Source organism: Bartonella queenslandensis (assembly GCF_018155095.1).
Taxonomy (GTDB): Bacteria; Pseudomonadota; Alphaproteobacteria; order Rhizobiales; family Rhizobiaceae; genus Bartonella; species Bartonella queenslandensis_B.
The window spans coordinates 57,672-173,014 of the sequence record NZ_NAAI01000002.1 but is presented as its reverse complement, the minus strand read 5'-3'; the positions used below and the strand labels follow the sequence as shown (position 1 = coordinate 173,014).

Sequence of the window (115,343 nt, the reverse complement as noted above, 5' to 3'; positions counted from 1 at the left end):
GAAGCATTTTTCATGCAAATGGTGCATTGTATCAAATAATTTTTAGATAATAACACCATCCATTTATAAATATAATTTATCATCTTCAATTTGAATGAGAATCACCAATATAGAAATTAAATCTTCACTGTCAAAATCAAAACAATCATTTATTTGCACATCATCAATAAAACCAATATGGATATAAAAAACATTTAAGAAAGAAAATGCTTTTGATAAATTTTTCTCAATGCAAGAGCTTTTTTAAAATTGAAGGATGGAAAATGATGATTCCAGCTTGTTTTTTATAGGCTGGAGAGACAGGGTGCAAAATTCTATTCTTTATGAAGGCTAGGGTAAGATGGAATTTTTTTAAAAGAAACATCTCTCAACGCTCGTCACCCCCATGTCGCAACAGCGCCCATGAATTGCGTAAGGATAGGGCTTCCATGAAGACTATAAAATTATGGGGCAACCACTCTCTTTATGCTTAACAAAAGAGTTTATGCTGAACAAAAGAGTACACTGGCACCATCAAACACTTACCCTCAATGTTGCGATAAGCCTTCACCCTTGAAACGGTTCATTATAGGGGGATAGTCCTTTTTTAAACGTTTTATACTCATGCGGTTACCTTTGTTAACGTGCAAGAAAATAATTTTGATTGATTCAATATACATGGATTTTAAATGAGGAAATCTTATGATATTTGAGGTTCTAATTCAAATTGAATAACGCTAGATTATCATTATAAATTAATATGTTATCTAATTATAGTCGAGATTGATAGACATCTTCGTGTATTCAAAAGTTTAGTTCTTATTTTATGAGATGTTTTAATAAGGTGTTTGAAGAGTTATTATTTGAAATGGTGTGTTTTTTCCTTATGAGGAGGAGGTGTTTGGGGGGTAAAGAATGATACGATCATGTTTGCTAATTTTTGCGCTACGTGTTGTTTACTCATAGGGGGCCATGATTCAACTTTTTCTTTATTTACGAGATAAATTTGATTTGTATCAGCACCCATGACGCTTGTGCCATCAGAGTGAAGAGAAACGTCATTAGCAAGAATGAAATCAGCACCTTTTTCGACGCATTTTTTTTGCGCATTGGTAATGATATCACATGTTTCAGCAGCAAAACCAATGACCAATGAGGGGCGGTTTGGAGCGTGTCCAATCGTTGCTAAAATGTCAGGATTTTCGACCATATGCAAGGATGGCGCTGTTTTATGAGCATTCTTTTTAATTTTGTGTAACGATTGCGTTTGACTGCGCCAATCACAAACTGCGGCAACAAAGATGGCACCATCAGCGGGCAATGCTTCTTGAACGGCCTGTAACATCTGTTGTGCTGTTTCAACATGAATGGTTTTTACTTCTTGTGGGTCTGCAAGATTAACAGGTCCACAAATAAGTGTTACTTTTGCTCCCAAATGCGCAAGGGCAGTTGCAATGGCATGACCTTGTTTACCCGAAGATCGATTAGCAAGATAGCGCACGGGATCAATTGGTTCATGGGTAGGGCCAGAGGTCACGATGAAATGGCGACCAGCGAGAGGCTTTTCACACACATTTAAAAGAGTCTCTATGGCAGCAACAATGGTTAAGGGTTCACTCATGCGTCCATAGCCTGTCTCGTCACGTTCAGCCATATTTCCGATTTCTGGTCCGATAATATGAACGCCATCTGCACGCAATTGTGCAACATTGCGAACAGTGGCCGGATGTGCCCACATAGCTGGATTCATGGCGGGGGCAATTAAGAGTGGACAACGTGCTGCTAAAAGAATGCAATCGGCTAGATCATCCCCTATGCCATGGGTTATTTTAGCTATGCGATTGGCTGTAGCAGGGGCTAAAATGATGAGGTCAGCCTCACGTGCTAGTCTGATATGTCCGATATCATGTTCTTCTTCGCGTGAAAATAAATCAGTATATACAGTACGAGCGTTGAGAGCTTCAGCAGCTAAAGGCGTAATAAATTTTTGCGCTGCTTTTGTCATAATAATATTTAAGTGTGCTCCACGTTCTTTTAAACGACGAATGAGATCAAGCGCTTTATAGGCCGCAATACTTCCACCAATAATAAGAAGAAGTGATTTTGATTTCAATGATTGCACTTCAACGGAACTTGCATGAGAGGAATGTGTGGTGAAAGTAGTGAAATTACTTAAAAGACGGCGCGCTTCTTCTTCCATAGAAATGCCATTTTGCGCGGCACGTATGCGCAAAGCTTCCTTAATTTCAGGAGAAAGATTACGAATAGTAATACTGGCCATAGAATACCTACAAGAAACAAAATGATTGCAATGATTTCGTTGTTGATATTTTTAGCATATTAAGGAGATTAGAAAAGATGAAAAAAGTAAAAAGTGAAAAAAACGCAACAAAGTGCAATGATAAGCAGGCTATAACGACCATAACGGTTTCTACGACTTTGTTCAATGGCAAGTTGTTTGAGGGTAGCAGGAGAAAGATTAAAACCAGTTTTTTTCATTTGATTGAAATCTTCTTCTATACGTTGGAAATTTTGTACCAGTTGTGGTGTTTTGCGTGCCAACGAAAGGAGAGCTTGCGCGCCTTCACTAAAGTCTTTTACAATGCCTACGGGTCCTAAATTTTTACTAATCCACTCTTTGACAACAGGTTCAGAAGCTTTCCACATATTAAAACTGGGGTCTAATGTGCGGGCAACACCTTCCACGACAACCATTGTTTTTTGCAATAATAGAAGTTCGGGTCGCGTTTGCATGTCAAACAATTCAGTGACTTCAAACAACAATGTGAGCAACTTAGCCATGGAAATGCTTTGTGCTGATTGTCCGTGAATTGGTTCACCAATTGCGCGATTGGCTTGCGCAAAGCTTTCAATATTATGATGTGAAGGGACATAGCCTGCTTCAAAATGAGCGCGGGCTACCCGATGGTAATCGCGCGTAATAAAGCCATAAAGAATTTCAGCCAAAAAATGCTTTTCTTTTTTTCCAAGTCTTCCTGTAATGCCTAGGTCAACAGCAACAATACATCCATCTGAGTCTACAAATAAATTACCAGGATGCATATCGGCATGAAAAAAACCGTCACGCAATGTATGGCGTAGAAAAGATTGAATAAGCGTAATGGCAAGTGCCTGTAGATCAAAACCCGCTTCTTTAAGTTTGGAAACTTCAGATATTCTTATACCATCAATCCATTCCATGGTGAGAACATTACGCCCTGTCCGTTCCCAATCAATACGAGGAACCCGAAAACCTGTATCCTGTTGAATATTTTCAGTCATTTCAGATATCGCTGCTGCTTCTAAGCGTAAATCCATTTCAAGGCGTGTTGTTTGTGCTAAAGTATCCACCACACGAACAGGACGTAGCCTTCGGGAGGAAGGGATATAACGCTCTTGTAAATGCGCAATGAGATAGAAACCTCTAAGATCTTTAGAAAAACGTGCTCTTATATCAGGGCGAATAACTTTTACGGCACATTTTTTCTTATGACCAGTTTTATCAATATATTCAGCAGGATGAACCTGAGCAATAGAAGCAGCGGCAATGGGGGGATAAAAATTGACGAATAAATCATCAATAGAGCGCCCCAGAGAACTTTCAATTTGAGCAATAGCGGCGGTGCAAGAAAATGTTTGGACACGATCTTGTAGTTGTGACAAATCGTCTGCAACATTCCGTCCAACAATATCAGGTCTTGTGGCAAGAAATTGACCAAGTTTGATGTAAGAGGGGCCAAGCTTATTGATGGCATACGAAATATTTTCAGATCGCTGTTTTTTTTTCGTTTTGCGTCGTGCTAATGCACGCGCTATACGATGACATAACGCTGGAAATCCTTGAAGATCATCATGAGGAAGAGCACTTAAAACACCTTCACGTGTTAAAATCCATCCCGCACGCATCAATTGAAAGTAAGGAGAAATTTGCACCATTTTTAAATTTTCCAACCTGAATGCAGTGCTGCAATCGCACCGGTAAGATTGCGGTACGATACGCGTGAAAATCCTGCTTGCTTGATCATATGGGCAAAATCATCTTGTTGAGGAAATTTACGAATAGATTCAACCAAATAACGATAAGCATCGCCATCATTTGCAATAAACTGACCCAACCTAGGGATAGCATGGAAAGACCAAAGGTCATAAATTTTATCGAGCCAAGGCATTTCGACATTTGAAAATTCTAAACATAAGAAACGTCCACCGGTCTTTAAAACACGAAAAGCTTCTTTAAGGGCTTGATCAATATGAGGAACATTGCGAATTCCAAAAGCAATGGTGTAAGCGTCAAAGCTTTGATCTTCAAAGGGCAGATGTTCTGCATTGGCTTCAACAAAATCAATCAGAGAGGCAAGACCATTTTTTTGTGCGCGTTTTTTGCCAATGCTGAGCATAGATCCATTAATATCAAGCACCGTAGCATGAGCTTTTTGGCGTGAAGCATTAAGGATGCGAAAAGCAATATCACCTGTGCCACCAGCAACATCAAGAACTTTCCAATGAGAAAGCGCTGGTGGAGAAAGCCATGCAACCATAGAATTTTTCCACACACGGTGTAGCCCTAAGGATAAGATATCATTCATCTTGTCATAATTTTCAGCAACAGAATGAAACACACCATCCACCATGGATTGCTTTTGTGTTTCATCAACTCTTGTAAAACCAAAAGAGTGCTCCATCCCCCCTTTGGCTCCTACACGTTCTGTTTCAGTTGCCATATATATGCCCTTCCTTATTTTTCTTTATCGTAAATGAAATAGAAAGGTAATGTTCAAATACGAAAAAATAACGTATAAAACTGCGACGTTTATACAGCTAAAAACAAAAGAATACCTTTAGATATCAAGATTGGCAACGCTTAAAGCATTGTCTTGAATAAAGATACGTCTAGGCTCAACTTCATCACCCATGAGACGAGAAAAGAGTGAATCTGCATCGGTTGCATCATTAATTTTCACTTGTAGAAGAGAACGCGCATTGGGATCAAGGGTTGTTTCCCAAAGCTGTTCAGCATTCATTTCCCCAAGACCTTTATAACGTTGAAGAGTAATACCCTTTTTACCGTTTGTAAAAATGCTTTCTAAGAGGCTCATAGGTCCAAAAATACGCTCTGTTTTATCTTTGCGGCGTAAAAGAAGAGGAGGATGGTATACGTCGCTAAAATTTTGGGAAATTCGATCAATTTGACGTGCATCTGCTGAGTTTATAAGTCCTGCATCAAGCGTGATAACATCTTTAACGCCACGCAAAATACGCTCAAAACACAAACTTCCATCTTCTATATATTGTCCTCTCCAACCCTGTTCCATATCATCAGCAATCAGATTAAGGCGGTGTGCAATAGCTTCTGCTATTTTTTGCGCTTTTTCTTTTATTGCAAAGGCTTCAGGGTTAAAAGCACCAACAATAGCTGCTTGCTCAACAATATTGCGGTCATAACGGGTATGAAGACCATTTAAAAGCTGACGGAATACACGGGCATCTTTAGCGAGTTGATATAAATCAGCTCCTGCACGAACTTCTCCCGTTGAAAGCTCAAGTGTTGTTTCTTCTAGTCCCGTATCCATCAAGAATTCCTCAAAGGCCGCTTCATTTTTAATATATTGAGAAGATTTTCCACGCGATACTTTATAAAGAGGTGGCTGCGCAATATAAAGATGTCCACGTTCAATCAATTCAGGCATTTGCCTAAAAAAGAAAGTGAGCAGCAGAGTGCGTATATGGGCTCCGTCAACGTCCGCATCTGTCATGATAATAATCTTGTGATACCGTAATTTATCGGGTGAAAATTCATCTTTACCAATAGACGTTCCAAGAGCTGTAATCAGTGTTCCGATCATATCAGATGAGAGCATGCGGTCGAAACGTGCTCGTTCAACATTGAGGATTTTACCGCGGAGAGGTAAAATTGCTTGATTTTGACGTGAGCGCCCACTTTTTGCTGAACCACCTGCCGAGTCTCCTTCGACAATAAAGATTTCTGATTTTGTAGGATCACGCTCTTGGCAGTCGGCAAGTTTTCCTGGCAGAGAAGTAATATCAAGCGCTCCTTTTCTCCTTGTGAGTTCACGTGCCTTGCGTGCTGCTTCGCGTGCTGTTGCAGCTTCCACTACTTTACTAATGAGAAGCTTTGCTTCATTAGGGTGTTCTTCCAGCCATATTGAAAGTCCTTCATTGACCAAATTTTCAACAATAGGGCGCACTTCAGAAGAAACCAATTTGTCCTTTGTTTGTGAAGAAAATTTGGGATCAGGAACTTTGACAGAAAGAATAGCTGTTAATCCTTCACGGCAATCATCACCGGTTAAATTCACTTTTTCTTTTTTGGCAATCCCTGAAGATTCAGCATAACCATTAATTTGACGTGTAAGAGCACTTCTAAAACCAATTAAATGCGTTCCACCATCACGCTGAGGAATATTATTGGTAAAACACAAGACTTTTTCATGGTAGGAATCATTCCACCATAGGGCAACATCAACGCTCATACCATCTTTTTCACTTGTAATGTAAATAGGCGTGTCTAGGAGTGCTTTTTTTGATTGATCAATATATTTAACAAACTCTATTAATCCGCCTTCATAATGCAATTCAACGGATTTAATGTCAGCATGACGCTCGTCAACAAGAAGAATATGAACCCCAGAATTTAGAAAGGCCAATTCCCGTAAACGACGCTCTAAAGTTTCAAAATCAAACTCAACCATAGTAAAGGTTTCAGAGCTTGGTAAAAATCTAATTTCTGTTCCACTTTCTTGATCACAATCGCCAACGACTTTTAGTGGCGCATCAGCCACCCCATGGGTAAATGATATTTCATGAATTTTACCACTTCGTCTGATTTGCAATTTAAGCCAAACAGAGAGTGCATTTACAACAGAGACACCAACACCGTGCAATCCACCTGAAACTTTATAAGAGTTTTGATCAAATTTTCCGCCGGCATGAAGCTGTGTCATGATAACTTCAGCGGCAGAAATACCTTCTGTTGGATGGATATCTGTTGGAATTCCACGTCCATTATCACGAACAGAACAAGAACCATCAGCATGGAGTGTGACGTTTACAAGAGTTGCATGACCAGCTAAAGCTTCATCGATAGCATTGTCTACAACTTCATAGACCATATGATGTAACCCTGATCCATCATCAGTATCACCGATATACATACCAGGACGTTTGCGTACAGCATCAAGACCTTTGAGAACTTTAATAGAAGCGGCGCCATAGTCATCGCCTTGTGTCGGTGAGGTTATTTCATCACTCATAAGTTAGTCCATTTCTGTGTTCAATTTACAATACTTTACTTGTTTTTTTAAAGCTCAATGTTCTGATCAGTTATTTATGGAATAACCACATTAAACATTTACCGTATATCAGCTCTAGATTCAATATCTGTCGATATATAATGAAAAGAATGATGAAATGATATGACACCATTATACAGTAAAATACCGTCATTGAGGACAATAATATAAGACAAGTAAGCATTTCTTTTATATATTTAAGTATTTTTATAGTGCGTGGTAAATATTCAGGGTAGGGCTTGAAAGCCTTCAGTTTAAGTGAATCACATGAATGGGAAGACTAAAGAAATTAAAAGCGTAATTTATCGAGAAAAGCCCGACTGTTTACAGAATAACGTTGGTAGGAATCCTTTTCCTTTAAACTTTGGGGACGAAGTTAATTACGTCTTACGTAAATTTTAAAATTATGTGAAGAGCGATATTATTGTTTATTTTTTCATATACGTAATATTTCAAAATGAGTTGTGCATATTTATATTACGCTAACGAAGCTTTTATTTTCTTACCTATAAATTAATATTCAATTCTAATGAAGTTAATATTACACGTTCTCTAAGTTTCTTAACTTTTTGTATGTTAAACTGAGGTGAGAATATTGTGTATATTTGTTTGCATTATTCCTGTCCATGGAAGTCACATCTCTCATTCACAATAAAACACCATTTTGCGTCTTATTCACGCACTTTTTTAAGAGGCATTTTCAATGTATTTTAAAAATATATGAAAATTTTTAACAGTTTTAGAAAAGTACAAGAATTTTATTGATTAAGCGGAAGATATTTTGGTGAAGTGCGTTAGATAATAGCTAAGCAGAGTTTCGTCTTAAGTTTGAAAAATGGGGGAGAAGTTTTGAAAATAAGAAAACCTATACATGTAAAACATCTTCAGTGGTGTTTACGGTATTTTTTACTCAATAATCTATACAATATTTTTATTCGTATTTTATTTATAGCAGGGGGATTTCTATTTTTCTCTTATTACGCAGAAGCTAAAATAGCTGGAAAGCTGCCTTCTTTTTTTAATTCACATGAACATTTGGTACAACCTGATACAAAGGATATCATTCGTTTGCGTTTTGTAACAACTTTTGATTTTCCTCCTTTTAATTTTCTTGATCAAACGGGGCATCTTGCAGGTTATAATATCGATTTATTGCGCGCTATTTGCTCAAAATTAAAATTAGAAAAATTTTGTGAAGTAGAAGTTGTTCCTTGGAATGAGCTTGTGGAACATGTCAAAAATGGTGGTGCAGAAGTCATTATTGCGGGTTTAAAGGAAACAAGTGAAACCCAGCAAGATCTTATCTTTACAAAGTCGTATTTGCGCTTTCCAGCGCGATTTTTTGCTTCTCGAAAGTTAAATCTCGATGAACCAATAAGCAATCAATTAGTCCATTTAACCAGTGGTGTTTTGTCTAAAAGTGTTCACGAAAAGCTCTTTCATTATTATTTTCCTAAAGCCCAATGGCAAGGATTTAAAGAGAGAGAAGAACTCTATAAAGCCTTACAGGAGCATAAAATTGATCTTATTTTTGATGATGGATTTTCTTTATCGTTATGGGTCAAAAATCAAAAATCTGTTGATTGCTGCCATTTTGTTGGAGAAGTATATATGGCACCACAGTTGTTGGGGCAAGGAATGCAGCTTGCTGTTGCAAAAAAGAACGAAAAATTGATTGATATCCTCAATTATGCACTCAAATCACTGGAAGAGGATGGTAAACTTACAGAGCTTTATTTGCGTTATTTTCCAATAAGTTTTTACTGATGAATAGTTTTTTAGTGAAGAGCTGTTAATCTTTCTGTACCGAGTCGATAGGAGATAGCTTCTGCAAGATGATGGCGTGAAAGATTATCGGCTTCATCAAGATCAGCAATCGTGCGCGCAACTTTGAGAATGCGATGATAAGCACGTGCAGAAAGGTGCATTTTTTCACTCACATCTCGTAAGAGTATGGCGGCATTTTTATCCGGAATGGCAATTTGTTCTATAATTTTAGCAGGGCAATCACCATTGGTTCGGATATGATCCAACCCTAGTGTTGCAAAACGTTTGGCTTGAATGGTACGGCATCGTGCGACGCGTTTGGCAACATCACAGCTTTTTTCTGATTGCTCTGGTTGCATAAGGTCCATTGCTGTCAAGGAAGGAACGTCAATCCGTAAGTCAATTCGATCGAGCAGCGGACCAGAAATACGGGATTGATAATCGATTTGGCAGCGTATTCCTTTTGCACAAACATGGCTTTTTTCACCTGCCATACCACATCGGCAAGGATTCATCGCAGCAATGAGTTGGAAGCGAGCAGGATAGCTGATATGGTGATTAGCTCTAGCGATAACCGATTCTCCACTTTCTAAAGGTTGACGAAGAGAATCAAGAACCTGCGGAGAAAATTCAGGCAATTCATCAAGAAATAACACGCCATTATGGGCAAGTGAAACTTCTCCTGGTCGTCCTTTAAGCCCCCCACCAATCATTGCAGCCATAGAAGCAGAATGATGTGGAGCACGAAAGGGGCAATGAAGTGAAATGGTATTATGAACTGTTTCTCCTGTAATAGAAGCAATCAGAGAAACATCTAAAAGTTCACGGCTATCAAGAGGGGGTAAAATAGAAGGTAAGCGTTGCGCTAACATAGATTTTCCAGCCCCAGGAGGACCAACAAACAAAAGGTTATGGCGTCCAGCAGCACAAACTTCTAAGGCACGTTTAGCCGTTTTCTGTCCTTTGATTTCGCAAAGATCTGGAAGTTCAGTTTCGATAGTATATTGGCGCGGTTGTGGACGTTTTTGAATTTGGGTTCCTTTAAAATGATTGACGATAGTGAGAAGAGTCTCTGGGGCAAGAATATTCATTTCTGCATTTGCCCATGCTGCCTCAGATCCACATTGAAAGGGACAAATCAGTCCTTTATCGAGTGACACTGCTGTCATAGCAGCGGGTAAAACGCCATTGACAGCGGTCAGTGAACCATCCAGTGACAATTCACCTAAAATGACATAGTCTTGCGCTACTTCGGGAGGGAGGATTCCCATAGCAAGCATTAAGCCTATGGCAATCGGCAAATCATAATGTGATCCCTCTTTAGGTAAATCAGCTGGTGCAAGATTAATTGTAATTCGTTTGGTTGGCAGAGAAAGCCCACAAGCATGAAGGGCTGCTTTTACACGTTCACGGCTTTCTGCAACTGCCTTATCAGCTAATCCAACGATAGCCATTCCTATTTTACCGGAGGAAATCATAACCTGTACATCGACAGGAACTGCTTCTAGACCCCGAAAAGCAACAGTTGTAATCCGTGCGATCATTTATCTCCCCCCTTTAGACTTTGGAGAGACAATCATATCTACGCATAAAAATCAAGAAGCATCTCTATGGTTTTTTTAATGGATAGATCTATATACGTACGCAGGTTTTTATAGCGTTCTCATGGCAAGTTATTTATACAAATTTAACCATGATAATATGGAACGCAATAAAACATTTATAATAAGCTAAATGAATATGTTAAGAAAAAGGAATGAGGCTGTTTGTGTGATACAACAGGGAAGAATTTTGTGAAGATATGAGGGGAGGATGACGTTATGTATCGCAGAGTATTATTTGATGTGATAAAACGTATAAAGTGTGCAAAGTAGTTATATTTACCTTTTTTATTTTATATTATTTAAAGTGAATGTAGTAGATACAAAGTGTATTAAAGGTATCTGATTTATGGTATGCCAGATAAGAGTTTTGTTAAAATCAGGAACTGTGCGCTGTGTATTTATGGGCTTGTGTTTCGCTTTTTCTTTTCCACAGCCACTTGCTGCATTTGATTTTTTCGGCATCCCTTTTTTTGGTCAAAAGAAAACAAATTCTTCTTCACATTATGTCAAAAGTACAGAGAGATTTTATAAAGTTGATATTGTTACACCACCAGGAGCACCATTAGAAGGTATAAAAATAGTTAAATCTGTCTCTTCTCTTTTTGCTGATAAAGAGAAAGCATCTGCGAGTTCGTCTGGTTTGTTAGCCAAAGCGCGTTCAGATTATCGGGCTATTCTTTCTGCTCTTTATGCTGATGGGCGTTACGGTGGTGTTATTAGTATTAAAATTAATGGCTTAGAAGCTGCTGATTTAAGTCCAGTAACGCAACTTCCAGCACAATCCAGTATCGTTATTACGATTAATGCTGGTCCACAATATCTTTTTAGTCTTGCAAATATTGATAAAATAGCTCCTTATGAAAAACGTAAAGCACATAAAATGCCCACAATTGAAGAATTAGGGTATAAAGTTGGAGCTATTGCTAAATCTGAAACCATTTTGAAAGCAGAAAAATGGGCGGTAGAAGGATGGCGTCAACAAGGTTATGCTAAAGCTAAAATTATAAAAAGTGATATCGTAGCTGACCATGCTGCATTACGCGTTGAAGGACGGATCGTTGTCGATCCTGGACAAAAGGCTTATTATGGTCCTTTAAGTGTACGTAATGTAAGTAAGCCCCCCCGTGTAGATTCAGCTTATATCGCATGGATGACTGGATTGAAGCGAGGTCAGAAATACGATTCCGATGCGTTAGCTAAGGCAAATGAACGTCTTGCGCGCCTTGGCGTTTTTCGTGCTATCAATATACGTGAGGCTGATACCATTAACCCAGATGGCAGTTTACCACTTACGCTTGTTGTACAAGAACGCAAACCGCGTCGTTTCGGTATAGGTGGCAGTTATTCAACATTAGATGGTGCTGGTTTTGAAGCTTATTGGATGCATAACAATCTTTTTGGCCACGCAGAAGTCCTTAAACTTGAAACAAAAGTGAGTGGTGTTGGCAGCAACAAAAAACAATCATATAATTTCAAAAATTTTGATTATCTTTTCGGTGGTACGTTTATAAAACCTGGTGTCCTCACGCCTGATACAGATCTGAGATCAGAATTAAAAATACAGCAAGATGTTTTAGAAAATTATACAACAAAAGCCATAAAAGGGAAATTAGGTATTAGGCATATTTTCAATAGTCATCTATCGGGACAGACTGCTATAGAAATTTCCAATGGTTACTCACGTGATATTTATTTTGGGAATCGTAATTTTACAACAATTGGTTTCCCTACCGGTTTGGTTTACGATAGTCGTAATAATAAGTTCAATGCAACAAAAGGGGTATATGGTGAAGTTCTGATTGAGCCTTTTTATGAAATGCGGTTTAACGATTTTGTGACAAAAATAACGGCAGAAGGTCGTTCTTATTGGGCGCTAGATGAGGGGAATCGTTTTGTTTTTGCGGCACGGGCAAAGATTGGTACGGTTCTTGGGAATGATACAGCACAAATCCCTGCGGATACGCTCTTTTTTGCTGGAGGTGGTGGATCCGTTCGTGGTTATGCTTACCGTAATATTGGTGTCAAAATAGAAAATGAGGCAGTCGTTGGTGGACGAGCGCTTATTGAGGGTGCGGCAGAATTGCGTGTTTCTCTAAATGATAAAATGGGATTTGTTGGTTTTCTTGATGGAGGTCTTGTAGGGGAGAAGGCTAAAGTTGATTTTTCTCAAAAAATTAAATGGGGGGCTGGTATAGGAGGTCGTTATATGACGGGTCTTGGTCCTTTACGCGTTGATTTAGCCTTTCCTTTAAAGAGAGAGCAGGGAGATCCTCGCATTGGTTTTTATGTGGGTATAGGACAAGCATTTTAATGAAAAAAAATCTACGTTTATCAGCTTTCTTCTTTGTGTTTTTGTTTTTTGGGGTAGGTAGTTTTATTTTTGCGCAGAGAGAAGACCGTTTTCCCTCTAACGAGGAGACAGCAGATGATCGTTCATGGTTTGTTTCTTTAATTGAACGCAAGCTTTCATCGCCTAATCGTCAAGTTCGTTTACACAATATACAAGGGGCACTGTCTTCTCAAACATCAATTGATGCTATTACTGTCAGTGATAAAAAGGGGGTCTGGCTTAAGATTACTCATGCTAAAATGGATTGGAATCGTCTAGCGTTGCTAAGAGGGCGGATAGATATTAATCAACTTTCGGCAGAACAGGTTACGTTTTTACGCAAACCGCAAGGCAACTCTTCCCTTGTTTCTTCCCTTGAGATGGGTAAATTTTCTCTCCCAAAATTGCCATTTGCTCTTTCTATCAATATGCTTACAGCGCGACATGTGATGTTTGAACAGAATCTTTTTGGTTTTCCTGCTGATATGTCCTTAGAGGGTAATGTCACTTTGGCGAGTGGTAATTTTGATGTTGATATAGCAGCGCATCGTTTAGATGAACCAGGTTCTTTTTCTGTTCTTACCAAGATATCTGAGAGCGATCGTACAGCTCAAATTGATATCTCTGGTGATGAACCACAAAATGGTATTTTGGCCAATGTTTTTAACATTGAAAAACGCCCAGCATTAAACTTCGTCATTAAAGGTAAAGGGACTTTTGATGATTTGGTTATCAAACTTTCTTTAGAAGCCGATCATCATTCTGTTTTAGATGGTAATATTATTCTTGCAAGTGTTTCAGAAGGATACAATTTTTCTACGAAACTAGAGGGTATACTGAATCCTTTAATGCCTTCTCAATATCATGACATTTTTAAATCTGGTATAACATTAAAAGCAGAGGCAAAGAGGACAAGAGAAGGTGTTACACATCTTGATCAGATGGTTATTCAGAGCAAAGAAATAAATGTTTTAGCCAATGCTGAAATAACAGCCGATGGATTTTTGCGTCGGCTTTTTGTCGATGGCAAAATAGCTTTTGATAATGAAAAGGATTCTGTTCCTGTATCAAAAACGTCAAAACCTGCAAATACTCTTGCTTTAAACATTGATTATGGCCGCGAAGGGCAACAATCTTGGAATGGGCGGTTGGTTGTACATCATTTGAGCAATAAAAATATTTATATTCGTGATGCAGTTTTTGATATGGGAGGAGTAAGCGAAAATCTTGATAATGCAGCTTCTCGTCATGTTGGTGTTCAGGTTAATGGAACGCTTCAAGGGATAAAAAAGATTAAAGGAGCCTTAGTAGAAGATTTAAGCCAAGCGGTTCATGTGCATTTAGATACGGATATTGTTTCGAATAAACCAATTTTGATTCATGATTTTAGTGTGACGGCTCAGGGTTTTTCTTCTTGGTTAAAAGGAACAATGGAGCATTTTGTTGTCAAAGGCGATCTTGGTTTAAAGGCTCAAACATTAACTCCTTTGGAAATATTCAGTAAACAATCGCTCTCTGGTCGTGCAGATATAAAAGCCAAAGGAACGATCAGTTTATTGAGTGGTACTTTTGATCTGAAATTATCAGGAATGGCTGATGATATGAAAATAGGCGTGCAACCATTTGATCGTTTATTCAAAGGAAATATCACTCTTTCAGGTGGTGCTGCTCGAAATACGAATGGCTTCACGTTACGTCATTTGAATTTGAAAAATCAATATGCCAATGTAAAAGCTGATGGTTATTTTTCAAATGAAAGCGCTAAAATGGATTTGTCTGCTCAAATATTTGATTTGACCAAATTAGATCCGAAGATAAGCGGTACACTTACAATTCAAGGGACAGCAAGAGGGCGCAATAGTCATATAAAATTAGATACAAGTGCTCATATTGCTGAGGCGTTAGTCGTTGGGAAGAAACTTCAAAACACAACATTTAACATAAAGGCGCTTATGGATAATACAGCACCGATTACTTCGTTAACGGGGATTGTAAAAGGTGAAGGAATTTTTGCTCATAAACCTCTTCATTTATCTGCTTCTTTTCAAAATTCTCAGAAAATGAGAAAACTTGAAAAGATCGATATTAAAGGGGGAAGTGCAAAAATAACGGGTGATCTTTCTCAACAACTTGGAGGTTTTTTAAAGGGAGCGTTGCATATTGATGCTGATGATATTTCAGTATTTTCAGCATTATTTTTGCAGGATGGGAGTGGAAAAGTAAAAGGAGATTTTATTTTTGATGAACAAAATGGCAAACAGATAGCCAATGTGAAGGCGCGTGTTAACCATTTGAATTTTGCTAAGAATAAAATAGAAAAATTAGCAATAGATGCTGATATATTTGATCCTTTTGGCGTGACTCAGTTTGAAGGCGTTATCAATGCAGAACATGTTCAAACACCTTTGATAATGGTCAATCATTTAAATGCGCACGCCAATAGAGATAATGGACAAACGGTTTTTACTGTTCAAGCGATGTTGCATGATACTCTCAAGGCTCATCTTTCTGGTCGTATGGTGGCTATGGAACTTCCAGAAGGCGCAAAACGAGAAGTGCAAATTGCAACCATGGATTTAAATCAACATAATTTTCATGCAGCATTGTCACAACCATCGATCATTATTTTTGATAAAGATGGAGTGGCAATTAATGAATTAGGGATTGCAATAAATGGCGGTAAAATTACCCTTGCAGGGAATATTCAAGATACTCTAGATTTGCAACTTAACGTAGATGCTCTTCCTGCTACTTTAGCCAATCTGTGGAAATCCGATCTTGGAGCAGCAGGGCGTGTGACAGGACAGGTTATGATTCGTGGGCATTTTAAAAAACCTGATATAACCTACGATATAAAAGGTGAGGGACTGACAACCGTTGCTCTTCAAGATAAAAAAATTATGCCTTTTTCGCTTTCTGCTATGGGGAAAACCTTAGATCAAAATCTTACTTTGAATGCAAGTTTAACAGGAGAAGGAGCACAAGCACAAGCTCAGGGGCTTGTATCTTTAGACAAAGACAAGCTTGATCTCCATATTAATTTACAAAATTTATCTGCACGTTTGGCAAATAGTGTTATTGCAGGACAAGCTTTTGATGGAACCTTGATGGGCAAAGTTGATATTGGTGGGACAATGAAAGATCCATCTGCTCATTTTGAGCTTTCTAGTCAAAGTTTAACCGCTATGACACCTAAAGGACCGATGTCGATCAATATAAATGCTCGTGGTTCTTATAAAAAATCGACATTTTACATTGAAAATATAATAGCAACAGGAGATAAAGGATTAGATCTTTCCATCCATGGACCTGTTTCTCTTAATGGTTCAGAGGCAAAATTAAACGTTAAAGGGATAATGCCTCTTGATTTTGTTAATCTCTTATTAGCTAAGCGTGGTGCAAATATAACAGGTACAGCAAGACTTGATACAGCTTTAAATGGTGCGTTATCAAAGCCACAATTGACAGGGAATATTTCTATAGGCGATGGTAGCTTTTTTGATTCAAAAACCAATGTAGGATTGAATAATATAACGCTTGAAGGCAAATTAAATGGTGATCATCTCCTTATAGAGAAAGCTTCAGCTTCTTCGTTTGAAGGGGGGAGAGTTTCTGCTTCAGGCCGTATTTCTCATGATCTACAGACAGATTTGATCTTTCATCTTGATAATGCCAATTATAATGATGGTTCTATGATTCTTGCAACATTGTCAGGTGATATGACAATGACAGGACATTTTCTAAATGATCTTGTTATTGGTGGTGATATCATCGTTGAAAAAGCTGAAATTCTGGTTCCTGATCATTTTAAAAATGCTAAGTTTCTTGATGTTAGAAATAAGAATTTAACAAAACCAATTCAAACAACACTTGAACGTGCTGATGTTAAGAGCACAAACAAAAGCTCCAATGTCACAGAAGAATCGTCATCTGTTGTGCTATCAAATATGCGTATTACAGCACGTAATCAATTTTTTGTACGCGGAAAAGGGTTAGATGCTGAACTGGGAGGACGCATTAATCTAGCGGGTCCATTAAATGATGTGCATCCAGTTGGTGAATTTAAAATGATTCGTGGACGTTTTGATATTCTTTCACAACGTCTTAATTTTGATCAAGGACAAGCAAGTTTTAGCGGTAATCTTAATCCCACGGTCTATTTTGTCACCAACAATAACAGTGGTGACATTCGCGTCACTGTAACCGTAAGTGGTACGATTGATAATCTTGATATTAATTTTTCTTCACAACCGAATTTGCCTCAGGATGAGATTTTGGCACGTTTGATTTTTAATCGCTCTCTTAATGAACTATCGCCATTTCAGATTGCTCAACTTGCGGCAGCAGCCGCTGATCTTGCGGGCGCTTCTAATACATCTTTGTTGAACACTTTACGAACTAAAATTGGGCTTGATGATCTTGATGTTATCGTTAATGAAAAGGGTAATACAGGCTTACGCATTGGACGCTACATACACAATAACATTTATTTAGGTTTTGAAGCAGGGTCTGATGGAACGACAAAAGGGACAATTAATTTGGATATTTCGCGTCATCTCAAAGCTAAAGGTGCCATAGGAAATGAACAAAATTCTAGTATTGGTCTCTTTTATGAAAGAGATTACTAAAGTTTAAAAAACGATTTCTTTATTTTTTGTCTCTTATTTTTAAGGTTGAGGAAGGAAGCCTAGACTAGGAATAGACTCAAAGGAGAAGTGTTGTATTGCGATGTGAAGAGAGCGGTCTAAAATATTTGATTTTTTGTTTATGACATTCTCTAAAGAGACAAAATTTTGCGAAAGACAGGATGTTATTTTACTGTTGTATACTTATTTTATAAAAATACCTTACCTTAACACTTCCAACCCCCATTTCACGACGGAGTTCGTGAAGAGTATAACGATAAAGCCATTAAGCATCCCTATCTTTAAGCTTAATAAAAGAGCAAGTCGGCACCATCATTCTATTTTCCAGCTTGTAGGTGTTGTGATAGCCTTTGGCACTTAAGATGGTTCATTATAGGCATTTTGACCCTCTCTTATACAATTTTTACTCACACGCCATCTCTGCTTGTGATGTGCAAGCAAATGATTTTGATTGATTCAACATACACAGGTTTGAAACGAGGGAATCTTACGCTATTCGAGTCTCTCATTCAACATACGCAACAGTGAATTATCTTTATAAACAATATGTTGCCATTGTTAAAATTAATTGCATTCAATAAAATATAGCGGATAAAGTTTTTAGTTTTCATCTCAATCCGAGAAATTTTATTCTTAATAAACCGTAAACTCTTTGCTAATCCTTGATTGAAGTAATACTTTTCCTTGGTAACATTTCTGTTCTACAAATAGAATGTTAGATTCCATCCATTTTTTATTTTAAATCTTATGTAAATTCCTAGAAATTAGGGTGTGTGTTTTTTGAACTGGATATTATGAAGTTTTTTATAAAATCCATGTTCTTTTGCGAGCAATTCTTCCTGAGTTCCTTGTTCAATCAGCTGCCCATTTTGTATGACCACAATTTTATGAGCACGAGCAATCGTTGAAAGGCGATGAGCAATAACGATCGTTGTACGCCCTTTGGTAAGGTGATGAAGTGCTTCATTAATTTGTGCTTCGGTGTGTGAATCGAGCGCGCTTGTTGCTTCATCAAGGATCAAAATTTCACTGTCGTGGATCATTGCTCTAGCAATAGCGAGTCGTTGTTTTTGTCCCCCTGAAAGATTACAGCCATTATCCCCTATCTGTGTCTCATAACCATTTGGCAAATTCATAATAAAGTCATGAGCATTTGCTGCTTTTGCTGCTTCGATAATTTCGTCATCACGAGCGCCTTCTTTTCCAAGTCCAATATTATATTTAACAGTTCCTTGAAAGAGAAAAGTATCTTGCCCTACATAGGCCATCAGGTTTCTCAGAGAACGAAAAGTTGTGTAGCGAATGTCTTGATCATTAATCAATATGCGTCCTTTTGTGGGGTCATAGAGGCGCATAATAAGATTGATAAGGGTTGACTTTCCTGAACCAGATGGCCCCACCAGTGCTGTCATTTTTCCGGCTTCTATTTCTAGATTGATGTCTTTCAATACCATTTTGTTATTCGTATATGCAAAGGAAACATGCTCGAAACGAATAGCTCCTTGCGTTTTATTCAGATCTTTAGCTTCTTTATGTTCTACAACTGTAAGAGGACGATCGAGTATTTCAAACATCGTACGGATATTGACCAAGCCAGATTCAATTTTGACACGGACATTTGCTAGTCTTTTTGCGGGCTCATAAGCTAAAAGTAAAGCAACAATAAAGGACATAAATTCACCTTGAACACCTGCGCGTTGGGTTGCAAGGTAACCGGAAAAGCAGATAATACCTGCAATGGCAACACCTGTGAGTGTTTCCATAATCGGATTGGTAATAGCTTCAAGAGTTGCAATATTGTTTGTTTGTTTTTCAACATCACAAATGGCTTTGTCCATCCTTTTTTTCATGACTTCTTCTAGTGAAAAAGCTTTGATGACTCGAATGCCAACAGCCGTTTCCTGTACAATTTTGATAATTTCACCAAGTGAAAGAAGTTCTTTTTCCATAAGGCGGCGAACGCGTTTTAAAGCCATTCGAACACCCAAAAAAGCCAGTGGTCCTACAATTAAAGTAATGGAGATTAACACAAAGTTTTGAATGAACATGACAAGCAATAGACCACTAACGGAAAGCAAATCACGTACAAAAGTTGTAATAATCGTATCAATGATGTTACGTACGGCTGTCGCATTATGGGTTACGCGAACAAGCAGATCAGATGACGTATTATTATGATAAAAAGAGACACCTTGTTCCATAAGGCGCGCATAAATTTTGCGCTGTTGTTCAGCAATGATACTATTACCTGCTTTGCTTAGAAAGTAAGTTTGAGCAAAAGTTGCAATCCCTTTAAGAATAAAGATAAAAGCAATAAAGCTCGAAATAAAAACGATCATAGCAAAATTCTGTGCATCAACGATATAATTAACAACATCACGCATAATCCATGCACTGGTTGCAGTCGTGCAGGAAATAATGATCATTGAGATGATAGCTGCACTGTACCAGCGCGCATGTTTATGGAAATTTTCTCGCAAAAGGCGAATAATAAGATGTTTATCAAAAGAGGAAAGTTGTTTTTTGGCCATGCAGTGCTTCTATATTTTCTTATTGTTTTATGCAAGATTGAAGCGCTCTTAATTAAAAATCCTCTTAATTTTTTTACAAAAAGAGCTTTCTTTTTCAATGCATGTCATATCTCTTCATGCGGTGGGATCTCGTATTAAAGTAAAATCCTCCATAAATGGTCTGTTATATAAGACATGGATACTATCATTCTATTGGCATTCCCATATTGCAACTGTCCCTTAGTTGTTTGTAAAGCTTCATAAGAGGATTATAATTTTTTTCTAAGCATATAATCCCTCTCTCACTTATGACACACAAGCGAAAATTTTTGTTTGATTTCATATTGAGAAGATTTGAAATAAGAGAATCCTACGATATTCGCTCTCTTATTCGAAGAGCAGAAATATAAATTATCCCTATTAATTAATATGTTATTCTCTTCCACTCTATTTAAAATATCGCGCAAGGAATTTTCATGCTTTGAGCATTTAAAAATACATCATTTTCATCCTATAACGTTGCGTATCCACCTTAACTTACTAGATTCAAAAAGTTAGATTCATCCCAATGGAATAAAAAAATTTTTAAAGGATTTGATCGTAAATAAACAAAACGATCCGTCTTTGAAAGAGATAGTGACTAAAGTTTCTGAAAATTCTGATAATAGAGTGGATAATAAGGGAGAATTGGTAATGAGGAGGATGATAGTTTATTTGAAAAATAAGCACTGATTATCTATAGGCTTATTGAATACTGTTTGGTACAGCGTTGTGATTGAGCACCTCCATCTTTAGGCTTATGAAGAAAAAAGCCGGCACCATCACACACATTATCACACACATTTTTCCAGTGCGTAGATGTTGCTCAGCCTTTGGCACTCGAGACTCTTCATAAGAGGCATTTTTATTGTACAGTTTTTATTCACATGGCTCTCTCCGCTTGTAATACGCAAGCAAGTGACTTTAATTGATTAAAAATAAGAGAGGTCTGAAATGAAAGAGCTCTACGATATTGGGAACTCTTGTTCAACATGCAAAACAATGAATATCTTTATAAATCAGTACGCTATCATTGCAAGCAACAGATGAGGACGATAGCGTTAACCGGCATCATTATTTTACGGTTTTAGAAGTTCAAGCCAACACCATCAATTCTTTTACCATTTTTCATATTGTTATAGCTTTTGGCATTTGAAATGGTTTCCAAAAGGCATTTTTACTTCTTTAATATTTTATGCATTATCTCTGTTTGTGATATACAAGCAAATGACTTTTTTCTGGATTCTATAAATAAGAAGCTTGAAATGATAAGACCTTACGATATTTGCATTCTCTCTTTTAATATGCAAAATAACGCTTTTTTCTTACAAATTGAGAAAGCATTATTTAAACTCTTAAAAGGATCATATACAAATATAAAAATCTAAAAGCACCACAAAACTCACTGTGGCGCTTCTAAACGATACCCATCAGCTTATTTTGATGAGTTTCACACAGATATTATTCCAATGAAAAACTATTTAGGCGCTATCACCATCATTATTTGCCGCCCTTCAAGTTTTGGCTCCAATTCAATCTTGGCAATCTCACTTGTATCTTCTTTCACACGCTGAAGAAGCTTTAATCCAAGATCTTGGTGAGCCATCTCACGACCACGAAAACGTAAAGTAATCTTTACTTTATCACCATGATCAATGAAGCGATGAATAGCCCTGAGCTTGACTTCATAATCATGGACATCAACATTTGGGCGCATCTTAATCTCTTTGATTTCGATAACTTTTTGTTTTTTACGTGTTTCAGCAGCTTTTTTTTGAGTTTGATATTTTAATTTGCCCAAATCGATAATTTTACATACAGGTGGCTCTGCATTTGGTACAATTTCAACCAAATCAAGCCCCGCTTCTGCAGCCATAGCAAGAGCTTCTTGTATTGCAACAACTCCCTGATGTTGTCCCTCATCATTAATAAGCTGAACACGAGGCACCCGAATATCCTGATTTGAACGCGGTCCGTCTTTTTGGGTAGGTGTCATTTTAAACGGTTTACGAATGGTTTATGCTCCTTAATTTTGATTCAACTACAGTTAATTTAATATACAATTATGCACATAAAAACAACCATAATTCGTGTCTTTTGCATTATTTGATTTGTTACTTTTTTAAGAGATTTGGATTATAAAAGTTTTTCCCTTAATTTGAAGGAAATTGTTTTACGGAGGAAAGAATCATGAATCAAAATATTCCTTGCCAGTTTTTTTCATTTGAGGACACTGCTCTTGCAGTACGCCATCGCAAAGGGCGCCATTCTCCAGGTTTGGTTTGGCTTCATGGCTATCAATCCGATATGTTGGGAAGTAAGGCGATGTTGGTAGATCAGTTTGCTCAAAAGAATGATTTGTCTTGTTTACGTTTTGATTACTCTGGCCATGGGGAATCGGAAGGAGATTTTTTTCAAGGAACGATTTCACGTTGGGTGAGCGAAAGTTTAGCAACTTTTGAAACCTATTGTGAGGGACCGCAAATTTTAGTTGGCTCCTCTATGGGGGGGTGGATTGCACTCAAGCTTGCTATGATGCTAGCGCAGAGAAATAAGAAGCTTGCTGGTATGATATTAATTGCTCCAGCTCCTGATTTTACACAAACATTGGTGGAACCAGAATTAGGTCCAGAAGAATGGAAAATTTTGGAAGAAAAAGGCTATATTGAACGTCCTGCTGTTGGGGATGAAGAGCCGATGCCCTTTACAAGAAAATTGATTGAAGATGGACGCGAAAATTGTATCATGAAAGGATGCATTGATGTTGGCTGTCCACTTCATATTCTACAAGGGATGGAAGACGATAAGATACCCTATCAACATACATTGACTTTACTTGATCATTTACCTCTTCATGATGTAACATTAACACTCGTTCGTGATGCAGATCACCGTTTTTCTCGTCCACAAGATTTAGATTGTCTGGAAACAGCCTTGAGATCTTTAATTAATCAGATTAATGCAAAATAAGGGGGCCATTTATTGATGATGAAGATAAATATATGAGCATTTCTGAAAAGCATTTTATTTTTTCTGATCGCGCTATTCCTGTACGAATGCGGGAAAATAGGTATGCACGCCGTCTTACCTTACGTATTGATGCCAGGAGTCAGGAGATTTATGTCACAACACCACCAGCGATAAATCTCTATGTGGTTGAAAATTTTATTGAAAAACATCGGTCTTGGCTTGAGGCACGTCTTGCTCGTGTACAAATTTCTCATAAAAATGCTTATCTCAAAGAGGGGGCGACAATTCCCTTATTAGGTGTTTCTCATACCATAAAGCATAGAGAAGGACGTGGGGTAACAGAAATTGTTACAGCAGATGCGGAGCAAGGGCCTGAAATTATTGTTTATGGTCAATTAGAATATCTTCCAAGACGCATTGCTGACGTTTTAAAAAAACAAGCAGCACTTATTATAACGCCTTTAGTGGCACATTATGCTCATCAGGTAGAACGTAAAGTCAAATCCATTTGTTATAAAGATACGAGAAGTCGTTGGGGATCTTGTTCAATCGATAAGCGTCTTTCTTTTTCTTGGCGCCTTATTATGGCACCAAAAGAAGTTGTTGAGTATGTTGTTGCCCATGAAGTTTCTCATCTTGTTGAAATGAATCATGGTCCAAGATTTTGGGCTCTTTGTGAGAAACTTTGCCCTGATAGTAAAACATATCGTGCTTGGTTGAAAGAAAATGCTCAGAGACTGCATGCCATTAATTTTGATTCATATAAATTATAAGTGTAAAAAACTTGTAAATGAAAGCAATATTTAACGGAACTTTTTGTTGAGTATTTCGTTGTGTTTGTGCTTCGTCATGCATGATGAGGAAGCCATTGAAGCTCTCAGCACCATTGTCCTCCCCTGCTTGGTTTGCTGAGTGTCTTCAATGTTTTTGCTTTATTTTTTTTGTCATTCAGCGTAATAACCTTAAGTTCTGCTGATTTATAAAAAATGGGGAGTTTTTTATGCCTGTTCTTACAGATCCACTTCAACTATTGCAGGCACTTATTCGTTGTCCTTCTGTTACACCTCATGAAGCAGGGGCATTATCAACTTTGGAAAAATTTTTGAAAAAAATGGGATTTCACGTCGAGCGCCCTATTTTTACGGATAAAAATACAGATAATGTTGAAAATCTTTATGCAAAAATGGGAAGCGAAGGACCTCATCTTATGTTTGCGGGGCATACGGATGTCGTACCGCCAGGTGCATTGGAAGATTGGACTTATCCACCTTTTGAAGCTGTTATAGATCAAGGAAAATTATATGGGCGGGGTGCTGTTGATATGAAAGGTGGTATCGCTTGTTTTATTGCGGCTCTAGCGCGCGTTCTTGAGAAACGGTCCATTAAAGGAAGGGTAAGCCTTTTAATTACTGGGGATGAAGAGGGGCCTGCTATTAATGGTACGGTAAAACTTCTCAAATGGGCAGAAAAAAAAGGTGAAAAGTGGACTGCGGCTCTTGTGGGAGAACCAACAAGCGTAAAGAGAGTTGGTGATATTATTAAAATTGGACGCCGCGGATCGATTTCTGGTATCATCACCGTGAAAGGTCGTCAAGGTCATGTTGCTTTTCCAGAGCGGGCTGCCAATCCTTTGCCTTTGGCAAGTAAGCTGATTCAAGCATTGACACAAACTGTTTTAGATAAAGGGACAGAGAATTTTCAACCCAGTAATTTAGAGCTAACAACCATTGATACCGGTAATTTGGCGGCCAATGTTATTCCAGCGCAGACAACGGTTCGTTTTAATATACGCTACAATGATCTTTGGACAAAAGAAACATTGATGGGGGAAATTGAAAAGCGTCTTGCTTTGGTGCAAGAAAAAAATAATAGTGGTCAATATCCCTTTTATCAGCTTGAATGGATTCCAAGTTTAGGGGATGTTTTTTTGACCAAAAATGATAAGCTGATTCAAGTTTTATCCAATGCTATTAAAAGTGTAACAGGGAGTTTACCAGAATGTTCCACGTCTGGTGGAACTTCAGATGCGCGATTTATTAAGGATTATTGCCCCGTGGTTGAATTTGGCTTACCAGGGCAAACGATGCATATGGTCGATGAATGTGTCGCCCTTGATGCAGTAGAAACACTCACTGCTATTTACGAGCGTTTTATTGTTGATTTTTTTGTATAAAGAAAGAACTGTTTGGTTTAATAATATCTTTATCTTATTTTGCCACAAAATTCTTTTGTTGTCACAAAACATTGTCCATCTAAGGTGTGGTGATATAAGGCGAGACTTAATTGTATGAGGTGGTTTTAGAGTACGTGGGGAGCATTTTTAAGCTAGAATTTTTGCTTGTAAAGCCTTCAGTTCATTGAATCACATAAGTGGAAAATCCAGTGAAACCTATTTTAAGAAGTAGGATTGTTTACGGGATTGGATTGGGGTAAGGATACTTGTCCTTTAAGGTGTAGGGAAGAAATTAACGTGCAATTCATATATGAAAAATAACAAACATTAATATCACAATTGATGTGATGACAGATTAAAGCCATAGAGATACATAAAAATATACCGATTTTCTAAAAATTTTCTACAACGTAAATATGCTCATTTTCACTATATGTCTTAATATGGTTTCCATGCTCTTATAAAAAACAATAATTATTATATTGCCAGTCCCTAGTGTTGCGACAGCCCTTGGCACTTAAGACGTTTCATAAGAGCCATTTTTACTCCTTTCTTATGCAAATTTAATCCACACACTCATCCCACCTGTTATGTGCAATGAGTGGTTTTGATTGATTCAACATAAACAGATTTGAAATGAGAGAATCTTATGATATTTTGGTCACGTTTTTGCTATAAAAAATTATAATTATCATTAAAATAAATGTGTTATTGTAAAATCTTTAGTTTGCAAGTTGGCTGATAATATGATCCAGAACAATACGTCCTTTGGTTGTCGCTTTTAAGCGTTGGTTATTCACCATTTCTACCAATTCTTGGTGTTGTAAATCGATAAGTTTTTCCATTGGAATGCGTTTGGAGGTTAAGGTTTCGTAGCGTGTAAGCTCCAAACCTTCGCAAAGGCGTAATCCCATAATGAGCATTTCATTTGCCTGTTGCTCAGTGGTTAATCGTTCTGTTTCAATACAGCCATGACCTGTTTTTTCGACCAATTCAAGCCACTGTTCGGGATGCTTTTCATTAATTGTGACATAACGTTCCGAGTTTTCAAGGTGTGATAAAGATGTTTTTGAAAAAGCGGAAGAATAAATCGGTATGTTCTCAATAAAACGTCCGTGTGCTCCTGGACCAAAGCCCGCATATTGGTGATAACGCCAATAAAGGAGGTTGTGTGCTGATTCAGCACCAGGCATGGCATGGTTTGAGATTTCATAAGCAGGAAGTCCATACAAAGCTGTTATTTCTTGGGTAAGGTGATACAGGTCTGCTGCTTGCTCTGATGGGGGGAGGATAAGTCTTCCCGCATCATAAAGCCGTTTAAAGGCGGTTCCTTCTTCGATTGTCAATTGATAAAGAGACAGATGGTCTGCTGCCAAATCAATGGCTTGTATAAGTTCAGATTTCCATTGTTCAAGGGTTTGTTCGGGGCGAGCATAAATGAGATCAAAGGATAAACGTGGAAAAATTTGCCGAGCTAAATCAATGGCGTAAAGAGCTTGTTCCACATTATGGAGTCGGCCAAGTTTGCGCAATGCTTTATCATTGAGCGCTTGTATCCCAAGAGATAAGCGATTAACACCTGCCGCACGGTATCCGCGAAAACGTTCTGCTTCCACACTGGATGGATTCGCTTCCAATGTAATTTCAACTTTATCATCAAGTATCCACTTTCTTGCCAGTGCTTGCAAAAGGGCATCAACAGTTTGCGGTTCCATAAGAGAGGGGGTTCCCCCACCAATAAAAATACTCGTAATATGACGTGGGCCTATTTTATGGTATTGTGTTTCTATTTCGCGCTTAAAGGCGGTGACAAAACGTGGTTGATCAACACCATGGATGCGAACATGTGAATTAAAGTCACAATAGGGACATTTAGCTGCACAAAAGGGCCAATGAATATAAATGCCAAAAGGTTCATTCATGAGAATGCCAAAAGGTTTTCTGCCAAAAGTTTAAAAGCGCGTGCGCGATGTGAAAGAGGGGGAATGTCATTGTGTTTCCAGCTGTGTTTTTGCTCTGTTGACATTTCTCCAAAGGTATTTTCATATCCATCTGGTAAAAAAATAGGATCAAAGCCAAAGCCTTTATCTCCCCGTGGAGGCCAAACGAATGTTCCTTCAACGCATCCACGGAAATAGTCTGCGTGGTTATCAGGCCATGCAATACAAATGACGGATATAAAACGGCATGTTCGTTGGCTTTTTTCTCGTGCTCCGATTTTTTGGAGTTCATCTTCTATTTTTTGCATTGCTTTTGGAAAATTACGTGTACCATCGGCTTGAATTGCCCAATCAGCTGTATAAACGCCCGGCGCACCATTCAATGCATCTACCTCTAATCCTGAATCATCAGAGAGAGCAGGAAGTCCCGTCTTTTTTGCTGCTGCAAAAGCTTTAATATAAGCATTTTCTTCAAACGTTGTTCCTGTTTCTTTTGGTTCTGGCAAGCCAAGCTCTTTTGCTGATTGTATGATTAAATTGAAAGGCGCAACCAAAGTGGTGATTTCATGTAGTTTGCCGGTGTTATGTGTAGCAATAACAAGTTTTTTATCTGCTATGCTTCTCATATAGATTTCTCCAAAAATGAAAGGGGAACTATTTTAGTGCTAAAAGCCAGCTTAAATGCTTAATACACATCGTCTGCTTGATTTCACATGATATAATTATTTTACACGTTTTATGATATTTTATTCAAATAAAAATTTTTATATTTTTTGAAGATAACGATTAAAAAGATATGAGAGACGATTTTTTTATGAAAGCTTTTTTTATGGTAAAAATCCCATTTTCTCTTCACAGTGGTTTGTAAACAATCAAGCTTCTTTTGGGAAGCCTCTAAAGAAGACCAATTTCTGTTTTAAAGATCCAGTCAGCCTTTCTCATAAAAACACTTCATGCATAATTTATATGCCTTATATCATCACTCTAAAAGATGGTTTTTTATGGTTCAATAGTATAATATATTCTTATACTACTTTAGATTATTTGACCAAACCTTAGCAAAACTTATATAAGAGAAGAGTGTTTTTTTAAATAGTGAAACAATTTTTATGAAGCACAAAACGATTGATAATGAACTAAAATATCTTGATGAGCGTTCGCGTGATATTTTTCGCCATATTGTTGAAGCCTATCTTAATGATGGTGAGCCTGTAGGGTCACGCAATCTTTCGCGACTTTTGCAACAGACATTATCACCTGCGACGATTCGCAATGTGATGAGTGATCTTGAACATCTGGGTTTGATTTATGCACCGCATGTTTCAGCAGGGAGAATGCCAACTCAATCGGGTTTACGCTTTTTTGTTGATGCATTTATGGAAGCAGGTGATTTGCCAAACGAGGAGCGAGAAAATATTGAAATGCAAGTCAAAGAGGCAGGTCACGCACAATCGGTTGAACATTTTCTTGTTCAAGCAAGCCGAGTTCTTTCAGATCTCTCCCGTGGGGCAGGGCTTGTTCTGGCAACAAAACAAGAAGGGACATTGAAACATATTGAATTTGTACGCCTTGATAGAGAGCATGCTCTTGCCGTTTTGGTGACTCAACAAGGTGAGGTTGAAAATCGTATTGTTCATTTGCCAGAAGGGGTTACCCATGCGCAATTGACAGAAGCGACGAATTTTCTCAATGCCCATATTCAAGGGCGTACATTGAGTGAAGCTAAAGGAGAAATTGCTTGTTTGTGCGCAGAAACACGGGCTGCACTTGATGATTTATCACATCATCTTGTTGAAACGGGATTAGCTCTTTGGGGAGGAGAAGATGCTGACCATAAAATACATCTTATTGTTCGTGGACGCAGTAATTTGCTTGAAGATGTGAAAGCAGAAGAAGATTTAGAACGTTTACGCCATTTGTTTGACGATCTTGAAACGCGTGAGAGTATGGCACAGCTTCTCGATTTAACGGATGAAGGTTCAGGGGTTCGAATTTTTATTGGTTCAGAAAATAAGTTATTTTCACTTTCTGGTTCTTCTTTAGTCGTCGCACCTTATCGTGATTCACAACAAAGAGTCATTGGTGCTTTAGGTGTTATTGGTCCTACACGGCTTAATTATGCAAGGATTGTGCCTATGGTTGATTATACAGCTCAACTTGTATCACAGTTATTGCGTTAAAACGATGTAGGTAAGTATTTGTACTATAAAAGCTCATTGTATTAATATACATCAGTACCTCTTGATTTTTGTCTGTAAAATTTCGATATCGAGAATAATAAATCTTATGAAGGAATAAAATTTTTATGTCTGATGAAAAAAACAAATTTACTGACGCTTCATTTGAAAATTGCGATTTAAAAAATCCAGCTGATCGTAATACACTTAAACAAGCAGCTGATGAATTTTTAAAAACACATAAAACAGAAGCATACGAAGATGTTGAAGAAGAAAGTAAAGAGGTTGATCCTTTAGCGTCTTTGCAGGATGAAAATAAAGAGCTGAAAGATCAGCTTTTACGTCTTGCTGCAGATATGGAAAATCTTCGACGTCGTACGGCGCGTGATGTAGCGGATGCAAGGACTTATTCGATTGCTAATTTTGCACGGGATATGTTATCTGTCTCTGATAATCTCAATCGTGCTTTGGAAGCGATTCCAGAAGGTGCACGAGAGAGTGATGCTGGTTTGAAATCATTGGCAGAAGGTGTTGAAATGACTGAACGCGCCATGATGGCAGCATTAGAACGTCATGGGGTGCAGAAAATTCATCCAGAGGGGCAAAAATTTGATCCTCATTTTCATCAAGCGATGTTTGAAATTCCTAATACCGATGTTCCCGATAACACTGTTCAACAAGTTGTTCAGGCCGGTTATATTATCGGGGAAAGGGTTCTACGTCCAGCTATAGTGGGTGTGGCTAAAGGAGGAACAAAAGAAGCTTCTGTTGAAACTGATAAGGCTTCACATCAATAACAAACCTCCAACGTAAAATGCAGCATTCCCTGCAATTGCGCATGTATGGGATCTTTCTCAATCAAAGGGCTTTAAAGGGTGTTATAAACACCCTTTTACCTTTGAAGTGGCCAACTTCCTTTTACAATATATGGTGCATCACTTAAGGGAGATGGTGATAAAAATAAAACAAAATGATCAACCTCAAAAGGGGGAAATGAAAAGCTACCCCGAGAAGACAGATAAGGAGGAAGGTCTTCGGGTTTAATATCAAGCAGTCGCGCAACAGTAATATGTGGAATAAATTCTCTTTCATCAGGCGCTAGCCCTAATTTATTTCGGATATATTGCATCTTTTCGTGTAAAAGATTGAGAGTTTCGCAAGGTTTAATGCGAATAACAAGAGAATGTGGAGCGTTTTCTGAACCAAAAATATCAAAACCCTCTATTTGTAACATAAAAGGAGGGAGCTTTATTGTGTCAAAGGCGGATATAAGTGCATCTGCTGTAGCACTTTCAATTTCACCAAAAAAAGACAAAGTGACGTGAAAGTTTTTCGGATTAATCCACTGCGCATTTGGTAAGCCATTTTGCAATGATACAAGTTGTTGTGTTGTTTGTTGAGGAATTTGAAGGGCACTAAATAGACGAGACATGATATTATATCCTTATAATGAAAAGATGTTCTCTCAAGTACAGTGGCCGATAAATTAAAAATGAAAAATGCCACAGAAGATAAGACAATAGTATAGAAAAAGAATGTCTAAAAAATGCTTACCATAATTATGGGTATAAAAAGCTTATTTGTTTTAAGAAAAATGTTATGATATCAGTGAAAATTGCGTTTTCATGATATGCATCAATGATGGACAATTGGAAATTATTTGTGCGTTATGCAAGGATGCGCATTTAGCAGAAAATAAGGAAAGTTGATTGATTTCTGATGTGTGAAATTATCTTGATATTTTTCTTTCGCTTAAAAGCAAATATATTCAATGAAAGTAAGCATTCTCTTTTCTGTAAAGATGTAAATCATATGATTATCGTTGGGTAACAGCCGTAATACGCAACAACGGCTAAAATTGACCACCAATTTATAATAATTACGCCAATCTACAGTGGATATAAGTTTCAGCATAAAAACGGGAAAAGCAATCAAAATTCAAGATCATGATGGACAGTTCTTGTTCTCTAAGGACCATCATCCTTGTTTATGGTGAAAAGGTACTAGCTTTCCTCTCCAAAATTGTTATTGATGAGTTTTTCAAGAGCATTAAGAGCATCTGTTGCTTCTGGTCCTGAAACACGAATGGTGAGGTTGCATCCAGATGAAGCTGCTAGCATCATAAGTCCCATAATTGATGATCCACCAACGATTTTTCCATCTTTTTCAACTTCAACAGTGGCGTTAAAATTGTCAACAGTTTGTACAAATTTTGCAGAAGCCCTTGCATGCAATCCACGTTTATTACAGATATTGAAATGACGGCTTATGCAGGGGAGGGTCTCTTTAGAAAGCATCAATATTTTATCATCCACTATGAAATCATACTTGGTACATTAATATATTTACGCCCTGCTTCTTGTGCTATTCTTAACGCATCTGATAATGAGATATCAGGACATTTGCGAATAGAAATCAGTTTAATAAGCATGGGCAAATTAACCCCCGCAATCATTTCAACGCGTCCTTTTTCAATAGCAGGAATAGCTATATTTGATGGTGTTCCACCGAACACATCTGTTAATATGATGACGCCATTATCTGTATTTGTATCGGTTACTGCGGCTATAATATCACCTCGGCGCTGATCTATATCGTCATCGGGATAAACGCATATTGTTGCAAACTTTTCTTGTGTTCCAACAACATGTTCCACGGCATGTAAAAATTCAACAGCCAGCTCACCGTGCGTTACAAGCACGAGTCCAATCATTTACGCAAACTCCTGTTAACTAATAAGATCCGACCATATTGGTGGGAAGTATATTTTACAAAGCTTTATCTTGCTGCCAAGAAAAATTTGCAAAAAAAAGGCAAAAATTGTGATTTTTTTATCTTTGGAAAAAAATTAGATAGATTTTCGCCATATTTTTCTAAATAAAAATGCTTCAATAGCTTGACAAATGGCGGTACAATCGGCTTCACGAAGAGAGGGAAGTTTTAAAAGGGGAATATGCAAATCTTCAAATTGAAAAGTTTTATTTGTGGAAAAACGTTCATATTGGGGCCCGAGAGAAACAATACAATCGATAATTGTATGATTTTGGAATTCTATCATATAAAGACCAACACCACGAATCTCGATACCGCCCTGTAAGTTATCAGGTGTGTATCCGTGAAGTTTTCCATTTTCCACACGCAGCACTGTATAATCATCACTGATAAGTTTTGCTTCACGTTTTGACCATTCAGCGCGGTCGAGCAAAGAAAGAGTGAGGGTTGATTTCCCTGATCCCGATGGCCCCATAATTAATAGCCCTTTTCCACCCAGTTGAAGGCAATTTGCGTGGAGCAGTTCACATTTTGTTTTCATACCTTTTACTTCGAATAAAAGATTTATTTTACGAGAGGAAGCATAATAATAAAACGCGCACCAGTTTTACATTTTCCAAGTGCTGGATCAATAATATTTTCGGCTGTAATTGTCCCATTATGGGCCTCGATGATTTGCCGACTAATAGACAGACCAAGTCCAGAGTTTTGTCCAAAAGCATCTTCATTTGGTCGATCTGTATAAAAACGTTCAAAAATGCGTTCAATGTTTTCTGAACGAATACCGGGGCCATTGTCTTCAATGGTTAAAATAAGGGTTGAAGAATGACTTTTCATAGTAATGGAAATTTTGCCATGATTACGGGGAATAAAGGAGCGTGCATTTTCAAGAAGATTTGAAATGACTTGCCCTAAACGGAGTTCGTGTCCCAACACAAGATAAGCTTTTCCATGAGGGCGTGGAACAATATTAAGACTTACATCGATGGTTTGCGCATTGCGGTATACTTCCTGAACGGCATGAACAAGACTTTCCAAAAGCGGTTTCATATCAACGATCTCCGCGGTTTCTCGTGCAAGCTCTGCATCGAGTCGCGATGCATCAGAAATATCTGTAATCAATCGATCAAGACGGCGCACATCATGTTGAATAATTTCAAGCAATTTTTCTTGTGCTTCTTCATTTTTAGCTAGGGGGAGGGTTTCAACAGCACTGCGTAGAGACGTGAGGGGATTTTTTAATTCGTGGCTTACATCAGCAGCAAAGCGTTCAATGGCTTCAATACGCATGTAAAGAGCATTGGTCATGTCACGAATAGAAGTTGATAGGTGACCAATTTCATCTTCACGCATTGAAAAATCAGGGATTTCTACACGCTGATTATTGCCATTACGCACTCGGTTAGCAGAGGCAGATAATTTGCTTAAGGGATGGGCAATCGTATGGGCTAAAAAGAGCGAAAGAACCAAAAGGACACTGCCTACAACAGCAAAGACTTTAAATATAACCAGTCTTTCAGCTTTTACAATGTTATCGATATCGGAGCCGGTGGTTGAAAGAAGAAGGGCACCAACCACTGCACGATAGCGTTGAACAGGAACGGCAACAGAAACAATGAGTTGACCTTGTCTGTTGCGTCTTTTGGCTGTAGCAAGAGATCCATTTAATGCTCGGTACACTTCTGGATAAGCAATACCACGGCTTTTCATTTGTTCTCTATCAAGCGCAATACCTTTGCCATAAAATGTGTTTGAATACCATGAAGTCAGACGATCCCATATATTTTGTTCTGTTTTAAGTGGGGGTAAATCATAGCTAAAAACTTCTCCACTAGAATAAAGAACCCGCGAATCAAGAAGTAAAGTAGCATCACGATCATAAATACGTGCTCTTGTCGTTTTAGGTGTGATGAGACGTCGTAAAAGAGGGGCAACTTGTTCAGGGTTAATGGGAAAATCCCAAGAGTCGGTTGATTGGGGGGCAGGTGTAACGCTTTCACCAGTCTGTAACTCTAGGAGTTTTTGGGGGTCAATAAGGATAGAATTTGTATCGACAGTTGCAGAAGCAGCAATAGCCCCAGCAATAATTTTTCCTTGGGTACATAAACTTTTAATTTTTGCTTCAATTAAACCGTCGCGAAATTGGTTAAGGTATAAAATGCCTGTAACGAGAACGGCAAGGGCAGCAATGTTTAATATAACAATGCGGCGTGTGAGACTGGAAAAAAGCAATTGTCTAAAGAGACGTTGTGTTCGAAGATACAAACGAGAAAACATAAGAAATGGCGTTGAGGATATACCGTTAGGAGCTATTTTTTTTAGAGTTTCCAGTTGAGAATTGTCAGTCATCGATTTGATTGCCGTTCAAATTTTTGTGACAAAGCAGTCTTATACCTCGTGAAAACGATACCCTACACCATAAAGTGTTTCGATCATTGCAAAGTCATCATCTACTTGTTTAAATTTTTTACGCAGACGTTTAATGTGACTATCAATGGTACGATCATCCACATAGACCTGATCACTATAGGCCGCATCCATCAAAGCATCACGACTTTTTACAACTCCTGGTCTTTGTGCTAAAGTTTGCAGAATCAAAAACTCCGTAACAGTCAAAATAACAGGTTTATCTTTCCATGTACAGGTGTGACGTTCTTGATCCATCACAAGATCTCCACGTTTGAGAGAAGAAGTGGAAGCAGTTCCTGTAGAAAGCGGTTGGTTACGTGCATTGGAACGGCGCAAAATAGCTTTCACACGCTCAATGAGAAGGCGTTGGGAGAAAGGTTTAGTAATAAAATCATCAGCTCCCATTTTGAGACCGAATAATTCATCAATTTCATCATCTTTAGAGGTGAGAAAAATAACTGGAAGATCAGATTTTTGACGTAAACGACGCAAGAGCTCCATTCCATCCATTCGTGGCATTTTAATATCAAAAATAGCTAAGTGTGGGGGGTGAAGTGTGAGACCTTTGAGTGCAGATGCTCCATCTGTATAGCTTTCAACCCGATATCCTTCTGTCTCAAGCGCAAAAGATAGAGATGTCAAAATATTGCGATCATCATCAACAAGTACAATCGTTTGCGTGATTGTTGGTGTATCTTTCATGGTTTCTTAGACCTTTCTATTGCTGTGGTAGCAAATTACCCACACCTATTTATATGGGAGTTCACATTTTTTTTGCAAAACAAATATGATACAAATTGTAGCAAAGTAAAAACCCTTTTATCATTCCTGTAAAATCTTGTTTTGCTTTCATAATTTATAATGTTTCTACGTCTATTAAGATCCCTTCGTTTGAGAGAAAATTTGCATAAAAGCTTTTTTTATCAAAATTTATTGCATAGTTTATTCTTATCTTTGTCCTAAAATTGAACAGGTTTCGTTTTGATTGTTGAAGTTTAGAAAATCTACCTATGTGTTTTAAGAGCAAAGACGAGAATGTGGCAACATATGCACAAAAATTTGTTTCTGCTATATGATAAGGAGGTCATCGTGGGATTTTTTAATTTTATTAAAACTGTGGGGGAAAAATTAGGTATGGGGGACCATGAACCAAAAGAAAAAGACTTTAAGGCTGCATTTGATCGTTTTCAACTCGGTACAGAAAAAGTCAATATTCAAGTTGAAGACGGTAAAGCGATTTTAAGCGGGGAGGTTCCAGATAGGGAAACACTTGAAAAAGCACTTTTGGTTGTTGGCAATTCACAAGGTATCTCTTCTGTGGATGTTGAGCAATTAAAGGTTATAGATACGGCGCCTAGAAAAAATTCTCGTTTTTATGAGGTTAAATCTGGTGATAATCTTTGGAAAATTGCTGAAGAGGTTTATGGAAAAGGGCAAGGTGATAAAAACACATTTATTTTTGAAGCCAATAAACCCATGCTAAAATCTCCTGATAAAATTTATCCTGGACAAGTTTTGCGTATCCCTGAAATTGACCATATTTAACGCATCAAAGAGGATAATTTTTTGCTTATTTTATGATATTAAACAAAAATAAGAAGCGTAAAAAATTTCACGCTTCTTCATTTTATAAAATGTGTGTTTATAATAAAAAAAGGCTTAGTGGGCAGGAGTGGAATTAGGGGGTAAGGCTGTTTTCGTAGCGTTTACAGAGAAATCAACATCAATGGTTCCTGCGTTTTCAAATGTCAATTTTGCGCTAATTTTATCACCTAGCTTGAATGGTTGTGAAAGCCCCATAAACATAATATGATTACCACCTGGTTTAAGTGTGATTTCGCCATTTCCCGGAATTTCAATGCCATTATGCATTTTTTCCATTTTCATAATATCATTGACAACAGCCATAGTGTGCATTTCTGTTGTTTTTACACCGTTTGTGGAAATAAAAACTAAACGGTCTGGGGTATTACTGTGATTAATAATATAGAAATAACCGCTACTAACTTTTGCACCTTTAGGTGTCTCGCGTGCCCAAGGATTGAGAATTTCTATGTCACCAAGTTTATATTGCTGGGCACTTGCTGGTAGTGTTATGCCAGCAAAGAGAAGAGTACATACGATACCTGCGATAACCTTTTTGTATGAATATTGTGCATGTATTGTATTTTTAAAAATGAGATTTGTTATTTTCTTGATAATAGATATCATCATTGATTCACCCTCCTTCATAAGATTCACACTTTGAATATTTTTTCATTTTAGCAGATTTTTTATTTAAAATAAAAGCAAAGAATTGCTAAAATAAAATCAATTTAAATATGAAAATAAAAATTATAGAGTTCTTAGACCTTAAAGGAAAAAATAAGTTTTACAAAAGCAAAGCGTCTCACAACGTTATTTGTAAATGGTAAAAATTTTATGGTGCATCACTATTTTACTGAATAAAGATAAAATACATAAAGCTCATACACTTGACCAACTCTTAGTATTACGACAATTATTGATGCTTTAAAATGTTTATACAAAGGCATTTTATATATTTTCAAATTTCAGAAGAATACAGTTAAGAAAAAGCTTTTTCGGTGAATTTAAAGCACAACTTTTAAATAGCAATGAATCATGAGGATACTAGAAGAAGCACTTTTGAGAGGAGATTGATAGGTGATATAATTATCAATATGAGCATATGGAAAGGCCCTCTTTAATACTATAAAGAAAGCTCATAAAAATAGTTTTATAAGATGCGGATATTTTAGTCTGAGGAAGTTTTGTAATATTTTATAATATTTGTGATATAAGTTATTCGCCTTTAAGAGATATTTAAAAAAGCTTTTATGTCAGTATTTCTTAATAAGTGATAAGAGATCAAGAACGCGTGTACAATTGCTTTTTTCATTTTTATAGACAGATATGGTTGTTGAGAATTGCGAGAAAAATAGAGTATGATCTCAAGTCTTTCATAAATATGGTATTTATGGGTTATTAGAGTGCCTCTTTTAAAAGAAATTTTTTATTTTGGAGATGTTTCTCTCATTATTCTCTTGTAGCAATAAAATCCTGTTCTTATATACGAGACAGCGAGGCTTGTTGCGACTTGCGGTTTATGATTATTTTTATGTTGCTTGAAGCAATATACGGGCTTTGAGTGTTATGAGGAGCTATCTTAAAAAGATGCTTTATGAAGGTTGAGGTAGCTTGCTGAATGGAGATTATAATATGGCAAAAGTAATTGGTATTGATTTGGGGACGACGAACTCTTGTGTGGCTGTTATGGATGGCAAAAACGCAAAGGTTATCGAAAACTCAGAAGGAGCGCGAACAACACCTTCTGTTGTTGCCTTTACTGATGGAGGAGAGCGGCTTGTTGGACAGCCTGCTAAACGTCAGGCAGTAACAAATCCTGAAGGGACAGTTTTTGCAGTAAAACGTTTGATAGGGCGCCGTTTTGATGACCCTATGGTTGAAAAAGATAAAGCACTTGTACCTTATAAAATCGTTAAAGGTGACAATGGCGATGCATGGGTTGAAGAAGCAGGTAAGAAATATTCTCCATCGCAAATTTCAGCGATGATTTTGCAAAAGATGAAGGAAACAGCTGAGTCCTATCTTGGTGAAAAAGTTGAGCAAGCAGTTATTACTGTTCCTGCTTATTTCAATGATGCACAACGCCAAGCGACTAAAGATGCGGGTAAAATTGCTGGACTTGAAGTTTTACGGATTATTAATGAGCCGACTGCTGCTGCCTTAGCGTATGGTTTGGACAAAAAGGACGGAAAAACAATAGCTGTTTACGACCTTGGTGGTGGTACATTTGATATTTCAGTCCTTGAAATTGGAGATGGCGTTTTTGAGGTTAAGTCAACCAATGGGGATACATTTTTAGGGGGTGAAGACTTTGATATGCGCTTAGTCGGTTATTTTGCCGATGAATTCAAAAAAGAGCAAGGAATTGATCTGAAAAATGATAAACTCGCTTTACAGCGCTTAAAAGAAGCGGCAGAAAAAGCAAAGATTGAGCTTTCATCATCACAGCAAACAGAAATCAACTTACCATTTATCACGGCAGATCAATCAGGTCCCAAGCACTTAACAATGAAGTTGACGCGGGCAAAATTTGAATCTCTGGTTGATGATTTAGTGCAGCGTACCATCGAGCCTTGTAAAGCTGCGTTGAAAGATGCTGGATTAAAGGCTGGTGAGATTGACGAAGTTGTTTTAGTGGGTGGTATGACACGTATGCCCAAGATTCAGCAAGTTGTGCAGAGCTTTTTTGGCAAGGATCCCCACAAAGGTGTTAACCCTGATGAAGTGGTTGCAATGGGTGCCGCCATCCAAGGAGGTGTATTGCAAGGCGATGTTAAAGATGTTTTGTTGCTAGATGTAACACCTTTATCTTTGGGGATTGAAACCTTGGGTGGGGTCTTCACACGCCTTATTGAGCGCAATACCACGATCCCGACGAAAAAATCACAAGTTTTTTCGACAGCTGATGATAACCAGAGTGCTGTGACAATTCGCGTTTTCCAAGGTGAACGGGAAATGGCAAGTGATAATAAATTATTGGCTCAATTTGATCTTGTTGGTATTCCCCCAGCACCACGTGGTATACCTCAAATTGAAGTTACTTTTGATATCGATGCGAATGGTATTGTTAATGTTTCAGCCAAAGATAAGGGAACGGGTAAAGAGCATCAGATTCGTATTCAGGCATCAGGTGGTTTAAGTGATGCTGATATTGAAAAAATGGTAAAGGATGCAGAAGAGCACGCTGCTGAGGATAAAAAACGCCGTGAAGGTGTTGAAGCCAAAAATCAAGCGGAGGCTCTTATTCATTCAACTGAAAAATCGCTCAATGAATATGGCGATAAAGTATCAGCTGAAGAAAAGGGACAGATTGAAACAGCAATATCTGATTTGAAATCTGCGCTTGAAGGCAGTGATACGGAAGAAATAACAACAAAGATGCAAAAACTAGCAGAAGTCAGTATGAAGCTTGGACAGGCTATGTATGAAGCTTCACAAGCAGCGAGCGCTGACACTGAAACAGAAACAAAGAATGATGATGTTGTCGATGCTGATTTTGAAGAAGTTAATGATAAGAAGAAATAGTGTCAGCCTATGTGTTGATTAATTGATAAACCCGGCCTTTGAAATATAAGGCTGGGCTTTATTATTTGAGATAAGTTGCAACTTTGTTGCTAAAAATATACATTAAAAGCGATATTATCCATAAAGATGGATGACAGAAAAACTATCAGGAATACATGATGAAGGTTGATTATTATGAAATTCTTGGCGTGACTCGTGAATGTGATGATAAAAAATTGAAATCTGCTTTTCGTAAGTTAGCAATGCAATATCATCCTGATCGCAACGCCGGGGATAAAGAGGCAGAGCGAAGATTCAAAGAAATTGGCGAAGCCTATGAAGTTTTGAAAGATCCTCAAAAGCGTGCTGCTTATGACCGATTTGGTCACGCGGCCTTTGAAAATAGCGGTGGCCAAGGGGGAGGAAATCCCTTTAGCGGTTTTGCTTCTGGTGGTGGATTTGCTGATATTTTTGAAGACTTTTTTGGTGAGATTATGGGAGGTGCACACCGTAAGCGTGGTGATGGTCGCGAACGTGGTGCAGATCTAAGTTATAATATGGAAGTGACCTTAGAAGAGGCATTTTCAGGAAAAACTGCCGAAATTAATATTCCTAGTTCGCTCACGTGTGATGTTTGTGAAGGTTCAGGAGCGAGAAAGGGCTCTAGGCCACAAGTTTGTGGAACATGTCATGGCTCTGGTCGTGTGCGTGCTGCACAAGGTTTCTTTTCTATTGAGCGAACATGTCCTACATGTCATGGACGTGGTGAAACGATTACAGATCCATGCCCAAAATGTCAGGGAACACGGCGCGTAGAAAAAAAACGTTCATTGAGCGTGAATATTCCAGCTGGTATTGAAGATGGGACGCGTATTCGTCTTTCTGGTGAGGGAGATGCTGGTATTCGTGGTGGTCCCAGTGGTGATCTTTATATTTTCCTTTCCGTTAAACCGCATGAATTTTTTCAGCGAGAAGGAGCAGATCTTCACTGTCGTGTTCCTATTTCAATGGTAACAGCGGCTTTAGGGGGAGAGTTTGAAGTCTCTGACCTTGAGGGGGGTAAAGCACGTGTTAAGATTCCTGAAGGAACACAAAATGGACGTCAATTCCGCCTTAAAGGCAAAGGTATGCCTATGCTGCGCCGTCAGCAAGCAAGAGGTGACCTTTACATCCATATCACGATTGAGACACCACAGAAACTCACGCAAGAGCAACGTGAATTGTTGCAAAAATTTGAAAAGCTTTCAAATCATGAAAATTCACCACAATCGCATGGTTTTTTTTCCCGTATGAAAGAATTTTTTGAAAATATTTCTGGTTAAAATATGTGAATGTTCTCAGAATAAATGAGAAAACACTTTTGAAAGGCTGTTTTCATTAAACTTTCTATTGTCTCACCATCTTTGAAAAGCCTTCTTTGGGCTTGAAAAGAAAAGGGAGAAGCGATTAATTGAGTCTAAGTTCCTGCTGCTGAGAGTTTTTTACATTTCACAAGTTTTATGGATAAGTCTTGTTTTTTGGTGTCTATAACGTTTTAAAAAAGACTTATCCATATAAGGATGCAATTGAATGACTGATAATATTTCAAGTGTTCACTGTATTTATCTTTTTGTACCGTAAAAGGTCGTCATTTAGGGCGGTGATACAAGGTATATAAGTTGGCTTCTACAGATAAAGTATTTTTAGAAGTGTGTGTGGTTATTAGGCTTGTTCGTAGAATTTTATATAAGTAAACCGCATGAGCAGTCATTAGATGGAAGCAGCTCAATAAAAATTCAGATTATTTACAGACGAAATCTCTAAAATATCCTCTCCTTTAAAGGAAAGGAAGAAGCCAAGCATTCAGAATTTTGTGTTTATCTTTCTTTTTATGATTTTTTTACTCAAAAGTCCTTTTAAAGCTCTCATAATAAAACTGTAAAATGGCAAGCTCTTACCAAGTAAGGCTAAAAAAACTGTTGGGCAATCTATTTTTTCCTAATAATATAACCTCTCATTACCAATTGTATAGAGATAGTTTTTCATAATCTTAACCGCTGGCTCCTCTAAAATATGGGCTATTTTTTCAGATAACGCTATATTATGATTATAAATCAATTATTATGCCACTTTCATTTTTAATGTGAAAGCTAATGGTTTTCATTGATTTGGAGTTTTAGAGTTAAAATGACAAACTGTTCTTATGTTCAAATCTCTTATTTACGATACAAAAAGTAAATAACTATCATAAATCAGTTTATTATAATTCTCCATACCATGCATTTTCGTAAATTATTTAATTAATATTTTCGAATATTCAATTGTAGATAAGGTATCAATAAAGCAATTGAGCGATTGCTATGTCGGTGATATATTAATCTGATTAGGATCAGGAAATTTTATTTTTATCTTACAAGGTCAATGGTTTTATATATCCTTATTCATTGTTAAGTATCCACAAAGGTGAACGAATGAGTTGAATGTACAGCAGGGCTTAAAAGTTTTTCTTTTCGATTTTATATATAAAGTCATAAAATACCAACGTTTTTTGCACTTATTTTATTTAACTTTTCGCTGTTAATTTTTTAAGGAAGTTGTTTTCTTGTTTCATCTCATTATGACTTTTTCGTAATTTGAAGGCAGATTGATGATTTTCAGGGGAGTGAATAGAGTAAAGCTTTGTTTTATTGTTTTCACTTTCCCTAAATTTCACTAAGAGATAGTAAAAAGTGATGAGGAGGCTCTATTAATGGATGATGCTAAAAACAGTGCTGTAGATGTTTTGGAAAAACAAGCAGCATTTTTATCGTCTGCTTTACCTTATATGCAAAAATATGAAAATGAAACGGTTGTAGTAAAATATGGCGGTCATGCTATGGGTGATCCTGCTTTGGGGCGAGCATTTGCGCGTGATATTGCTCTTTTAAAGCAATCGGGGATTAATCCTGTTGTTGTTCATGGTGGTGGGCCTCAAATTGCTGAAATTTTAATGAAAATGGGAATTGAATCACGATTTGAAAACGGTTTACGGGTAACTGATGAGCGGATCGTTGAAGTAGTTGAAATGGTTTTAGCGGGTTCCATCAATAAGGAAATAGTTGCTCTCATCAATGCTGAGGGTGAATGGGCAATAGGACTGTGCGGCAAGGATGGCAATATGGTTTTTGCCGAAAAGGCTTATAGAACTGTCATTGATCCTGATTCGCATATTGAACGTGTTTTAGATTTGGGGTTTGTTGGTGAGCCTATTGAAGTTGATCGTACATTACTAGATCTTTTAGCCTGTTCTGAAATGATACCAGTTCTTGCGCCTGTGGCTCCAGGTCGGGATGGAAAAACCTATAATATTAATGCTGATATTTTTGCTGGAGCTATTGCTGGTGCATTAGAGGCAAAACGTCTTTTATTCCTCACTGATGTTCCTGGTGTTTTGGATAAACAGGGTAAACTTTTAAAAGAATTGACAGTTTCTGAAGCTGAGAAACTTATCAAAAATGGAACCATTTCAGGAGGCATGATTCCAAAAGTAGAAACTTGTGTGAAAGCCCTTCAAAATGGTGTGGAAGGTGTTGTCATTTTAAATGGAAAAACCCCTCATTCTGTTTTACTAGAGCTGTTTACCGAACAGGGAGTTGGAACGCTTATTGTTTCGTAAATTGTGCGGAAAATAGGAGGAGATGGTCTTTCATGACGAATATAAAACAGTTTAAATATCCTTTATTAAGTAAACCAGAATTGGCAATATTTGCTGCAACAATATTGTGGGGGATTACATTTTTAGTCATTCACATTGCGGTACGCTATAGCGGTCCTCTATTTTTTGTTGGATTTCGTTTTATTGTTGCCTCCCTTATATGTGGAGCAATTTTTTGGCGCTCTATAAAAGGTATAACTGTTTATGAAGTTTTTGCTGGGATGGCCATTGGTTTATCCATGTTTTTGGGTTATGCTTTTCAAGCAGCTGGACTGCAAACGATCATTAGTAGTCAGTCGGCTTTTATCACAGCACTTTATGTTCCGATGGTTCCAATTTTGCAATGGATTGTTTTTAAAAAACCTCCCCGTTTTGCCTGTTGGATTGGTATTATTTTTGCTTTTATTGGACTTGTCCTTGTTTCAGGACAAAAGCCGGGAAGTTTTGATTTTTCAAAAGGTGAAATTTTGACTTTGTTGGGTGCTTTAGCAATTGCTGGAGAAGTCATACTCATCGGAATTTTTGCCAACAAGGTTGATAGTCGGCGTGTGACTATTATCCAGTTATTCTTTAGTGGTTTCTTTTCATTTGTTTGTATGACTTTGATGGGTGAAAGCATTCCTGAATTTTCGTGGGTATGGTTTAGTATTGGTATGGGATTGGCATTAATGAGTGCTATTATTCAGTTGGCTATGAATTGGGCACAAAAGTCTATTTCTCCTACACGTGCAACACTCATTTATGCAGGTGAGCCAGTATGGGCTGGTATTGTAGGGCGTTTGGCTGGAGAGCATTTATCTCCTTTAGCTTTATTGGGTGGTTTGTTTATTCTGATTGGGATCATTGTTGCTGAACTACAACCTTCACAATGGCGTAAAAAAAATAAAGCAATTCAAAAAATTGATTAGCTATGCATCTTTCTTATAACGATTTTAGTGTATGCGTTTCTTTCTTGCAGAGTTTTCATTTTTGAGGCTTTATAAGCTGTTTCTGCTTTTGTATGCCAAATTGGAGCAAGAGTATTTATTTGTTTGTCTAATCTCTGAAACGGGAAGATAAGTTTCATGGGACTAAGATATGAAGAGGTAAAGATAAAAACCAGCCCTCATTTTTATTGTTATTTTTAAATTTATTTTTACAACTTTCAAAAAACATTCAAGATAATACCTATAATGGGAATTTTATATTGCTGAACGTTGTTTCTTTTTTTTTCAAGGGATTACGCTTTTCATGTAAAATAGAACGCCCAAAGCAGTCTCCTATCATGTTATACATTGCTGCGCTTTTTAAAGAAACTTTTCTCAATATACGTCATATTCATTGGTGGTTCGTGTGAAGTATATAAAAACCACAAAGCAGCACTATTTTACTTAAAATAAAAGGCACTGGCATTTTTTTATCAGTTCCCAATATTACACGATAGCCTCTGGCATTTGAAAGAGGATGAAGAATTTTTATTCGTTTCTTCAATGATTTTTTTATATACTGGCCTTGTTTGTAAAGGGGAAGAGAAAAAATTTAATTGTTTCACTCATGAGAAGGTTTAAAATGAGAAACGACCATTATAAATCAAAGCATTAACCAATAAATTGCAGAGTGTTTATGTTTTTTATCTTTTGTAGAAGAAGAAAGAAGTTGTATAAAAAGTACATAAAAACTCTACTCGATAAAGCCTATTTCTAAAGTTTTAAACGTTATGAAAAAAAATTAACTCTCCTGACATGCATTTATTTTATAGAAGATTGCTAAAAGAGCAGATTATTGCGTGAAAATAAACAAAGCGTTTTTTGCGAATTTTATCAAAAGTTTAAATGATATACGCGTCTACCATATATTCCATACAACACATTGTATTTATAATGGTAATTGTAGTATTATGCGCCTTGGATGAGAACCATAAAAACTGTAAAACTTTCTCATTTCAAATCTTTTTCACGTTAAATCAATTCAGATCACTTGTTTTCACGTCACAAGCGAGCAGTTTATGTCGGTGAAAACTATACAGAAAAGGCGTCTTCTTATAAACTCTTTCAATTGTTAAGATTGTAGCAACATTGAAAGTTGGCAATAATGTGTGATGATGCTGGCTTATCCAGCCTATGCTTCATTAAACAAGATGTAAAAAGATCATTTGAGTTCCTTTGGTATTTGATTGAGTAAACAAAAGCCTTATTTTTTAGGCTATGAGAAGTTGTGTTTTGAGAAGGTCTTTTGGCTAATATTCTTTTGAAAGGTTCTCGACATGACATAATTGGTCTTTGCGTTTTGTATTATTCTTTGCTAAATCGCCTTATATGACAATAGATCGTAATTATATTCGTAATTTTTCCATCGTGGCGCATATTGATCACGGCAAGTCCACTTTAGCTGATCGTTTGATTCAGATGACAGGGGGGCTTGACACGCGTGAGATGAAGGAACAAGTACTCGATTCTATGGATATTGAGCGTGAACGTGGGATTACGATTAAAGCACAAACAGTACGTTTACACTATAAAGCAAAGAATGGTGAGACCTATATTTTAAATCTTATGGATACACCGGGTCATGTGGATTTTGCTTATGAAGTTTCGCGTTCATTGGCAGCTTGTGAAGGCTCACTGTTGGTGGTGGATGCAAGCCAAGGTGTCGAGGCGCAGACATTAGCAAATGTTTATCAAGCCATTGATAATTCTCATGAATTGGTTGTTGTGCTCAATAAAGTTGATCTTCCAGCAGCAGAACCTGAACGTGTTAAAGAACAGATTGAAGATGTAATAGGCATTGATACATCTCAAGCTGTGGAGATATCAGCAAAAACAGGTTTGGGAATTCCTCATGTTTTGGAGGCAATCGTTACACAACTGCCACCTCCACGTACAGGCGATGTTACAAATTCCTTGAAAGCAATGTTGGTTGATAGCTGGTATGATGCATATCTTGGTGTTATTGTTTTGGTACGGGTGATAGATGGTATTTTAAAAAAAGGTCAAACCATTCGTATGATGGGTACAGGGGCAAAATATCCCGTTGAGCGGGTTGGTGTGTTTACACCTAAAATGGTACAGGTTGATGAATTAGGACCAGGCGAGATTGGTTTTATCACTGCTTCTATCAAAGAGGTAGCAGATACACGGGTTGGGGATACGATTACTGAAGAGCGGCGTCCTTGTGAAAATGCTTTGCCTGGCTTTAAGCCTGCGCAGCCGGTTGTCTTTTGTGGACTTTTTCCAATTGATGCTGCCGATTTTGATGATTTGCGTGCAGCCATGGGCAAATTACGCTTAAATGATGCGAGTTTTTCCTTTGAAATGGAAACATCAGCAGCTTTGGGATTTGGTTTTCGCTGTGGTTTTTTAGGGCTTCTTCATCTTGAAATTATTCAAGAGCGGTTAGAACGTGAGTTTAATTTAGATTTAATTGCAACGGCACCTTCGGTTGTTTATCGCATGAATATGAATGATGGTTCTGTTAAAGAATTGCACAATCCGGCAGATATGCCTGACGTGGTTAAAATTTCTTCCATTGAAGAACCATGGATCCGTGCAACAATCATGACTCCTGATAATTATCTTGGATCAATTTTAGAATTATGCCAAGAGCGGCGGGGAGTACAGGTTGGTTTATCCTATGTTGGAACGCGTGCTATGGTAACGTATGATTTACCACTGAATGAAGTCGTTTTTGATTTTTATGATCGCCTCAAATCAATCTCAAAGGGCTATGCTTCTTTTGATTATCAGATGACTGATTATGCAGAGGGTGATTTAGTTAAAATGTCTATTTTGGTGAATGGAGAGCCTATTGATGCATTGTCGATGCTTGTGCACCGTACGATTGCAGAAAAGCGCGGGCGTTCCATGTGCGAAAAACTGAAAGATCTTATTCCTCAGCATATGTTTCAGATTCCGATTCAAGCGGCTATCGGTGGTAAAATTATAGCGCGTGAAACGATTCGTGCTTTGCGTAAAGATGTAACAGCAAAATGTTACGGGGGCGATATAACACGTAAACGCAAACTTTTGGAAAAACAAAAAGAAGGTAAAAAGCGAATGCGTCAATTTGGGAAAGTAGAAATTCCTCAGTCTGCTTTTATTCAAGCGCTCAAAATGAATAAATAATGCAAAGAGATTATTTGCCTTCATTAATTGTGGTTTGCTTTTGTTGATTGGTTTCGGTGTTCAAGAGTGCTTTTGAATGGAAATTGCGCAGTACTCACACTTTTGGGGATAGTGTTTTTCATTGTGTCGTGTTGCTTACGTAAAACAGAATGCTTTAAACAAAATACGTTTGTATTGTATATTGGCGGACTGATTTTACATAAATATCTCTCAATACACTTGATCTCATTTCACAATGGTGTTCGTAAACAGTATAACGATAAAGCCTTCGTAAATGACATAAAATCCATTGCCATATTTATATGTCGTAAAGATGCAGGATGCTATCATCATACTCTTTGTGCGTTTAAAATATTATGATAGCCCTTGGTGCTTGAGAAAATTCATTAAAGACATTTTTATTCTTTTATTAAGGTGTGTCTTACTCGTACACTGACTACGTTTGTGATGTACAAGGAAATGAGAGAAATTGATTCAATATGAAAGAATTTAAAAGAATACAATTTTTGTATTTTAGAATGTTATTCAAGTTGAAAAACAATGAATGACCATTATAAATCAATATTGTGTCTAATCACGTAAAAGATCGTTAATGGATGTTTTCTCTCGTGTTTTTTGATCAACGCGTTTTACGATAACAGCACAATAAAGGTTTGGGCCTGCTTCACCATTTGGGAGTGGTTTTCCGGGGAGAGATCCTGGTACAACAACCGAATAGGCTGGTACTTCACCAATAAAAACTTCTCCTGTTGTACGATCAATAATCTTGGTGGATTTTCCAATAAAAACACCCATACCTAAGACTGCTCCTTCACGAATAATACAGCCTTCAACAACTTCAGAGCGTGCACCAATAAAGCAATGATCTTCAATAATGGTTGGATTTGCTTGCAGTGGTTCTAAAACACCTCCGATTCCAACACCACCGGAAAGATGAACATGTTTGCCAATTTGTGCGCAAGAACCAACGGTTGTCCATGTATCAACCATTGTACCCTCATCGACAAAAGCACCAAGATTGATAAAGGATGGCATGAGTATGACATTTGGTGCAATATAGGCAGAATGGCGTGCAATCGCTCCAGGAACGGAACGGAACCCCGCTTTTTGAAAATCATCTTCTTGCCAACCAGAAAATTTCGAAGGGACTTTATCCCACCAATGTGTTCCATTGACTCCACCAGCAATAATTTGCATTGGGTTTAGTCGAAAAGAGAGTAAAATAGCTTTTTTCAACCATTGATAAACATGCCATTGTCCATTTTTTTGTCGTTCTGCAACACGAATTTCACCTTTATCAAGAAGGTTCAGTGCGTGTTGGACACTCTCACGGATTTCACCTTTTGTGGTAGTATTGATAGAATCGCGATCATCAAATGCTTTTTCGATGATGATTTCAAGTTGCGTGAGATAGGTCATGATGAGAGTTCCGTTAAATAAGTTGAAAGCTTCAAGATTTATTCTCTATGACCTACGCGAAGAAATGTTTTCAGTCAATAAAGCGATAAGAAAGTAGGAGATGTGTATGAAAAAAGGCTGTAAAGAAAAAATAAAAAAAGAACAAGGAAATTGGACACCGCTTCTTCATACGAAGGATGCTCTACAACAGATCCATAAAGTCTCTAATTCAGCACAAATGCGTTCATCTACTTATCGTCTAGCCTATATCGATCAAGATTTTATGATGCGTCCAGAGTTGCGCTCACAACGTATTGGTCTTGAATTTTTAAAGCCAGAAATAACACTTAAAGAATATAATATTCAATCAACAGTTGTTTTGTTTGGTGGTGCACGTATTCCTGAACCAGGGCAAGTAGCGTGGGCTGCAAAAAATGAAACACAAAAGAAAAACTTGCGTGCTATGTCACATTATTACGATGAAGCAAGAGAGTTTGCACGTTTGTGCTCACTCTATTCTGCTACGACAGAATATCGTGAATTTGTGGTTGTTACAGGGGGTGGACCAGGGATCATGGAGGCAGGAAATCGTGGTGCTTGTGATGTTGGCGCCCCAACAGTTGGCTTGAATATTATTTTACCCCATGAGCAAGAGCCTAATCCTTATGTGTCACCGCATCTGTGTTTCAATTTCCACTATTTGGGGATGCGAAAAATGCATTTTTTAGTCCGAGCGAAAGCATTAGCTATTTTTCCTGGAGGATTTGGGACTCTAGATGAACTGTTTGAGACGTTAACTTTAATACAGACGAGGCGTATGAAACAGGTGCCAATTTTATTGTTTGGCAAAGAATTTTGGAGCAATGCTATCAATTTTGAATATTTAGCTTCGCAAGGTACAATCTCTCCTAGTGATGTTAATTTTATGAAATTTGTCAATACAGCAGCAGAAGCTTTTGAAGAGATTCGTTCTTTTTATAAATTGCCTTAATTTCTTTTGAAAAAGTCATTTTTTTGAAACAGTTAATATTCTACCTTAGTCAAATAAAGTCCTGAAGGGGGTGCCACAACGCCACAGCGTTTACGATCTTTAGCATGAAGAGCTGCTTCAAGATCTTGAACTGTCCAACGTCCAATACCCACTTCCATAAGGCTTCCTGCGAATGAACGGATTTGATGATGAAGAAAAGAGCGGGCTTGCGCATAAAGGAGGATTTCCTCTTCTTCTCTTTGAACATCGAGGCGTTCAAGGGTACGAATAGGGCTTTGGGCTTGGCAATGTGCTGAACGGAAAGTTGTAAAATCATGTTGTCCGATAAGCTTTTGCGCAGCTTCATGCATAGCTTGCGCATTAAGAGGCTTTGGTATCCACCATACGCGTTTAGCATTTAAAGCTGGTGGAGCGCGACGATTGAGGATTTTGAAAAGATAATGGCGTTTGATAGCGGAAAATCGTGCATCAAAATCATCAGGGACATTTTCTACATTTAAGACTGAAATTGCCTCTCCCTGTTGACGTAAAAGAGCATTGAGCGCACCACAGACAGTATGGGGGAGCCAGTTTTTTTCAAAGTCAACATGAGCAACTTGTCCTGTAGCATGCACCCCTGCATCTGTTCGTCCTGCTGTTGTTATGGTCAATTGTTGTCCACTGAAGCAAAAAATCGCCTGTTCAAGAGCTCCTTGTATCGTGTGCAGTTCTGCTTGACGTTGCCATCCAGCGTAATTTGATCCATCATATTCAAGAGTGAGTTTAAAACGTGGCATTTTAAAAAACAGCAGAAATGTGAGCGCCTCGCAAAAAGGTTGCGCTATCAAGAATTTTACCACCAGACCTTTGAAGAGAGGTTATTTCTATTCGTCCCTGTCCGCAATGGATAATCAAAGAATTTGGTTCTATACGACCAATTTCAAGAGAAGGACCTGTTATTAAACGACTTCCAAGAATTTTTACGCGTTCTTCTTGCCCAGTGATATTCATGTGGCACCAGCAGCCAGGAAAGGGAGAGAGCGCACAGATATATCGATGAATAAATTCAGCAGGTTTTGTCCAATCAATGCGGGTTTCTTCCTTTTTGATTTTAGCAGCATAGGTGATGCCTTCTTCTGATTGAGGGGTCAGTTTAAGTTGGCCTTTTTCAAGATTTGATAGAGTTTCTATCATAAGCTCTGCGGCTATATTTGAAAGTTTATTTGAAAGCTCAGCACTATTGGTGTTATCAGGAATGGGGATGGAACGGGAAAGAGCGATAGGCCCCGTATCAAGTCCTTTATCCATTTTCATGATCATTATCCCAGTTTCCTTATCACCAGCCATAATTGCACGCTGAATAGGTGCTGCACCACGCCACCGTGGTAAAAGCGAAGCATGGGCATTAAAACAACCAAAACGTGGTGTTTCAAGAATAGCTTTCGGTAAGAGGAGTCCATAGGCAACCACAATAGCCGCATCAACAGAAAGTGCTGCAAATAGGTCTTGCTGTTCGGCTGTTTTGAGTGTTTGGGGTGTGAATACGGGAATAGATTTTTCTTCTGCTGCATTTTGCACGGGTGAGGGAATAAGTTTAAGACCACGGCGTCCAGCTGGACGAGGAGGTTGGCTATAAACGGCAACAATATCATGACCCGCATTCAATAAAGCACGCAAAATAGGAACAGAAAAATCTGGTGTTCCCATAAAACTTAATCGTAATGCCATTACAAAACTGCTTCCTGCATGTTTTTTTCTTTTGCACGTTTTTTAAATTTTCGTATCACCATATCGCGCTTGATCTTTGAAATGTAATCAATAAACAGGCGACCATCTAAATGATCAATTTCATGCTGCAAACAAGTTGCCAACAGATCATCTGCTTCAATTTCTTTTTGTTTTCCTTCACGATCTTGATAGCGCGCGCGCAGACGTTTAGGGCGTTCAACTTCTGCAAAATAGTCCGGGATAGAAAGACAACCTTCTTTGTAAACATTGCGCTCATCTGAAAGCCATAAAATCTCAGGGTTGATGATAACAAGTGGTTTTTTCTGCTCATCTTCAGAATTTCCAGAGACATCTATAACCAACATACGTAGTGGTATACCAATCTGAATAGCAGCAAGACCAATGCCTTTAGCATTATACATGGTTTCCAACATATCATCCGCGAGTTTTTGGAGAGCTGTATCAACCTGCTCAACAGGTTTTGATATTTCCCGTAAAATCGGATCAGGTAAAGTAACTAAAGATCTTATTGGCATAATGAAGAGATTAATCAATGGTTTGTTATTGGTCAATATTGAAAACGGATTCTTGCGCTTTTTTACGATAAGAGCGTTATATTACTGTTTATGTTTGATTCGTTTTTTTCTATACTAGCTAGTGAGCTTTTTTCCAAACTAATGCTTTTGCTTCTGTTTATACTCGTCTGTTTAGCATTTTTTATGCTGATACATTCTCATCGAAAAAAAGCACTTTTGGAAAATGAAATTGCTGAACGCGCGCGTGAAGCACAAATGCAGATGGCTACTTTACTGAAGACACAAGCTGAAATGCAAGGGCGCATGCAAACGATGGCTGAAATCTTTGGTCAAAGACAGGCTGAGTTGAATAAGTCACTCAGTGAGCAACTCAATGGCATGACAGTCAATATAGGTCAAACACTTCAGGTACAGACTAAATCCACTTATGAAAATTTGAATCGCTTGCAAGAGCGTTTAGCCGTCATTGATGCAGCACAGAATAATATTCAATCGCTTACGGGACAAGTTGTGCAACTGCAATCTATTTTAAGCAATAAGCAGACACGTGGTACCTTTGGTCAGGGGCGGATGGAAGCAATTATTGCTGATGCCTTACCAGCAAATGCTTATGCTTTTCAGGCAGTTCTTTCCAATGGAAAGCGCCCAGATTGTCTTATTCATATGCCCAATAAAGCTCCTTCTCTTGTTGTTGATGCTAAATTTCCTCTGGAGGCTTGGAATGCAATGCGTAAAGCGGCAGCAGCGCAAGAGCGTCAAGAGGCAGAACGCCAATTTCGTACCGATATGGACGTCCATATTCGTGATATTGCGCAAAAATATTTGATTCCTGGAGAAACCCATGACACCGCTTTTCTTTTTGTGCCATCGGAATCCATTTTTGCAACAATTTATGAGGATTTTGAGCCATTGGTACAAAAAGCCAATAGAGCCCATGTCATTATTGTTTCACCGTCTTTGTTGATGCTCTCTGTCCAAGTTGTACAAACTATTATGAAAGATGCACGGATGCGCGAACAAGCGCATTTAATTCAATCAGAAGTAGCGAAATTGATGGAAGATTTTGGACGAATGGATGCGCGTGTTCGCGCACTACAGAAGCATTTTCACAAAGCAGGTGAAGATATAGAGGGAATTTTAATATCGTCCTCCAAAATTATGAAACGAGCAAATCGCATTGAAACTGTCGAATTAAAAGAAAATTATTCTGAACCGCAAAAAATGACAACATCGGCTCAGTCGCAAACATTGCGTTTTGTTGATGAAGAATAAAATCAAGCAAGCTTCTGAACGATCACAAGTTAAAATCATGTTCTTTATTGATTGGTAATAATTTTTTAGTATTTCTATCTTGTTTTATTTCTTAAACGAGAGGAATAGGGAAGATGCGACACCTTTTGTTTTTAGGGGCACTGGTGTTTCTGCTAGGGGGGTGTGCAACAACCACTCCCGTCCACACAAACAATGCTTGCGCTATTTTAGCACAAAAAAATGGTTTTTTTGATAATTGGGGTAAGGCATCTCAAAGAGCGGAAATGCGCTATGGAATTCCTATGCCGATTATTCTTGCAACCATTAAGATGGAATCGAGCTTTCGTCACGATGCACGTCCTCCACGCAAAAAACTACTTGGTTTTATCCCATGGAAACGTCAATCGACAGCTTATGGTTATGCTCAAGCGCTTGACGGTACATGGGCAATGTATCTTCGCTCTACAGGAAAGTCTTTTGCATGGCGTACGAATTTCGCAGATGCTGCTGATTTTGTTGCTTGGTACCATCGCCAAAGTGTTCAACGCAATGGAGTGAGGTTTGATGATGCATATAGCCTTTATTTAAATTACCACATGGGGCATGGTGCTTATGCGCGTAGTGGCGGATCTGTCAGTGCTGCACTATCACAGGCAGCACAGCGCATGGCAGGGATATCGAGGCTCTACGAACAGCAATTAAAGAGATGTGGATGGCGTTAGCAAAGATTCTCAAAATCTCAATGAGAGAGTTGATGGTATAAAATTATTGAAAGCAAAATTTCTTATGGCACGATAAGACAGTATCATTTTTTCGATTGTTGAATGGATAAACTGTTATTTTTTAGAATGAACTTAAGCAGTAGAAAGTTTTTGCACTACACAATATATTTGAAGATACTCTCGATATTTTTGTCCCCCTTTGTTCAAAAAATTTACAATGAACACCATCTTCTATTGAGCACTGGCATTTAACTCTGGACAAAATATCAGAGATTATTGAAAGAAAATTTTAAAATATAATATCAATTTTCATTATGCGTATTATTGGCTGATTATGATATGAATACTTATTTGTGAAGCGTATAAAATAGCAATTAAAACAAATACAATTCCAGCATCATAAAAAGGGTAAAATATTCGATATAAAAAACGAGACATGCATTAAACGATCATAAAACACTGCTTTATATAAAGGGATAATGAAAGCCCTCTAAAAGATTAAGTATCTTGCGCATTGTATGAAATGAAGCATTTCTGTCCATCATAATTGAAAAAAGTTATCTTGTTGTACAGCCCTATCGTTTAGGGGAAAGGTATATACAGCTTTACATATAATGAATATTCAGGACAAGATTTGTCTTTAGCGCTTATGAAATAACACGCCAGTTTCCAATGTTGTGATAGCGTTGCTTTTCTCCTATACCTCAACTTTTCTCATAATGTGCTAAAGAAACGATTTTAATTGATTCAATATTGCGGGGGGGATGATAAGAGAATCTTACACTGTTTGGAATTATTATTTTATGGAGTAGATAATTTATCATGACAAATCAATGTGTTATTTAGATGTTAACATACCTTAGAAATGAGTTGGTGAAGGTTGATCAAGGGGGATAATTTTTTTTAAAATGAGCAGGACATTTTATAAGGTTTTATAAGGTTAAAAAACACTCGAAAAAAGTTCTGATTCGCAATAATAGAGAAGTATATCCTGTTCTCGAGTCTTTATTGAAGTAGTACGCACCTTTTAAAAAGATATCCATAATCAATATATTACGATTTTGCGGAAATATTATAGCAGAGGGGGATTCAAATTTTGTTTTTTAAAGAAAGGCTTATTTTTCATTGTCATGAAAGGAAAACTTTACAATCCAACAAACGATTAAAAGTGCACTATTATGATAGCGTTGAAATACAAACAGTCCGCTGTTAGACTAAAGACTACAAAGCACATCAACTTTTCAGATTGATTTCTCTTGATAGTAGAAAGGCGCTTTTGGTGGAGCTAAGCGGGATCGAACCGCTGACCTCTTGCATGCCATGCAAGCGCTCTCCCAGCTGAGCTATAGCCCCTATAAAAACAAATTCTTCCTAAAAGGACAGTCTATAATTTCAGCTTTTCTAAAACGAGAAAAATTGAAGATCAAGAAAAATTTGCATTCAACGGAAAAGATGCCTTTTTTTACTTCTTTTAAGCATCGTCATCATTAGAAACGCCGCCTCCAAGAATATCGGTAACGTCATCATCCTCATCGTCATCATCGTGAGATAAAAATGTATCATCGTCATCACCGAGATCGACATCACCATCTTCCAAATCGGGAAGATCGTCATCTTTAGCACCGTCATCATCCTCTTCAAGAAGCATAAAAGCAGACTTTTCAAGTGCTGTATCAAGTTCTTCAGTATCTACTTCTTCTTCATTATTTGCTTCAGCTGCCGCAACCTCAAAATAAGAACGCGGATAAGAAATTCCTGTATAAGGTGACACAATAGGATCGCGATTTAGATCGTAAAATTTTTTTCCTGTTTCTGGATCAACACGTTTCGTTCCAAGTTCTTGTTTTGCCATAAACCGTGCCTCTTTGATTAACTACATTCCATTAAAAGATAAATTTTATGGTGCTTAATCGAAAAATGATACCTTTGTCAAAGACAAATACACTGTTACATGTAGATTTTTTCATGACGTTTTTTAAAGCATATGTTAAAGGATACGTAATTTCATAAAAGTTAGATAGAATTAAATAGAATTTCCATGCAAAAAGCAATCCCTATAACTGCCTATAAATCGAGTAGTCTCTCTGGAAAAATTCGAATACCAGGAGATAAATCAATCTCCCATCGCTCTCTTATATTGGGAGGGTTAGCAAATGGTGAAACATGTATCCACGGATTACTTGAAAGCGCTGATGTACTCAATACAGCTTCTGCTATGCAAGCTATGGGCGCTTGTATAATTAAGAAAGATGACTTCTGGAGCATACGAGGAACAGGGAATGGTTGCCTCTTAGCTGCACAACAACCTTTAGACTTTGGAAATGCTGGAACAGGTGTTCGTTTGGTTATGGGAATGGTTGGTCCCTATCATATGAAAACAACTTTTATGGGTGATGCTTCTCTCTCTAAACGTCCTATGGGACGTATCCTCGATCCACTGCGTCTTATGGGAGTGGAAATTGAGGCCACAAACGGTAATTACCTTCCTTTAACGCTGCATGGTCCCAAAATGGCTAATCCGATTCGCTATCGTGTTCCAATAGCTTCCTCTCAAGTTAAATCAGCGGTTCTCCTTGCTGGACTCAATACCGCCGGTATTACAACAGTTATTGAACCGGTTCTCACACGCGATCATACGGAAAAAATGTTAAAAGCATTTGGTGCTAAACTTGACATAGAAAGAGATAAAGAAGGTGCGCGTTTGATTCATCTTAATGGTCACCCCCATCTTACCGGACAAACGATTCATATTCCCGGTGATCCTTCTTCTGCTGCTTTTCCAATTATCGCAGCCCTTCTTGTAGAAGACTCTGATATCACCATTGAAAATGTTCTGATCAATAACTCTCGAATAGGGCTTATCGAAACATTGTGGGAAATGGGCGCTCAAATTGAATTTTTGAACCAACGCCAAACAGGTGGAGAAGATGTTGCGGATCTACGGATAAAATCATCGGTTCTCAAAGGTGTTACTGTGCCTGAAGAACGCGTCCCATCGATGATTGATGAATATCCTGCTTTGGCAGTAGCAGCTGCCTTTGCGGAAGGCAAAACAGTTATGCTAGGAATTGAGGAGTTACGTGTTAAGGAATCAGATCGACTGTCTGCTGTTGCTCAAGGATTAAAAGTTAATTGCGTAGACTGTGAAGAAGGTCAAGATTTTCTTGTTGTTTATGGGAAAGGTTCCGCCAAAGGTTTGGGTGGTGGGTATGTCTCCACACATCTTGATCATCGAATTGCGATGTGTTTTCTCATCTTTGGGCTTGTATCAGAAAAGCCTGTTACCATTGATGATCAACGAATGATCGCTACGAGCTTTCCAGAATTTATTCCTTTTATAAAACAACTTGGGGGAAAAATCGCTTGAAGCCTTTTGTTATTGCTATTGATGGACCTGCCGCTTCAGGCAAAGGAACCTTAGCACGCAAAATTGCTGCACATTATCATCTTCATCATCTGGATACGGGGCTTACTTATCGTGGTGTTGCTTATGCGCTTTTACAAAAAAAATTAGCTCTTGATGATGAAAAAAGTGCTATCACTTATGCTAAAGAACTTGATTTTAATAGCTTAAATCCTATTCTCCTCTCTTCTCATGAACTTGGCGAAGCGGCTTCGAAAATAGCGATTAACCCTGCTGTGCGCAAAATTCTTGTCAAAAAACAACGTAATTTTGCTAAAACTTTACCTGGAAGCGTGCTCGATGGGCGAGATATTGGCACTGTCGTTTGTCCTGATGCTGATATCAAGTTTTATATTCTAGCCAATGTTCAAACACGTGCCAAACGTCGCTACCAAGAGATTTTAAAAAACGGAGGACAAGCAAATTATTATGAAATACTTAGCGATCTTGAACAGCGAGACAGTCGCGATATAACACGCAAACAAAGTCCCCTAAAACCAGCAAAAAACACCCACTTGCTTGATACGTCAGAATTGAGTATAGAAGCAACATTTGCAATTGCATGTAGTTTTATTGATCCAATCATAAAAATACATATAATTAGATAAACTCGTTAAGGTAGCTTCCAGCCTAGCGCTAACATTTTTCCTTTATTCAAGGAAAAAGGCTAAGAAGTTGCCAATGTTAACACTAACCTAGCGCTCATACCTTATAGTACAAGGTATATATTAGGAGTTCTTATGTCACAATACAATCCCACAACAGCGGATTTTGAAGCCCTTTTAACAGAATCTTTTCAAACCAATGATCTTAATGAAGGATCTGTTGTTAAAGGTCGTGTTATTGCAATCGAAAAAGACATGGCCATTATTGATGCTGGACTTAAAGTTGAAGGACGTATTCCTCTCAAAGAATTTGGAGCGAAAGCAAAAGACGGTTCTTTGCAAGTTGGCGATGAAGTTGAGGTTTATATTGAACGCATTGAAAATGCCATGGGTGAAGCTGTTTTATCGCGTGAAAAAGCACGGCGCGAAGAAAGTTGGGTCCGTTTAGAGGAAAAATTCAATGCAGGTGCGCGCGTTGAGGGCGTTATTTTTAGCCAAGTAAAAGGTGGCTTTACAGTCGATCTTGATGGTGCTGTTGCTTTTTTGCCGCGCAGCCAGGTTGATATTCGGCCCATTCGTGATGTTTCACCTCTCATGCATAATTCACAATCCTTTGAAATTTTGAAGATGGATCGTCGTCGTGGCAATATTGTTGTTTCACGTCGTACCGTCTTAGAAGAAAGTCGCGCTGAGCAACGTTCAGAAATCGTACAAAATCTTGAAGAAAACCAAATCGTTGAAGGCGTGGTGAAAAATATTACAGATTATGGTGCCTTTGTTGATCTTGGTGGGATTGATGGTCTCTTACACGTTACAGATATGGCATGGCGGCGTGTTAACCACCCATCTGAAGTTCTGACAATTGGTCAAACGATTAAAGTTCAGATTATTCGCATCAATCAAGATACACACCGTATTTCTCTTGGAATGAAACAGCTTGAAAGTGATCCTTGGGAAAGCATCAGTGTCCGGTATCCAATTGGTAAAAAAATTACGGGTGCTGTTACCAACATTACGGATTACGGTGGTTTTGTTGAAATTGAACCAGGAATTGAAGGATTGATCCATGTTTCTGAAATGAGCTGGACAAAGAAAAATGTTCACCCTGGAAAGATTTTATCTACATCACAAGAAGTAGAAGTGGTTGTTCTTGAAATTGATCCTTCTAAACGGCGTATTTCTCTTGGCTTAAAGCAAACATTTGAAAATCCATGGGAAGCTTTTGCCAATAAATTTCCTGTCAATTCACAAATTGAGGGAGAGGTTAAAAATAAAACAGAATTTGGTTTATTTATTGGGCTTGAAGGTGATGTTGATGGTATGGTTCATCTCTCTGATCTTGATTGGAACCGTCCAGGTGAACAAGTCATTGATACTTACAATAAAGGCGACATCGTTAAAGCTGTGGTCCTTGATGTTGACATTGAAAAAGAGCGTATCTCTCTCGGAATTAAGCAGCTTTCTAGCGATAAAGTTGGAGAAGCGGCCGCTTCTGGCGAATTGCGAAAAGGTGCTGTTGTAACCTGTGAAGTGGTTGCTGTTAACGACAATGACATTAATGTGAAATTGATTGACCACAACCTTGAGACAATCATTCGCCGTGCTGATCTTGCGCGTGATCGTGATGAACAACGACCTGAGCGTTTTGCAATTGGGCAAAAGGTTGATGCGCGTATCACAGCATTTGATAAAAAAACACGTAAAATTTCAGTATCAATCAAAGCGTTAGAAATTGCAGAGGAAAAAGAAGCTGTTGCTCAATATGGTTCTAGAGATTCAGGGGCTTCTCTTGGCGATATTCTTGGTGCAGCTTTGAAAAAACAAGAACAAGACTAATCATCAATCATTAAAATTGATGGTGTTATTAAGGTCACTCATTTTAGGAGTGACCTTTTTATTTTTTAAAGAAATTCTCTACTTATTTTTAATTATTGCATTAAAAATTATTATAAATGCTTGCAAATAAAAACAAAAATCTTGTTTTTGCCTATCAACGATTCACGATTCAGATAAAATGCTTACAATTTAAATAAAAAACGATGTAATTGAATAACAATAGGACATTATGGCGTGCACAATACCTCTCATAAAATACTTTTTTCTTACAAGAAGGGAAAAAATTATTTTATTAATACGGACTTTCCTCTTCGTGCAATTTATAAAGCACAGGAAGATCTTCATAATCTAGGACATGATATAGCTTCTGACAAAGAAATTTTACTTCCTGAATATGAAGGAGTAGTGGATTTTCGCAAGAGATTGAATGAAAATGCTAAGCTTATCCTTCATGCCTTTCATACCAGTGATTTTGCTGCTCAAAATGATGAAACTGTTGCACCATCTGCTCAATGGCTCATTGATAATCATTACACCATTGATAAAACCATACAACAATTACGCCGTAATCTTCCAAAGTCCTTCATAAAGAAACTTCCTCTTTCTACTCGAAAAGCAGGGATACCACGTATTTTTGCTTTAACTTGGCTTTATATTGCACATACCGATAGCAGCTTCTCACAAGAAACGCTTACGGCTATGATCAATGGGTTTCAAGAAGTTTGTGCGCTCACAATTGGTGAATTGTGGGCTCTTCCCTCTGTTATGCAAATGTTGCTCATTGAAAATGTTCGTCGTCTTTCAGTGCATATCGAAAAAGCGGGGCATATGCGCCATCTTGCGGGTAAAGTAGCTGATAAAATTTCTCTTGTAGAAAATAAAACAAGTTTAAACGCTCTTTTTACGCAGTACAAACCATTCACTGCTGACTCAACTTTTTCAGCGCATTTATTCTATCGCTTACGCAGTGCATCTGTCGATTCAACGGTAGCGTTAACTTGGCTTGAAAGGCAATTGGAAAGTCAAGGAAGTAGCTTAGAAAGCGCAACAGCCGATGAACACACTCGACAAGCGGCAGATGGTGTGACCATGGGCAATATTATTCGTGCTCTTAAAGCTATAGATGATGTTGATTGGACTGTATGGTTTGAAACAGTCAGTTGTGTTGATGCTATTTTGCGTAAGAATAGTGATTTTTCTGAAATTGATTCTCATTCACGCAGTACTTATCGACAAGTCATTGAAAAAATTGCACGTTTTTCGCCTCTTAGCGAGCTGGAAATTTCCCATAAAGTTGTAGAAATGGCCAACACCACCTTTGAAGATACGCCTCATTATTCCTCTATTGGGTGGTATCTTGTCGATGATGGTCGTGATGCCTTTGAAAAGGCGTGTGGATATACTCCGCCTCCTCTCATAAAATGGGCACGCACTTTTTATTGCTTAAAACTGAGAGTCATTGCTATTCCTATCTCTTTTCTAACATTTGCTCTTTTACTTGTAGTTTACATCCTTTTACAAATATCTGGTATGACACCATGGTTATCCCTTTGTTTGACTGTATTGGCGCTTTTTCCTGCTATGGATGCGGTTTGTGCTTTATTTAATACGGTTATTTCGTGGTTTGTTCCATCAAGACAGCTCATTGGTTATGAATATAAAGAAGGTATTCCGAGCCATGCACGTACAATGGTTGTTGTGCCTACTTTGATGACATCACGCGATGATATTGATGCGCAAGTGCATAATCTTGAAGTGCACTATCTTTCCAATCCTAAAGGTGCTGTTCATTTTGCACTCATTACAGATTGGGTGGATGCTCCCTTGAGAGAAACGCAAGATGATCTTGATTTGTTGCACTATGCGCAAAGAAGCATTGATAAACTCAATAGTCGTTATCATCGTGATGAATTTCCTGTTTTTTTCCTTTTACATCGCCGACGTCTTTATAATAGCAGCGAAAAATGTTGGATGGGATGGGAGCGAAAGCGGGGAAAACTTCATGAACTCAATCGGCTTTTAAGAGGTGATAAAAATACGAGCTTTTACCCTACCAGTCCATATCTTCCTATGGATTGCCGTTTTGTTATGACGCTGGATGCCGATACACGTCTTACCCCTGAAAGCGTCACAAAACTTGTTGGAAAGCTTAACCATCCGCTCAATCATCCTATTTTTGATCCGCAAAGTGGAAAAGTTGTAAAAGGCTATAGCATTTTGCAACCACGTATTATTCCTTCTCTGACAACAGAAAAAAAAACATCAATTTTCCAACGGGTTTTTTCTACCAACCGTGGGATTGATCCTTATGTTTTTGCTGTTTCTGATACTTATCAAGATCTTTTAGGAGAAGGCACCTTTATCGGTAAAGGTCTTTATAATATTGATGCATTTGAACAAGCACTTCACGGCAAAGTTAAAGAAAATACGGTTCTCAGTCATGATCTCTTAGAAGGAGGATACGCTCGTAGTGCTCTTGTAAGCAGCATAGCCGTCATTGAGGATTATCCAACAGCTTATAATATTGATGTTATGCGTTATCATCGCTGGATTCGCGGTGATTGGCAACTTTTGCCTTATCTTTTTTTGCCTCGTCAAATAAGCTTGGTGACGCGTTGGAAAATGCAGGATAATTTGCGTCGTTCTCTCACGCCACTGATGTGGTTAATTGCAGCATTTGCAGGATGGGTTCTTTTGCCATTAAAGAGTGCAATTGTCTGGCAGATATTTTTATTGCTTAGCATCTTCATTGCACCCATTTTATGTGTATTAAAAACGCTCGTTGCATCCAATATAGATCATTCTTTGCGCGGACATTTTCAATTAATTTGGAATAAAACTGCTCTTACAAGCACTTATATATTTCTCAAAGTAACTTTTCTTGCTCATTCGGCGTATTTTATGACTGATGCGATTATTCGTACACTCTATCGTATGACGATTTCAAAACAGCATCTTCTTGAATGGAAAACTTTTGTCGCAACAAAATCAATGCCCAATAGTTTGCGTTTCTACGTGCTTACAATGGCACCAGCATCGCTTATTGGTGCTCTTGCTATAGCGCTCCCTCTTTTTTTTGATGTTTTTGTAAGCTTTATTGCTTTGCCTTTAGGGATAGCATGGTTTTTTTCACCTTTCATTGCTTGGGTTGTGAGTCGATCTTCAACATTTCAAGATAGCCTTTATCTTTCTTCAAAAGATGAAAAAATGCTTCGTTCTATTGCACGGCGGACGTGGCTTTATTATGCAACCTTTGTCAATGCACAAAACAACTATTTGCCTCCCGATAATTTTCAAGAAGATCCTGAACCTCTTGTTGCTCAACGTACATCTCCTACGAATATCGGGGTTTATCTTCTTTCTATTATTGCTGCCCGTGATTTTGGCTGGATTAGTTTTGAAGAGACCATCACCCGTATTGAATGTACATTACGCTCTCTTGCAAAAATGGAAAAGTTCCGTGGTCATCTCTATAATTGGTATGAAACCGATACACTCAGACCTCTTTTACCCACTTATGTATCAACCGTTGATTCAGGAAATCTTGCTGGTCATTTGATCACACTTTCTTCTGCTTTAAGTGAATGGGCTGAAAAACCATCTCTTCTTTTTCAAAGTGATCGAGAAGCCTTATCGGATGTTCTGACTATTCTTGAAGAAACTGTCAAAGAAATTCCAGATCATCAACCCAGTTTATGTTCCTTACGGCAAAGAATCGAAGAAAATATCACTCGTTTTCATCACTCTGTCTGTACTTTTGTAGACCAAGAAAATACGATCCCTTCTCACATTAAGGATCTTTCATATGCGGCCCACGATATTCTACATTTAGTCAATGAACTCGACCAAAAAATTCAAACAATAGAATCTGCTTGTGCACTTTCTTGGGTTAAACGCCTTATCGAAACCTGCGACGCTCATCATCATGATGCAACGGTTCATTTTGATACTGAAAAATTATGCAAAAAACTAAATAGGTTGGCTACAGCGGCACGGCAAATAGCCTTTGACATGAAATTTGATTTTTTAGAACAACCTAAACGGCATCTTTTATCGATAGGATATCGTGTACAAGAAAACAAACTCGATGAAAATTGTTATGATCTGCTTGCTTCAGAAGCACGTCTTGCAAGCTTCTTTGCCATTGCAAAAGGAGATATAAAACTTAAACATTGGTTTCATCTTGGTCGACTCCTCATTCCCGTAGGTTGGAAAGGTGCGCTCCTCTCATGGTCTGGTTCCATGTTTGAATACCTTATGCCATCTCTTGTAATGCATGAACCTTTAGGCTCTTTACTAGATCAAACAAATCGATTGGTTATTCGATGTCAAATACAATATGCTCATACACGGGAATTGCCATGGGGTATTTCAGAGGCCGCATTTAACGCTCGTGATCATTTGATGAATTATCAGTATGCTCATTTTGGTGTTCCAAGCCTCGGACTTCAACGGGGTCTCTCACGCAATACTGTCATTGCTCCCTATGCCAGCCTCCTAGCGGCACAATATGCTCCTTCTCGCGCTGTTGCCAATTTAAAACGACTCCGTGATCTTGGAGCTTTAGGAACATACGGTTATTATGACTCTATTGATTTTACTCCTTCACGCGTAAAGACAGGGGAAAAATACGCTGTTGTACGCAATTATTATGCACACCATCATGGTATGTCTATTCTTGCTCTTAACAATGTTATTTTTCAAGGGAGAATGCGTGATCGTTTTCATCGTGATCCCATTATTGAAGCAACGCAATTGCTTTTACAAGAGTGTGCTCCCTATCTTATTCCTATTATTCACACCAAAGCGATTAATGGTATACGCAATAAGTCTCAAACATTGAATGCTGCTCCTTTGCGCATTATTACAAATCCGTTGCTCAAACCACGCGAAACTTTGCTCTTATCAAATGGTTCTTATTCTACCATGCTAACAGCGAATGGTTCTGGCTATAGCCGTTGGCACGATTATGCGATTACACGCTTTATTCCTGATGCAACAGAAGATCAACAAGGGACTTTATTCTTCTTACGCGATACACATAGTGGACGGTGGTGGTCTGTGACGTGTGAACCAACACGCGTTATTGAAGAAGAAGCTGTCAGCATTTTTACAGATGAAAAGGCTGAATATACAAAAATGGTTGATGGTATCAAATCAACACTTGAATGTCTTATTACATCTGAAGGATGCGGTGAAGGGAGACGTCTTCAACTGATAAATACAACAAACAAAGATTGTCTTATTGAAGTTACCTCTTATGGTGAACTAGCGCTCGCAACAATGGATATGGATAATGCTCATCCTGTTTTTTCGCGGATGTTTATAGAGACGGAAATTGCTGAGGAAGGCAAAACAATTTTTGCCAAAAGGCGCAAACGCTCACCTAACGATCCTGAGATCTATATTGCCCATTTTGTTTCCAGTACAACGGATACTCTTCAAGAGACAGAAGCTGAAACAGATCGCTTTCTGTTTATTGGTCGGGGGCGATCCATTCATCGTCCCGCTGCATTTGACCAAAATGCTCGTTTTAGTAACAGTCAAGGTTGCGTTCTTGATCCTATTATGTCATTGCGATGCCGTATAAAAATTCCAGCTCATGGAAAAGCAGAACTTATCTTTTGGACTTTTGCTGCGCATACAAAAGAAGCACTGCATAATCATATGAAACATTATCGACAACCTGATATGTTTCAAAAAGAACTTTCAATGGCATGGACACGCTCACAAGTTGCACTGTATCAGAGTGGAACTCAGCTTAAAGAAGCGATTGTTTATCAAAAATATGCAACGCCGCTTATCTATCCTGATCGAACATGGCGTCTTCCTTCTGAAATATTGGCAAAAACGCTTGGAAAACAGTCTGATCTTTGGCCCATGTCCATCTCAGGAGACAATCCACTCTGTCTTCTTAGATTAAATAACGAGGGAAATATAACTGTACTGCGTGAACTCCTTAAAGCACATGAATATTGGCGTATGCGTGGTCTTATTGTTGATTTGGTCATTCTCAATGAACAAGCATTTTCCTATATACAAAATACACAACGCGTCCTTGAATGGGTATGCGAATCTTATCGACATCACATGCAAAAAACAGATGAACGCCAACATATTTTTACACTTCGGCGTGATCAAATAAATGAACAAAGTTTTAAAACGCTTCTTGCATCAGCACGCATTATTCTTGATGCCCAAAATGGCTCTCTATCTGAACAGCTTAAACGAATTGAGGGGAATGATTTTGATTTCTCAATTCGTAAAAATTATCAGGGACCTCATGATCAATTAGACTTACCAAGACATAACAAGGGAAGGCAAATTATAACACAAACTGAACAAAATCTTTTTGCTTCCATTGGTCTTGCTAGCCGACAAAAACCTTCTTCTCCTTTCATTGATGGGGAAGATCTAAAATATTGGAATGGTTATGGTGGTTTTAATCAGCATAATCATTACGCAATACGTCTTTATGGACACACCACGACACCGCATCCGTGGATTAATATTATTGCTAATCATGGGTTTGGTTTTCATGTTTCTGCTGAAGGTGCCATTTTTACTTGGGTTAACAATAGCCGCGATTATCAATTAACCCCTTGGGCGAATGATCCAACGTCTAACCGGCCAGGCGAAGCACTTTATCTGGTTGATCGCCAGTCTTTAAAACGTTTTTCACCTGTTTCTGCTGTAGAATGTGCTGAAAATGTTGTTTATGAGGCTTGTCATGGTTTTGGATTCTCAACTTTTAAATCGACACATTCAGAAATCGCATTAGAACTGACCCACACACTCGACCCAGAAAAACCTGTTCGCTTTTCACGTCTTATCCTCAAGAATAAAGGGGAAAAACCACGCAGTTTACGCCTTTATAATTATGTTGAATGGGTTTTAGGAAATGTTCGTACAAAATATGCTCCCTTCATTATTCCCTCTTATGAGGCTAAAAGAGGGGTACATTTCATTGAAAATCCTTATCACATTGAAAAATCTCAACAAGTCACATTTTTATCAGCATCGGAAATGCCAACCAGCACCACAACCAATCGCAGCGAATTTATCGGTGCAACGGGAAGCATAACACACCCAAATGCGATCCGTAAAGCCAGCGCACTTTCGAATACCATTGAAGCAGGATGTAACCCTTGTTCAGCATTTTCCTATGATATTGATCTTCAACCAGGGCAAACAAAAGAAATCATCTTTTATCTTGGCAGCGCTGAAAATAGAAAAGAAGCTGAGAAATTACTCAATCAAGCACGTGCAAGTGATTTTGAAACTTTGCTCACACAACAAAAACGATATTGGAGAGATTTTGTTTCTCCACTCCAAGTCAAAACACCTGATCCCTCTTTCGATATTATGGTCAACCATTGGCTTCCCTATCAAATCTATGCATGCCGGATTATGGCACGCGCAGGCTTTTACCAAGCAAGTGGTGCATTTGGCTTTCGTGACCAGTTACAAGATAGCTTATCTTTGTTATTGCTGAAACCGCAATTAGCCCATGAACAATTATTAAATGCAGCAGCGCACCAATTTCTTGAAGGGGATGTGCAACATTGGTGGTTGCCTGAAACAAATGCTGGTGTTCGCACACACATTTCTGACGATATCGTTTGGCTTGCATATGCAACAGCTCTTTATGTCAATACCACTGGCGATAATGCCTTTCTTGATACGCTCATTCCTTTTATTGAAGGTGATGTTCTCAAAAGTGGGCAACAGGACGCTTATTTTCAACCCACTCAATCCTCAAAGGTTGCAACAGTTTATGAACATTGTGCTTTAGCTCTAGACCTTGCCATTAAACGCTGTGGATCCCACGGTCTTCCTCTTATTTTAGGTGGCGATTGGAATGATGGCATGAATTTGGTAGGTGTTGAAGGAAAAGGCGAAAGCACTTGGTTGGGATGGTTTCTTGGATGCACACTACAAGCATTTATTCCTTTGGCCAAAAAACGTGGTGACAACAGCCATATGCAAATATGGAGTACGTACCTTGAACGTTTGAAAAAATCCCTAGAAGAAAACGGTTGGGATGGTGCTTGGTATCGACGGGGTTATTTTGATGATGGAACGCCTTTTGGCTCTCAAAGCAATGATGAATGCCAAATTGATACCATTGCTCAATCTTGGTCTGTCATTTCTCAAATGGCACCGCTTGAGCGCCAAAAACAGGCTATGGCCTCAATGCTTGAACATCTCTATGATAAACGAGGAAAACTTCTACGTCTTTTCTGGCCCCCTTTTGATAAAACAACTCTTGAACCCGGTTATATAAAAGGTTATCCTCCTGGCATTCGAGAAAATGGTGGGCAATACACCCATGGCGCTATTTGGAGTATTTTAGCATTGGCTGAAATGGGACAAAACGATAAAGCTTATGCTTTATTTTCTATGATTAATCCAATTATCCATGGACAAAATCCTGAAACTTATCGTGTTGAACCTTATGTAATGGCGGCAGATATCTACGCCGTTGAACCACGATGTGGTCAAGGTGGTTGGACATGGTATACAGGCTCAGCCGGTTGGTTTTATCGTGCTGCAATAGAAGCTATCCTTGGAATAAAGCGTCAAGGAGATCTATTGTTTTTACAGCCACATTTACCCTCTATTTGGCCAAAATGTGAAGTAAAAATGAAATTTTATGAGGCTGTTTATACCATTAAAGTAAAATGGGGATCTAAAAATATGCTCTATGTTAATGACAAAGAATATACCGAAATTCATACAGGTATAAAATTACAAAAAACAGGTAAGCATGAAATTATACGTATTGTTAAATCTTAAAAATGGAAAAAGAGAGCAGATTTTTTATTCTTTTCCAAAAATTGTAGAGTTGTTATACTTCTTGCACCACCTATATTGACCGTATTGGTGCATAATAAGTTTAGATTCTATGAGATTGAAAGAAAGAGGATTATGAATCATCCCGATATTGCTAGACGTGTTTACAATCATACTTGGAAACTTGATCCCATTATTCGTTCACTTCTCGATACGGATTTTTATAAGCTTCTTATGGTACAGATGATTTGGGGACTTTATCCCACTGTCAATGTTACTTTTTCTCTTATAAACCGCTCTAAAACAATACGTCTTGCCGATGATATTGATGAGAGTGAATTGCGTGCCCAACTTGATCATGCTCTTAGTTTGCGCTTTACAAAAAAAGAAATGATCTGGCTTGCTGGTAATACATTTTATGGACGCAAACAAATTTTTGAACCGGATTTTCTTCAGTGGCTTGAGAATTTTCAACTCCCAGAATATGAACTAACCCGTAAAGATGGCCAATATATTCTTCATTTTCATGGTTCATGGGCTCATAGCTCTATGTGGGAAATTCCAGCTCTTGCTATTATCAGTGAATTACGTTCACGTGCGGCGATGAAAAAACTGGATCGCTTTGCTCTTGATGTACTTTATGCACGTGCTAAAGCAAAAATGTGGAGTAAAGTTGAATGTCTTAAAAATTTGCCTGATATTAAAATATCCGACTTTGGTACAAGGCGCCGCCATTCTTTTTTATGGCAGCGCTGGTGTGTTGAAGCATTAAAAGAAGGTATTGGGAGTTCTTTTACGGGAACTTCTAATGTCCTTCTTGCCATGGATACAGATTTAGAGGCTCTTGGAACCAATGCGCATGAATTGCCTATGGTCATTGCTGCTCTCAGCAACAATGATGATGAATTACGCAGAGCTCCGTATCAAGTTTTGCAAGATTGGAACCGTTATTATGGTGGAAATCTTCTCATTGTTTTACCTGATACCTTTGGTACAGAAGCATTTTTATGTGATGCTCCAGATTGGGTAGCAGATTGGACAGGCTTTAGACCGGATAGTGCACCCCCTATAGAAGGTGGAGAACGTATTATTCAATGGTGGAAAGAAAAAGGAAAAGACCCACGCGAAAAACTTTTAATTTTTTCGGATGCACTTGATGTCGATACAATTGAAAAAACCTATCATCACTTCCATGGGAAAGTGCGCATGAGTTTTGGATGGGGCACTGATCTTACCAATGACTTTACAGGCTGTGCACCTAAAGAAATTACAACCCTTGATGCTCTTTCTCTTGTTTGTAAGGTGACCTATGCCAATGGGCGACCAGCCGTAAAACTTTCAGATAATCCTGAAAAAACGATCGGTGATTCAAAAGAAGTACAACGTTATATCAATTTTTTTGACAATAAAGCGCGCGTTACTAGACCTGTCAAGATGTAGTTTTTTGGCTCTTTAAACGGATATATTAACGCATCCTATTGTTTATAAGGTTAATTTTTCCACCCTAAAGACGGGGATTTTTAACCCTTACGGATCTGTAAATAGTTAGGCTACTCGTTGAGCAGATTCCACTTTGCTTCCAACAATGCGGTTTATTTACCGATAAGCAAAACTTGAAAAATATGCACGATGCATTTTAAAAAATTTAATCTGCCAAGGAATTTTTAGTTAAGGAAGCTTATATGCTTTATATCATTGTTATAGATAAAGGCATTTTACAGCATAACAGGATACTATCATTATGCACGTTGAGTGAGAATTCTCGAATCTCATAAAAAACAGAGAATGCTATAATATGTTTATTTCGAATAAGTTGTATGCAAAGTCAGAAAATTTATTTACGCGCATATCATCGCAAGAATACAATGTTCTCATCCAGAGATATGAAAACAAACGAAATTCTTTGTTAGAAAAAAAGATATAATATCAATGTATTTTCAGTAGAGATGTATATAGAGATTTGTACGAGCATGCTTTACAAAAATAAAGTCTCTTCATGAATGTGATTTATCATTGTTTACAAAGCAACTTTTTATGAGTTTTAAAAAGGCTTTTTGCATAATTTTCTTTGCTTATAAAATTATTTTACAAGTATATCATTAATCAATCGCTTTTAAAAAGCTTGTTAGTTCATATACGTTTTGAATAGGGAGGTTTTATATCTACAATGTGAGGGAAAAGATTCTCTCATCATTCTAACAAATAAGTCAAAGCTCTAAAGGGCATCTCATAAAGTTTTTTTATGTCATTATGAAGATGGACGTGTCACGATATAAATAGCAATCAACAATAATATAACGGCAACGAGTAAAAAAATCCATAAAGGAGGGTGTACCATCACGAAAAAGGATAATCCCCCCCCTATCATACTCATCACTGCAAAAATTTTAACAAATGGAGAGATAGCTCTTCTTTCTTCCCATTGTTTAAGAGGGGGACCGAAAATACGATGATTATTCAACCAGTGATGAAAACGTGGAGAAGAACGCGTAAAACACCATGAGGCAATCAACAAAAAAGGCATCGTCGGCATAATAGGTAATACCACACCGATAATACCTAATATAACCATTGCCCAACCTGCTATATAATAGCAGAGGCGCAAAGGATGTGATATCTTGAAATATTTCTTCATTCTCTCGTATTATTTTCCTCCACGTAAAATTTTACGCAAAAAATTATATCTGTTTCATCGTTTATATGTTTGAGTGGATAATTCCTCTCCATCATTTCCCCTCGCCACCATTTCTATGTGCCACACATTTCTATGTGTAAGTGTCTTGGACTTTCATAAGTTCCTTCAAGATACTAAATAGCTTTGCAATATGATAATTATTTTAAATGGTTTCAAGAAATAAGAGGAGATTTTAGAAAAGCAAAAAAATAAAAAGGCTGCAGAATAAATCAATGCAGCCTCTTAATTAAGAATGCAGCATTGGGGGGGGAGAAAATGTACTGCATTCATTTGCTAGACATTAGGAGGAAAAATAACCTAGCGACTCGACGTCTAATTAAAATAAGCATGAAAAACAATATATAAAAATGCATTGCTGATATGCATAGATTTGATCACCGTCAAGTTTCTTGAACTGTATTTCGCCGAAAGAAAGTCATCATGAAAATGACAATAAAAATCAACGTCAAGATTAACACGATTGTGGAAGCAGAATCAGAGCCGATAAACAAGCTAAGATAAATCCCTAAAAAGCCAGAAAAAGCTGCAATAAGTATCGCGATCATTAACATAAAAGAAAACCGTTTTGTGACAAGATAGGCAATTGCTCCTGGTGCTATGAGTAAAGAAATAACAAGCACAATACCAACCGCTTTCAAAGCCGCAACAATTGTAAGAGAAATCATCGTGAGAAGGGTATAGTGGAGCAGTGATATTCGCAATCCCATTGCACGTCCTTGTACTGAATCAAAAATATACAGCATAAAATCGCGCCATTTTGCTCCTAAAGTACAAGTAACGATGGCAGAAATGATTGCTGTCTGTGTAATATCAAGCCAACTAACACCCAACAGGTTACCGAATAGAATATGATTTAAATCTAAGCTACTATAGATAGATGTTGCCAAAACAAGCCCTAAACCGAACATCGATGAAAAAACAACCCCCATCACTGTATCCTGTTTGATACGACTGTTACCTCCCAAAAAGCCTGTTGTAAGCGCACAAACCATACCCGCAACAAAAGCACCACAAGTAATCAAGGTCATTGTAATATTCTCTGGACGCATATGCTGGACCCAAGCAAATGGCAAAGAAGTTAAAAGTGCTATCACCCACGGTGTTGTCATATAACCAACAACAACACCTGGAAAGACTGCATGGGAAATGGCGTCGCCTAACAGTGCCCATCCTTTCAAAATAAGAAAACAGGAAAGCATCGCCATTGGAATAGAAAGGATCATAACAATAAGCATGCCTTTCAGCATAAAAGAAAACTGAAAAGGAAGTAGTAATTGATCAATCATGATAACATCACACCTTTTTTTGCTGCATTTATACGTAAACGCGCAGCAATATATCCGTGTTTAGGAGCAAAAATAAAAGCTAACATAAATAAGAATGCTTGAAAAAGTACGACAACTCCGCCCGTTTGTGCATTCAAAAAATAACTCACATAAACACCTAATACGCTTGTGAGTGTCCCAATTATAACTGCAATAACCAAGATATTCACAAAACGATCACTTAAAAGATAAGCTGTTGCCCCAGGCGTTACAACCAAACAAATAACCAAAAACGCTCCAACCGTTTGCATAGCAGCAACGGTACAAGCAGCCAGCAAGGTGAAAAAGAGAATCTTTAAAAACTTTACATTCAATCCAATGGCACGAGCGTGTGTTTCATCAAATAAAGAAACAAGGAGATCTTTCCATTTCACAAGCAATATAAATAAAGAGAAAAAACCAATAAAAGCCAATTGTATGATATCTGATGAACTAACTGCTAAAATATTTCCTAAAACAATTGTATCAATATTAACAGCCATTGGTTTTAATGATTTGAGAAATAATCCAAAAGCAAAAAAGGAAGAAAAAATGAGACCAATAATGGTATCTTCTTTCAGTTTTGTCCTCTGATTAAAAAACAGCATTGCTGCCGCAGCAAGACCACCAGAAAAAAAAGCGCCAAGTGAAAAAGGTAACCCTAAAAGGTAAGCTCCTGCTACACCAGGAACAATTGAATGGGAGAGTGCATCACCAATCAATGACCAACCTTTTAACATCAAAAAAGCTGAAAGAAAGGCACAAACACACCCAACTAATCCAGAAACCCACATTGCATTCACCATATATTGATAGCTCAGTGGTTCAAGCAACCAAGAAATCATGCGACGTGCCCCACTCTTTCAATATTTTCGCAAACTGCAGACTGTTTTCTCCCCATGAAAGCATCATTTTTTTTCGTGCCTTGAAGATCAAAAATATGGTGATGCAAAGAGCCTCCGAAAGTTTTCTCCAGATTTTCCTTTGTAAAGATTTTTTCTGTTAACCCAGAAGCTAAAACGGTTCCTTTTATTAAAACTGTATGATCACAAAATTCTGGAACAGAGCCTAAATTGTGGGTAGAGACCAAGATTACTGCTCCTTCTTTACGAAGATCTTGTAACAAAGCAATGATTTTATCTTCTGTTGTAACATCAACCCCTGTAAACGGCTCATCTAATAAAATAGCTTTTGCTTTCTGTGCCAGAGCACGCGCTAGAAAAACGCGCTTTTTTTGTCCACCTGAAAGTTCTCCAATCTGGCGCTTGGCAAAAGGCAACATATCCACGCGTTCCAATGCAACACGAACGGCTTCATAATCCTGCGCCCGTGCATAGCGAAAGAAATTCATATGACCGTACCGCCCCATCAAGACAACATCTTCAACCAGAACAGGAAAATTCCAATCTACATCTTCACTTTGAGGAACATAAGCAATAAGATTTTTTTTCAAAGCTATATCAACGGGCAAATCAAACATGCGAATTTTCCCTTTTGAGGGGCGTACAAATCCCATAATTGCTTTAAATAATGTTGATTTACCGGATCCATTAACACCGACCAATGCTGTAATAGAACCCTTGGGACTTTCAAAATTTACTTCACGTAAAGCCGTATGTCCATTACGATAAGTTACCGTTACTCCTTGGGCAAATATTCCACATTCCGTCATCGGCTTTTTACTCCCTCTAATAAGGCTTTGCTGATACGATCACTCGTGACACGTAATAAATCAATATATGTGGGGACCTCACCATTTTTCTCACTTAAAGAATCAACATAGAGAACACCACCGTATTTAGCTCCTGTTTCTCTTGCCACTTGTTTAGCAGGTGCTGGAGAAATTGTGCTTTCAGAAAAAACTGCATGGATATTGTATTTGCGAACCATATCAATCACATGCTTAACCTGCTGTGGTGTTCCTTGCTGGTCAGCATTGATTGGCCATAAATAAAGTTCTTTCAGATCAAAATCACGTGCCAAATAACTAAATGCACCTTCACTTGTTACAAGCCAACGCTTATCTTGAGGAACTGCTGACAATTCAGCTCTGATTGGATCAATTGTTGCGCGAATCTTCTGTTTATAAATTTCGGCATTTTCTTTATAAGTATCAGCATGTTCAGGATCATACTTTACAAAAGCATCACGAATATTATCAACATAAATCAGAGCAGCGGTCGGTGACATCCATGCATGAGGATTGGGTTTACCGCTGAAGGGACCCTCACCAATTTTAATTGGTACAACACCTTTTGACACAACAACACTTGGAATATCTTTGATATTTTGAAAAAATTTTTCAAACCAAAGTTCTAACTCTAACCCATTCCAAAAGATAAGATTTGCACCTTGTGCACGCATAAGATCACGTGGGGTGGGTTGGTATTCGTGAATTTCTGCACCTGGTTTTGTGATTGATTCAACATCAGCGGCATCACCAGCTACATTTCGCGCCATATCAGCAATAATGGTGAATGTCGTAACAGCTTTAAATTTACCAGCACATACCGCTAAATTGGGAGTAAAAAAAATAAGACTTCCCAGAATTAGAGTAAAAATCTTTTTTATATTCATTAAATTATCTCTTTATTGCGAATGATTTGCATTATCATTTAGCGATAACAGTTATTTTTTGCATTTGCAATGAAGAATTTTTACAAAAATTAACTTTTCAAGCCCTTTAAAAACAATTCTTTTTCACTTTGAAAATTCATCTTGAAAAAATGGGCGATTTTAAAGGAAAATTGCTTTGTTGTTTTGCAAAGCTTTTATAAAAAGCTGAAATATCTTTCTCATTCATTTCTGGTAAGCTTATGTTTTTATAGCATTTATTTATTTCATAAAGTCTGTGTTTTTTTGTTGCTCATTAATCAACATCTAATCCGAATGATAACAAATTAATTTATAAGGAAACGTATCGTTTTATTCAGTTTATTAACTGAATAATATAGGTTTTTCTCAATTTAAATCCTTTTATTATGAATCAATGACTACTTTTTATATGTCCATTCTAAGCAGAGTGACCTGTAAACAAAAACGATAAAAAGGGATAAAAATTCTTTTATGACCTTTCTCCAATACAAGGACTTGTCGGCTATATGAAAGCTAAAAAAGAGAAAGTATAATGGAGCCAATTTGCCCTTTACCAAGCTAAAGAGGTTAATGCAGAATAAAACTTTAATCATACCATATCATTCATAGATGCTGTCGTGAAATAAACTGAGAAGCAGTGAAATATGTTTCTTAAAACAAGTACACATTTGAAAAGATATTCCGTTTAAAGGCTTTATAAGCAATTTTCGCTTTTATCTGCCAAAATGGAGAAAAATATTACAGTCTTTTGAAACGCAAACGTAGCCTCTTTAGAAAAAATATGAAGATGCAAACTAAAAACCGTCCTTCGATTATCTTCCCTTTTTAATTTGTTTTGACGTACAATGAATTTTGAAAACCCAAAAGGTTTTAGTATGTTACCGGTGCTGCTAATAGATCAGTTAGTCACGTTATTTACAGCCATTATGCAATTTGTGCACTTTTAAAAAGCATCTCAAGCAATGTCTTTGAATTCATGGAATGCATATTCTCCCATGTTTTTACTCTCATTTCTCAATGAAATTACGCACCCCTCACAAAAAAAGAAGGTTCAAAACAAGAAACTTATTATGTCATTCATGCACTTGTTTTAACAAAACATCTTATATTCATTTCATGGCGATACCTGTAAGGTGCAAATACACCCAAAGGGAATAAGATCCATTAAGCATCATCATTTACTTTACAAAATGCGGCACCATTATTTCATTTTTTCAATCCCGATATTGCATGATCCATCCCTCATATTGCAATAGGCTTTGGCATTTGAGAGCCTGTATAAGAGGCATTTTTACTCCTTTTTTTATGGTTTCTATATAACCACTCCACTTTAAGGTACGAAAATAAAAGATTTTTATTCATTCAAAGATAATTTGAAATGGTGAGTCTTATAATATTAGAGACTTTATTTAATATGAGAAATTATCATTATAAATAAATAGATTTTAGTAAAACTCTCTTTCAAAAGAATTCTATAGATCTCAAATCCTAAAAAAATAAAGGAGCACTTAAAAGTGCTCCTATCTTTATAAAAGTAATCCGAAAATACTCAACGACGAAGATAAGCACCTGTCATTTTGGTGACATTTTCTATTACTTTTTCAGCAATTTCTTCCAGATCCTTATCTGTCAAAGTGCGTTCAATCGGTTGAATAACAATCTCAATGGCAACAGATTTTTTATCTTCACCAAGGCTTTGATCTTCAAAAAGATCAAAAATTTGCACGGAATGAATCAGTTTTTTATCAGCTCCTTGAGCAGCACGAACAATAAGAGAAGAAGCAATCGTTTTATCAACGATAAATGCAAAATCACGCCGCACCATTTGAAAAGGCGATAATTTCAAAGGAGGACGGTTTTTTGTTGCTTTTTTCTTTGGCTCTGGAATTTGATCGAGAAAAATTTCAAAGCCGCATAAAGGACCACTGATGTCTAATTTTTCTAAGGTTGCTGGATGAAGAACACCAAAAAAGCCAAGAATAATCTTTGATCCAAGTTTTATGACTCCTGAACGACCTGGATGATACCAATCGGGAGCTTCAACTTCAATCTGTACTTTCCCAACATCTATATCGCATGCTTCTAAAACAGCTAAAGCATCTGCTTTGGCATCAAAAACATCAACGGCGGTTGCATTTCCATTCCAAAAACGCCCAGCGCCTTCAAATTGCTCTGTGCCACGACGAATCCCACTTACAACACGTCGTTGTTTATCAGGGGTATTGCCTTCATAAATGCTGGAAACTTCAAACAAAGCAAGATCAGAAAAACCACGATCAGCATTTCTCTGTGCTGCTAGAAGCAAACCAGGTAAAAGAGAAGGACGCATCACTGACATATCAGTGGCAATAGGATTGACCAGTTTAAGCTCTGCTTGACCTCCCCCAAAAGCAAGAGCCTGATTTTCAGAGATAAAAGACCACGTTACGGCTTCTTTCATACCGCGATGAGCTAAAGCTAAACGGGAAGCGCGTGAACGAATTTGCGCGCATGTTAAAATTTGCTCTTTTCCTTTTGTGAAGTTTTCCAAAGGAATAGGCTGAATTTTATCTAATCCATAAATTCTCATGACTTCTTCCACCAAATCGGCTTTGCCCATAATATCAGGGCGCCATGATGGTACTTTTACTGCAACGACATCTCCTTTTTCCTCAACGCAAAATCCAAGTTTCGTTAAAATAAAGATGACTTTTGCAGGCTCTATTTCCAAATGTGTCAAACGTTTAATTTCAGAAAAAGGAAAAGCGATCTGTTTGGTTTCTTGTTGCTGATAGCCAACAATTTTCGCTTTGGATACTTCACCGCCACAAAGACGTAAGACCATTTCTGTTGCAATCTCAAGCCCTGTTTCCATAAAAGCTGGATCAACACCTCGTTCAAACCGATAACGTGCATCACTGATAAGACCCAATGTTCGCCCTGTCTGTGCGATGCTTTTTGCATCCCAAAGTGCCGATTCAATAATAACGCGCTGTGTTGTTTCATCACAACTCGTTCTTTCACCCCCCATGATACCTGCAATCGAAACAACACCTTCTTCATCGGCAATGACACAATCCTGAATGTTCAAATGATAGATTTTTCCATTAAGTGCTTGAAGTTGTTCTCCTTTACGAGCACAACGGACATACAAATTCCCTTTAATTTTATCTGCATCAAAAACATGGAGCGGACGACCAAGGTCAAAACTGATGTAATTGGTCATATCAACAAGTGCGTTAATCGGTCTCAAACCAATTGCATTCAAACGTTGTTGCATCCACTGTGGTGATGCGCCATTTTGAACATTACGCACTTCACGCCAAGCAAAACCTAAGCATAACGATGAATCTCGCGAAAAATCTAATAAAACATCGAGGGGGGTATCAAAGGAAGCTTCAAATTTTGGTAAAGATAATTCTTTTAATTGTCCGATTCCAGTGGCAGCAAGATCACGTGCAATACCGCGAACACCTGTGCAATCAGAGCGATTGGGGGTTAATCCGATATCAATGATCGGGTCATCTAAACCAGCATAAGCAGCAAACGAAACTCCAATGGGACTATCTTCCCGAAGTTCGATAATGCCATCGTGTTCATTTGATAATTCAAGCTCTGCTTGTGAACACATCATCCCAAAACTTTCAACACCGCGAATTTTTCCGATAGATAATGTCACATCGAGTCCTGGAATATAAGTACCTGGTCGTGCAAGAACACCAACAAGCCCAGCGCGCGCGTTTGGTGCTCCACAGACGACTTGAACAGGCGTAGAAGTTCCCATATCCACTGATAAAATTTGAAGTTTATCTGCATCAGGATGTTTTATTGCGGTTAAAACTTTTGCAATCACAAAATCTTTTAAAGAAGAGCGATCATCAACGTGGTCAACCTCAAGACCGATAGCGGTTAATTTCTCACAAATTTCATCCAAAGATGCATCTGTCTCTAAGTGATCTTTTAACCACGACAAAGTAAATTTCATTTTAAAACCTCACATGAAAGCGATGATAAGATCAGACATTTCTATTAGGAAAAAAAGCAGGCATATCAAAGCAACGAAAGCCATAATGGTCTAACCAACGCAGGTCAGCATCAAAAAAAGCTCGTAAATCAGGCATGCCGTATTTCAACATAGCAATACGATCAATACCCATTCCCCACGCAAAGCCTTGATATTCATCGGGATCTAAACCAACATTTTTCAACACATGAGGATGCACCATTCCGCATCCTAAAATTTCCAACCAATCCTGTCCTTCACCAAATTTTACTTCTGAGCCAGAACGATCACATTGAATATCCACTTCCATAGATGGTTCAGTAAAAGGGAAAAAAGAGGGACGAAAACGCATTTTTACAGAAGGAACTTCAAAAAATTCTTTACAAAAGGTTTCATGTAGCCACATCATATGGGCAATGGTGGAGGTTTTATCGATGACAAGACCCTCGACCTGATGAAACATGGGCGAATGCGTTGCATCCGAATCCATGCGGTAAGTTTTTCCAGGAATAATGATCCGTATCGGTGCTTTTTGCTTTTCCAGTGTGCGAATTTGTACAGGTGATGTGTGGGTCCGCAATAATTTCCGCTTTCCTGTATCATCAACATCAAAAAAGAAGGTATCGTGCATTTCACGCGCTGGATGCCCTTCAGGAAAATTCAATGCCGTAAAATTATAATAGTCTGTTTCAATATCTGGACCTTCTGCAAGAGAAAAACCCATTTTTGTATAAATAGCTATAATTTCCTCAATGACCTGAGAAATAGGATGGATACGCCCTCGTTCTATAGGTGAAGAACGAACAGGCAAGGTAACATCGACCGTTTCACGAGAAAGACGGGCATTCATTGCTTGCCTTTTTAGAAGATCACGCTTTTTCGCCCATAATTCCAAAATACGATTTTTTAATCCATTAAGAACTGGTCCAGCTTTTTGGCGCTCGCTAGCTTCCATCTTTCCTAATGCTTTTAATTTTTCAGAGATGCTTCCCTTTTTTCCCAATGCTGCAATACGCACTTCTTCAAGTGCCTGTTCATCACCCGCAGCTTCTAAGGCTAAACAAATTTCTTGTTCCAGACGCTCAATATCGTTCATATTTTTGCCTATTTTTTTAATAAGAAAAACCCGCACTCGCCACAGCCAGCACGGGACCTCGAATAAATAAATGCTTTAAGAGAACACGACTGGCTTACTTAACAGCGCCTTCAAAAGCATTAGGTGTTGTGTCTTTTAAATATTCTAAAGCTTTTTTTGCCGAAGCGACTAAAGCAGAAAATGCTTCCGTCTCATAGATTGCTATATCTGAAAGAACTTTACGATCAACTTCAATACCGGCTTTCGATAAACCATCAATAAAACGTCCATAAGTTAAACCTTCTGCACGAACAGCCGCATTAATTCTCTGAATCCACAAAGCACGGAAAGTACGCTTTCTATTTTTGCGGTCACGATAAGCATATTGCTTTGAACGATCAACTGCTGCTTTAGCAGCACGAATGGTATTTTTACGTCGACCATAAAAGCCTTCAGCTTGTTTAAGAACTTTTTTGTGCTTAGCGTGTGCCGTCACACCTCTTTTCACACGTGCCATGTTATAATCTCCTAAAAATCAAAAGCGTAAGGCTTAAATACCATTCGGCAAATAATGCTGAATGACTTTTTTAGTATCTTGTTCGCACAAAACCATTGTTCCACGTGCGTCGCGAATAAATTTATTCGAACGCTTAATCATGCCGTGGCGCTTACCAGCAGCTGCTACTTTAATTTTGCCTGACGCAGTGATTTTAAATCGCTTTTTAGCGGATGATTTGGTCTTCATCTTGGGCATTTTGCTACTCCATTAACAGTAATTGATTCAATCAAACATCTCATTCATTCAAGCGGACCAACGCTTTAATAAGCATTAAAACAGCCACGGCATGCCCTGCCGGGCGGCTTTTTAAAAATTAAAGAGGCCTTCATAAGCTAGTATACACAAAATAGCAAGAGTGTATTACAAAAAAATCGGTGCTCCATTGCCTTGAATCTCAACCAAAGGTGCCGGAATAGCATTTGTTTTGCTTGCGGCTTTACATAAATCGGCAATAATGCATTTCGTACATTGTGGTTTACGGGCTTGACAAATATAGCGACCATGTAAAATCAGCCAATGATGCGCGTGACGAAGATAATGAACCGGTATAATTTTTAATAATTTTTTCTCAACAATCTCTGGTGTTTTTCCAGGCGCCAAACCAAGACGATTGCTTAAGCGAAAAATATGTGTATCTACCGCCAATGTAGGCTGACCAAAAGCAACATTTAAAACGACATTAGCTGTTTTTCGCCCCACGCCTGGAAGGGCCATAAGTGCTTCACGCGTATCAGGGACTTGACCACCATATTGATCAATTAAACAGTTAGAAAGTGCATAAACATTACGTGCTTTTGCACGCCAAAGACCAATTGAACGGATATGATTTGCTATTTCTTCTTCCCCTAGTGCAACCATTTTTTCCGGTTGATCAGCAAGGCAAAATAATTCTTTTGTCGCTTTATTAACGCTTACATCTGTTGCTTGAGCTGAAAGAACAACGGCAATTAAAAGCGTAAAAGTATTTATATAGTTAAGATCACTCTTAGGTGTTGGGCGTTGCACAGAAAAACGGCGAAATATTTCCGCAATTTCATCTTTATTATACAATATACTAGATAAATTCCGCACCTTTGATAATTTTATGGTATTTCGAGGTATTTTTATGTTACTTTGAGGCATTGAACTCTCTTAATCTTCTCTCTTGAAGTTATCATTTACGCTCGCCATATGAGAAGAATGCAGCGAACACTTTAATATAGAGTTTGGTCAAGTAAAGCCGCTTTAAAGAGGATACTCATGAATGACACATGTGACACCTTTCTCCAATCCTTTTCTTTTAGGATTTGAAACCGTAGAAAAAATATTACAACGTATCGGTAAAGCTGATGAGGCTTACCCAGCCTATAATATTGAACGTTTACATAAAAACGATGATGCAAATCATATCCGGATAACTTTGGCTGTTGCTGGATTTAAGATTAACCATCTTAATATTTTGCTCGATGATAATCAATTGGTTATTCATGGTAAACAAACCGACAATCAAAATCATCAATATTTATATCGTGGTATAGCCGCACGACAATTCCAGCGGACCTTTGTTCTCGCGGAAGGAATGCACGTCACAAATGCCGAGTTGAAAAATGGTCTTTTATCAATTAATCTGTATCAACCGAAATTAAAAAAAGAAATAAAGCAGATTCCAATTAAAGTCAGTAGTGGTGAGTTATAAAAGTTAAGGCGTAAAGGAATAGGAAATGGGAGAACATAAACAAAACTTGTCGTTTCAGAATACATCCTACTCTGAGGCGGGACAGATTGCCTATTTAAAGAAAGTTTGTACAGATGATCTGGCTAAAAACTTTCCAGATCTTCCCCCCATGACTCCAGGCATTACCATATGGGCTCTCTTTGGTGAAACTGGTTATCCTATCATTTTATCCGATGAGCGCTCTATCGCTCTTGCTGGAGCTAATGAGCATGAGCTACAAATTGTAACTCTGCACTAGATTGCGCTTTACGAGAAAAAACTGGTTACTTTAATAAATTCTATCTGTTTTTTCTCAACTAAAGGGTCTTGGACTGTTTAGCAGTATTGTTGGGCTTTTGCTTTCTTTTGTTGGTGAGTGCGTTTAGTATCTTGGTATTGTATGGGGGCTTAAACAAGGATTAGCAATCTACAGCGATATGCGTTATCATATTGATAAGTATTCATACTTATTTTTTGCAATTGGAACGAGCGTTCTGAAAGTCATAAGGTTTTCTTATATTGATCAATTAGAATTACTTGCTTGCCCAGCATAAGTAGAGTTGGCGTGTAGGTAAAAAATACTCGAAAAAAGAAATAAAAATTCCTCTTATGAATTGTCTTAATTGCCAAAGATGTTCGCAACATTGGGAATGAGTAAAATATATGATTTTACTAAATTTTTCTTTACATGAGTGTAAAGGGGGGATGCTTTATCAATTTTATTTATGAGGCTGTTATACTAGCAACGGGCTTGGTGATGAAATAGGCTAGAGTGCATTGAGAAATATTTCTTAAAAACGAATGCATGAATGGGCTATACAAGTATTTCCATATTGAAGAGTTTTAAAAACAAAAGCATGAGACAATGCGTCATCATTATTTAAAAGATATTGCTATGGCAGTTTTTGAAAGGTGTAAATCTGAACTGTAAGAAGATGATAGTTTTTTACAATTAGGCTGTCTTCTTGTTCCAGAAATTACGCAAACATATATACAGAATATATTCACCCAATCTAACATACAAAAATCTGGAACATTTCATGTTGCACTGAACCATTTTGATACTTGTTTCAAACATGAAGTTGTGTTGGGATTAGATGTTGCTTAACATGTAATAAAAAAATAAAGTTTTATGACTTTATGGAGAAGTTTATACAGTGCTTTTAATTTTGTGCTTCAAATGCCTCAGTACAAAGTATTTTTCTCTTTTGAATATTAAAGCTCTTGTTTTTATAGTGAAGTTACAGCACAACAAGCGAAATGGAATTATTTGAGGGGAAAAAATAATGCCTTCTTACCGTTCAAGAATATCGACTCACGGGCGTAATATGGCAGGAGCTCGCGGTCTTTGGCGTGCAACAGGGATGAAAGATGCGGATTTTGGTAAACCCATTATTGCGATTGCGAATTCTTTTACACAATTTGTACCAGGGCATGTTCATTTAAAAGATCTTGGGCAATTGGTTGCACAACAGATAGAAATTGCCGGTGGTGTTGCAAAAGAGTTTAACACCATTGCTGTCGATGATGGAATTGCGATGGGGCATGATGGAATGCTTTATTCTTTGCCCTCACGTGAAATTATTGCTGATTCTGTAGAGTATATGGTCAACGCCCATTGTGCGGATGCTCTTGTCTGTATTTCTAATTGTGACAAAATTACTCCTGGAATGTTAATGGCTGCTTTACGGTTGAATATTCCAACAATCTTTGTTTCAGGTGGTCCTATGGAAGCGGGTAAGATTAAATGGAAAGATCAAGATTTAAGGGTTGATTTGGTTGATGCTATGGTCGCAGCCGCTTCAGAACAGAATTCAGAAGAAGAAGTTGCTGAAATGGAGCGTGCCGCTTGCCCTACATGTGGTTCTTGTTCAGGAATGTTTACGGCAAACTCCATGAATTGCTTAACGGAAGCCTTGGGGCTTTCGCTTCCCGGAAATGGATCAGTGCTCGCAACACATGCAGATCGACGGATGCTTTTTGAAGAAGCTGGAAGGCAGATTGTTGCATTGGTCAAGCGTTATTATGAAAAAGATGATGCAACAGTTTTGCCACGCTCTATTGCCTCACGCAAGGCTTTTGAAAATGCTATGACCGTTGATATAGCCATGGGGGGATCAACCAATACCGTACTGCATCTTTTAGCTGCGGCGCAGGAAGGTGAGGTGGATTTTACCATGACGGATATTGATCATCTTTCACGTCGTGTTCCAGTTTTATGCAAGGTTGCTCCTGCTGTTGCGAATGTCCATATGGAAGATGTTCATCGCGCAGGTGGTATTATGGGGCTTTTAGGCGAATTAGATGCGGCGGGACTTATTGATACCTCAACTTATACGGTTCACGCAAAAACGATGAAAGAAGCTCTTAATCATTGGGATATAAAACAAACCAATGAACCAACAGTTTGTACATTTTATCGTGCTGCTCCAGGGGGTATTCCAACACAGATAGCTTTTAGCCAGTCTTGTCGCTATGAAAATCTTGATCTTGATCGTGAAAAAGGTGTGATTCGCGATAAGGAACATGCCTATTCACAAGATGGAGGATTGGCAGTTCTTTATGGAAATCTTGCAAAAGATGGCTGTATTGTAAAAACAGCAGGTGTTGATCAATCAATTTTAACCTTTAAAGGTCCGGCAAGAATTTTTGAAAGCCAAGATTCAGCAGTGTCAGCTATATTAAAGGATCAGATTAAAATAGGTGAAATTGTTTTAATCCGTTATGAAGGTCCCCGTGGTGGACCTGGGATGCAAGAAATGCTTTATCCAACGAGTTATCTCAAATCTAAAGGATTAGGCAAAGTTTGTGCACTTGTGACGGATGGACGTTTTTCAGGGGGAAGCTCAGGGCTCTCAATAGGGCATATTTCACCAGAAGCTGCGGAAGGAGGAGAAATTGCATTGGTGGAAGAAGGAGATATCATAGAAATTGATATTCCAAACCGTAGCATTCATATGTTGGTTGATGACGTTGAGATGAAGCAGCGTCGTGCTAAGATGGAAGCAAAAGGAAAAGGCGCTTGGCAACCGGTTGAGAAGCGCCAGCGTAAAGTTTCAAAGGCTCTCAAAGCTTATGCTGCGATGACCACATCTGCTGCAAAGGGTGCAGTTCGCAATATTTGATGAGGCGATATCATAAAAATTAATATTCCAAACCGCAGCATTTATATGTTTGTTGATATTGTTGAGATGAAGTAGTCTGATGTAAAAGAGGATAGTACTCTGAGAGATTTTGCGGCATCTTTTGCACGATATTCTAAGCGAATTATTTTATGAATTTAGCGCTTATCAGAATATTTCGAGTCATCGTGAGGACAAGAAAAAGCAGCCGAGGATTTTTTTAGCAATGATATAAGGTCGATAAAGCTGGATATAGCATTTCGCTTTTCACGTCATATTCTAGTTTTATACAAGATGACGATTTCCTGACTTATCTTATGAAAGATATTTATTGTACTGGTGATATTATCTTGTTGTGCTCTAAAACACTGTCATTGAGGAGTATGATATAAGATAGCCTCCAGCTTTTTTTATATAAGAGTTAGCCTTGCTCTAAGGAAATATGAAAGTGCTTAGAATTTTTTTCTCTATGCTTAGAATATGTTGTGCAAATAAAATGATAAGGAGACAGTAAATAACAGTTTTATACTGAAACATACCCAAAAAGGGCACTGAATTTCCTATTAAGAAAGCTTTTTAATAAAAAAGAACATCTATTTTTATAGGAGGGTATTCTTTTCAAGCTGTTTGAGGTGGTAAATTGCTTCTAAAGCTTGCTTAGGGGAGAGCTCATCGGGGTGAATATTTTTTAAAGCTTCGTGAAGAACATCATGTTTGTTTCTCTCTTCGTTGAGGGGAGAGGTTGCTTTAAGGGAAAAGAGCGGTAAATCATCAATAAGTTTATGTCCTTTTCCAGCCATTTCACCTTGTTCTAATTGATGAAGCACATCTGTCGCTCGTGTAATAACGGCTGGAGGAAGGCCGGCAAGCTTTGCAACTTGTACACCATAGGAACGATCAGCAGCTCCTGGTGTGACCTCATGAAGGAAAACCACATCACCATCCCAATTTTTGACTTTCATGGTTACATTATGCAGTCTGTCAAGTTTTTCGGTCAGTGCTGTCATTTCATGAAAATGGGTAGCAAGAATAGCACGACAATGGTTCACTTCATGGAGATATTCAACGGCAGCCCAAGCAATAGAAAGTCCATCAAAGGTTGATGTTCCCCGTCCTATTTCATCGAGAATAACAAGAGAATGATGACTTGCATGATTGAGAATCGTTGCTGTTTCAACCATTTCCATCATAAAAGTTGAGCGCCCCCGTGCAAGATCATCGGAAGCACCAACACGACTAAAAAGGCGATCAACGACGCCAATATGCGCTGAGGTTGCCGGAACAAAAGAACCCATTTGCGCCATAATAGCAATGAGCGCATTTTGTCGCAAAAAAGTTGATTTTCCTCCCATATTAGGTCCAGTCAAAAGCCAAATTGCTGCATATTGCTGATTTTTTTGTACGGAAAGATTACAATCATTGGCAACAAAGGGTTCGGCTGCTTGTTTGCGGAGTGCTTGCTCAACGACAGGATGGCGCCCTGCTGTAATATGAAAGGTTAGTGAATGATCAATTTTAGGGCGGCAATATCCTTGTTCTTCAGCAAGATGTGCTAAAGCAACAGAGACATCTAAAATGGCAAGTGCTTCAGCGGCTTTACGAATAAAATCAACTTGTTCAGTAATTTCCTGAACGAGAATATCAAAGATCTCTAGTTCAAGTGTCAATGCATGGTTGGCAGCATGGGCAATACGGCTTTCAAGGTCAGCAAGCTCTGTTGTTGTAAAACGCATAGCATTGGCCATTGTTTGGCGATGAATAAAACGTGCTTTAGCTTGTGGATTGTTTGTAAGGCTAGATGCTTGTGTACTGGTGATTTCAATGAAGTAGCCTAGAATATTATTATGCTTGATTTTAAGAGTCTTAATATCTGTTTCTTGGGCATATTGTGCTTGAAGTTCAGCAATAACACGGCGAGATTCATCACGTAAAGCACGCATTTCATCAAGTTCTTGATGATAATTGGAACGAATAAACCCCCCATCACGTTTAAGCAGAGGGAGATTATCAGCTAATGCTTGTTCTAAATGGCAATGTAAAGAAACGGGTAAGTTTGAGAATACCTGTTGTACAGCACTTATTTCTTGAGGCAGAAGCTCATTATTAAGAAGTTGATTCAGTTCACGAATGATTTCAAAGCCGCGCTGGATTGTTGCCATATCACGGGGACCTCCTCGTCCAAGAGCCAAACGTGAAACGGCGCGGGGCATATCTGGTCCCCCTTTTAAAACGAGCTTTATCGCTTGTGCAAGAGAAGGATTACGGAGAAAAAAATCAATGGAATCCAAACGTGTATCAATCGCTGAAGGGGTGGTGAGGGGAGCAATAAGACGATCGATAAGAAGACGTGATCCTCCTCCTGTTACAGTGCGGTCAATCGCTTTCAATAAGCTTCCATCCCGTTGACCTGATGTTGTTCGAATAAGCTCAAGACTTAGTCTGGTTGCAGCATCAATAAAAAGAGTAGCACTTTCATTTTGACGCTCAGGTTGCATGAGGGGAGGACGATGCGTGATTTGTGTTTTTTCGATATAACGAATAGCAGCGACAATGGCAGAGAGTTCACAGCGTGAATAATCGGCAACACCTTCAAGAGTTGAAAGTTTAAAATAAGTGCAAATATCGCGTTCAGCGGTGAGGGTATCAAAGAGACAAGACGGTTGAGGTGAAACAATACGATCAAGAATATTAAAAAGTGATTTGTGCGATTTATCATGAAAAAAGGAATCAGCAACAATGATTTCTTGCGGATCCACACGCATAATATCTGCTAAAAGTTTTTCTTGGCGGCTTTCTGTTACACGAAATATACCTGTTGAGATATCAATCCAAGAAAGAGCAAATTCTTCTCCATCGCTAGTTTTTATACGGGAGAGTGTCATCAAATAGTTTGCACGTGTTGGATCAAGGAGTTTTTCTTCTGTTATTGTTCCAGGTGTTACAAGGCGAACAACATCACGTCGAACAACAGATTTTGAGCCCCGTTTTTTTGCCTCAGCAGGATCTTCTGTTTGTTCACAAACAGCAACGCGATAACCACAAGCAATCAGTTTTTGCAAATAATCATCTGCCGCATGAACGGGAACACCGCACATAGGAATATCTTGCCCTAAATGTTTTCCGCGTGCTGTAAGTGTAATTCCTAAAGCCTGAGCAGCTTCAATGGCATCATTAAAAAATAATTCATAAAAATCCCCCATTCGGTAAAAAAGAAGGGAATCATGATGGACGGCTTTGATTTCTATGTATTGCTCCATCATAGGTGTAAGACGTTCTTGAGAGGAAGCAGATGAGGAGGCAGGCTGTGGAATTAAATTATTTTTATGGTCGTTTTTTTTATCCATTTTTACGTGGCCTGTTCCCTTTCAGTGAAGCTTTTAGTCTTTTTTTGTTTACTTCAATATTTATTTATCTCTAAATTGAAACGCGTTATCAGATTTGCTAAGGCAAGAATAGCGATTTCTAACATATGAATCAAATTTAGGATTATACGCATCATCAAGCAAAATTTACACTGTTTTTGGAGAAAATGAAGTGAGATGAAAAAGAGAGAGCAGGATCAAAAAACATTTCAAGTGATTTATAGTGCTAGTGAGCGAGAAGCTCTTGATTTTCATAGTCGTGGTCGACCAGGAAAGCTTGAGATTGTTGCAACAAAGTCTATGGCAACACAACATGATTTAGCACTTGCTTATTCACCAGGTGTTGCGGTTCCAGTTAAGGCAATTGCTCAAAATCCAGCACTCGCTTACGATTATACAGCAAAAGGCAATCTTGTTGCTGTTATTTCAAATGGTACAGCTATTTTAGGGCTAGGCAATTTAGGTGCCCTTGCTTCTAAGCCGGTTATGGAAGGCAAAGCAGTGCTGTTTAAGCGTTTTGCGGATATTGATTCCATTGATTTAGAAATCGATATAAATGATACGGAAAGTTTTATCAATTTGGTACGTCATTTAGAGCCTTCTTTTGGTGGAATCAATCTTGAAGATATTAAGGCACCTGAGTGCTTTATGATTGAAAGTCGTCTACGTGAAGTGATGAACATTCCTGTTTTTCACGATGATCAACATGGTACAGCAATTATTGCGGCTGCTGGTGTTCTCAATGCTTTGACTTTAACAGGGCGCGATATGAAAAATACGCGGTTAGTCTGTAATGGTGCTGGTTCCGCTGGGATTGCTTGTATCGAACTGATTAAAGCAATGGGCTTTCCTTCTGAAAATATCATATTATGTGATACAAAGGGTGTGGTCTATGAAGGTCGTCAAGAGGGAATGAATCAGTGGAAATCTGCACATGCTATTCGAACGGATAAACGTACGCTTATGGAAGCAATGGAAGGTGCAGATATATTTTTTGGAGTTTCTGCGAAAGGTGCATTGACTGCTGAAATGGTAAAATCCATGGCGCCACAGCCAATCATTTTTGCTATGGCCAATCCAGACCCAGAAATTACGCCGGAAGAGGTTTTGCAAGTGCGTCAGGATGCCATTGTCGCAACAGGGCGTTCCGATTATCCAAATCAGATTAATAATGTTCTCTGTTTTCCTTATATATTTCGTGGTGCGCTTGATGTGCGTGCAACGGTTATTAATGAAGAGATGAAAATTGCTGCAGCAAGGGCTCTTGCCGATTTAGCGCATGAGGAAGTTCCTGACAGCGTTGCAGAAGCCTATCGTGGAAAGCGATTAAAATTTGGTCCTAATTATATCATCCCTGTTCCTTTTGATCCGCGTTTGTTCACGGTTGTTTCAAGTGCGGTAGCAAAAGCAGCAATGGAAAGCGGTGTTGCACAAAAGAACATAGATGATTTAGAGGCCTATGAGCGCGATTTGAATGCGAGACGTAATCCTACTTCTTCGGTGATGCGTGGAGTTTATAACCATGTTCGTCAAGCACCAAAACAAATTGTCTTTGCAGAAGGTGAAGAAGAGCAAGTCATGCGGGCTGCTGTTTCCTATGTTCATCAAAAATTAGGACAAGCGATTTTGGTTGGTCGTGAAGAGCAAGTCAGAGAAACGGCTGTTATCGCTGGAATTGATCTGGATCGTGAAGGTATATCAATTATGAATGCTAAGCTTTCCTGTCGTACAGATGCTTATGCAAATTATCTTTATAAAAAGATGCAGCGTCAAGGTTGGCTGTTGCGCGATTGTCATCGTCGTATCAATAATGATCGAAATTATTTTGCTGCGTGTATGGTGGCACTAGGAGATGCGGATGCAATGGTTACAGGAGTGACACGCAATTATGAAACAGCGTTGGTTGATATACGTCGTGCAATTGATGAAAAACCAAAAGAACGATTGATTGGTATTTCAATGGCGATTTGTCGCGGTCGAACTGTATTTATTGCGGATACTGCTGTTTATGAAAATCCTAATGCCAAAGAGCTTGCGGATATAGCAGAACAAACCGCTTTGTTTGTGCGTGGATTTGGGCATCAACCAAGAGTTGCATTTTTGGCATTTTCTACGTTTGGTTATATGAAAGGTCAGACGACACAGCAAATTCAGGATGCGATTAATATTTTGCATGAACGCAAAGTTGATTTTGAGTTTGATGGAGAAATGAGTGCTGATGTAGCGCTTAATTCCAAATTGATGCAGCAATATCCATTTATGGGATTAACAGAGCCCGCTAACATTTTGGTTATGCCTGGATATCACGCGTCTTCCATTGCAAGCAAAATGTTACAAGAACTTGGTGAAGCAACTATCATTGGTCCTATTTTAATTGGATTGGAAAAATCTGTTCAAATTGTACCATTTAGTGGAAACGATACAGATGTTGTCAATATTGCAATGCTTGCAGCTTATCATGCGGCAAAAGTTGTCTAAAAGAAAAAAGCCCCATATACTAATAATATATAAAGGGGCTTTATGATAGCAAAGGAATAATTTTTTTAAGAAGGTCGTATTTGATTGTCTTTTTGTTCTTCAGCAAGACGCTTTTGGAAGAGGGCTGCAAAATCAATAGGATCAATCCACAAAGGCGGAAAACCACCATTTTGAGTAGCATCAGATATAATTTGGCGAGCAAATGGAAATAAAAGGCGGGGACATTCAATAAAGACCAGTGGCATAACATGTTCTTGTGGAATGTTTTCAAGGTGGAAAACACCACCGTAAATTAGTTCTACATGAAATAAGGTTTCAGCGTCATCATTGGCTTTAACGGAGAGAGACAAAACAACATCATAATTGTCATCACCAATTGGGTTAGCATTGACATGAATATTGATATCAATTTGTGGTGATTTTTCACGTGCACGCAACGAATGAGGAGCACTTGGATTTTCGAATGATAAATCTTTTAAATATTGCGTTAATACAGCAAAAACGGGCTCTCCACCACTGTTGTTCATTTCACCTTCGGCCATAAGACGAACCTCTCTTATTATAATAATATGTATACTTAATTTTAAGATCTAAAAATCAAACTGGTTATCATGCCTTGCAAAAGGTTGCAAGGAATGCACTCTTTATCTTAATTATTTTTTTCATTTGGTACAATTTTTTAGGTATTTCAATGGTTATCATCATTTTTGCGCCACGGAGATTCTGTCGTGTCATGAATTTTGTAATCTTCAGTGTTAAGATCAATTATTTTTTCAGAGTCATTTTTTCTTTTAGTATTGGGATTCATTTTGTTTTTTAATGATGAAAAGAAATGCCAAGCGACAGAGCGAATTGGTTTAATAAGCAGTAATATTCCTAAGAGATCACTTACAAAACCAGGAAGAATAAGCAAAATTGCACTCAACATGATGCAAGTATCGTTAATAATATTTTTTTCTAATATGCGTCCTTGGATAAGTTCACTTTGTATATTTTTTAAAATGCTAACCCCTTGAATTCGCAATAAAACAACCCCAACTATGGTGGTGAGAATAACCAAACTCAAAGTTGCCAAAATGCCAATTTCTTGACCGACAAAGATAAAACCAGCGATCTCAATTAAAAGAAAGCAGAGAAAGATAACGACAGAAAAACGGGGATTTATAGAATAAAGTTTTATCACATGAAAATTTCCTTCTATATGAGTAAGAGGAGAAATTCTTGAGAACACTCCTTATATAAAATCTATAAAAATATTTGAATGGTAGGATTCCCTATTTTACATATTTATTGATAAATGGTATTGACTGCAATGTTTATTACAGACTTAGACTTTGGAGATTGACAGCGCCCATGGAATTTGACGTTATACTTGTTATCGCTCTTGTTGTTATGGTTGTTATTTTTGTGCAACTCCGTAGTGTATTAGGGAAGCGCATTGGATTTGAAAAGCCTCCCTTTGATCCTTATTCACATCGCTCTAAAAAACAAGCTGAGGCAGAAACGGCTGATAATATGGTTTCGTTCCCTCATCAGAAAAATTCACAAAAAGGTGATTTTAGTGAAATTGATGAGATTGCACCAGAGGGAGGTATTTTGAATGAAAATTTGCGAGCATTGCGTAGAATTGATCCTCATTTTTCTCCTCAATTGTTTATAAAAGGTGCACAAATTGCTTATGAAATGATTGTAACAGCTTTTGCTAAAGGTGATCGACATCAACTTAAAAGCTTGCTTTGTCATGATGTTTTTGAGAGCTTTTGTACGGTTATTGAGCAACGAGAAGAACACAAGGAAAAAATAGAGTTTACTTTTGTTGGAATTAACAAGATCGAATTTGTTGCGGCAGCAATACAAGAAAAGGATGAATTTTTAACGATACGTATTGTCAGTGAGATGATTTCTGTTACTTATAATGAACAGGGTGAACGTATCGATGGTGATCCTGATACTATTGTAGAAATTAAGGATATTTGGACTTTTGTCCGTAATAGCTTATCACCGGATCCAAACTGGAAGCTTTTTGCTACAGAAGATGAAAATTAAAATACTTTTTTCTTCCATAAGCACTCAATGATTTATGAGAAATTAAAATGTCCTCAATGGAATGGAGACAAAAAAGAGATTTATTGGCTTCCCAAGATCGCCTTTTATGGGAGATGGTTTGTCGCACGACAATGCCGCTTCATAGCAAGAGGCCCTCTTCTATTTCAGAAGTGATTGCAAATATTAATGATAAAAAGCAGTATATAACTCAAATTCTCTCAGCTTCTCAGGAAAATAAACAACACGCGAAAATTATTAAAAAAGAAAAGAGAGCAGTTACACAAGCGCATAAGATTCATTTTTTTGATCATGTTGCACATCGTAAAATTTCCCAAGGTCGTTATCCTCTTGAGGCACGTCTTGATCTTCACGGTTATATGCAGGAAGAAGCTTATTTTTTCTTAAAAAAATTTCTACAATCCTCTCAGCAAAGTGGATTGCGTTATGTCCTTGTGATTACAGGAAAAGGCCGATCCGTTGGCAGTGATGGGGCTTTATATAGATTTGTTCCGTATTGGTTATCAACACCAGCTTTTCGATATTATGTTCATGCGTTTGAGCAAGCAGCGCGTCAGCATGGCGGTGAAGGTGCGCTTTATGTTTGGTTGCGTCGTTTTGTTTCGGGAAAAGGAATGTGATGCTATTGTAGTCGTTTCAGGTTCGATATTGATTTTAAAAGATTTTGCATATTATAGATCATAGAAGAGTATAATAACATATTGACTTATAATTATAATTTCCATCTCTTGCGTAAGAGATGTGAATACAATATTTCCTCATTTTTAATTTTTTATAAAAACTATTTGTCTTACACACATTGCATCATGCTTTTGTTTTTTACGGTTTAAGGGCATTGCACCATTCACACAAAACAGAAAGCTTCAAGTAGAATAACTTATATTGCATATTCATGTGCTTATTTTAAGAGAAATATCTCTTAATATTTTCAAGCTTATTCCTATGGCAGCAGGGCACGAAAAATAGGAATCTTCATGAAGCGTAAAAATTTGTTATATGTCTCCATCTTTACGCCTAATAAAATTGCAAGTCAGGCACCATCACACACCTGATAGCCCCTTAGTATTGCGAAATACTTGGCACTTGAGAGAGGTTATAAGAGGGCGTGCTTTTCTTTCAGTGTTTTTACTCTACATGGCTCCTTTCGCTTGTGACGCGCAAACGAAAAAATTTAATTGATATCAATATAAGAGAGCTCAAAATGAGAAAGATATTTTTGGATTTCACTCGGGTTGCCAAACAATAAATTATTTTTTATAAATCACGACATTATTCTATTAAGTACCCGAAGAATAAAAACATGATAAATTGAAAAACTGCATTATTCCAAATATATTCCTATGGATAGTTTTAAAAGTAGTATAACTAAATTAAAGAGCATCGTGAAAATAAACAAGAACACGATCTTATAATATATAGCTGCGCAATAACACTAAAAGATACAATTTCGTTGAACATTTTCAGGAAGAAACGTTCTCATTCATTAAAAGCCTCATCAAATTTCTTTCTCATAATAATTCGATCATTGAAATTGAATAATGAGGCGCAGAAAGTGCAGAATATAAAATAATATCTCGGATCTTATATTCTTATTCGCCGTCTTTCAGATATTGGTTGAAATGCTAGCTTAGCATGAAAAGCACAATAGGGGCTATTTTCATCAGAATCGGCACCACAAAAATGAAAATCGGCTGATAATGGATCGCCAACCGGCCATCTACATGTATTTTCACTCAATTGAAGCAGATTAAGTTGACGTGATATAGGCACCACTACATTAGATTTTGTGGACATATCAACTTCTTTTACATCTTCTGCTAAAAATTCTGTTTTTAAAGTTGTTTCTTCAAGGTTGATAGATGGTGTGTTTATTGGCGATACTGTGGATGTGTTGCGACGTGTACGCGGAGACGATGGACTACTTCCAGCAGGAGTTTTTTGCGTACGCGCACTTCCTGGTGCTGTCTTGCCACGCCCTGGCAATTTTAGTCGATGCACTTTACCGATGACTGCATTTCTGCTGACCCCACCTAATTGAGCAGCAATTTGACTTGCGCTTAACCCTTCACTCCAAAGCTTCTTAAGAAGCTCAACGCGTTCACATGTCCAACCCATATCAGCACTCCATTCCAATTACGTCACTAAGATGCTTCTCCTTTGCATCTTCAAATGTTTCAAGAATTTTTTCAATGCACTTAATGAAAGAGTTTAATGCTCTAAGTACGCATAAAAAAATCATCCAACCTGTGGAACTTACAAATTAAAATACATCATCTTGCTTATTATATCATAAACTACAATATACACTCACTCTATGACAAGAGTCTTTGCATCTTGAAGGATTTATTTAGAATGTTTTCCCCAACTTGCAAATCAATCATAGGTCAAACTTTCACTTTTGTGTAAGGCTTTTTCCCAAAATGCTTATTTGTAGAACCTTCATTGACTTTTTTTCAATTGGTGTAATGATCTATTACATAGGTGTAATCATTAATCTAGTGAAATGTTGAAAGCATCATAACGAAATGTATCATGTTTTTTATTTGTAGTGTTTCTCTGTATATATATGTTGAAAAGGTTAAAGTATAAAGGAAATAATGATGGATCCTATCTCTATACAACCACTTTATGAATGCTTCGCGCGACGAAATTTGCATTTTAAACAGGGGCATGGTGTATGGCTTATTTCCGATAAAGGAGAACATTATCTTGATTTCACATCTGGTATTGCTGTTAATGTATTAGGGTATTCCCATCCAAAATTGGTTGATACGCTCAAAAGACAAGCTGAAAAACTTTGGCATATTTCTAACCTTTTTCAATCTCCCGAACAAACAGCTCTTGCCACACGTCTTTGTGCAAATAGTTTTGCGGATAAGGTTTTTTTCTGCAATTCAGGCACTGAAGCATTGGAATGCGCCTTTAAAACGGCACGTCATTATTACTATGCTGCGGGTCACTCAGAACGCATTGAAATAATTACGTTTGAAGGGGCATTTCATGGGCGTACACTCGCAGCACTTGCTGCGACTGGGCATGAAAAGTATCTTGAAGGCTTTGGACCTAAAGCTGGTGGCTTTATTCAAGTCCCTTTTTGTAATGAAATCGCTTTGCGTAACGCTATTAATGAAAATACCGCTGCTATTCTTATTGAACCTATTCAAGGAGAAGGAGGAATACGAACGGTTTCTCATGAATATTTAAGATTTTTGCGCAAAATATGCGATGATAATGGTCTATTGTTGATTTTTGATGAAGTTCAAACGGGCATGGGACGAACAGGAAAGCTTTTTGCTTATGAATGGAGTGATGTCACGCCTGATATTCTTACCCTCGCAAAAGGATTGGGAGGTGGATTTCCATTGGGTGCTTGCCTTGCAACGGATAAAGTTGCAAAAAGTATGACGCCTGGGACCCATGGTTCAACCTTTGGCGGAAATTTGCTTGGAATGGCTGTAGGAAGTAGTGTTCTTGATATTCTATTAGAGCCAAGTTTTCTCAACCATGTTCAGCGTATGGGGGATAAATTAAAAAGGGGGCTTTTGCACATTCTCAATATCTATCCTGATATTATCTGTGCAGTCCAAGGAATGGGTCTTATTGTGGGCATTCAGTGTGTTGTACCTTCAAATCTTGTCGTTAATGCTTTGGAAAATGAATATCTCTTAAGTGTTGCTGCCAACAACAATGTCGTACGCTTATTACCTCCTCTTATCACTAGGGAAGAAGAAATAGATGAAAGCTTGTATCGTATTGAAAAAGCAATTTCTTATCTTTCGCAAATCAATAAAGAAGGACAAATATCATACACATGATAAAAGCTCTTCGTCATTTCACGGATTTATCGATTTTAACGCCAGCAATAGCACGTGCACTGATCGATTATGCAAAAATCCTTAAAGCATCTTTTAAAGCAGGGGAAAGTTCAAAACCTTTTATCGGTAAAACACTGGCGATGATTTTTGAAAAACCATCTACACGAATCCGTATTTCATTCGATATCGGTATGCGCCAGCTTGGGGGAGACACAATTATGCTCACGGGGTCAGAAATGCAGCTTGGTTATAGTGAAACCATCGCTGATACAGCACGCGTTTTATCCCGTTTTGTAGATATCGTGATATTGCGAACAACAAAACATCAGCATATGCTTGAATTAGCACAATATGCACAAATTCCTATCATTAATGCCCTTACAGATGATCCACATCCTTGCTAAATTCTAGCAGACATCTTAACCTATGAAGAACATCGAGGGGCCAATTGCGGGCAAAATATTTTCATGGATGGGGGATGGTAATAATTGTGCTCCATTCCTTAATTGATGCTGCGGCTCTTTTTGGTTTTCATTTGCGCGTTGCTATTCCAAAGGGCAGTGAACTCAAAGAGCAATTTATACATTAGACATGTGAGCGGGCAGAACATCTTACACTAATCCATAATTCCCAAAAAGCGGCTTAAGATGGATTGTATTATGATCGATACATGGGGCTCTATAGGACAAGAATTTCGTGCTTGCAGTTATTCTATTTTTCAGCCTTATCAAGTTAATGCAGCTCTCATGAAATTAGCCAAACCTGATGTTCTTTTTATGCATTGTCTTCCTTCTCATCGTGGTGAAGAAGTTGTCGATACTGTGATTGATGGATTACATTCAGTTGTTTTCTATGAGGCTGAAAATCGTCTTCATGCTCAAAAAGCAATTCTTTCTTGGTGTTTACAAGATGCGTTTTTCTCTCCACAATAGCCTACCTACAACAAATCATATAAAAGGCAAAGCCATGAGTGAACAAGCTAAAGATGACGCCTCTCTTAACAACATCTCCTTGCATGAAGATGATACTGTTATTCCTTTTCAAGTCGAAGAACTCGATATCCGTGGACGTGCTGTACAACTTGGGGAAACTTTAAATTCTATTCTCACAAGACATCAATACCCTGAACCGGTTTCTTATCTTTTGGCAGAAGCTTTACTTTTAACTGTGCTACTTGGAACTTCTCTGAAGCTTACAGGAAAGTTTATTTTACAAACCCATTCCGATGGACCGGTTAATATGTTGGTATGTGATTTTTCTCCTCCTTCCAGTTTACGTGGATACGCTCGTTTTGATAAAGAACGGCTTCAACAAGCAATAGATAAGGATCAAGCCTCTTCAGAAATACTTTTAGGAAAAGGCACTTTAGCTTTCACGATTGATCAAGGTCCCCACATGCAACCCTATCAAGGGATTGTTGCATTAGATGGATCAAATTTACAAGAAGTTTCTCGAACTTATTTTGATCAATCAGAGCAAATTCCTACCGATATCCGTTTGGCTGTTGCTATATTAATTAATCGTGACAACCAAGGAAAGCCGCAGAAAAGCTGGCGAGCTGGAGGTATTTTGGCCCAGCTTTTGCCTCAAGCATCGTCTCATCATAAAGTATATGATCCTCATCAAAAGCGAGAACAAACGAAAACTCACACCCAATTGGAGAACCAATGGCAAGAAGCTAAAATACTCATGAAAACGATTGAAAGTGCAGAATTAACAGATCCCCACGTCGGGAGTAAACAGCTCTTATTCCGTCTGTTTCATGAACGAGGTGTTAGAGTTTTTAATCCTTTTTCTCTTGTCGATCAATGTTCTTGCTCACGCGAAAAAATTAAAGGAATCTTAGCAGGATTTCCTATTGATGAGCGTAATAAAATGGTTAAAAATAAATATATTTCAGTCACATGTGAATTTTGCTCAGAAACGTATCGTTTTACAGCACAAGAGTTTTTGGAAGAAAAAACATAGTAAAATTATTTATAAAAATGATGATTGCAACAAAAGCGTATTTTATTCATGTCATAAAAGTTTAAGCAGCGGATATGAACTTTTAGAATATTTCTTACAATAAATCCTTTTATAGTATTCATTAATATGTTGATTTTTATTTATAAATGACCTTATTCTGTTAAATAAATCTTTTTGATTATAGTTATATTTTCTTATTCGAATTTATCTTAATTAAGAGTCAAAAAAGCATTTTTTGTGATCATAAGAGAAATTATCGAGAGAATTAAGAACGTATAAAAAAGACTCCATATAGAGGTGATAGAGATTCTTGCAAACCAGATAGTGCGCTAGAAATGAATATAACAATGACGTTGTAAAGGAATGGATTTGTTATTTTAAAGATGAGAATAGTGATGAAGTCTCCTTATAACGATATGCATTTCAAATAAAAAAGTGAAGACAAAACACTCTATGATTTTGAAAATGCCAGTTGATCGCTCTTGCTAATTCAGCAATGTTTCCATGACAATACTGTTTTTGTCCAAATAATCAAAAATAAAGTTACAAAATAGATATTTAATTGCTGAAGAAACACGAATACCACTTAAAATTCTTTCATATTTTGAATGTTTGCTCTACAGATATTTTTTTACATATTTTTTGCCTCAACAAGGGTAATTCTATTGTAAAATTTCCTAAAAAGAATAAGGATTCGTATCAATAAAATAGCGTGCATAGTATGGATAAAACTTTATGTTCTTATCGGTCTGTATGATTATATTTTTTACTTACAATACGGCCAATTATTTTTACGTTTAGATGATTTCATAAAAGGTATTTTTAGCCTTTTTTAAGCATTTTTTTGATTCAATATAAAAAAATTGAAAAAATACTCATAGCATTGGATATTTTCACTTAAGAGATAAGAAGTAAATTATTATTTAAAATCAAAATGTTGATATTTTATTTTTCTTCTGTCATGAGCGCTTGTTCAATTTTTGGTAGAATTTTTTTTCGATAAATTTGCCATGTTAAGGGACCAATATGTTTGGCAATAATGATGCTCTCTTTATTCAAGAGAAAGGTTTCTGGGGGGCCATATACTCCCCAATCAATGGCTGTATATCCTGAAACATCAAAGCCAATCAATTTAAAAGGATTACCAAAATTATTTAAAAAGCGCAGAGCGTTTGCTTTATTATCCTTATAATTAATACCAATCAGATCAAAACGATTATCTTGTGCAATTTTCATAAGAAGAGGATGCTCTTTGCGACAAGGCAAACACCAAGAACCCCAAAAATTAACTAATGTGACACGTCCTTTAAATTGTTTTGAATTAAAATAACTTTCCTTATCAAGGAGAGGAAGATGCGTATTGGGAGCAGGTTTTCCAGCCAATGCATTGGGGAGAAGAGAAGAATCTTGAGGGTATTTTTTATCCATAAAATTGAAAAAAAACACCATGAGTAGAAGAAAAAGCACAAATGGTCCAAAAAGAACCAACAAAACAGGCAAAGATATATTTTTTTTAAGTTTTGAAGGGATGTTCTTCATTCTACTTTTCTTTTTGTGGCAGCTCTTTGTCGTTTAGCTGTTTGAGAATTTTTTTTTGGGAGAGGGCTTTGCAAAGAATATATCCAATGAGACAGAAAAGGGATATTGCAGAGAGCATATAGCTTAAAATAACAATTTGCTCGTGTTTAAGGTTTCCAAGGAAAAAGTCAATTTTCAAAGACAGATTTCCTAGAATTCCGCTTTGGATGCCATTTAGGTCGAGCATGATGAAGAGTCCTGTTGTTGTGCACGACGAGATTTTTCCATCTGAAGTATTTGGATATAACGACAATTGATTTCATTTCGCATAGCCATCAAATAGAGCGTAATAAACATAAAGCTGAAACAAAAGAGCATTGTTATAAGGGGCCATAACATAGCATTGTCGATTGTAGGTCCTCCAGCGCGTAACAATGATGCTGGTTGATGCAATGTATTCCACCAATTAACAGAAAATTTAATAATAGGGATATTAACAAATCCAACGAGTGTAAGAATTGCAGTAGCGCGAGCGGCTTTTATTTGGTTGTCGAAAGCACGTCCAAGCAGGATAATAGCAAGATAGATAAAAAGCAGAATTAAAACTGATGTTAACCGTGCATCCCAGACCCACCATGTTCCCCATGTAGGTCTCCCCCAAAGTGCTCCTGTCATGAGAGTCAAAGCGGTAAAAATTGCCCCCATGGGCGCACCACATTTGAGCGCCACATCAGCAAGATGATATTTCCAAATCAAATTTGCTAATGCTGCTGCACTCATTGTTATATAACAGAATGTAGACAACCACGCAAAGGGTACATGAAGGTACATAATCTTAACAGTCATACCCTGTTGATAGTCATCAGGAGAATGCATTACAAGAATAAGCCCTAAGATAAGGAAACATAATGTTATGCTGGTGAACCAAGGCAAAATCATTTTGCTTATTTTCATAAAACGGGTAAAACTTATAGGGAGTGACCTCATTTTATGTGTGTAAGATATTTCATTCATGAGATTCATCATAGGCATAGTTTTGCTATGCGGCAATCATCTTTTATTATTCTGACAAAAGCTTAAGCGTTAGAGCGGCAATAAAAGAGCTAAAAAGACTCAAAAAAAGTGAAAAAGCACTCAGAAGAGCTAGGGAAGAGAGAAAAGAAGCATTTGGATTTGTTGGGGCTGTAGCAGCTGAAACACCAAAAATCATAATTGGAATGATCCACGGCAAGATAATAATGAAAATAAGAAGAGTGCTATGCAACAATGAGCTTGCAAGTGCTGCTCCTATGGCGCCAATAAAAATAATAGCTGGTGTTCCGCATAAAAGGGTCAGTATTGTTGTAAAAGTTATCGTTACATCTAAGTGGAGCATGAGGGACAAAATAGGCGTAGCAAAAATGAGAGGAAGCATTGTTCCTATCCAATGGGCGATGCATTTAGTAAAGACAATTAGCATAAAACTTTGTCTTTGCCCTGAAAGAATAAATTGGTCGAGATTGCCATCATCGCGATCGATTTGAAAAAGTTTATTCAGATTAAGGAGTCCTGCAAGAAGGGCACCAAACCACAATATTCCTGGCCCTATTTTTGCAAGAATTTTGGGATCTGGTCCAATGGCAAAGGGGGTTATGATCACAACGGCAATGAAAAACAATAGTCCTGATAGCGCAGAGGATTGTGGCGCTAATAATAGTTTAAGATCACGCCAGAACAGTGCTTTCATTTTATTCTCTCCTAGAGAGGTAAAAATTTTTCCAGAGGGATGTTATAGTTTTCTGGAATACCTAAAGAATGATGGGTTGCGGCGATAATCATACCACCTTGATTGAGATGACGCTGGAAAATACGAGTAAAGCGTTTCTGAGCATGGCTATCAAGCGCTGATATTGGTTCATCTAAAATCCAAAGAGGACGATAGGAAAGCAAAAGGCGGGCAAGAGCGACACGCCTTTGCTGTCCAGTTGACAGAGTTTTAAAGGGTAAATATTCAAGATCAGAAAGACCGATATCGGCAAGGACTTCGTAGGGGGAGTATAGAGGTTGTCCATAAAACTCTGCCCAAAATTGCAAATTATCAATGACAGATAAAAGAGGTTTCATGGCATTTTGAGGGCCGAGATAATGACACGCAGTTGTAACAGGATAACTTTGTTCATAGTCTTTAAGCATGATATGACCTTCAGCAGCTTCAAGAAGACCGGCAATGATTCGAAGTAGTGTAGATTTTCCGATGCCATTTGGTCCAGTGATCGTCATCAGTTGCTGTGGAAATAAACGAAAAGAAAGATCTTTGAACAGAATTTCCTCGTTTCTGTAAGCTGCTAAATCTTTGCCTGATAACATCATGTGATTGCCTATTTTTCATTTTCCTATTCTTTATTGCATTATAGAATAAAAAAACACGTTTTTTATGCAATTGTATCTAGAATAGTTCTAGAAATAGTTTTATAAGGGGTGTGTTACATCAAGATCTGGTGTAGAATGGTTTTTGGCGCTGATTTCCGCATTTACCGATGAAAGGTGGAGGGGGAAGTGGATGGCGGAGGTAATTGCGTCTGCGCTCAAGCTGCGACCTTGACTCGTAGTTTGTGTTGTTCATTCCTGGAAATTGGGTAGTTTTTAGTATGAGGGTGGACAGTCATGACTCACATTGATAGCTTTAATTGTCGCAGAATGTTAAATGTTGATGGGAAAGAATATACTTATTATAGCTTGATCGAAGCGGAGAAGAATGGGCTTGAAGGAATTTCGCGTTTGCCGTTTTCGATGAAGGTTATTCTCGAAAATTTATTACGCTTTGAAGATGGTCGCACGGTTAAAAAAGAGGATATCCTCAATGTTGCTAAATGGTTAAGCGACAAAGGGAGCGCAGGGGCAGAAATTGCCTACCGCCCTGCACGTGTTCTTATGCAAGACTTTACTGGTGTTCCGGCGGTTGTTGATCTTTCTGCAATGCGTGATGCTATGGTCAAACTTGGTGGTAATGCTGAAAAAATTAATCCTCTCATACCCGTTGATCTCGTCATTGATCACTCAGTTATTGTTGATGATTTTGGCACGCCCATGGCTTTTAAGGAAAATGTTGAGCATGAATATGAGCGCAATGGTGAACGTTATCGTTTCCTGAAATGGGGACAACAAGCTTTTCAAAATTTTCGCGTTGTTCCTCCAGGTACGGGGATTTGTCATCAGGTTAACCTTGAATATTTAGCACAATGTGTGTGGATGAAGAGTGAAGAGGGGGAGAAGACAGTTTATCCTGATACCTGCGTGGGAACTGATTCGCACACGACGATGGTCAATGGTTTGGGTGTTTTAGGTTGGGGTGTTGGTGGCATTGAAGCCGAAGCGGCAATGTTAGGCCAACCTGTTTCTATGTTGTTACCTGAAGTGATTGGTTTTCGTCTTATAGGGAAGCTTAAAGAAGGTGTAACAGCGACCGATCTCGTATTGACGGTAACCCAAATGCTCCGCCAAAAAGGCGTTGTTGGTAAATTTGTTGAATTTTTCGGCCCTGGTTTGGAGCATATGACGCTTGCTGATCGGGCGACGATTGGGAATATGGCACCTGAATATGGAGCAACCTGTGGCTTTTTTCCAATTGATAAAGAGACAGTGCGCTATCTCAATATGACAGGGCGTGATGAAAATCGAATAGCCCTAGTGGAGGCTTACTCGAAAGCACAAGGGATGTGGCATGATGAAAGGGTAGCTAATCCCATTTTTAGTGATACAATTGAATTAGATATGGGAACGGTTGTTCCTTCTATGGCTGGTCCGAAACGTCCTGAAGGGCGTATGGCATTGGAAAATGTTGGACAAGGTTTTAAGAAGGCATTGGTCGAAGATTATAAGAAAACTTCAGGACAAGATGCGCATTATCAGGTTGAAGGTGAGGAATATACGCTTAGTCACGGTGATGTGGTGATCGCTGCGATTACTTCTTGTACAAATACATCGAATCCAAGTGTTCTTATTGCAGCAGGTCTTTTGGCACGAAATGCAGTGGCAAAAGGTCTCAAAAGCAAACCATGGGTAAAAACTTCCCTTGCACCTGGTTCACAAGTCGTTGAAGCTTACCTTAAAAATTCGGGTCTTCAAAAAGATTTAGATGCATTAGGATTTAACTTAGTAGGGTTTGGGTGCACAACATGTATAGGAAATTCTGGTCCTTTGCATCCAGCTATTTCTAAAACGATTAATGACAATGGTGTCATTGCATCAGCAGTTCTTTCAGGAAATCGTAATTTTGAAGGACGTGTTTCCCCTGATGTTCAAGCAAATTATTTAGCTTCTCCCCCATTAGTTGTTGCACATGCGCTCGTTGGGACGGTGTGTAAAGATTTAACCAAGGAACCTCTTGGTGAAGATTCAGATGGTCACCCGATTTACTTGAGAGATATTTGGCCAACATCTCAAGAAATACAGGCGTTTATCGAAGAAAATGTTACGCGTAAGGTTTTTGCTGAAAAGTATGCAGATGTTTTTAAGGGAGATGAAAATTGGCAAAAAGTTCAGATCCCTACGGGGTCTACTTATTCTTGGGATGAGCAATCCACATATGTCCGTAATCCACCTTATTTTGATGATATGAAGAAAACGCCTGATATCTTACCAGATATTAAGGATGCACGGATTTTAGGTTTATTTGGTGATAAAATCACGACAGATCATATTTCTCCTGCTGGTTCTATTAAGGCAGCTTCTCCTGCTGGAAAGTATTTAATGGATCATGGGGTCAACGTGGCTGATTTTAATCAATATGGGACGCGTCGTGGGAATCACGAAGTTATGGTTCGTGGAACTTTTGCTAATATCCGCATTCGTAATTTTATGTTAGGAGAAAATGGTCGAGAAGGAGGTTATACGGTTCATTATCCATCAGCGATAGAACAAACCATTTACGATGCAGCAATGACGTATAAACAAGAAGGTATTCCGCTCGTTGTTTTTGCAGGTATTGAATATGGTAATGGATCATCACGCGATTGGGCTGCCAAGGGGACTAATCTTCTTGGTATCAAGGCGGTGATTGTGCAATCTTTTGAAAGGATTCATCGCTCTAATCTTGTTGGTATGGGCATTGTCCCTTTTGTCTTTGAGGAGGGGATAAGTTGGAAATCTTTAGGCTTAAAGGGAGATGAAAAGGTGACAATTGAAGGGATTCATAACTTGAAACCTCGTCAAAAGACTGTAGCGAAAATTACTTTTTCTGATGGTACGGTAAAAACCGTTCCGTTATTATGCCGTGTTGATACTGAAGATGAGCTAGATTATTTGCATCATGGTGGAATTTTGCAATATGTCTTGCGCAAGCTAGCCATTTAAATGCCCTTGTTTGTTGAAGAATATCTTCAAACGACTAAGCTATAAAGTTTCAGATCAAAGAATTTGGCGTCGTTTTTTTATGTCTGTTTTTGAAAATTTAATTGACGTTGGCTTTGACATTGCGCTATAAGCCACACAAGTTATAAAGCAGCTTTATAGTTTTGCTTGGATTAGGTTTGTTTACATTGGTAGAGTTGTTATTGAGACTTATTTTACCAAGGTGTTGAAAGAGAGATTATATTTATGGCGAATACACCTTCTGCTCGAAAAGCGGTGCGCAAGGTTGCAGCACGCACACAGGTTAATAAGGCCCGCCGTTCACGCGTTCGTACTTTTATGCGTAAGTTTGATGATGCTTTAGCAGGGGGTGATAAGGCGTCTGCAGAAATTGCATTTAAGAATTTTGAGCCTGAGATTATGCGTGCGGTTTCTAAAGGGGTTTTTCATAAAAATACTGCTGCAAGGAAGGTATCGCGTTTAGCGAGACGTTTAAAAGCTCTTAACGTTTAAGTTTTTTTATTTTATTAAGAAATAAGCCAGTATCCGTAAGGATGCTGGCTTTTTATTTATTATTTCAAAAAGCTTCTATTGAAAATAAGAATCGACAGCGATTCTCCTTTCAAAAAATGAGAGAAAGTTTATAGGGGGAGTATGGTTATCCACAAGCTTTGTGGATTTTTACAGAGTCTTTTTTGTCAAGCATTTTATTTTTTTTTTTTAATCTGAAGAGATTCTTTAACGATTAGTAAATTCAGAGAAAAAAAATGAATTGAATCAATTATTTTTCTCATTCCTCATTGAAATAAGCATTTTTATAACATTTTTTTGGGGCTTTTGATTTTATTTTGACCTCTTGCATTTTACCTCTGCTGTTTTGTATGGTCATCATGAAGATTAAAAAGCATGAAGGGGTCACATCAGCGCATTATCCTGTATTTTGTTGAATATAAAATGCTTTAGTTTAGGCTTTTCTAGGCTTTTGTGTTGGATAAGTTTTCTGGTGGTTTTTTAGTTTTCTTAATTGGTATGTTTACCATTGTAGAAGGGTGGGTCATATCATGCGTGCAAGTAAATTTTATTGGTCATCTTTGTTAGTGGGGTTGTGATGATGCTATCCTAGGGGAGGATGAATAATCTTATTTTTGGTAGGGCGTTTTGCCTTCGCTGGATTTATTTTAGCTGTTTGGTAGGACAAAATTTTATTTTTATCAGGATGGAAGATGGTGGATAAATTGAACTCTAAAGCTAGTTCCTTTAAAAGGGTTTCGGTGAATATCCTGTCGGCAGAGAACATAATAAAGAATAGGATGACGGAGGGAGATGAGGTTGTTTGTAGAAATGCTTCTGTAGGGCATTCTATTGTTTCAGAGGAGGAGAGTGCGGCGGCTTTTATCCGTGTTATGGCACAATTAAAGGCGCAGGTTGGTATTGAAGCTTATACCAGTTGGTTTGGTCGTGTGAAACTTGCTGAGTATAGTCATACTCTTGTAAAGCTTTCTGTTCCTACAGCTTTTTTACGTTCATGGATTAATAATCACTACGGTTCTCTTTTGACTCATTTATGGAAACAAGAGAACTCAGCAATTCTTCGTGTTGAAGTCATCGTTCGCGGTATGGAACGCATTTCAAAAGATGTTGTTTGTAAAACAAGTACATCTTCTACTGTGTTGGAGGAGCAGGCGACTTCATCTTTTGTTGAGAGTTGTGCAGAGCATTCAGTCAAGAGTTCTCAAGCGGGAGTTTTTGGATCTCCACTTGATTCTCGTTATACCTTTGAAAGTTTTGTTGAGGGGGCTTCTAATCGTGTTGCTTTAGCAGCAGCGCGTTCAATTGCAGAGGGACATAAAAGTGCTTTACGTTTTAATCCTCTTTTTATTCATGCATCTGTTGGTTTGGGAAAAACGCATTTGCTTCAAGCAATTGCCGCTTCTGCATTGAAGCGTTTAACGTCTGCGCGTGTTATTTATTTAACAGCTGAATATTTTATGTGGCGTTTTGCAACAGCTATTCGTGATAATGATGCTCTTTCTTTTAAAGAACAGCTCCGCGACATCGACCTTTTGATTATTGATGATATGCAGTTTTTGCAGGGTAAGTCGATACAACATGAATTTTGCCATTTGCTTAATATGTTGCTTGATAGTGCAAAACAGGTTGTTGTCGCTGCAGATCGTCCACCAGCAGAATTAGAATCGCTTGATCTTCGTGTTCGGTCTCGTCTTCAGGGAGGGGTTGCTCTTGAAATTGAAGCACCGGATTATGAAATGCGTTTGCAAATGTTGCGTCAGCGGTTGAAGGTGGCGCAGCAAGATGATGGCATGATATCAATTTCTGATGATGTCTTGGAATATATTGCGAAAACGGTTTTAGGGTCGGGACGTGATATTGAAGGCGCATTTAACCAGCTTTTATTTCGTCAATCTTTTGAGTCTGATTTATCTTTAGAACGGATTGATGAGTTATTAGGTCATTTGACCCGTCCAGGTGAACCTAAGCGCATTCGGATTGAAGAAATTCAGCGTACGGTAGCACGCCATTATAACGTTTCTAAACAGGATTTGTTATCTAATCGTCGAACACGTACGGTTGTGAAGCCACGACAAGTTGCAATGTATTTAGCGAAAGTACTCACTCCTCGCTCGTTGCCAGAAATAGGACGCCGTTTTGGTGGGCGTGATCATACAACAGTTTTACATGCTGTGCGTAAAATTGAAGATTTAGTTTGTGGTGATCAGACCTTGGCCAAGGAACTTGAATTGCTGAAGCGGTTGATTGGAGAGCAGGCTGTATAGCCTTGATCATTCCTTTTTTTGAAGAAACTTTGAAGAATTTAATGAAAGGATTTTTTTTCTTATTGCAGGAGTGACTTGCCATTTTAAAAGAGGTTTAATAGACTCTAGCAGACGATTCTTTAAAAAGGATCTGTTATTTTAATTCTAAAGAATTTTTATAGTTTTTTGGTAAATCATACGGGGCTTTTATGCGTATTACAGTGGATCGCAATCAATTTCTCAAGTCTCTTGGTCGTGTTCACCGTGTGGTAGAACGCCGTAATACTGTTCCTATTTTATCGAATGTGCTCATTGATGCAGAAAATGCTCATGTGCAGTTAAAGACAACAGATCTTGATTTAGAGATTACAGAATCTTTTACAGTCAATGTCGAGCACGCTGGAGCAACAACTGTTCCGGCACATTTGCTCTATGATATCATTCGGAAACTTCCTGATGGCAATGAAGTTGTATTATCCGTTGATGAAAATCAGGCAGGTACAATGTCCGTTGTTTCGGGTTGTGCACATTTCCAGATTCAATGTCTTCCGAAGGCAGATTTTCCAGAGTCACTTCCTGGGCAGTTTGGTTATCGCTTTTCTCTCTCGGCATCAGGGTTGAAGCATTTACTTGATTGTACGCAATTTGCCATTTCTACTGAAGAAACCCGCTATTATCTTAATGGTATTTACTTCCATGTTATTAACGATGATGTTTTGAAACTGCGTTTGGTTGCGACTGATGGTCATCGTTTGGCACAAGTTGAGATGGAAGCGCCTTCAGGCGTTGAAGGAATGCCCGGTGTTATTGTTCCTCGTAAAGCTGTAGGGGAGTTGCAAAAACTTCTTTCAGAAGAAAATGATGGTGATGTATGTATAGAGCTTTCAGAGACAAAGATTCGTTTTTCTGTAGGTTCTGTGATTTTTACATCAAAGTTAATTGATGGAACGTTTCCAGATTATCAGCGTGTTATCCCTCTTGGAAATGATAAAGAATTAGTTGTTAATAGGCAGGATTTTTCTTCTGCAGTTGATCGTGTTTCAACGATTTCGAGTGATCGGGGGCGTGCAGTTAAGTTAACGATTGAGCATGGACAGTTAAGGCTTGTTGTTAATAGTCCTGATTCGGGCAGTGCGGAAGATCAATTATCGGTAACTTACACATCGGAACCTCTTGAGATAGGGTTTAATTCACGTTATCTTTTGGATATTGCTGGGCAGCTTTCAAGCGATGAGATGGTTTTTATGTTGGCTGAAGCTGGAGCGCCAGCTCTGATTCGTGATAATGATGATGCGGATGTACTCTATGTGCTGATGCCTATTCGCGTTTAGGGGCGATTGTTTTGCAATGCATGGAAAGTCATGTGCACAAAGTGTCTGTGAGGCAGCTGAAGCTTTTACGTTATCGCAATTATTCTTTTTTTAATATTCATTTTTCAGGTCAGCATGTGGTTTTTACTGGCCACAACGGTGCTGGTAAGACAAATCTTTTAGAGGCTTTATCTTTTCTTTCTCCGGGTCGTGGTTTGCGACGGGCTGCGTATTCTGACATTAGCTTTATAGATGGAGGCGGTGAAGGATTTGTTGTATTTGCATGTCTTGAATGTGCTCTTTATGGTGAAGTAAAGATCGGTACTGCTTTGGAGGTTAGCGATAACAGTCGAAAGGTCCATATTAATGGTGTGAATGAGCCAAGTGATTGCTTAACAGATTATTGTCATATTAGTATATTAACACCATCTATGGATGGTCTTTTTACAGGACCGTCAGTTGAACGCCGTCGTTTTTTGGATCGTATGGTTTTGGCAATTGATCCTTTGCATAGTCGCCGCATAGCTGATTATGATAAGGCGATGCGTGCACGGAATCGTTTATTTTTGGATGGACGTGAAGACACTGCTTGGTTTAATGCTTTAGAAAAGCAGATGGCAGAATTAGCGACAGCTATTTCTGCGGCGCGTATTGATGTTATTCGACTTTTAAATGACATGTTTATACAAATGCCATCTCAGATACCCTTTCCACGAGCTTTTTTGCAAATTGATGGCTTTTTAGAAACAGCTCTTGGTGGAATATCAGCGATTGAAGTTGAAGAGCAATTTTGTGATTTGTTGCGGCGTAATCGCGCTATGGATCGTGCTGCTGGGCGGACATTAGAAGGACCACATCGCACAGATTTAAAAGTTTTTTATGCGGATAAAAATAGAGCAGCAACATCTTGTTCAACAGGTGAACAAAAAGCGCTACTGACAGGTTTGGTTTTGTGTCATGCACGTCTAACAGGTATGATCTCGGAAAGGGCTCCCATTCTTCTTCTTGATGAAATGGTAGCTCATCTTGATTCACATCGACGTGCTGCTTTATTTGATATTCTTGATGATTTATCTGTGCAAACATTTATGACAGGAACAGACCGTCTTTTATTTGATGACTTAAAAGGACGCGCAGAATTTTTCGAGATTAAGGATGGCGCTTTATTGCTGTAAAAAATATGCTAAATATTTTTAATAAGTGGTGTTCGAGAAGAAAAGGCTTAATATGTCTGTTATGATAACGATTTTAAATGGTCCTAATTTAAATTTTTTGGGTCAACGTGAGCCCAAAATTTATGGAACTGAAACTTTAAAAGATATTGAAAAGATTTGCAGAGAATGGGCAAAAAGAGCCGATGTTATCATCAATTTTTATCAAAGTAACTATGAGGGACAGCTAGTAGAATGGATACAGGAGGCAATAGGGCTAAGTTCTGGATTGATCATCAACCCTGCGGCTTACAGCCATACATCTGTTGCACTTCTTGATGCTTTAAAAATGTTTTCAGGACCGAAAGTAGAAGTTCATTTATCCCATATTTATCAACGTGAGGCTTTTCGTCATCATTCTTACACATCTGCAGGTGTAGATGCTATTATAAGTGGGTGCGGAAGTGATGGATATCGGTTTGCGCTTGAGTATATTGCAAAACGATTAATAAATTGTAAAAGGTAAAGAGTAAGCGTTGGATAAGAGGAATATAGGCATTGAATTCACTTGATAATTATTTTCAAATCTGTACAATACGAGGTATTATATTTATGATGATTTTTAGTGCGTATGACGGGGGTAAATAAAGATGAGAAGCTGTATTAGACAATTAGAAATGCTTGTAGTTTTAGGGGGAGCACTGTTTTTGACTGGTTGTAAAATGGATGTCCTTCAGCCGTCAGGTTATGTCGCACGTCAACAGCTCATTTTGATTATTGCTTGTGTACTTGTTATGCTTTGCGTTGTCATTCCAGTTATGGTGAGTGTGGTATTTTTAGCGATAAAATATCGTGCATCGAATACGAAAGCGAGTTATTCTCCTGACTGGGCGCATTCAAATAAAATTGAAGCAGTAATGTGGGGTATCCCGATTGTAATCGTAATGGTTTTAGGTTCATTAACAGCTTATTATACCTATAAGCTTGAGCCTACAAATCCTCTTCCAGTAGAGGTTGTGGGTGAAGGAGAGCCATTGCAGATTGATGCTGTAGCGCTTGATTGGAAATGGGTTTTTATTTATCCTCAACATGGCGTTGCATCCATCAATGAAATTTATGCACCTAAAGGACGTCAAGTTTTATTGCAATTGACGTCAGAAAATTCTGTCAATGCCTTTTGGGTTCCTAAATTAGGGACAGTTCTTTACGCTATGCCGCAGATGAATGCCAAGTTGCATTTGGTCGCTGAAGAACAGGGAGTATTCAAAGGAACCTCAGCAAATTACAGCGGTGATGGTTTTTCAGGGATGCGGTTTAAGTGGCATTCTGTGTCTTCGCAGGATTTTGAGGATTGGATTGTGAAAGCTCGGGCTAATGGACGGGCTCTTGATCGTGCGTCTTATCGTCAACTTTCTATTGCGCCTCGTATGGGTGATATTGCTGCGAAGGAAAAAGATGCTGAAGTTCGTTATTTTGCACCTGTTGAGAAGCGGCTTTACTATCGTATTGTTAATCGGTGTGTCGATGAAAATACGGTATGTAATGAAGATTTAATGAAGCGTGCTGCTGCTCAGACACTGTGGGGTGCACTTTGTTCAGTATTTGATCCTGATGTTATTTAAGGATCAATAGGGAAAGAGCCCTTTTAATATAAGGTTTCTTTTAAACTTGAATTTCATTTGAAATGGGTTGAGAAATGTTTGGAAGACTTACAGATCCTACGGCAGGTGCTTTTCATGCGCTTGCACATGAACCAATCGTTTTGTATACATGTATCGCGATTGTTGTGATTGGTTTGATTGCTGTTTTAGCTTTAACAGCGCTTAGGTGGTGGGGAATTTTATGGCGAAATTGGATTACAACTGTTGACCATAAACGCATCGGTATTATGTATATAATTCTTGGAATTATTATGCTTGTTCGCGGTTTTGCGGACGCGCTTATGATGCGAACGCATCAAGCTTTAGCTCTTGGGAGTGAAACAGCAGGTTATTTGCCCCCTGAGCATTTTGATCAAATTTTTTCGGCGCATGGCACGATCATGATTTTTTTCATGGCCACACCTATTTTATTTGGTCTTTTTAATTATCTTATACCACTTCAAATTGGTGCGCGTGATGTTGCTTTTCCCTTTGCAAATAATCTGGGTTTTTGGATTACGGCAGCTGGGGCGATTTTGATTAATATATCGCTAGGTGTTGGTAATTTTGGTCGTGGTGGTTGGTTGATGTATCCACCTTTTACAGAATTGCAAACGAGTCCAGATACAGGGGTAGATTATTATTTATGGTCTCTTCAGCTTTCTGGTATTGCAACAACAATGGGATCAGTGAATTTTATTGCAACGATGATTAAAATGCGTGCTCCTGGAATGACAATGATGAGAATGCCTGTTTTTTGTTGGAGTGCTTTTGTCAGCAATGTTCTTATTGTCGTTATTTATCCTGTCTTAACTGTTGCTTTTGCACTCTTGGCATGTGATCGTTATTTGAACATGAATTTCTTTACCAATGTTGGTGGTGGAAATCCAATGGTATGGATTAATTATGTTTGGGTTTTTGGCCACCCTGAAGTGTATGTTTTGGTTGTTCCTGCTTTTGGCATTGTGTCAGAAGTTGTCTCAACTTTTTCTTCAAAACGCCTCTTTGGTTATACGTCCATGATATGGGCCATGGTGGTTATTTTGATTCTTTCGCTTCTTGTTTGGGGACATCATTTCTTTACAATGGGTGGCGGAGAAGCTGTAAATACCTTCTTTAGTATTGCTACGATGATCATTGCAGTTCCAACAGGTGTAAAAGTCTTTAATTGGCTGCTCACGATGTATAAAGGTCGGATTCGCTTTGAGCCTCCGATGCTTTGGTGTATGGGCATGATCTTTACATTTGTTGGTGGTGGGTTAACGGGTGTTTTATTATCTATTGTTCCTGCTGATTGGCAGTTTCATAATTCGCTCTTTTTGATAGCGCATTTCCATCATACAATTATTGGAGGTGTGGTTTTTGCTTATTTAGCAGGGCTTGCTTTTTGGTTTCCAAAAGCTTTTGGTTATAAACCAAATCGCATACTAGGTATTGCATCTTTCTGGTGTTGGTTTATTGGTTTTTACCTAGCCTTTTTCCCCGTTTATGCGCTTGGCTTAATGGGTGCAACACGTCGTCTTCAGCATTACATGGAACCTAGTTGGCAGCCGATGTTTATTATTGCTGCTCTGGGTGCTTTGATTATCTTACTTGGTATCCTTTGTTTTGTCTTACAGGTTGTTTTGGCGATTTGGTATGGTATTAAGCATAAAGGTCACTTACCAGTAACATTAAATGATTCTTGGGGTGATGCACGTACGCTTGAGTGGTTTACCTCTTCACCGCCTCCTTCCTATAATTTTGCCCACCTTCCGAAGATACAGTCTGATGATGCTTATTGGAATATGAAGAAAAGTGGTTATCAACGGCCGACAAGTGGATTTACAAAAATTCATATGCCATCGAATACATCAGCTGGAATTATTGCTGGCTTCTTCTCATTAGTTGTTGGTTTTGCCCTTGTTTGGCATATTTGGTGGCTTGTTGCGATCGGACTGGTTGGTTTTGTTGCAACGCTTGTGTGTCATTCATTAACAGGTGATCACCATGGTTACTATATTCCAGCTGAAGAAGTGCAAAAAACTGAAGATGCCTTTACAGCTGTTCTTAAAGAGCAAGGAGTGACAGTATGAGTGCTGTAACAATGAATAATGAGAGTACTGTGGATGAACTTCACCACGATAGTAGCTCGGTAATGACGTTTGGTTTTTGGGTCTATATTCTTTCAGACTTG

At 38.1% G+C, this 115,343-nt stretch carries 78 protein-coding genes, 1 tRNA gene and 2 pseudogenes (1 of these 81 only partly in view); 40 read left to right on the top strand and 41 right to left on the bottom strand.

Annotated features, from left to right (window positions below):
* Positions 1-838: 838 nt before the first annotated feature.
* From coaBC to gyrB, 4 genes are all read right to left on the bottom strand, one after another.
* A complete protein-coding gene (gene coaBC / locus B5V81_RS01945; protein ID WP_212111659.1) occupies positions 839-2,260 on the bottom strand; it encodes a bifunctional phosphopantothenoylcysteine decarboxylase/phosphopantothenate--cysteine ligase CoaBC in 1,422 nt (473 codons plus the stop codon).
* A 68-nt stretch (positions 2,261-2,328) separates the two neighbouring features.
* The gene (ubiB, locus tag B5V81_RS01940; protein ID WP_212111657.1) at positions 2,329-3,915 is read right to left on the bottom strand and encodes a 2-polyprenylphenol 6-hydroxylase; all 1,587 of its coding nucleotides are present in this window, start codon (positions 3,913-3,915) and stop codon (positions 2,329-2,331) included.
* 2 nt (positions 3,916-3,917) lie between these two features.
* A complete protein-coding gene (gene ubiE, locus B5V81_RS01935) occupies positions 3,918-4,700 on the bottom strand; it encodes a bifunctional demethylmenaquinone methyltransferase/2-methoxy-6-polyprenyl-1,4-benzoquinol methylase UbiE (protein ID WP_212111656.1) in 783 nt (260 codons plus the stop codon).
* Between the two features lie 117 nt (positions 4,701-4,817).
* Positions 4,818-7,250 (bottom strand): DNA topoisomerase (ATP-hydrolyzing) subunit B, encoded by a 2,433-nt coding sequence (gene gyrB, locus B5V81_RS01930; RefSeq protein ID WP_212111655.1) that lies wholly within the window; start codon positions 7,248-7,250, stop codon positions 4,818-4,820.
* Positions 7,251-8,138: 888 nt separating this feature from the next.
* Here gyrB and B5V81_RS01925 point away from each other — a divergent pair.
* Positions 8,139-9,056: an ABC transporter substrate-binding protein gene (locus tag B5V81_RS01925; protein WP_212111654.1), complete on the top strand. Its 918-nt coding sequence runs from the start codon at positions 8,139-8,141 to the stop codon at positions 9,054-9,056.
* 11 nt (positions 9,057-9,067) lie between these two features.
* On the opposite strand, the gene B5V81_RS01920 is transcribed toward B5V81_RS01925, so the two are convergent.
* A complete protein-coding gene (locus B5V81_RS01920; RefSeq protein ID WP_212111653.1) occupies positions 9,068-10,600 on the bottom strand; it encodes a YifB family Mg chelatase-like AAA ATPase in 1,533 nt (510 codons plus the stop codon).
* Between the two features lie 406 nt (positions 10,601-11,006).
* Between B5V81_RS01920 and B5V81_RS01915 the strand changes: the two genes are divergently transcribed.
* A complete protein-coding gene (locus B5V81_RS01915) occupies positions 11,007-12,971 on the top strand; it encodes an autotransporter assembly complex protein TamA (RefSeq protein WP_212111652.1) in 1,965 nt (654 codons plus the stop codon).
* The gene (locus B5V81_RS01910) at positions 12,971-17,617 is read left to right on the top strand and encodes a translocation/assembly module TamB domain-containing protein (RefSeq protein WP_212111651.1); all 4,647 of its coding nucleotides are present in this window, start codon (positions 12,971-12,973) and stop codon (positions 17,615-17,617) included. Before B5V81_RS01915 ends, B5V81_RS01910 begins: the two co-directional genes overlap by 1 nt.
* 782 nt (positions 17,618-18,399) lie before the next feature.
* On the opposite strand, the gene B5V81_RS01905 is transcribed toward B5V81_RS01910, so the two are convergent.
* Together B5V81_RS01905 and infC are read right to left on the bottom strand one after the other, a co-directional pair.
* Entirely contained in the window at positions 18,400-20,166 is a 1,767-nt protein-coding gene (locus tag B5V81_RS01905; protein WP_212111650.1) for an ABC transporter ATP-binding protein, read from the bottom strand.
* Between the two features lie 1,495 nt (positions 20,167-21,661).
* On the bottom strand, positions 21,662-22,180 hold the full coding sequence (gene infC / locus B5V81_RS01900) for a translation initiation factor IF-3 (RefSeq protein WP_212111648.1): 519 nt from the start codon (positions 22,178-22,180) through the stop codon (positions 21,662-21,664).
* Between the two features lie 194 nt (positions 22,181-22,374).
* On the opposite strand from infC, the gene B5V81_RS01895 reads away from it, so the two are divergent.
* The 3 genes from B5V81_RS01895 (at position 22,375) to dapE (ending at position 25,327) form a co-directional block, all read left to right on the top strand.
* Positions 22,375-23,154 carry an alpha/beta hydrolase gene (locus tag B5V81_RS01895; RefSeq protein WP_212111646.1) on the top strand — a complete coding sequence of 260 codons (780 nt, stop codon included), beginning with the start codon at positions 22,375-22,377 and terminating at the stop codon, positions 23,152-23,154.
* Positions 23,155-23,186: 32 nt separating this feature from the next.
* Positions 23,187-23,927 carry a M48 family metallopeptidase gene (locus B5V81_RS01890; protein WP_212111641.1) on the top strand — a complete coding sequence of 247 codons (741 nt, stop codon included), beginning with the start codon at positions 23,187-23,189 and terminating at the stop codon, positions 23,925-23,927.
* Between the two features lie 227 nt (positions 23,928-24,154).
* A complete protein-coding gene (gene dapE / locus B5V81_RS01885) occupies positions 24,155-25,327 on the top strand; it encodes a succinyl-diaminopimelate desuccinylase (protein WP_212111639.1) in 1,173 nt (390 codons plus the stop codon).
* Between the two features lie 722 nt (positions 25,328-26,049).
* Here the strand turns inward: dapE and hemW are convergent.
* Complete coding sequence (gene hemW, locus B5V81_RS01880) at positions 26,050-27,249, bottom strand: radical SAM family heme chaperone HemW (RefSeq protein WP_212111638.1); 1,200 nt, start codon at positions 27,247-27,249, stop codon at positions 26,050-26,052.
* Complete coding sequence (gene rdgB, locus B5V81_RS01875) at positions 27,246-27,893, bottom strand: RdgB/HAM1 family non-canonical purine NTP pyrophosphatase (RefSeq protein ID WP_212111637.1); 648 nt, start codon at positions 27,891-27,893, stop codon at positions 27,246-27,248. The genes hemW and rdgB overlap by 4 nt, the downstream gene beginning before the upstream one ends.
* Positions 27,894-28,376: 483 nt before the next feature.
* Here rdgB and hrcA point away from each other — a divergent pair, with 483 nt between their 5' ends.
* Positions 28,377-29,447 (top strand): heat-inducible transcriptional repressor HrcA, encoded by a 1,071-nt coding sequence (gene hrcA, locus B5V81_RS01870; protein ID WP_212111636.1) that lies wholly within the window; start codon positions 28,377-28,379, stop codon positions 29,445-29,447.
* Between the two features lie 125 nt (positions 29,448-29,572).
* Positions 29,573-30,241: a nucleotide exchange factor GrpE gene (gene grpE / locus B5V81_RS01865; protein ID WP_212111635.1), complete on the top strand. Its 669-nt coding sequence runs from the start codon at positions 29,573-29,575 to the stop codon at positions 30,239-30,241.
* A gap of 95 nt (positions 30,242-30,336) precedes the next feature.
* Here grpE and thpR read toward each other — a convergent pair whose 3' ends face one another.
* From thpR to B5V81_RS01835, 6 genes are all read right to left on the bottom strand, one after another.
* Positions 30,337-30,876: an RNA 2',3'-cyclic phosphodiesterase gene (thpR, locus tag B5V81_RS01860; protein WP_212111634.1), complete on the bottom strand. Its 540-nt coding sequence runs from the start codon at positions 30,874-30,876 to the stop codon at positions 30,337-30,339.
* A gap of 571 nt (positions 30,877-31,447) precedes the next feature.
* Positions 31,448-31,741, bottom strand: coding sequence for an HPr family phosphocarrier protein (locus B5V81_RS01855; protein WP_212111633.1), 294 nt, complete (start codon positions 31,739-31,741; stop codon positions 31,448-31,450).
* 17 nt (positions 31,742-31,758) lie between these two features.
* Entirely contained in the window at positions 31,759-32,157 is a 399-nt protein-coding gene (locus tag B5V81_RS01850; protein WP_039759375.1) for a PTS sugar transporter subunit IIA, read from the bottom strand.
* 135 nt (positions 32,158-32,292) lie between these two features.
* The gene (locus B5V81_RS01845; protein WP_212111631.1) at positions 32,293-32,757 is read right to left on the bottom strand and encodes an HPr kinase/phosphatase C-terminal domain-containing protein; all 465 of its coding nucleotides are present in this window, start codon (positions 32,755-32,757) and stop codon (positions 32,293-32,295) included.
* Positions 32,758-32,780: 23 nt separating this feature from the next.
* Positions 32,781-34,565 (bottom strand): sensor histidine kinase, encoded by a 1,785-nt coding sequence (locus tag B5V81_RS01840; protein WP_212111630.1) that lies wholly within the window; start codon positions 34,563-34,565, stop codon positions 32,781-32,783.
* 39 nt (positions 34,566-34,604) lie between these two features.
* The gene (locus B5V81_RS01835) at positions 34,605-35,327 is read right to left on the bottom strand and encodes a response regulator transcription factor (RefSeq protein WP_039759370.1); all 723 of its coding nucleotides are present in this window, start codon (positions 35,325-35,327) and stop codon (positions 34,605-34,607) included.
* A 387-nt stretch (positions 35,328-35,714) separates the two neighbouring features.
* Between B5V81_RS01835 and lysM the strand changes: the two genes are divergently transcribed.
* The gene (gene lysM / locus B5V81_RS01830; protein ID WP_212111629.1) at positions 35,715-36,170 is read left to right on the top strand and encodes a peptidoglycan-binding protein LysM; all 456 of its coding nucleotides are present in this window, start codon (positions 35,715-35,717) and stop codon (positions 36,168-36,170) included.
* Between the two features lie 114 nt (positions 36,171-36,284).
* On the opposite strand, the gene B5V81_RS01825 is transcribed toward lysM, so the two are convergent.
* Positions 36,285-36,839 (bottom strand): copper chaperone PCu(A)C, encoded by a 555-nt coding sequence (locus tag B5V81_RS01825; RefSeq protein ID WP_212111628.1) that lies wholly within the window; start codon positions 36,837-36,839, stop codon positions 36,285-36,287.
* A 1,005-nt stretch (positions 36,840-37,844) separates the two neighbouring features.
* On the opposite strand from B5V81_RS01825, the gene dnaK reads away from it, so the two are divergent.
* From dnaK to lepA, 5 genes are all read left to right on the top strand, one after another.
* Positions 37,845-39,737: a molecular chaperone DnaK gene (gene dnaK / locus B5V81_RS01820; RefSeq protein ID WP_212111627.1), complete on the top strand. Its 1,893-nt coding sequence runs from the start codon at positions 37,845-37,847 to the stop codon at positions 39,735-39,737.
* Positions 39,738-39,895: 158 nt separating this feature from the next.
* On the top strand, positions 39,896-41,038 hold the full coding sequence (gene dnaJ / locus B5V81_RS01815) for a molecular chaperone DnaJ (protein ID WP_212111626.1): 1,143 nt from the start codon (positions 39,896-39,898) through the stop codon (positions 41,036-41,038).
* 1,406 nt (positions 41,039-42,444) lie between these two features.
* Entirely contained in the window at positions 42,445-43,350 is a 906-nt protein-coding gene (argB, locus tag B5V81_RS01810) for an acetylglutamate kinase (protein WP_012230379.1), read from the top strand.
* Positions 43,351-43,382: 32 nt separating this feature from the next.
* Positions 43,383-44,297, top strand: a complete 915-nt coding sequence (locus tag B5V81_RS01805; protein WP_212111624.1) for a DMT family transporter — start codon at positions 43,383-43,385, stop codon at positions 44,295-44,297.
* A gap of 1,386 nt (positions 44,298-45,683) precedes the next feature.
* Positions 45,684-47,489 (top strand): translation elongation factor 4, encoded by a 1,806-nt coding sequence (gene lepA / locus B5V81_RS01800; RefSeq protein WP_212111622.1) that lies wholly within the window; start codon positions 45,684-45,686, stop codon positions 47,487-47,489.
* Between the two features lie 570 nt (positions 47,490-48,059).
* On the opposite strand, the gene dapD is transcribed toward lepA, so the two are convergent.
* Entirely contained in the window at positions 48,060-48,908 is an 849-nt protein-coding gene (gene dapD, locus B5V81_RS01795; protein WP_212111616.1) for a 2,3,4,5-tetrahydropyridine-2,6-dicarboxylate N-succinyltransferase, read from the bottom strand.
* A gap of 106 nt (positions 48,909-49,014) precedes the next feature.
* Between dapD and B5V81_RS01790 the strand changes: the two genes are divergently transcribed.
* On the top strand, positions 49,015-49,878 hold the full coding sequence (locus B5V81_RS01790; RefSeq protein WP_212111614.1) for an LOG family protein: 864 nt from the start codon (positions 49,015-49,017) through the stop codon (positions 49,876-49,878).
* 32 nt (positions 49,879-49,910) lie between these two features.
* Here the strand turns inward: B5V81_RS01790 and truA are convergent, their stop codons facing one another.
* From truA to def, 3 genes are read right to left on the bottom strand one after another with little or no spacing between them, the layout of a single operon-like run.
* Positions 49,911-50,654 (bottom strand): tRNA pseudouridine(38-40) synthase TruA, encoded by a 744-nt coding sequence (gene truA, locus B5V81_RS01785; protein WP_212111612.1) that lies wholly within the window; start codon positions 50,652-50,654, stop codon positions 49,911-49,913.
* Between the two features lies 1 nt (position 50,655).
* Positions 50,656-51,585, bottom strand: coding sequence for a methionyl-tRNA formyltransferase (fmt, locus tag B5V81_RS01780; RefSeq protein ID WP_212111606.1), 930 nt, complete (start codon positions 51,583-51,585; stop codon positions 50,656-50,658).
* A complete protein-coding gene (gene def, locus B5V81_RS01775) occupies positions 51,585-52,121 on the bottom strand; it encodes a peptide deformylase (RefSeq protein WP_212111605.1) in 537 nt (178 codons plus the stop codon). The genes fmt and def overlap by 1 nt, the downstream gene beginning before the upstream one ends.
* A 90-nt stretch (positions 52,122-52,211) precedes the next feature.
* Between def and B5V81_RS01770 the strand changes: the two genes are divergently transcribed.
* On the top strand, positions 52,212-53,393 hold the full coding sequence (locus B5V81_RS01770; RefSeq protein ID WP_212111604.1) for a DNA recombination protein RmuC: 1,182 nt from the start codon (positions 52,212-52,214) through the stop codon (positions 53,391-53,393).
* Positions 53,394-53,506: 113 nt separating this feature from the next.
* The gene (locus tag B5V81_RS01765) at positions 53,507-54,094 is read left to right on the top strand and encodes a transglycosylase SLT domain-containing protein (protein WP_212111603.1); all 588 of its coding nucleotides are present in this window, start codon (positions 53,507-53,509) and stop codon (positions 54,092-54,094) included.
* A 1,277-nt stretch (positions 54,095-55,371) separates the two neighbouring features.
* Here B5V81_RS01765 and B5V81_RS01760 read toward each other — a convergent pair.
* Both B5V81_RS01760 and B5V81_RS01755 read right to left on the bottom strand, forming a co-directional pair.
* Positions 55,372-55,447, bottom strand: a tRNA-Ala gene (locus B5V81_RS01760).
* Between the two features lie 118 nt (positions 55,448-55,565).
* The gene (locus B5V81_RS01755; protein ID WP_212111602.1) at positions 55,566-55,946 is read right to left on the bottom strand and encodes a TIGR02300 family protein; all 381 of its coding nucleotides are present in this window, start codon (positions 55,944-55,946) and stop codon (positions 55,566-55,568) included.
* 186 nt (positions 55,947-56,132) lie between these two features.
* On the opposite strand from B5V81_RS01755, the gene aroA reads away from it, so the two are divergent.
* From aroA to pncB, 5 genes and pseudogenes are all read left to right on the top strand, one after another.
* On the top strand, positions 56,133-57,461 hold the full coding sequence (aroA, locus tag B5V81_RS01750; protein ID WP_212111601.1) for a 3-phosphoshikimate 1-carboxyvinyltransferase: 1,329 nt from the start codon (positions 56,133-56,135) through the stop codon (positions 57,459-57,461).
* Positions 57,458-58,105 carry a (d)CMP kinase gene (gene cmk / locus B5V81_RS01745; protein ID WP_212111600.1) on the top strand — a complete coding sequence of 216 codons (648 nt, stop codon included), beginning with the start codon at positions 57,458-57,460 and terminating at the stop codon, positions 58,103-58,105. Before aroA ends, cmk begins: the two co-directional genes overlap by 4 nt.
* Before the next feature lie 132 nt (positions 58,106-58,237).
* Complete coding sequence (gene rpsA / locus B5V81_RS01740; RefSeq protein WP_212111599.1) at positions 58,238-59,938, top strand: 30S ribosomal protein S1; 1,701 nt, start codon at positions 58,238-58,240, stop codon at positions 59,936-59,938.
* A gap of 229 nt (positions 59,939-60,167) precedes the next feature.
* Positions 60,168-68,737 (top strand): annotated as a pseudogene (locus tag B5V81_RS01735) (glycoside hydrolase family 94 protein).
* Between the two features lie 132 nt (positions 68,738-68,869).
* Positions 68,870-70,174 (top strand): nicotinate phosphoribosyltransferase, encoded by a 1,305-nt coding sequence (pncB, locus tag B5V81_RS01730; RefSeq protein WP_212111598.1) that lies wholly within the window; start codon positions 68,870-68,872, stop codon positions 70,172-70,174.
* 808 nt (positions 70,175-70,982) lie between these two features.
* Here the strand turns inward: pncB and B5V81_RS01725 are convergent.
* The 10 genes from B5V81_RS01725 to nth form a co-directional block, all read right to left on the bottom strand.
* Complete coding sequence (locus B5V81_RS01725; protein WP_212111597.1) at positions 70,983-71,369, bottom strand: YbaN family protein; 387 nt, start codon at positions 71,367-71,369, stop codon at positions 70,983-70,985.
* Between the two features lie 440 nt (positions 71,370-71,809).
* Positions 71,810-72,715 (bottom strand): metal ABC transporter permease, encoded by a 906-nt coding sequence (locus B5V81_RS01720; protein ID WP_212111595.1) that lies wholly within the window; start codon positions 72,713-72,715, stop codon positions 71,810-71,812.
* Complete coding sequence (locus B5V81_RS01715; RefSeq protein ID WP_212111593.1) at positions 72,712-73,578, bottom strand: metal ABC transporter permease; 867 nt, start codon at positions 73,576-73,578, stop codon at positions 72,712-72,714. The genes B5V81_RS01720 and B5V81_RS01715 overlap by 4 nt, the downstream gene beginning before the upstream one ends.
* Complete coding sequence (locus tag B5V81_RS01710) at positions 73,575-74,405, bottom strand: manganese/iron ABC transporter ATP-binding protein (protein WP_212111592.1); 831 nt, start codon at positions 74,403-74,405, stop codon at positions 73,575-73,577. The genes B5V81_RS01715 and B5V81_RS01710 overlap by 4 nt, the downstream gene beginning before the upstream one ends.
* The gene (locus B5V81_RS01705) at positions 74,402-75,310 is read right to left on the bottom strand and encodes a metal ABC transporter substrate-binding protein (RefSeq protein WP_212111591.1); all 909 of its coding nucleotides are present in this window, start codon (positions 75,308-75,310) and stop codon (positions 74,402-74,404) included. The genes B5V81_RS01710 and B5V81_RS01705 overlap by 4 nt, the downstream gene beginning before the upstream one ends.
* A 1,567-nt stretch (positions 75,311-76,877) precedes the next feature.
* A complete protein-coding gene (pheT, locus tag B5V81_RS01700; RefSeq protein WP_212111590.1) occupies positions 76,878-79,292 on the bottom strand; it encodes a phenylalanine--tRNA ligase subunit beta in 2,415 nt (804 codons plus the stop codon).
* 31 nt (positions 79,293-79,323) lie between these two features.
* Entirely contained in the window at positions 79,324-80,406 is a 1,083-nt protein-coding gene (gene pheS / locus B5V81_RS01695; protein WP_212111589.1) for a phenylalanine--tRNA ligase subunit alpha, read from the bottom strand.
* 94 nt (positions 80,407-80,500) lie between these two features.
* On the bottom strand, positions 80,501-80,902 hold the full coding sequence (rplT, locus tag B5V81_RS01690; RefSeq protein ID WP_212111582.1) for a 50S ribosomal protein L20: 402 nt from the start codon (positions 80,900-80,902) through the stop codon (positions 80,501-80,503).
* Between the two features lie 33 nt (positions 80,903-80,935).
* Positions 80,936-81,139 carry a 50S ribosomal protein L35 gene (rpmI, locus tag B5V81_RS01685; protein ID WP_212111580.1) on the bottom strand — a complete coding sequence of 68 codons (204 nt, stop codon included), beginning with the start codon at positions 81,137-81,139 and terminating at the stop codon, positions 80,936-80,938.
* A gap of 165 nt (positions 81,140-81,304) precedes the next feature.
* The gene (nth, locus tag B5V81_RS01680; RefSeq protein WP_244979337.1) at positions 81,305-82,066 is read right to left on the bottom strand and encodes an endonuclease III; all 762 of its coding nucleotides are present in this window, start codon (positions 82,064-82,066) and stop codon (positions 81,305-81,307) included.
* Positions 82,067-82,187: 121 nt separating this feature from the next.
* Here nth and B5V81_RS01675 point away from each other — a divergent pair, with 121 nt between their 5' ends.
* The 3 genes from B5V81_RS01675 to ilvD all read left to right on the top strand — a co-directional run bounded on the left by B5V81_RS01675 (position 82,188) and on the right by ilvD (position 85,762).
* Positions 82,188-82,619, top strand: a complete 432-nt coding sequence (locus B5V81_RS01675; RefSeq protein WP_212111578.1) for an Hsp20 family protein — start codon at positions 82,188-82,190, stop codon at positions 82,617-82,619.
* 25 nt (positions 82,620-82,644) lie between these two features.
* Positions 82,645-82,896 (top strand): BQ00720 family protein, encoded by a 252-nt coding sequence (locus B5V81_RS01670; protein ID WP_100129773.1) that lies wholly within the window; start codon positions 82,645-82,647, stop codon positions 82,894-82,896.
* Between the two features lie 1,027 nt (positions 82,897-83,923).
* The gene (gene ilvD / locus B5V81_RS01665; RefSeq protein ID WP_212111576.1) at positions 83,924-85,762 is read left to right on the top strand and encodes a dihydroxy-acid dehydratase; all 1,839 of its coding nucleotides are present in this window, start codon (positions 83,924-83,926) and stop codon (positions 85,760-85,762) included.
* Between the two features lie 596 nt (positions 85,763-86,358).
* On the opposite strand, the gene mutS is transcribed toward ilvD, so the two are convergent.
* Complete coding sequence (gene mutS / locus B5V81_RS01660; RefSeq protein WP_212111574.1) at positions 86,359-89,103, bottom strand: DNA mismatch repair protein MutS; 2,745 nt, start codon at positions 89,101-89,103, stop codon at positions 86,359-86,361.
* Positions 89,104-89,298: 195 nt separating this feature from the next.
* On the opposite strand from mutS, the gene B5V81_RS01655 reads away from it, so the two are divergent.
* On the top strand, positions 89,299-91,599 hold the full coding sequence (locus B5V81_RS01655) for an NADP-dependent malic enzyme (protein ID WP_212111572.1): 2,301 nt from the start codon (positions 89,299-89,301) through the stop codon (positions 91,597-91,599).
* A gap of 65 nt (positions 91,600-91,664) precedes the next feature.
* Here B5V81_RS01655 and secB read toward each other — a convergent pair whose 3' ends face one another.
* Together secB and B5V81_RS01645 are read right to left on the bottom strand one after the other, a co-directional pair.
* Positions 91,665-92,141 carry a protein-export chaperone SecB gene (gene secB / locus B5V81_RS01650; RefSeq protein ID WP_212111570.1) on the bottom strand — a complete coding sequence of 159 codons (477 nt, stop codon included), beginning with the start codon at positions 92,139-92,141 and terminating at the stop codon, positions 91,665-91,667.
* Between the two features lie 146 nt (positions 92,142-92,287).
* Positions 92,288-92,782 carry an FxsA family protein gene (locus B5V81_RS01645; RefSeq protein WP_212111568.1) on the bottom strand — a complete coding sequence of 165 codons (495 nt, stop codon included), beginning with the start codon at positions 92,780-92,782 and terminating at the stop codon, positions 92,288-92,290.
* 170 nt (positions 92,783-92,952) lie between these two features.
* Between B5V81_RS01645 and B5V81_RS01640 the strand changes: the two genes are divergently transcribed.
* Both B5V81_RS01640 and B5V81_RS01635 read left to right on the top strand, forming a co-directional pair.
* A complete protein-coding gene (locus B5V81_RS01640; RefSeq protein ID WP_212111907.1) occupies positions 92,953-93,645 on the top strand; it encodes a Tim44/TimA family putative adaptor protein in 693 nt (230 codons plus the stop codon).
* Positions 93,646-93,692: 47 nt separating this feature from the next.
* Positions 93,693-94,283, top strand: coding sequence for a Smr/MutS family protein (locus B5V81_RS01635; RefSeq protein WP_212111566.1), 591 nt, complete (start codon positions 93,693-93,695; stop codon positions 94,281-94,283).
* A 961-nt stretch (positions 94,284-95,244) separates the two neighbouring features.
* Here B5V81_RS01635 and B5V81_RS01630 read toward each other — a convergent pair.
* A complete protein-coding gene (locus tag B5V81_RS01630) occupies positions 95,245-95,778 on the bottom strand; it encodes a GcrA family cell cycle regulator (RefSeq protein ID WP_212111563.1) in 534 nt (177 codons plus the stop codon).
* A 485-nt stretch (positions 95,779-96,263) separates the two neighbouring features.
* Between B5V81_RS01630 and B5V81_RS01625 the strand changes: the two genes are divergently transcribed.
* The 3 genes and pseudogenes from B5V81_RS01625 (at position 96,264) to B5V81_RS01615 (ending at position 99,446) form a co-directional block, all read left to right on the top strand.
* A complete protein-coding gene (locus B5V81_RS01625; protein ID WP_212111562.1) occupies positions 96,264-97,478 on the top strand; it encodes an aspartate aminotransferase family protein in 1,215 nt (404 codons plus the stop codon).
* A pseudogene (gene argF, locus B5V81_RS01620) lies at positions 97,475-98,410 on the top strand (ornithine carbamoyltransferase). The gene B5V81_RS01625 and the pseudogene argF overlap by 4 nt, the downstream one beginning before the upstream one ends.
* Before the next feature lie 34 nt (positions 98,411-98,444).
* Complete coding sequence (locus B5V81_RS01615) at positions 98,445-99,446, top strand: Hsp33 family molecular chaperone (protein WP_212111560.1); 1,002 nt, start codon at positions 98,445-98,447, stop codon at positions 99,444-99,446.
* Positions 99,447-100,391: 945 nt separating this feature from the next.
* Here B5V81_RS01615 and B5V81_RS01610 read toward each other — a convergent pair.
* The 5 genes from B5V81_RS01610 to ccmA are packed head-to-tail and all read right to left on the bottom strand — an operon-like array spanning position 100,392 to position 103,313.
* Positions 100,392-100,985, bottom strand: coding sequence for a DsbE family thiol:disulfide interchange protein (locus B5V81_RS01610; RefSeq protein ID WP_212111558.1), 594 nt, complete (start codon positions 100,983-100,985; stop codon positions 100,392-100,394).
* A gap of 1 nt (position 100,986) precedes the next feature.
* Positions 100,987-101,211, bottom strand: a complete 225-nt coding sequence (locus B5V81_RS08735) for a hypothetical protein (protein ID WP_244979336.1) — start codon at positions 101,209-101,211, stop codon at positions 100,987-100,989.
* Positions 101,199-101,978 (bottom strand): heme ABC transporter permease, encoded by a 780-nt coding sequence (locus B5V81_RS01605; RefSeq protein ID WP_212111552.1) that lies wholly within the window; start codon positions 101,976-101,978, stop codon positions 101,199-101,201. Before B5V81_RS01605 ends, B5V81_RS08735 begins: the two co-directional genes overlap by 13 nt.
* A gap of 46 nt (positions 101,979-102,024) precedes the next feature.
* Positions 102,025-102,690, bottom strand: coding sequence for a heme exporter protein CcmB (ccmB, locus tag B5V81_RS01600; RefSeq protein WP_212111550.1), 666 nt, complete (start codon positions 102,688-102,690; stop codon positions 102,025-102,027).
* Between the two features lie 11 nt (positions 102,691-102,701).
* Positions 102,702-103,313 carry a heme ABC exporter ATP-binding protein CcmA gene (gene ccmA / locus B5V81_RS01595; protein ID WP_212111549.1) on the bottom strand — a complete coding sequence of 204 codons (612 nt, stop codon included), beginning with the start codon at positions 103,311-103,313 and terminating at the stop codon, positions 102,702-102,704.
* A 294-nt stretch (positions 103,314-103,607) separates the two neighbouring features.
* On the opposite strand from ccmA, the gene acnA reads away from it, so the two are divergent.
* The 9 genes from acnA to B5V81_RS01550 all read left to right on the top strand — a co-directional run.
* Complete coding sequence (gene acnA / locus B5V81_RS01590; RefSeq protein WP_212111548.1) at positions 103,608-106,295, top strand: aconitate hydratase AcnA; 2,688 nt, start codon at positions 103,608-103,610, stop codon at positions 106,293-106,295.
* A gap of 243 nt (positions 106,296-106,538) precedes the next feature.
* Positions 106,539-106,805, top strand: coding sequence for a 30S ribosomal protein S20 (rpsT, locus tag B5V81_RS01585; protein ID WP_212111547.1), 267 nt, complete (start codon positions 106,539-106,541; stop codon positions 106,803-106,805).
* 710 nt (positions 106,806-107,515) lie between these two features.
* Entirely contained in the window at positions 107,516-109,087 is a 1,572-nt protein-coding gene (gene dnaA / locus B5V81_RS01580; RefSeq protein ID WP_212111545.1) for a chromosomal replication initiator protein DnaA, read from the top strand.
* Positions 109,088-109,275: 188 nt separating this feature from the next.
* On the top strand, positions 109,276-110,397 hold the full coding sequence (gene dnaN / locus B5V81_RS01575) for a DNA polymerase III subunit beta (protein WP_212111543.1): 1,122 nt from the start codon (positions 109,276-109,278) through the stop codon (positions 110,395-110,397).
* 20 nt (positions 110,398-110,417) lie between these two features.
* Positions 110,418-111,551, top strand: coding sequence for a DNA replication/repair protein RecF (gene recF, locus B5V81_RS01570; RefSeq protein WP_212111905.1), 1,134 nt, complete (start codon positions 110,418-110,420; stop codon positions 111,549-111,551).
* A 52-nt stretch (positions 111,552-111,603) separates the two neighbouring features.
* On the top strand, positions 111,604-112,053 hold the full coding sequence (gene aroQ / locus B5V81_RS01565) for a type II 3-dehydroquinate dehydratase (protein ID WP_212111542.1): 450 nt from the start codon (positions 111,604-111,606) through the stop codon (positions 112,051-112,053).
* Positions 112,054-112,177: 124 nt separating this feature from the next.
* Entirely contained in the window at positions 112,178-113,149 is a 972-nt protein-coding gene (gene cyoA / locus B5V81_RS01560) for a ubiquinol oxidase subunit II (RefSeq protein WP_212111540.1), read from the top strand.
* A gap of 74 nt (positions 113,150-113,223) precedes the next feature.
* Positions 113,224-115,242: a cytochrome o ubiquinol oxidase subunit I gene (gene cyoB / locus B5V81_RS01555; protein WP_212111538.1), complete on the top strand. Its 2,019-nt coding sequence runs from the start codon at positions 113,224-113,226 to the stop codon at positions 115,240-115,242.
* Positions 115,239-115,343 carry the 5' end (the start) of a cytochrome (ubi)quinol oxidase subunit III gene (locus tag B5V81_RS01550; protein WP_212111536.1) on the top strand. 564 nt of this gene lie beyond the right edge of the window, so the window shows 105 of its 669 coding nt (coding positions 1-105); its start codon is at positions 115,239-115,241; its stop codon lies off the right edge, out of view. Before cyoB ends, B5V81_RS01550 begins: the two co-directional genes overlap by 4 nt.

Bases quoted from the DNA above. Each gene is read 5' to 3' on its own strand.
- rplT (WP_212111582.1), bottom strand. From the start codon at position 80,902: ATGGCACGTGTGAAAAGAGGTGTGACGGCACACGCTAAGCACAAAAAA.
- B5V81_RS01615 (WP_212111560.1), top strand. From the start codon at position 98,445: ATGAGTGAACAAGCTAAAGATGACGCCTCTCTTAACAACATCTCCTTG.
- B5V81_RS01805 (WP_212111624.1), top strand. From the start codon at position 43,383: ATGACGAATATAAAACAGTTTAAATATCCTTTATTAAGTAAACCAGAA.
- cyoA (WP_212111540.1), top strand. From the start codon at position 112,178: ATGAGAAGCTGTATTAGACAATTAGAAATGCTTGTAGTTTTAGGGGGA.
- def (WP_212111605.1), bottom strand. From the start codon at position 52,121: ATGCCAATAAGATCTTTAGTTACTTTACCTGATCCGATTTTACGGGAA.
- B5V81_RS01905 (WP_212111650.1), bottom strand. From the start codon at position 20,166: ATGGCCAAAAAACAACTTTCCTCTTTTGATAAACATCTTATTATTCGC.
- B5V81_RS01920 (WP_212111653.1), bottom strand. From the start codon at position 10,600: ATGATCGCACGGATTACAACTGTTGCTTTTCGGGGTCTAGAAGCAGTT.
- B5V81_RS01610 (WP_212111558.1), bottom strand. From the start codon at position 100,985: ATGAAGAACATCCCTTCAAAACTTAAAAAAAATATATCTTTGCCTGTT.
- B5V81_RS01850 (WP_039759375.1), bottom strand. From the start codon at position 32,157: ATGATTGGACTCGTGCTTGTAACGCACGGTGAGCTGGCTGTTGAATTT.
- secB (WP_212111570.1), bottom strand. From the start codon at position 92,141: ATGGCCGAAGGTGAAATGAACAACAGTGGTGGAGAGCCCGTTTTTGCT.
- B5V81_RS01915 (WP_212111652.1), top strand. From the start codon at position 11,007: ATGGTATGCCAGATAAGAGTTTTGTTAAAATCAGGAACTGTGCGCTGT.
- recF (WP_212111905.1), top strand. From the start codon at position 110,418: ATGGAAAGTCATGTGCACAAAGTGTCTGTGAGGCAGCTGAAGCTTTTA.
- grpE (WP_212111635.1), top strand. From the start codon at position 29,573: ATGTCTGATGAAAAAAACAAATTTACTGACGCTTCATTTGAAAATTGC.
- B5V81_RS01845 (WP_212111631.1), bottom strand. From the start codon at position 32,757: ATGAAAACAAAATGTGAACTGCTCCACGCAAATTGCCTTCAACTGGGT.
- B5V81_RS01725 (WP_212111597.1), bottom strand. From the start codon at position 71,369: ATGAAGAAATATTTCAAGATATCACATCCTTTGCGCCTCTGCTATTAT.
- B5V81_RS01910 (WP_212111651.1), top strand. From the start codon at position 12,971: ATGAAAAAAAATCTACGTTTATCAGCTTTCTTCTTTGTGTTTTTGTTT.
- B5V81_RS01625 (WP_212111562.1), top strand. From the start codon at position 96,264: ATGGATCCTATCTCTATACAACCACTTTATGAATGCTTCGCGCGACGA.
- gyrB (WP_212111655.1), bottom strand. From the start codon at position 7,250: ATGAGTGATGAAATAACCTCACCGACACAAGGCGATGACTATGGCGCC.
- B5V81_RS01675 (WP_212111578.1), top strand. From the start codon at position 82,188: ATGACACATGTGACACCTTTCTCCAATCCTTTTCTTTTAGGATTTGAA.
- B5V81_RS01790 (WP_212111614.1), top strand. From the start codon at position 49,015: ATGAAAAAAGGCTGTAAAGAAAAAATAAAAAAAGAACAAGGAAATTGG.
- dapE (WP_212111639.1), top strand. From the start codon at position 24,155: ATGCCTGTTCTTACAGATCCACTTCAACTATTGCAGGCACTTATTCGT.
- rpsT (WP_212111547.1), top strand. From the start codon at position 106,539: ATGGCGAATACACCTTCTGCTCGAAAAGCGGTGCGCAAGGTTGCAGCA.
- dnaK (WP_212111627.1), top strand. From the start codon at position 37,845: ATGGCAAAAGTAATTGGTATTGATTTGGGGACGACGAACTCTTGTGTG.
- B5V81_RS01765 (WP_212111603.1), top strand. From the start codon at position 53,507: ATGCGACACCTTTTGTTTTTAGGGGCACTGGTGTTTCTGCTAGGGGGG.
- acnA (WP_212111548.1), top strand. From the start codon at position 103,608: ATGACTCACATTGATAGCTTTAATTGTCGCAGAATGTTAAATGTTGAT.
- truA (WP_212111612.1), bottom strand. From the start codon at position 50,654: ATGCCACGTTTTAAACTCACTCTTGAATATGATGGATCAAATTACGCT.
- B5V81_RS01720 (WP_212111595.1), bottom strand. From the start codon at position 72,715: ATGATTGATCAATTACTACTTCCTTTTCAGTTTTCTTTTATGCTGAAA.
- ilvD (WP_212111576.1), top strand. From the start codon at position 83,924: ATGCCTTCTTACCGTTCAAGAATATCGACTCACGGGCGTAATATGGCA.
- rpsA (WP_212111599.1), top strand. From the start codon at position 58,238: ATGTCACAATACAATCCCACAACAGCGGATTTTGAAGCCCTTTTAACA.
- nth (WP_244979337.1), bottom strand. From the start codon at position 82,066: ATGCCTCAAAGTAACATAAAAATACCTCGAAATACCATAAAATTATCA.
- coaBC (WP_212111659.1), bottom strand. From the start codon at position 2,260: ATGGCCAGTATTACTATTCGTAATCTTTCTCCTGAAATTAAGGAAGCT.
- aroA (WP_212111601.1), top strand. From the start codon at position 56,133: ATGCAAAAAGCAATCCCTATAACTGCCTATAAATCGAGTAGTCTCTCT.
- B5V81_RS01630 (WP_212111563.1), bottom strand. From the start codon at position 95,778: ATGGGTTGGACATGTGAACGCGTTGAGCTTCTTAAGAAGCTTTGGAGT.
- dapD (WP_212111616.1), bottom strand. From the start codon at position 48,908: ATGACCTATCTCACGCAACTTGAAATCATCATCGAAAAAGCATTTGAT.
- ccmA (WP_212111549.1), bottom strand. From the start codon at position 103,313: ATGATGTTATCAGGCAAAGATTTAGCAGCTTACAGAAACGAGGAAATT.
- B5V81_RS01705 (WP_212111591.1), bottom strand. From the start codon at position 75,310: ATGAATATAAAAAAGATTTTTACTCTAATTCTGGGAAGTCTTATTTTT.
- B5V81_RS01840 (WP_212111630.1), bottom strand. From the start codon at position 34,565: ATGACTGACAATTCTCAACTGGAAACTCTAAAAAAAATAGCTCCTAAC.
- B5V81_RS01655 (WP_212111572.1), top strand. From the start codon at position 89,299: ATGAAAAAGAGAGAGCAGGATCAAAAAACATTTCAAGTGATTTATAGT.
- hemW (WP_212111638.1), bottom strand. From the start codon at position 27,249: ATGAATGAACCTTTTGGCATTTATATTCATTGGCCCTTTTGTGCAGCT.
- ubiE (WP_212111656.1), bottom strand. From the start codon at position 4,700: ATGGCAACTGAAACAGAACGTGTAGGAGCCAAAGGGGGGATGGAGCAC.
- mutS (WP_212111574.1), bottom strand. From the start codon at position 89,103: ATGGATAAAAAAAACGACCATAAAAATAATTTAATTCCACAGCCTGCC.
- pncB (WP_212111598.1), top strand. From the start codon at position 68,870: ATGAATCATCCCGATATTGCTAGACGTGTTTACAATCATACTTGGAAA.
- B5V81_RS01670 (WP_100129773.1), top strand. From the start codon at position 82,645: ATGGGAGAACATAAACAAAACTTGTCGTTTCAGAATACATCCTACTCT.
- B5V81_RS01635 (WP_212111566.1), top strand. From the start codon at position 93,693: ATGTCCTCAATGGAATGGAGACAAAAAAGAGATTTATTGGCTTCCCAA.
- dnaJ (WP_212111626.1), top strand. From the start codon at position 39,896: ATGAAGGTTGATTATTATGAAATTCTTGGCGTGACTCGTGAATGTGAT.
- fmt (WP_212111606.1), bottom strand. From the start codon at position 51,585: ATGGCATTACGATTAAGTTTTATGGGAACACCAGATTTTTCTGTTCCT.
- lepA (WP_212111622.1), top strand. From the start codon at position 45,684: ATGACAATAGATCGTAATTATATTCGTAATTTTTCCATCGTGGCGCAT.
- B5V81_RS01755 (WP_212111602.1), bottom strand. From the start codon at position 55,946: ATGGCAAAACAAGAACTTGGAACGAAACGTGTTGATCCAGAAACAGGA.
- B5V81_RS01855 (WP_212111633.1), bottom strand. From the start codon at position 31,741: ATGCTTTCTAAAGAGACCCTCCCCTGCATAAGCCGTCATTTCAATATC.
- infC (WP_212111648.1), bottom strand. From the start codon at position 22,180: ATGACACCTACCCAAAAAGACGGACCGCGTTCAAATCAGGATATTCGG.
- hrcA (WP_212111636.1), top strand. From the start codon at position 28,377: ATGAAGCACAAAACGATTGATAATGAACTAAAATATCTTGATGAGCGT.
- B5V81_RS01835 (WP_039759370.1), bottom strand. From the start codon at position 35,327: ATGAAAGATACACCAACAATCACGCAAACGATTGTACTTGTTGATGAT.
- B5V81_RS01605 (WP_212111552.1), bottom strand. From the start codon at position 101,978: ATGAATGAAATATCTTACACACATAAAATGAGGTCACTCCCTATAAGT.
- B5V81_RS01770 (WP_212111604.1), top strand. From the start codon at position 52,212: ATGTTTGATTCGTTTTTTTCTATACTAGCTAGTGAGCTTTTTTCCAAA.
- B5V81_RS01825 (WP_212111628.1), bottom strand. From the start codon at position 36,839: ATGATGATATCTATTATCAAGAAAATAACAAATCTCATTTTTAAAAAT.
- cyoB (WP_212111538.1), top strand. From the start codon at position 113,224: ATGTTTGGAAGACTTACAGATCCTACGGCAGGTGCTTTTCATGCGCTT.
- rdgB (WP_212111637.1), bottom strand. From the start codon at position 27,893: ATGAGAAGCATAGCAGATAAAAAACTTGTTATTGCTACACATAACACC.
- rpmI (WP_212111580.1), bottom strand. From the start codon at position 81,139: ATGCCCAAGATGAAGACCAAATCATCCGCTAAAAAGCGATTTAAAATC.
- pheS (WP_212111589.1), bottom strand. From the start codon at position 80,406: ATGAACGATATTGAGCGTCTGGAACAAGAAATTTGTTTAGCCTTAGAA.
- B5V81_RS08735 (WP_244979336.1), bottom strand. From the start codon at position 101,211: ATGCTCGACCTAAATGGCATCCAAAGCGGAATTCTAGGAAATCTGTCT.
- thpR (WP_212111634.1), bottom strand. From the start codon at position 30,876: ATGTCTCGTCTATTTAGTGCCCTTCAAATTCCTCAACAAACAACACAA.
- ubiB (WP_212111657.1), bottom strand. From the start codon at position 3,915: ATGGTGCAAATTTCTCCTTACTTTCAATTGATGCGTGCGGGATGGATT.
- B5V81_RS01895 (WP_212111646.1), top strand. From the start codon at position 22,375: ATGAATCAAAATATTCCTTGCCAGTTTTTTTCATTTGAGGACACTGCT.
- pheT (WP_212111590.1), bottom strand. From the start codon at position 79,292: ATGAAATTTACTTTGTCGTGGTTAAAAGATCACTTAGAGACAGATGCA.
- argB (WP_012230379.1), top strand. From the start codon at position 42,445: ATGGATGATGCTAAAAACAGTGCTGTAGATGTTTTGGAAAAACAAGCA.
- B5V81_RS01715 (WP_212111593.1), bottom strand. From the start codon at position 73,578: ATGATTTCTTGGTTGCTTGAACCACTGAGCTATCAATATATGGTGAAT.
- dnaA (WP_212111545.1), top strand. From the start codon at position 107,516: ATGGTGGATAAATTGAACTCTAAAGCTAGTTCCTTTAAAAGGGTTTCG.
- ccmB (WP_212111550.1), bottom strand. From the start codon at position 102,690: ATGAAAGCACTGTTCTGGCGTGATCTTAAACTATTATTAGCGCCACAA.
- B5V81_RS01640 (WP_212111907.1), top strand. From the start codon at position 92,953: ATGGAATTTGACGTTATACTTGTTATCGCTCTTGTTGTTATGGTTGTT.
- B5V81_RS01890 (WP_212111641.1), top strand. From the start codon at position 23,187: ATGAGCATTTCTGAAAAGCATTTTATTTTTTCTGATCGCGCTATTCCT.
- dnaN (WP_212111543.1), top strand. From the start codon at position 109,276: ATGCGTATTACAGTGGATCGCAATCAATTTCTCAAGTCTCTTGGTCGT.
- B5V81_RS01710 (WP_212111592.1), bottom strand. From the start codon at position 74,405: ATGACGGAATGTGGAATATTTGCCCAAGGAGTAACGGTAACTTATCGT.
- aroQ (WP_212111542.1), top strand. From the start codon at position 111,604: ATGTCTGTTATGATAACGATTTTAAATGGTCCTAATTTAAATTTTTTG.